General features: G+C 38.5%; 108 protein-coding genes and 2 pseudogenes (1 of these 110 running past the window's edge). 23 read left to right on the top strand and 87 right to left on the bottom strand.

The window, feature by feature from the left end; all coding sequences use genetic code 11:
* The 5 genes from IYQ91_RS04385 to IYQ91_RS04365 form a co-directional block, all read left to right on the top strand.
* Positions 1 to 692: the 3' portion of a phosphopantothenate--cysteine ligase gene (locus tag IYQ91_RS04385; protein WP_195673190.1), read on the top strand. Its footprint begins 1 nt before the window's first position; 692 of the gene's 693 nt are visible here — the last part of the coding sequence; its start codon straddles the left edge of the window (only 2 of its three bases are visible, at positions 1 to 2); its stop codon occupies positions 690 to 692.
* Positions 689 to 1240, top strand: coding sequence for a phosphopantothenoylcysteine decarboxylase (coaC, locus tag IYQ91_RS04380; RefSeq protein WP_195673189.1), 552 nt, complete (start codon positions 689 to 691; stop codon positions 1238 to 1240). The genes IYQ91_RS04385 and coaC overlap by 4 nt, the downstream gene beginning before the upstream one ends.
* Positions 1224 to 1787 (top strand): ECF transporter S component, encoded by a 564-nt coding sequence (locus tag IYQ91_RS04375; RefSeq protein WP_022526144.1) that lies wholly within the window; start codon positions 1224 to 1226, stop codon positions 1785 to 1787. The genes coaC and IYQ91_RS04375 overlap by 17 nt, the downstream gene beginning before the upstream one ends.
* Positions 1788 to 1965: 178 nt before the next feature.
* Entirely contained in the window at positions 1966 to 3684 is a 1719-nt protein-coding gene (locus tag IYQ91_RS04370; RefSeq protein WP_195673188.1) for a phospho-sugar mutase, read from the top strand.
* A 256-nt stretch (positions 3685 to 3940) separates the two neighbouring features.
* The gene (locus tag IYQ91_RS04365; RefSeq protein WP_195673187.1) at positions 3941 to 4288 is read left to right on the top strand and encodes a thioredoxin; all 348 of its coding nucleotides are present in this window, start codon (positions 3941 to 3943) and stop codon (positions 4286 to 4288) included.
* A gap of 114 nt (positions 4289 to 4402) precedes the next feature.
* Here the strand turns inward: IYQ91_RS04365 and mutY are convergent, their stop codons facing one another.
* From mutY to IYQ91_RS04340, 5 genes are all read right to left on the bottom strand, one after another.
* Positions 4403 to 5572: an A/G-specific adenine glycosylase gene (gene mutY / locus IYQ91_RS04360; protein ID WP_195673186.1), complete on the bottom strand. Its 1170-nt coding sequence runs from the start codon at positions 5570 to 5572 to the stop codon at positions 4403 to 4405.
* Positions 5573 to 5638: 66 nt separating this feature from the next.
* Complete coding sequence (gene pta, locus IYQ91_RS04355; protein ID WP_003029342.1) at positions 5639 to 6616, bottom strand: phosphate acetyltransferase; 978 nt, start codon at positions 6614 to 6616, stop codon at positions 5639 to 5641.
* Between the two features lie 10 nt (positions 6617 to 6626).
* Positions 6627 to 7517, bottom strand: a complete 891-nt coding sequence (locus IYQ91_RS04350; RefSeq protein ID WP_106384327.1) for an RluA family pseudouridine synthase — start codon at positions 7515 to 7517, stop codon at positions 6627 to 6629.
* A complete protein-coding gene (locus IYQ91_RS04345; protein ID WP_022526149.1) occupies positions 7514 to 8332 on the bottom strand; it encodes an NAD kinase in 819 nt (272 codons plus the stop codon). Before IYQ91_RS04345 ends, IYQ91_RS04350 begins: the two co-directional genes overlap by 4 nt.
* Positions 8316 to 8987: a GTP pyrophosphokinase gene (locus IYQ91_RS04340; RefSeq protein ID WP_003024184.1), complete on the bottom strand. Its 672-nt coding sequence runs from the start codon at positions 8985 to 8987 to the stop codon at positions 8316 to 8318. The genes IYQ91_RS04345 and IYQ91_RS04340 overlap by 17 nt, the downstream gene beginning before the upstream one ends.
* 95 nt (positions 8988 to 9082) lie before the next feature.
* Between IYQ91_RS04340 and IYQ91_RS04335 the strand changes: the two genes are divergently transcribed.
* From IYQ91_RS04335 to IYQ91_RS04310, 6 genes are all read left to right on the top strand, one after another.
* The gene (locus IYQ91_RS04335) at positions 9083 to 9643 is read left to right on the top strand and encodes a CYTH domain-containing protein (protein ID WP_003024182.1); all 561 of its coding nucleotides are present in this window, start codon (positions 9083 to 9085) and stop codon (positions 9641 to 9643) included.
* Positions 9644 to 9726: 83 nt separating this feature from the next.
* Positions 9727 to 10686: a ribose-phosphate diphosphokinase gene (locus IYQ91_RS04330; RefSeq protein WP_195673212.1), complete on the top strand. Its 960-nt coding sequence runs from the start codon at positions 9727 to 9729 to the stop codon at positions 10684 to 10686.
* A 9-nt stretch (positions 10687 to 10695) separates the two neighbouring features.
* Positions 10696 to 11811: a cysteine desulfurase family protein gene (locus IYQ91_RS04325; protein WP_195673185.1), complete on the top strand. Its 1116-nt coding sequence runs from the start codon at positions 10696 to 10698 to the stop codon at positions 11809 to 11811.
* A gap of 4 nt (positions 11812 to 11815) precedes the next feature.
* Complete coding sequence (locus IYQ91_RS04320; RefSeq protein ID WP_003024175.1) at positions 11816 to 12163, top strand: DUF1831 domain-containing protein; 348 nt, start codon at positions 11816 to 11818, stop codon at positions 12161 to 12163.
* Positions 12164 to 12326: 163 nt separating this feature from the next.
* The gene (locus IYQ91_RS04315; RefSeq protein ID WP_195673184.1) at positions 12327 to 12971 is read left to right on the top strand and encodes a redox-sensing transcriptional repressor Rex; all 645 of its coding nucleotides are present in this window, start codon (positions 12327 to 12329) and stop codon (positions 12969 to 12971) included.
* A 27-nt stretch (positions 12972 to 12998) separates the two neighbouring features.
* Positions 12999 to 13691, top strand: a complete 693-nt coding sequence (locus IYQ91_RS04310) for a gamma-glutamyl-gamma-aminobutyrate hydrolase family protein (protein ID WP_195673183.1) — start codon at positions 12999 to 13001, stop codon at positions 13689 to 13691.
* Here IYQ91_RS04310 and radC read toward each other — a convergent pair.
* The 20 genes and pseudogenes from radC to pcrA form a co-directional block, all read right to left on the bottom strand.
* The gene (gene radC, locus IYQ91_RS04305; RefSeq protein ID WP_003024167.1) at positions 13688 to 14368 is read right to left on the bottom strand and encodes a RadC family protein; all 681 of its coding nucleotides are present in this window, start codon (positions 14366 to 14368) and stop codon (positions 13688 to 13690) included. The two genes, IYQ91_RS04310 and radC, sit on opposite strands and share 4 nt — an antisense overlap.
* 86 nt (positions 14369 to 14454) lie before the next feature.
* Positions 14455 to 15108: a phosphate signaling complex protein PhoU gene (phoU, locus tag IYQ91_RS04300; RefSeq protein ID WP_003032560.1), complete on the bottom strand. Its 654-nt coding sequence runs from the start codon at positions 15106 to 15108 to the stop codon at positions 14455 to 14457.
* A gap of 157 nt (positions 15109 to 15265) precedes the next feature.
* Positions 15266 to 16024: a phosphate ABC transporter ATP-binding protein PstB gene (gene pstB / locus IYQ91_RS04295; RefSeq protein ID WP_195673182.1), complete on the bottom strand. Its 759-nt coding sequence runs from the start codon at positions 16022 to 16024 to the stop codon at positions 15266 to 15268.
* Between the two features lie 42 nt (positions 16025 to 16066).
* On the bottom strand, positions 16067 to 16870 hold the full coding sequence (gene pstB / locus IYQ91_RS04290; protein ID WP_195673181.1) for a phosphate ABC transporter ATP-binding protein PstB: 804 nt from the start codon (positions 16868 to 16870) through the stop codon (positions 16067 to 16069).
* Between the two features lie 11 nt (positions 16871 to 16881).
* Entirely contained in the window at positions 16882 to 17766 is an 885-nt protein-coding gene (gene pstA / locus IYQ91_RS04285) for a phosphate ABC transporter permease PstA (RefSeq protein ID WP_003024156.1), read from the bottom strand.
* Positions 17756 to 18667 (bottom strand): phosphate ABC transporter permease subunit PstC, encoded by a 912-nt coding sequence (gene pstC, locus IYQ91_RS04280; protein ID WP_195673180.1) that lies wholly within the window; start codon positions 18665 to 18667, stop codon positions 17756 to 17758. The genes pstA and pstC overlap by 11 nt, the downstream gene beginning before the upstream one ends.
* A gap of 21 nt (positions 18668 to 18688) precedes the next feature.
* On the bottom strand, positions 18689 to 19555 hold the full coding sequence (locus IYQ91_RS04275) for a phosphate ABC transporter substrate-binding protein PstS family protein (RefSeq protein ID WP_195673179.1): 867 nt from the start codon (positions 19553 to 19555) through the stop codon (positions 18689 to 18691).
* Positions 19556 to 19660: 105 nt separating this feature from the next.
* Entirely contained in the window at positions 19661 to 20965 is a 1305-nt protein-coding gene (locus IYQ91_RS04270; protein WP_195673178.1) for an RsmF rRNA methyltransferase first C-terminal domain-containing protein, read from the bottom strand.
* Positions 20966 to 21739, bottom strand: a complete 774-nt coding sequence (locus tag IYQ91_RS04265; RefSeq protein ID WP_195673177.1) for an inositol monophosphatase family protein — start codon at positions 21737 to 21739, stop codon at positions 20966 to 20968.
* On the bottom strand, positions 21723 to 22007 hold the full coding sequence (locus tag IYQ91_RS04260; protein ID WP_195673176.1) for a UPF0223 family protein: 285 nt from the start codon (positions 22005 to 22007) through the stop codon (positions 21723 to 21725). The genes IYQ91_RS04265 and IYQ91_RS04260 overlap by 17 nt, the downstream gene beginning before the upstream one ends.
* Position 22008: 1 nt before the next feature.
* A complete protein-coding gene (locus IYQ91_RS04255) occupies positions 22009 to 22410 on the bottom strand; it encodes a Spx/MgsR family RNA polymerase-binding regulatory protein (RefSeq protein WP_003032553.1) in 402 nt (133 codons plus the stop codon).
* Between the two features lie 121 nt (positions 22411 to 22531).
* Positions 22532 to 23464 (bottom strand): bifunctional riboflavin kinase/FAD synthetase, encoded by a 933-nt coding sequence (locus IYQ91_RS04250; protein ID WP_195673175.1) that lies wholly within the window; start codon positions 23462 to 23464, stop codon positions 22532 to 22534.
* A 25-nt stretch (positions 23465 to 23489) separates the two neighbouring features.
* Positions 23490 to 24368, bottom strand: coding sequence for a tRNA pseudouridine(55) synthase TruB (truB, locus tag IYQ91_RS04245; protein ID WP_049508406.1), 879 nt, complete (start codon positions 24366 to 24368; stop codon positions 23490 to 23492).
* A 43-nt stretch (positions 24369 to 24411) separates the two neighbouring features.
* A pseudogene (locus IYQ91_RS10075) lies at positions 24412 to 24559 on the bottom strand (GNAT family N-acetyltransferase); the annotation flags it as partial.
* 9 nt (positions 24560 to 24568) lie between these two features.
* Complete coding sequence (locus tag IYQ91_RS04235) at positions 24569 to 25843, bottom strand: DUF2130 domain-containing protein (protein ID WP_195673174.1); 1275 nt, start codon at positions 25841 to 25843, stop codon at positions 24569 to 24571.
* Between the two features lie 125 nt (positions 25844 to 25968).
* Positions 25969 to 27708 (bottom strand): ABC transporter ATP-binding protein, encoded by a 1740-nt coding sequence (locus IYQ91_RS04230; protein WP_195673173.1) that lies wholly within the window; start codon positions 27706 to 27708, stop codon positions 25969 to 25971.
* Positions 27701 to 29470, bottom strand: a complete 1770-nt coding sequence (locus IYQ91_RS04225; RefSeq protein ID WP_195673172.1) for an ABC transporter ATP-binding protein — start codon at positions 29468 to 29470, stop codon at positions 27701 to 27703. The genes IYQ91_RS04230 and IYQ91_RS04225 overlap by 8 nt, the downstream gene beginning before the upstream one ends.
* A 266-nt stretch (positions 29471 to 29736) precedes the next feature.
* A complete protein-coding gene (locus IYQ91_RS04220; RefSeq protein WP_195673171.1) occupies positions 29737 to 30636 on the bottom strand; it encodes a helix-turn-helix transcriptional regulator in 900 nt (299 codons plus the stop codon).
* A gap of 24 nt (positions 30637 to 30660) precedes the next feature.
* Complete coding sequence (locus tag IYQ91_RS04215) at positions 30661 to 31062, bottom strand: NUDIX hydrolase (protein ID WP_049517528.1); 402 nt, start codon at positions 31060 to 31062, stop codon at positions 30661 to 30663.
* Between the two features lie 26 nt (positions 31063 to 31088).
* Positions 31089 to 33368 (bottom strand): DNA helicase PcrA, encoded by a 2280-nt coding sequence (gene pcrA / locus IYQ91_RS04210; protein WP_195673170.1) that lies wholly within the window; start codon positions 33366 to 33368, stop codon positions 31089 to 31091.
* Between the two features lie 153 nt (positions 33369 to 33521).
* Here pcrA and IYQ91_RS04205 point away from each other — a divergent pair, with 153 nt between their 5' ends.
* Positions 33522 to 34724 carry a cation diffusion facilitator family transporter gene (locus IYQ91_RS04205; RefSeq protein ID WP_049517530.1) on the top strand — a complete coding sequence of 401 codons (1203 nt, stop codon included), beginning with the start codon at positions 33522 to 33524 and terminating at the stop codon, positions 34722 to 34724.
* Between the two features lie 260 nt (positions 34725 to 34984).
* On the opposite strand, the gene IYQ91_RS04200 is transcribed toward IYQ91_RS04205, so the two are convergent.
* The 7 genes from IYQ91_RS04200 to IYQ91_RS04170 all read right to left on the bottom strand — a co-directional run bounded on the left by IYQ91_RS04200 (position 34985) and on the right by IYQ91_RS04170 (position 43717).
* A complete protein-coding gene (locus tag IYQ91_RS04200) occupies positions 34985 to 35818 on the bottom strand; it encodes an amino acid ABC transporter substrate-binding protein (protein WP_003033329.1) in 834 nt (277 codons plus the stop codon).
* A 9-nt stretch (positions 35819 to 35827) separates the two neighbouring features.
* Positions 35828 to 36457, bottom strand: coding sequence for an amino acid ABC transporter ATP-binding protein (locus IYQ91_RS04195; protein WP_144208186.1), 630 nt, complete (start codon positions 36455 to 36457; stop codon positions 35828 to 35830).
* A gap of 9 nt (positions 36458 to 36466) precedes the next feature.
* Entirely contained in the window at positions 36467 to 37108 is a 642-nt protein-coding gene (locus tag IYQ91_RS04190) for an amino acid ABC transporter permease (protein WP_195673169.1), read from the bottom strand.
* Between the two features lie 142 nt (positions 37109 to 37250).
* On the bottom strand, positions 37251 to 37808 hold the full coding sequence (gene lepB, locus IYQ91_RS04185; RefSeq protein ID WP_195673168.1) for a signal peptidase I: 558 nt from the start codon (positions 37806 to 37808) through the stop codon (positions 37251 to 37253).
* A gap of 153 nt (positions 37809 to 37961) precedes the next feature.
* The gene (gene pyk / locus IYQ91_RS04180) at positions 37962 to 39464 is read right to left on the bottom strand and encodes a pyruvate kinase (protein WP_003032509.1); all 1503 of its coding nucleotides are present in this window, start codon (positions 39462 to 39464) and stop codon (positions 37962 to 37964) included.
* Between the two features lie 58 nt (positions 39465 to 39522).
* A complete protein-coding gene (gene pfkA / locus IYQ91_RS04175) occupies positions 39523 to 40533 on the bottom strand; it encodes a 6-phosphofructokinase (RefSeq protein ID WP_003032502.1) in 1011 nt (336 codons plus the stop codon).
* Between the two features lie 82 nt (positions 40534 to 40615).
* Entirely contained in the window at positions 40616 to 43717 is a 3102-nt protein-coding gene (locus IYQ91_RS04170) for a DNA polymerase III subunit alpha (RefSeq protein ID WP_195673167.1), read from the bottom strand.
* 155 nt (positions 43718 to 43872) lie between these two features.
* On the opposite strand from IYQ91_RS04170, the gene IYQ91_RS04165 reads away from it, so the two are divergent.
* The 3 genes from IYQ91_RS04165 to IYQ91_RS04155 are packed head-to-tail and all read left to right on the top strand — an operon-like array spanning position 43873 to position 45752.
* Complete coding sequence (locus tag IYQ91_RS04165; protein WP_195673166.1) at positions 43873 to 44238, top strand: GntR family transcriptional regulator; 366 nt, start codon at positions 43873 to 43875, stop codon at positions 44236 to 44238.
* 3 nt (positions 44239 to 44241) lie between these two features.
* On the top strand, positions 44242 to 44937 hold the full coding sequence (locus IYQ91_RS04160) for an ABC transporter ATP-binding protein (RefSeq protein ID WP_195673165.1): 696 nt from the start codon (positions 44242 to 44244) through the stop codon (positions 44935 to 44937).
* Between the two features lie 17 nt (positions 44938 to 44954).
* Complete coding sequence (locus tag IYQ91_RS04155) at positions 44955 to 45752, top strand: hypothetical protein (protein WP_022526173.1); 798 nt, start codon at positions 44955 to 44957, stop codon at positions 45750 to 45752.
* A gap of 136 nt (positions 45753 to 45888) precedes the next feature.
* Here the strand turns inward: IYQ91_RS04155 and recJ are convergent, their stop codons facing one another.
* From recJ to miaA, 9 genes are all read right to left on the bottom strand, one after another.
* Positions 45889 to 48123, bottom strand: coding sequence for a single-stranded-DNA-specific exonuclease RecJ (gene recJ, locus IYQ91_RS04150; protein WP_195673164.1), 2235 nt, complete (start codon positions 48121 to 48123; stop codon positions 45889 to 45891).
* A 95-nt stretch (positions 48124 to 48218) separates the two neighbouring features.
* The gene (locus tag IYQ91_RS04145; RefSeq protein WP_195673163.1) at positions 48219 to 48635 is read right to left on the bottom strand and encodes a GNAT family N-acetyltransferase; all 417 of its coding nucleotides are present in this window, start codon (positions 48633 to 48635) and stop codon (positions 48219 to 48221) included.
* A complete protein-coding gene (locus tag IYQ91_RS04140; RefSeq protein WP_195673162.1) occupies positions 48613 to 49350 on the bottom strand; it encodes a class I SAM-dependent methyltransferase in 738 nt (245 codons plus the stop codon). Before IYQ91_RS04140 ends, IYQ91_RS04145 begins: the two co-directional genes overlap by 23 nt.
* 9 nt (positions 49351 to 49359) lie before the next feature.
* Entirely contained in the window at positions 49360 to 50115 is a 756-nt protein-coding gene (locus IYQ91_RS04135) for an SDR family NAD(P)-dependent oxidoreductase (RefSeq protein ID WP_195673161.1), read from the bottom strand.
* Between the two features lie 9 nt (positions 50116 to 50124).
* Positions 50125 to 50733: a histidine phosphatase family protein gene (locus IYQ91_RS04130; protein ID WP_195673160.1), complete on the bottom strand. Its 609-nt coding sequence runs from the start codon at positions 50731 to 50733 to the stop codon at positions 50125 to 50127.
* A gap of 46 nt (positions 50734 to 50779) precedes the next feature.
* Positions 50780 to 51709, bottom strand: coding sequence for a ribonuclease Z (rnz, locus tag IYQ91_RS04125; RefSeq protein ID WP_195673159.1), 930 nt, complete (start codon positions 51707 to 51709; stop codon positions 50780 to 50782).
* Between the two features lie 10 nt (positions 51710 to 51719).
* The gene (locus IYQ91_RS04120; RefSeq protein WP_195673158.1) at positions 51720 to 52349 is read right to left on the bottom strand and encodes a cystathionine beta-lyase; all 630 of its coding nucleotides are present in this window, start codon (positions 52347 to 52349) and stop codon (positions 51720 to 51722) included.
* Positions 52342 to 53580: a GTPase HflX gene (gene hflX / locus IYQ91_RS04115; RefSeq protein WP_195673157.1), complete on the bottom strand. Its 1239-nt coding sequence runs from the start codon at positions 53578 to 53580 to the stop codon at positions 52342 to 52344. Before hflX ends, IYQ91_RS04120 begins: the two co-directional genes overlap by 8 nt.
* Complete coding sequence (gene miaA, locus IYQ91_RS04110) at positions 53573 to 54457, bottom strand: tRNA (adenosine(37)-N6)-dimethylallyltransferase MiaA (protein WP_195673156.1); 885 nt, start codon at positions 54455 to 54457, stop codon at positions 53573 to 53575. The genes hflX and miaA overlap by 8 nt, the downstream gene beginning before the upstream one ends.
* 77 nt (positions 54458 to 54534) lie before the next feature.
* Here miaA and IYQ91_RS04105 point away from each other — a divergent pair, with 77 nt between their 5' ends.
* Positions 54535 to 54705: a DUF3042 family protein gene (locus IYQ91_RS04105; protein ID WP_003024081.1), complete on the top strand. Its 171-nt coding sequence runs from the start codon at positions 54535 to 54537 to the stop codon at positions 54703 to 54705.
* Positions 54706 to 54808: 103 nt separating this feature from the next.
* Here IYQ91_RS04105 and IYQ91_RS04100 read toward each other — a convergent pair whose 3' ends face one another.
* From IYQ91_RS04100 to IYQ91_RS04090, 3 genes are read right to left on the bottom strand one after another with little or no spacing between them, the layout of a single operon-like run.
* Entirely contained in the window at positions 54809 to 56086 is a 1278-nt protein-coding gene (locus IYQ91_RS04100; RefSeq protein WP_195673211.1) for an ABC transporter permease, read from the bottom strand.
* Positions 56086 to 56778 (bottom strand): ABC transporter ATP-binding protein, encoded by a 693-nt coding sequence (locus IYQ91_RS04095; RefSeq protein ID WP_003024078.1) that lies wholly within the window; start codon positions 56776 to 56778, stop codon positions 56086 to 56088. The genes IYQ91_RS04100 and IYQ91_RS04095 overlap by 1 nt, the downstream gene beginning before the upstream one ends.
* Positions 56762 to 57916: an efflux RND transporter periplasmic adaptor subunit gene (locus tag IYQ91_RS04090; protein ID WP_126467151.1), complete on the bottom strand. Its 1155-nt coding sequence runs from the start codon at positions 57914 to 57916 to the stop codon at positions 56762 to 56764. The genes IYQ91_RS04095 and IYQ91_RS04090 overlap by 17 nt, the downstream gene beginning before the upstream one ends.
* A 260-nt stretch (positions 57917 to 58176) precedes the next feature.
* Here IYQ91_RS04090 and gorA point away from each other — a divergent pair, with 260 nt between their 5' ends.
* From gorA to IYQ91_RS04070, 4 genes are all read left to right on the top strand, one after another.
* Positions 58177 to 59526 (top strand): glutathione-disulfide reductase, encoded by a 1350-nt coding sequence (gorA, locus tag IYQ91_RS04085; protein ID WP_195673155.1) that lies wholly within the window; start codon positions 58177 to 58179, stop codon positions 59524 to 59526.
* A 703-nt stretch (positions 59527 to 60229) separates the two neighbouring features.
* A complete protein-coding gene (locus IYQ91_RS04080) occupies positions 60230 to 60766 on the top strand; it encodes a biotin transporter BioY (protein WP_021001832.1) in 537 nt (178 codons plus the stop codon).
* Positions 60767 to 60921: 155 nt separating this feature from the next.
* Positions 60922 to 61395: a GNAT family N-acetyltransferase gene (locus tag IYQ91_RS04075; protein ID WP_195673154.1), complete on the top strand. Its 474-nt coding sequence runs from the start codon at positions 60922 to 60924 to the stop codon at positions 61393 to 61395.
* A gap of 101 nt (positions 61396 to 61496) precedes the next feature.
* Complete coding sequence (locus IYQ91_RS04070; RefSeq protein ID WP_195673153.1) at positions 61497 to 61781, top strand: hypothetical protein; 285 nt, start codon at positions 61497 to 61499, stop codon at positions 61779 to 61781.
* 145 nt (positions 61782 to 61926) lie between these two features.
* Here IYQ91_RS04070 and IYQ91_RS04065 read toward each other — a convergent pair whose 3' ends face one another.
* From IYQ91_RS04065 to IYQ91_RS03990, 16 genes and pseudogenes are all read right to left on the bottom strand, one after another.
* Positions 61927 to 62616, bottom strand: a complete 690-nt coding sequence (locus tag IYQ91_RS04065; RefSeq protein WP_195673210.1) for a YjjG family noncanonical pyrimidine nucleotidase — start codon at positions 62614 to 62616, stop codon at positions 61927 to 61929.
* A gap of 31 nt (positions 62617 to 62647) precedes the next feature.
* Positions 62648 to 63232, bottom strand: a complete 585-nt coding sequence (locus IYQ91_RS04060; protein ID WP_106101032.1) for a hypothetical protein — start codon at positions 63230 to 63232, stop codon at positions 62648 to 62650.
* Between the two features lie 372 nt (positions 63233 to 63604).
* A pseudogene (locus IYQ91_RS04055) lies at positions 63605 to 64167 on the bottom strand (TMEM175 family protein).
* Between the two features lie 143 nt (positions 64168 to 64310).
* Positions 64311 to 65093 carry a DUF4037 domain-containing protein gene (locus tag IYQ91_RS04050; protein WP_003031314.1) on the bottom strand — a complete coding sequence of 261 codons (783 nt, stop codon included), beginning with the start codon at positions 65091 to 65093 and terminating at the stop codon, positions 64311 to 64313.
* A 90-nt stretch (positions 65094 to 65183) separates the two neighbouring features.
* Positions 65184 to 67589: a phenylalanine--tRNA ligase subunit beta gene (gene pheT / locus IYQ91_RS04045; RefSeq protein WP_195673151.1), complete on the bottom strand. Its 2406-nt coding sequence runs from the start codon at positions 67587 to 67589 to the stop codon at positions 65184 to 65186.
* A gap of 123 nt (positions 67590 to 67712) precedes the next feature.
* Positions 67713 to 68240, bottom strand: a complete 528-nt coding sequence (locus IYQ91_RS04040) for a GNAT family N-acetyltransferase (protein ID WP_106384292.1) — start codon at positions 68238 to 68240, stop codon at positions 67713 to 67715.
* A 5-nt stretch (positions 68241 to 68245) separates the two neighbouring features.
* A complete protein-coding gene (gene pheS / locus IYQ91_RS04035; protein ID WP_195673150.1) occupies positions 68246 to 69292 on the bottom strand; it encodes a phenylalanine--tRNA ligase subunit alpha in 1047 nt (348 codons plus the stop codon).
* A gap of 305 nt (positions 69293 to 69597) precedes the next feature.
* On the bottom strand, positions 69598 to 71463 hold the full coding sequence (locus tag IYQ91_RS04030; RefSeq protein ID WP_195673149.1) for an ABC-F family ATP-binding cassette domain-containing protein: 1866 nt from the start codon (positions 71461 to 71463) through the stop codon (positions 69598 to 69600).
* Positions 71460 to 72659 carry a CCA tRNA nucleotidyltransferase gene (locus IYQ91_RS04025; RefSeq protein ID WP_195673148.1) on the bottom strand — a complete coding sequence of 400 codons (1200 nt, stop codon included), beginning with the start codon at positions 72657 to 72659 and terminating at the stop codon, positions 71460 to 71462. Before IYQ91_RS04025 ends, IYQ91_RS04030 begins: the two co-directional genes overlap by 4 nt.
* Positions 72656 to 73423: a 4-hydroxy-tetrahydrodipicolinate reductase gene (dapB, locus tag IYQ91_RS04020; protein WP_195673147.1), complete on the bottom strand. Its 768-nt coding sequence runs from the start codon at positions 73421 to 73423 to the stop codon at positions 72656 to 72658. Before dapB ends, IYQ91_RS04025 begins: the two co-directional genes overlap by 4 nt.
* A gap of 10 nt (positions 73424 to 73433) precedes the next feature.
* Positions 73434 to 74282, bottom strand: coding sequence for a DegV family protein (locus IYQ91_RS04015; protein ID WP_195673146.1), 849 nt, complete (start codon positions 74280 to 74282; stop codon positions 73434 to 73436).
* A gap of 3 nt (positions 74283 to 74285) precedes the next feature.
* Positions 74286 to 74660, bottom strand: coding sequence for a DUF1149 family protein (locus IYQ91_RS04010; RefSeq protein ID WP_195673145.1), 375 nt, complete (start codon positions 74658 to 74660; stop codon positions 74286 to 74288).
* A 160-nt stretch (positions 74661 to 74820) separates the two neighbouring features.
* Positions 74821 to 76770 carry a PTS fructose transporter subunit IIABC gene (locus IYQ91_RS04005; protein ID WP_003024041.1) on the bottom strand — a complete coding sequence of 650 codons (1950 nt, stop codon included), beginning with the start codon at positions 76768 to 76770 and terminating at the stop codon, positions 74821 to 74823.
* Positions 76767 to 77678 (bottom strand): 1-phosphofructokinase, encoded by a 912-nt coding sequence (gene pfkB, locus IYQ91_RS04000; protein ID WP_022526204.1) that lies wholly within the window; start codon positions 77676 to 77678, stop codon positions 76767 to 76769. The genes IYQ91_RS04005 and pfkB overlap by 4 nt, the downstream gene beginning before the upstream one ends.
* Entirely contained in the window at positions 77675 to 78418 is a 744-nt protein-coding gene (locus IYQ91_RS03995; RefSeq protein WP_195673209.1) for a DeoR/GlpR family DNA-binding transcription regulator, read from the bottom strand. Before IYQ91_RS03995 ends, pfkB begins: the two co-directional genes overlap by 4 nt.
* A 159-nt stretch (positions 78419 to 78577) precedes the next feature.
* Complete coding sequence (locus tag IYQ91_RS03990; protein WP_195673144.1) at positions 78578 to 81121, bottom strand: M1 family metallopeptidase; 2544 nt, start codon at positions 81119 to 81121, stop codon at positions 78578 to 78580.
* A 126-nt stretch (positions 81122 to 81247) separates the two neighbouring features.
* On the opposite strand from IYQ91_RS03990, the gene IYQ91_RS03985 reads away from it, so the two are divergent.
* A complete protein-coding gene (locus IYQ91_RS03985) occupies positions 81248 to 82216 on the top strand; it encodes an NAD(P)/FAD-dependent oxidoreductase (protein WP_003037832.1) in 969 nt (322 codons plus the stop codon).
* Positions 82217 to 82397: 181 nt separating this feature from the next.
* On the opposite strand, the gene IYQ91_RS03980 is transcribed toward IYQ91_RS03985, so the two are convergent.
* The 22 genes from IYQ91_RS03980 to IYQ91_RS03885 form a co-directional block, all read right to left on the bottom strand.
* Entirely contained in the window at positions 82398 to 84089 is a 1692-nt protein-coding gene (locus IYQ91_RS03980; protein WP_195673143.1) for a phospho-sugar mutase, read from the bottom strand.
* 382 nt (positions 84090 to 84471) lie between these two features.
* Positions 84472 to 85101, bottom strand: a complete 630-nt coding sequence (locus IYQ91_RS09985; protein ID WP_229311654.1) for a hypothetical protein — start codon at positions 85099 to 85101, stop codon at positions 84472 to 84474.
* 15 nt (positions 85102 to 85116) lie between these two features.
* Positions 85117 to 85716, bottom strand: coding sequence for a hypothetical protein (locus IYQ91_RS09980; protein ID WP_229311653.1), 600 nt, complete (start codon positions 85714 to 85716; stop codon positions 85117 to 85119).
* The gene (locus IYQ91_RS09975; protein WP_229311652.1) at positions 85661 to 85891 is read right to left on the bottom strand and encodes a hypothetical protein; all 231 of its coding nucleotides are present in this window, start codon (positions 85889 to 85891) and stop codon (positions 85661 to 85663) included. The genes IYQ91_RS09980 and IYQ91_RS09975 overlap by 56 nt, the downstream gene beginning before the upstream one ends.
* 2 nt (positions 85892 to 85893) lie before the next feature.
* Positions 85894 to 86445, bottom strand: coding sequence for a hypothetical protein (locus tag IYQ91_RS09970; protein ID WP_229311651.1), 552 nt, complete (start codon positions 86443 to 86445; stop codon positions 85894 to 85896).
* Positions 86446 to 86498: 53 nt separating this feature from the next.
* A complete protein-coding gene (locus IYQ91_RS09965) occupies positions 86499 to 86726 on the bottom strand; it encodes a hypothetical protein (protein WP_229311650.1) in 228 nt (75 codons plus the stop codon).
* 288 nt (positions 86727 to 87014) lie between these two features.
* On the bottom strand, positions 87015 to 90749 hold the full coding sequence (locus IYQ91_RS03960) for an ATP-binding protein (RefSeq protein ID WP_195673142.1): 3735 nt from the start codon (positions 90747 to 90749) through the stop codon (positions 87015 to 87017).
* 29 nt (positions 90750 to 90778) lie between these two features.
* Positions 90779 to 92410, bottom strand: a complete 1632-nt coding sequence (gene rlmD, locus IYQ91_RS03955) for a 23S rRNA (uracil(1939)-C(5))-methyltransferase RlmD (RefSeq protein WP_195673141.1) — start codon at positions 92408 to 92410, stop codon at positions 90779 to 90781.
* A 75-nt stretch (positions 92411 to 92485) separates the two neighbouring features.
* Positions 92486 to 93823 carry an LCP family protein gene (locus IYQ91_RS03950; RefSeq protein WP_195673140.1) on the bottom strand — a complete coding sequence of 446 codons (1338 nt, stop codon included), beginning with the start codon at positions 93821 to 93823 and terminating at the stop codon, positions 92486 to 92488.
* Between the two features lie 12 nt (positions 93824 to 93835).
* Entirely contained in the window at positions 93836 to 94669 is an 834-nt protein-coding gene (gene pheA, locus IYQ91_RS03945) for a prephenate dehydratase (protein WP_195673139.1), read from the bottom strand.
* A complete protein-coding gene (locus IYQ91_RS03940) occupies positions 94666 to 95142 on the bottom strand; it encodes a shikimate kinase (RefSeq protein ID WP_195673138.1) in 477 nt (158 codons plus the stop codon). The genes pheA and IYQ91_RS03940 overlap by 4 nt, the downstream gene beginning before the upstream one ends.
* Entirely contained in the window at positions 95135 to 96418 is a 1284-nt protein-coding gene (aroA, locus tag IYQ91_RS03935) for a 3-phosphoshikimate 1-carboxyvinyltransferase (RefSeq protein WP_195673137.1), read from the bottom strand. The genes IYQ91_RS03940 and aroA overlap by 8 nt, the downstream gene beginning before the upstream one ends.
* A gap of 118 nt (positions 96419 to 96536) precedes the next feature.
* Complete coding sequence (locus IYQ91_RS03930; RefSeq protein ID WP_195673136.1) at positions 96537 to 97451, bottom strand: L-lactate dehydrogenase; 915 nt, start codon at positions 97449 to 97451, stop codon at positions 96537 to 96539.
* Positions 97452 to 97665: 214 nt separating this feature from the next.
* A complete protein-coding gene (locus tag IYQ91_RS03925) occupies positions 97666 to 98004 on the bottom strand; it encodes a YlbF/YmcA family competence regulator (RefSeq protein WP_003023972.1) in 339 nt (112 codons plus the stop codon).
* An 11-nt stretch (positions 98005 to 98015) separates the two neighbouring features.
* Positions 98016 to 99122 carry a prephenate dehydrogenase gene (locus IYQ91_RS03920; protein ID WP_195673135.1) on the bottom strand — a complete coding sequence of 369 codons (1107 nt, stop codon included), beginning with the start codon at positions 99120 to 99122 and terminating at the stop codon, positions 98016 to 98018.
* A 9-nt stretch (positions 99123 to 99131) separates the two neighbouring features.
* Complete coding sequence (locus tag IYQ91_RS03915) at positions 99132 to 99512, bottom strand: DUF1634 domain-containing protein (RefSeq protein WP_003030976.1); 381 nt, start codon at positions 99510 to 99512, stop codon at positions 99132 to 99134.
* Entirely contained in the window at positions 99509 to 100345 is an 837-nt protein-coding gene (locus IYQ91_RS03910) for a sulfite exporter TauE/SafE family protein (RefSeq protein ID WP_195673134.1), read from the bottom strand. The genes IYQ91_RS03915 and IYQ91_RS03910 overlap by 4 nt, the downstream gene beginning before the upstream one ends.
* Positions 100345 to 101511 (bottom strand): chorismate synthase, encoded by a 1167-nt coding sequence (gene aroC / locus IYQ91_RS03905; RefSeq protein ID WP_195673133.1) that lies wholly within the window; start codon positions 101509 to 101511, stop codon positions 100345 to 100347. Before aroC ends, IYQ91_RS03910 begins: the two co-directional genes overlap by 1 nt.
* Positions 101512 to 101544: 33 nt before the next feature.
* The gene (gene aroB, locus IYQ91_RS03900; RefSeq protein WP_195673132.1) at positions 101545 to 102612 is read right to left on the bottom strand and encodes a 3-dehydroquinate synthase; all 1068 of its coding nucleotides are present in this window, start codon (positions 102610 to 102612) and stop codon (positions 101545 to 101547) included.
* 10 nt (positions 102613 to 102622) lie between these two features.
* Entirely contained in the window at positions 102623 to 103477 is an 855-nt protein-coding gene (locus IYQ91_RS03895; protein ID WP_106384462.1) for a shikimate dehydrogenase, read from the bottom strand.
* Positions 103467 to 104144, bottom strand: a complete 678-nt coding sequence (gene aroD, locus IYQ91_RS03890) for a type I 3-dehydroquinate dehydratase (protein WP_049507947.1) — start codon at positions 104142 to 104144, stop codon at positions 103467 to 103469. The genes IYQ91_RS03895 and aroD overlap by 11 nt, the downstream gene beginning before the upstream one ends.
* Entirely contained in the window at positions 104141 to 105304 is a 1164-nt protein-coding gene (locus IYQ91_RS03885) for a class I SAM-dependent rRNA methyltransferase (protein WP_195673131.1), read from the bottom strand. The genes aroD and IYQ91_RS03885 overlap by 4 nt, the downstream gene beginning before the upstream one ends.
* 248 nt (positions 105305 to 105552) lie before the next feature.
* Between IYQ91_RS03885 and IYQ91_RS03880 the strand changes: the two genes are divergently transcribed.
* Positions 105553 to 107721, top strand: coding sequence for an LTA synthase family protein (locus IYQ91_RS03880; RefSeq protein ID WP_420705775.1), 2169 nt, complete (start codon positions 105553 to 105555; stop codon positions 107719 to 107721).
* A gap of 58 nt (positions 107722 to 107779) precedes the next feature.
* Here the strand turns inward: IYQ91_RS03880 and IYQ91_RS03875 are convergent, their stop codons facing one another.
* The 4 genes from IYQ91_RS03875 to rpiA all read right to left on the bottom strand — a co-directional run bounded on the left by IYQ91_RS03875 (position 107780) and on the right by rpiA (position 111110).
* Positions 107780 to 108535 carry a hypothetical protein gene (locus tag IYQ91_RS03875; RefSeq protein WP_195673129.1) on the bottom strand — a complete coding sequence of 252 codons (756 nt, stop codon included), beginning with the start codon at positions 108533 to 108535 and terminating at the stop codon, positions 107780 to 107782.
* Positions 108532 to 109245 (bottom strand): purine-nucleoside phosphorylase, encoded by a 714-nt coding sequence (gene deoD / locus IYQ91_RS03870; protein ID WP_022524449.1) that lies wholly within the window; start codon positions 109243 to 109245, stop codon positions 108532 to 108534. Before deoD ends, IYQ91_RS03875 begins: the two co-directional genes overlap by 4 nt.
* Before the next feature lie 183 nt (positions 109246 to 109428).
* Entirely contained in the window at positions 109429 to 110238 is an 810-nt protein-coding gene (locus IYQ91_RS03865) for a purine-nucleoside phosphorylase (RefSeq protein WP_195673128.1), read from the bottom strand.
* A gap of 182 nt (positions 110239 to 110420) precedes the next feature.
* The gene (gene rpiA / locus IYQ91_RS03860; RefSeq protein ID WP_195673127.1) at positions 110421 to 111110 is read right to left on the bottom strand and encodes a ribose-5-phosphate isomerase RpiA; all 690 of its coding nucleotides are present in this window, start codon (positions 111108 to 111110) and stop codon (positions 110421 to 110423) included.
* A gap of 355 nt (positions 111111 to 111465) precedes the next feature.
* Here rpiA and mnmE point away from each other — a divergent pair, with 355 nt between their 5' ends.
* Positions 111466 to 112839 carry a tRNA uridine-5-carboxymethylaminomethyl(34) synthesis GTPase MnmE gene (gene mnmE, locus IYQ91_RS03855; RefSeq protein ID WP_195673126.1) on the top strand — a complete coding sequence of 458 codons (1374 nt, stop codon included), beginning with the start codon at positions 111466 to 111468 and terminating at the stop codon, positions 112837 to 112839.
* 201 nt (positions 112840 to 113040) lie between these two features.
* Here the strand turns inward: mnmE and IYQ91_RS03850 are convergent.
* On the bottom strand, positions 113041 to 115343 hold a 2303-nt coding region (locus IYQ91_RS03850), incomplete at its 5' end, for a GBS Bsp-like repeat-containing protein (protein ID WP_195673125.1).

Genomic DNA, 115343 nt, shown 5'->3' with positions numbered 1-115343 from the left:
TGAAACTATTGATTACTTCTGGCGGAACGAGCGAAAAAATCGATCAAGTTCGTTCTATTACGAATCACTCAACAGGAAAGCTTGGTGCTCTTATTGCGGAGAGTTTTTTAGCACAAGGCGATCAAGTTACATTAGTCACTACACAGAATGCTGTCAAACCTGCTGCTCATCCAAATCTAACTATTCAAATCATTGAAAATGTACAAGATTTGCTGGAAACAATGCAGCCTTTGGTCAAAACTCATGACGTTTTGATTCATTCAATGGCTGTCTCTGACTATACCCCTATTTATATGGCAGGATTTGACCAAATCACTGCTTCACAGGATTTAACAGAATTTTTGAACAAAACAAACGTACAAGGGAAGATTTCATCAAAAGATGAATATCAAGTGCTCTTTCTCAAGCAAACACCGAAAATTATCAGTCGAGTAAAAAATTGGAATCCAAATATCCGTCTAATTGGTTTTAAACTTTTAGTTGGTGTTTCTAAAGAAGAATTACTGACAGTTGCTCGTGCCAGTCTTGCTAAAAATCAAGCTGAAATAATTGTAGCAAATGACTTGTATGATATTTCCAATAATCAACATCATGCTTACTTAGTCAAAGAAAATTCTGTCATAGAAGCCAACACAAAAGAGGAAATCGCTCAACAACTCGTAACACACATTCACACAAAGGACAATTTATGAAACATATTACTTTAGCCGTCACAGGAAGCATTGCCGCATATAAAGCTGCTGACTTGACCAGTCAATTGACAAAAGACAATCAAAAGGTAACTGTTCTGATGTCTCAAGCAGCTACAAATTTCATTACACCGCTGACTTTGCAGGTATTGTCGAAAAATTTAGTGCATACAGATGTCATGGAGGAGCCTGCGCCAAACAAGGTCAATCATATTGAAATTGCCAAGCAAACGGATCTTTTCTTAGTTGCACCTGCTTCCGCCAATACGATCGCTAAATTAGCTAATGGCTTTGCAGACAATATGATAACCAGTACCGCACTTGCTCTGCCATCAACAGCCAAAAAGGTATTAGCCCCAGCTATGAATACCAAAATGTATGAAAATCCAATCACTCAAGAAAATCTATCTAAACTAGAAAAATACGGCTGGCAAATTATTCAGCCTAGAGAAACCGTCCTAGCCTGTGGTGACCACGGAATTGGCGCCCTTGCTTCTGTAAAAACAATTATAAAAAAAGTAAAGGAAATGATTTATGAAGAAACAATCTAATATTGCTCAAATTGCTATCTTTTTTGCGATTATGCTCGTCATTCATCTATTGAGTTCAGTAATATTTAACCTTTTTCCCGTCCCAATCAAACCAACGATTGTCCACATTCCCGTTATTATTGCAAGTATTTTATATGGACCAAAGGTAGGCGCTATTTTAGGGGCGCTAATGGGTATCATTAGTCTGGTTACGAACACACTTGTTCTCTTGCCAACCAGTTACTTGTTTAGCCCGTTTGTCCCTAATGGGAATATTTATTCGCTCATCATTGCCCTCGTTCCGCGAATCTTAATCGGAATTACTCCTTATTTTGTTTATAAATATCTTAAAAATAAGACCGGACTTATCTTAGCTGGAACAGTCGGTTCATTGACAAATACTATTTTTGTTTTAGGAGGGATTTTCCTACTATTCTCCAAAGTATATAACGGGAACATTCAACTACTGCTTGCTTCTGTCATTTCAACCAATTCCATTGCTGAAATGATTATTTCTGCGGTTCTGACGGTTACCATTATTCCAGCCCTTGAAAAAGTTAGAAAATAATCACGTGAAATCGTGATTTTTTTATGAAAAAATGCTATAATGAAAACGGTTAAACAATGCAGAAAGCTGAAAAATTGAGAAAACTGGATGTGCTCGCTCCTTTATTAAATAGGTAATGATATTTCCTGTTTTCACTGATTTTTCATAAGCTTCCCTATTTTAAAAAGGAGATTTCGTAATGACTTACCAAGAAAATTTCAAAAAATGGCTTGATTTTGCAGAACTTCCAGACTACCTTCGTAAAGAATTGGATTCGATGGACGAAAAGACAAAAGAAGATGCTTTTTATACCAATCTTGAATTTGGTACTGCTGGTATGCGTGGCTTGATTGGTGCAGGTACGAATCGTATCAATATTTATGTCGTTCGTCAGGCAACTGAAGGTTTAGCACGTTTGATTGATGAAAAAGGTGAAGATTTCAAAAAACGCGGTGTCGCTATCGCTTATGACTCTCGTCACTTCTCTCCAGAATTCGCCTTTGAATCTGCTGCTGTTTTAGCAAAACATGGCATTAAATCTTATGTATTTGAAAGTCTCCGTCCAACACCAGAACTGTCATTTGCGGTTCGCCATTTAGGAACTTTTGCTGGAATTATGATTACTGCCAGCCACAACCCTGCTCCATTTAATGGCTATAAAGTTTATGGCGAAGATGGTGGTCAAATGCCGCCTCATGATGCTGATGCTCTAACAGCTTATATTCGTGCCATTGAAAATCCATTTACTATTGAAGTAGCTGATGTTGAAGCCGAAAAAGCTTCTGGTTTGATTGAAGTTATTGGTGAAACTATTGATGCCGAATATCTCAAGGAAGTTAAAGACGTCAACATCAACCAACAATTGATTGATGAATATGGAAAAGACATGAAAATCGTCTACACTCCGCTTCACGGTACAGGTGAAATGTTAGCACGTCGAGCATTTGCCCAAGCTGGTTTTGATTCTGTTCAGGTTGTTGAAGCTCAATGCGTGCCAGATCCAGACTTCTCCACTGTCAAATCACCAAATCCAGAAAACCAAGCTGCTTTCGCTCTTGCTGAAGAATTGGGACGTAAAGTTGGTGCGGATGTTCTTGTCGCAACGGACCCAGATGCTGACCGTGTGGGTGTTGAAGTTCTCCAAAAAGACGGTAGCTACCGCAATCTTTCAGGAAATCAAATCGGTGCGATTATGGCTAAGTATATCCTTGAAGCGCACAAGACTGCTGGAACACTTCCTGCCAATGCAGCACTTTGCAAATCCATTGTGTCTACCGATCTTGTGACCAAGATTGCTGAAAGCTACGGCGCTACCATGTTTAACGTCTTAACTGGTTTCAAATTTATCGCTGAAAAGATTCAAGAATTTGAAGAAAAACACAATCACACTTACATGATGGGCTTTGAAGAAAGCTTTGGCTACTTGATTAAACCATTTGTGCGTGACAAAGATGCTATCCAAGCTGTATTGGTTGTTGCAGAATTAGCTGCCTACTACCGTTCTCGCGGCTTAACTCTTGCAGACGGAATTGAAGAAATCTACAAAGAATATGGTTATTATGCTGAAAAGACGATTTCAGTTACTTTGTCTGGTGTTGATGGCGCTGAACAAATCAAAGCTATTATGAGCAAGTTCCGTGACAATGCACCGAAAGAATTCAACGCTACTGCTATTACAGTCACAGAAGATTTCAAAGCACAAACCGCTACCGATTCTGACGGCAATGTAACGAAATTAACAACTCCACCAAGCGATGTATTAAAATACACACTTACTGATGGTTCATGGATTGCTGTACGTCCTTCAGGAACTGAACCAAAAATCAAATTCTACATTGCTGTTGTCGGAGATTCCAGCCAAGACGCTCAAGCAAAACTTGCTAAAATTGAAGCAGAAATCAATGATTTTGTAAAATAAGCAAAAAGTAAAAAGGTTTTGATTTCTCAGTCTAACTTCTACAATATTCAAACTTCGAGTCTGGGACAATAATATCTCAGGCTCGAACTGCTTTTATAATAGAAAATAATATTTTCTCTGTTTACAACTTCAAACAGTCTAGCAGACTGTTGTCCTGTTTCACTTCTCTTTCAATATTTTACATTTCATTTCAAATCTCTGCATTATTTTCCTATTTGTGGCATACTAGAATGAACAAAAGAAATGAGGTTATTTTATGGATAAATTTACACAAGATATCAAAGATTTAGAAGTCACGACTGTTGAACGTGCCCGACAAGCCATTGCAAATAAAGAAAACGCAACTTTTTTCATTGGGCGTAAAACGTGCCCTTACTGTCGTAAATTCGCCATTACGCTAGCTAGTGTTGTCGCTGAAACCCAAGCACATATTTTCTTTATCAATAGTGAGGAACCTAGTGAACTGGAAGAGCTCCAAGCTTTCCGTTCCGAATACGGAATCCCAACTGTACCAGGTTTCCTACACATAGAGAATGGCCAAGTAGCTGTCCGTTGTGACTCTTCTATGACGGCTGAGGAAATCAAGTCATTCGCTAACTTATAAAAAAATGAAGCTGAGATAAATCACTAACTTCACAGCATATTATAAACCAACTAGACAGTGGCTTTTACAATCACAAAGCGAGGCAGGGAGCATATTATCCCTGCCTCTTAACATTTAATTTCCTTTTAATTTACCTTCCTGAAAGGTTTGCCACATCTTCTGCTGAGGTTTCGCAAACGGATAGTCGGTAAAGTCATCAGGATGCAGCCACAGAACTTGTTCCTCTTTTTGATATTTTGTAACATTTGCTACTCGACCGTAAAGCAAACGAATCTGCCACTTGCGATGACTGAACACATGTTGAATTGTCGGAAAAGCTTGCTCCTGCCAATTCACTACCACATCATAATCCTGCTCAAAGCTTTCTTGCGGAGATAATTCAAATGCAACTTGATTTTCTGCCACTTCAAAAAAGGATAACTGTTCACCGTCCGGAAATTCTTCCACTTCAATCAAAGGAAAGTGCCAAAATCCTGATAAAAGACTGCTTGTTTCATTTTTCTCTAAAAGAAATTCTCCTTGATTATTCTGGATAATCAAACCATACAAATAAACTGGAACTGGTTTTTTCTTAGGAGCTTTGATAGGGTATCTATCCATTGTTCCATGTAAGTAAGCAGCGCTAAATTCCCTTACTGGACTGTCATCAGGTCTAGGGTTGATAGGTGCTTCAATATCTGAGCCTAAATCCATCAAAGCTTGGTTAAAATCTCCCGGTCTTTGGGGGTCAATCAGAATTTCCATCATCGCTTGAAAAACCTTTCGGTTAGCAGGGACACCAATATCCAAATTCACCTCAAATAAACGGCTCAGGACCCGCATAACATTCCCATCAACCGCTGGCTCAGGCAAGCCAAAAGCAATACTTGCAATAGCTCCTGCTGTATAAGGACCAATTCCTTTCAGACTAGAAATCTCCTCGTAAGTGTGAGGAAACTCGCCACTAAAATCTGTCATAATCTGCTGAGCAGCCTGTTGCATATTGCGTACTCGCGAGTAGTAACCTAGCCCCTCCCAAGCTTTAAGCAAACGTTCTTCTGAAGCCATTGCTAAATCTTTGATTGTCGGAAACCAAGCTAAAAAGCGCTCATAGTAAGGAATAACCGTATCTACCCGTGTTTGCTGAAGCATAATTTCTGAAATCCAGATATGATAAGGATTACTGCTTCTCCGCCAAGGCAAATCACGTTTATTCTCATCATACCAAGCTAATAATTTTTGGCGAAAGGAGACAATTTTTTCATCCTCCCACATCTCAATTCCATATTTTTTCAAATCTAACATAACTTTAGTATAACACAAAATAAAAAGAGAACCCAGAACTTGAATTCTGGATTCTGTCTTGGCTTTCTAATAATGACCAACTGCTTGACTGGCAGTAATCAATGTTAATTTATAAACATCATCAGCGTTGCATCCACGTGAAAGGTCGTTTACTGGATGATTCAATCCTTGCAAAATAGGACCGACTGCTGAAAAGCCACCGAGGCGCTCTGCCATTTTATAGCTAATATTTCCAGCTTCGATACCAGGAAATACAAAGACAGTCGCTTGACCAGCTACATTGCTGCCAGGAGCTTTTAACTCTGCTGTTTTAGGTACAAATGCCGCATCAAACTGTAATTCTCCATCAATAGCAAGATCTGGTCGCATTTCTTGCGCAAGTTTCGTTGCTTCGACGACTTTATCAACCTTTTCACCAAATCCAGAACCTTTAGTTGAATAACTCAGCATCGCCACTTTAGGGTCAATATCAAAGATTTGCGCGGTCAAGGCAGAGTTAATAGCAATTTCTGCTAATGTTTTAGCATCTGGATCAATATTGATTGCACAATCACTGAAAACATAGCGTTCATCACCGCGAACCATGAGAAAGGCACCAGATGTGCGAGAAACCCAAGGAAGTGTTTTGATAATTTGAAGAGCTGGGCGAACCGTGCTTGCTGTAGAATGAATCGCACCAGAAACCATACCTTGTACTTTACCAAGATAAACAAGCATGACACCAAAATAATTGACGTCCTCTTTCAATAATTTACGCGCTTCGTCTTCTGTGATTTTTCCTTTACGGCGTTCTACAAAAGCTGCAACCATTTCTTCAAAGCATGAACAATTTTGAGGGTCAATGACTTCATAACCTTCTGTCACACCTTCAATTTCAAGGTAAATACGAATTTTTTCAGGATTTCCCAATAAAACAGGTGTGATACTTGTTTCCTTTACCAAACGTTTAGTAGCTTGAAGAATACGTGGTTCTTCACCTTCTGGTAAGACAATCTTCACTTCTTTGTCTTGCAATGTTTCACGAATTGTTTCAAAAATTTTCATGTTTTACTCCTTAATTATTGCTTAATTTTTGAATGACTGTTTGAAAGTCTTCCGGAAAAGGACTTGATTTATTCACAACTTCCTCATGGAATGGATTGTAAAAACGCAATGAATGACAATGAAGCGCTTGTCGCGTTATTCCGTCAGTCATGCTTCCACCATATAAGTCATCTCCCAAGAGCGGAAAACCAATATAAGAAAAATGAACCCTAATCTGGTGTGTTCGTCCTGTATGAAGATGAATATCCACGAGATAAATATCATCATACTGCGCTAAAACTTTATAACTCGTATGAGCATATTTTCCATTTTTTGCCACACAGCGAGTAATGATACTACTATCTTCACGCGCTATGGGAGCAATAATATCTCCTTCTGGCTTTAACGGTGCCGAACCCTTGACCAAAGCATAATAATGCTTCTCAATGACTTTCTTTTGCAATTGTTTATCTAATCTTGCATGAGCATAACCGTGCTTTGCAAACAACATCAGACCACTCGTATCACGGTCTAAACGAGTCACAATATGAATCTGCTGATTTTCATAATGATTTGCAATATAATAAGCCTTCACAAAATTGGCCATTGTATTGGAATGATTCACACTAGGAATGCTGGCCACGCCTGCTGGCTTGTTCAAAATCAAAAAATGTGCATCTTCGTAGACAATTTCTAAATCTTTCTCTACCGCTTGCAAACTGCCAAAACCTTCTTCTGCAGGAATATCGACGGCAACTTTGTCGCCAATATCTAACAAATAAATGGCATTTTGCTTTTTGCCATTTACCTGAATATCCCCACCAGAAAACTTAATTTTTGCAAGTAAACTTTTGGAAATTTCCTGTTTTTTTAGAAAGGTTTTGACTTTCACATGCTCATCTGCGATAAATTCAAACCTCATTCCTCCACCTCGCCGATAAAGGCATCTTTGACACGATTCCAAAAACTAGTATGACTCGGTGTAGCAAGAAAGTTAATCTTATGTTGATCAATTTGAAATTCAATTTTAGAAATATTGTTAATCATAAAATTTTGATTGTCAATCGAAATTGCATGTCGATCATTCCAAGTCGGCACAATTTCAATTTTATCTTTCTTAGGAACGATAATTGAGGAGCCCAAAGTCCGAAACACACGATTGTTCAAGCTTGCAACTTCTGCAATCTGAAGAGCTTCGATGGTTGGGTGGAGAACAGCTCCGCCCAACGATTTATTGTAAGCTGTGCTTCCTGTCGGCGTTGATACTGAAATGCCATCACCACGAAAGCGCTCAAAATGCACTTGATTGATAATGATATCAGCGACCATTGTTCGTCCAGAACGCTTGACTGTCGCTTCGTTTAATGCACGCTTTATACAAATTTCATTATTTCCATGGAAAATTTTAACATTTAAAATCGGATAGGACACCTTTGCGCCCGTATCTAATTTTAAATTATCAATTAGTTTGTCCAACTCAAAATCTCGATAATCTGTATAAAAGCCCAAATGTCCTGTGTGAACACCAACAAAGCGAACTTTGTCTAGCTGATCTTCATATTTGTGAAAGGCTGACAAAAGCATCCCGTCGCCACCGATTGAAATGACAATATCAGGATTATTATCATTCAAAATAAAATGATTTTGCTTTAATTTTTGTTTTAATTGGCGACAAAGTTCTTGACTTTGCCGTCTGCGATTACTGATAATCCCTATTCTTTTACCTGTATTCTTCATCTGTATCGTCACTATTTCCTACGCCATCATTTAATTTACGACTAATTGGGTCAAATAAAGCTTGTGCCTCTTGAATATCATCGCGAATTTTTCCCATTTCTTCGTCTAATTGATAGGCGATTTTTGCTGTAATTTCCAAACGTTTCTTAATCTCATCTGGAAATTCTCCTTTATACTTATAATTCAGAGAATGTTCAATCGTTGCCCAAAAATTCATGGACAGAGTACGAATTTGAATTTCTGCTAAAATGATTTTATTGCCATTAATTGTATCAACAGGATATTCAATAATGACATGGTAGCTTCGATAACCACTAGCCTTACGGTTTTTAATATAGTCTCGCTCCTGGATAATCCGCATGTCGTGGCGCTTTCGCAAAACATCCAAAACTTCTTCTACGTCATCCACAAATTGAACCATTACACGCAAACCAGCTATATCTTGCATATCTTGCGCTAGATTTTCCTCTTTAATCCCACGCAAAGCCATTTTTTCTTTGATACTTTCTATCGGTTTTACACGACCTGTTACAAATTCAATCGGAGAATGTTTTTTTTGTTTTCGATACTGTTTACGAATCCCACGCAGTTTGATCTTTAATTCACCAACCGCTTGAATATAAGGATCCAGAAACTCTTCCCACTCTAATTGCATACACTCACCTTGTCATTTTACTTAATTTTTTATAAAATAAACACAATACTTATTATAACATAAATCGCTTTCAAACAAAAGAAAAGGATTGGAAAATGGATCATTTGGAAATTGAATACAAAACGCTTCTGACAAAAAATGAGTACCAACAGCTGTTACCACTGTTTTCAAAGATAAAAGCTACCAAGCAGATAAACTACTATATTGACACAGCCGACTTTTCAATTCGAGATGCAAAAATGGCACTTCGGATTCGTACTTTTGAAACTCGTGCCGAATTAACTTTAAAAATTCCGCAGCAGGTCGGTAATATGGAATACAATCAATTTCTCACTTTAGAAGAGTCTCACACTCTCATCAATACATGTGTGCTACCTGAAGGAGAAATACACACTCTGCTGACTCAGGCTGCTATCAACCTCGAGAAATTAAAGATTCTAGGGAGCTTGACAACTATTCGCTATGAAAAAGAGACTGCTATTGGCTTGATGGCACTTGATGAAAATCATTATTTTGACAAAACAGACTACGAATTAGAGCTAGAAGTAACAGATGCTAAAATTGGAAAAGAACAATTCAATCACTTTTTACAGGCTCATCATATCCATTATAAATATGCAAAACCTAAAGTTGCAAGATTTGCTCAAAACTTATGAATAAAAAGCTGAAATTTTGCTTATTTTTTGATAAAATGGAGTGTAGAAATCAAAAGGAGTCTTAATAAGTTATGATGGATATACTGACGGATAAAGCACAGATGAAGTTGTTTGCACTAAATTCCAATCACGATATTGCCGAAAAAATCGCTAAAGCTGCTGATGTGCCTCTTGGAAAACTTTCATCACGTCAATTTTCAGACGGAGAAATCCAAGTAAACATCGAGGAAAGTGTGCGTGGCTTTGATGTATTTATCATTCAATCAACAAGTTTTCCTGTCAATAATCATTTGATGGAACTTCTCATCATGGTGGATGCTTGCAATCGCGCCAGCGCTAATTCTGTCAATGTTGTGATGCCATATTTTGGCTATGCTCGTCAAGACCGAACGGCCGCTCCTCGCGAACCAATTACAGCCAAGCTCGTAGCGAATATGCTGGTTAAGGCAGGAGTTGATCGTGTTCTAACCCTAGATTTGCATGCTGTCCAAGTCCAAGGCTTCTTTGATATCCCTGTTGATAACCTTTACACCGTTCCTCTTTTTGCCAAACATTACTGCGAAAAAGGCTTGTCTGGCGAGGACGTAGTTGTGGTCAGTCCCAAAAACTCTGGTGTTAAACGTGCTAGAAGCTTAGCAGAACATTTAGATGCTCCAATTGCGATTATTGACTATGCACAAGACGATTCTCATCGTAACGAAGGATACATTATCGGAGATGTTGCTAGCAAAAAAGCTATTCTCATTGATGATATTTTAAATACCGGACGTACCTTTGCGGAAGCTTCAAAAATCGTTGAACGTGAGGGTGCAACAGAGATTTATGCAGTTTCTAGTCATGGTTTATTTGTTGAGGGAGCTGCTGAAAAGTTAGACAATGCCCCAATCAAAGAAATTCTAGTAACCGACTCAGTTGCAACCAAAGAAAAAACTCCGAAAAATGTTCAATATATTACTGCAAGTGAGCTAATCGGAGATGCAATCGTTCGTATTCATAAAAGAAAGCCAGTTAGTCCTCTCTTTGCTTACAATAAAAAGAAATAAGGAGAAATCTTGATTTATTTCGATAATGCAGCAACAACTCCCATGTCAAAAGCTACTATTACTGCTATGACACAGGTTATGGAAAATACCTTCGGCAATCCATCTAGCATTCATAGCCACGGAAGAGCTGCTAGCAAAATTCTTCGCGAAGTCCGACAAGAGCTTGCTGAACTGCTTCATACTAATAGTCAACATATCATCTTTACATCTGGTGGGACAGAAAGTAACAATACAGCCATAAAAGGATATGCCTTAGCCCATCAGGATCAAGGAAAACACATTATTACTACTGCTATTGAGCATCATTCGGTTCTTGAAACGATTGAATATCTGGTGGATACATTTGGCTTTGAAGCTACTTATATCCAACCTAAAAATGGAGAGATTACGGCTCAACAGATAAAAGAAGCCCTTCGAGAAGATACAATACTTGTCTCAACCATGTACGCCAATAATGAAACAGGCTATATGCTTCCAGTCAAAGAAATTGCTGACATTGTGAAACATCATCCCGCTGCTTATCATGTGGATGCTGTGCAAGTTATAGGCAAATTACCTGTGTATCCTGAAGAACTAGGAATTGACTTCATGAGTGCATCGGCTCATAAATTTCACGGTCCTAAAGGCATTGGTTTCTTGTATGCCAATCAGATGAAATTTGATAAATTTTTACATGGCGGAGATCAAGAAGATAAAAGACGTGCAGGAACTGAGAATTTAGCGGCTATTGCCGGTATGGTTGCGGCTCTAAAAGAGAGCCTCAATTGCCATCAAGAAAACATGGAACATGTTGAAAGTTTGAAACAGCAACTTCTCTCTGAACTTGACGGAATCCATTACTATATAAATAATGATTCACACACACTTCCCTATGTCGTAAATCTTGGCTTTCTAAATCAGGCTAACGATTTATTGCTCATGCGTTTGGACTTGGCTGGAATCTCTATCTCAACTGGCTCTGCTTGTACAGCAGGAGCTATCGAACCCAGTCATGTGCTTAAAGCTTTTTATGGTAGCGACTCAAAGCGATTAAGAGAATCTATTCGCATTAGTTTCTCGGAGGAAAATACTTCAGAAGAAGTTCGACAATTTACTACAACATTAAAAGAAATTTTAGGAGGATAAATAGATGGCTTTTCAGACCACTATTCACTTAAAAGACTGCTCTTTCAGCTATTCTCTTGGAGAAAATGTAAAAAAATTTACTTTGCGCGATAACACATTTGTCGAAACCAAAGTTGGAAATTACGAATTGACACGCTTATTAGAAAATGTTCCCAATAGTGGAGACGGCTTTTTGTTGAAAATCATTATCAACAAAAACCTTTCAGGTGTAAAAATCAACATCACAGATAAATCTGGCCTTCGGTTAGTGAATATTTTTAAATCAGAAGACAATCACATCATTCAAGAAAAGTTTTATTTCTTAATGGATAGCTTGGTAGAACGTGGTATTTTCACTAAACAAGAACAATAAACAAATAGCTTAAAAACTCATTTTTAAATCATTAGTAAAACAATAAAGAGTAGGAAACAAGCCAAAAATCTTTGATTTTGTCCTACTCCTTTTCTATTTTTATCCAATAAGTTGATTTTTTCACAAACTTTCTATAAAATAGTCTTTGAAAGGATGTGATTTTGTGAAATCTGAAAAAAATACAACCATTCCACGCGCAACTGCTAAAAGGCTCTCTCTGTATTATCGGATTTTCAAACGATTTAACTCCGAAAAAATTGAAAAAGCCAATTCAAAACAAATCGCAGATGCAATCGGGATTGATTCTGCAACTGTCCGTCGAGATTTTTCTTACTTTGGCGAATTAGGTCGTCGTGGATATGGTTATGATGTAAAAAAACTCATGAATTTTTTTGCTGACTTACTTCATGACAATTCCATTACCAATGTGATGTTAGTTGGTATCGGTAACATAGGACATGCTTTGCTCCACTACCGTTTCCACGAACGGAACAAAATGAAGATTGTTATGGCATTTGATACAGATGATCATCCTGAAGTTGGGACTACTACAAATGACGGGATTCCTATTTATGGCATTTCACAAATCAATAACAAATTAAAAGATGTGAATGTCAAAACAGCTATTTTAACAGTTCCTAGCGCAAAAGCGCAAGAGGTTGCAACTGTTCTTGTGGAAGCTGGTGTAAAAGGTATTCTCAGTTTTTCTCCTGTTCACTTAACCGTTCCAAAAGATGTTGTCGTTCAATATGTTGATTTAACAAGTGAGCTACAAACACTCCTTTATTTTATGAAAAAAGAGCATTAAGCAATTAGAAAGAGCAGACATTTATTTATGAAGAAACCTATTATCGGCATTACTGGAAATGAAAGACCAAACCCTGAAAACGAATTTGCCATCATGAGTTATGCTGCTAAAGGATTTGTGGAAGGCGTAAAAGAAGTTGGTGGAACTCCTATCATATTGCCGATTGGAGATGCAGATATGGCACAGCGCTACATCCAGATGATTGATAAACTTATCCTAACGGGTGGGCAAAATGTATCACCACAATTCTATGGCGAAGAAAAAACAATTGACAGTGATGATTACCATTTGGAGCGTGATTTGTTTGAATTAGCCTTAATCCATGAAGCTATCCAGCAACAAAAACCAATTTTTACCGTTTGCCGCGGTACGCAATTGTTTAATGTTGCAATGGGTGGAACTCTTTATCAAGATATTGAGCACCATTGGCAAGACAGTTCTGCTGAATATACTACTCAAAAACTAGTCACTAAATCCGGCTCTGTTTTGGAAAAGATTTACGGCGAAGTATCTCATATCAACTCTTTCCATCATCAGAGTATCAAAGATTTAGCAGAAAATGTCGAAGTCATTGCCCGTGATCCGAAAGACAACACCATTGAAGCGATTACAACAACTGATGAAATCGCTTATCTAGGAGTCCAGTGGCATCCAGAATTCTTATTTGAAACACGTCCTAAAGATCGAATGCTGTTTGACTATGTTGTCAATAGACTTTAAATCAAGTCTGTTTCTTCGCGATAACTATAATAATCTTTCTCTGCGACGATGAGATGATCCAGTAAGATGAATCCCATTAGCTCACACGCTTCTTTTACATGTTTGGTCACTTCATCGTCATTTTTGCTTGGCAGTACAGCTCCTGACGGATGATTGTGCACCAAAATAATGGATGTCGCCATGTGCTTCACAGCATAATGCAGAATTTCTCGTGGCTCTGCAATACTGCGTGACACACTACCGATAAAAATCGTCTGCTGATGAATGATTTTGTTTTGAGTATTCAGATATAAAGCTACAAGGTGTTCCTGCTTCTTATGCCCCAATTCTTGTTGCATTTTTTTCGCCAGCTTTTGACTACCTAAAATTTGCTCTTGCGTAATCAATTCTGCCTTACTGACTCGCTGGCCTAATTCAATCATAGCTTGCAATTCAATAGCCTTGATACGACCAATTCCAGAGATTGATTGCAGTTCTTGTAGCGTCATATTACGCAAATCATTCAAACTAGAAATAGTTGATAAAATTCGTTGAGAAACTTGAAAAACAGTTTCTTTTTTATTGCCCGTGCGGATAAGAATGGATAACAATTCTTGATTGCTCAATTGTTCTGCACCTTCTGCGACTAAACGTTCCCTTGGCAACAAAGAATCTTCTTGAAATGAAATACTATACATAAAAAACCTCCTCATATCCTTATTCGGAAAAAGAAGAGGAAAATAAAAAATCTGAGAAATGATTCTCAAATTTTTTAAGTTAGTATCTACATTTCAACAATTTTACCTGTTTCAAAGTAAACAACCCATTCACAGATATTTTTGGCGTAATCACCAATACGTTCTAAGTACGAAATAACTTGGAAGTAATCACGACCTGTAACAATCAAATCTGGATTTGCCTTAATTTCTTGTGTAGCTAAATCGCGAATATCATCAAAATACTGATTGATTTTCTCATCCATAGTTGCTATTTCGTAAGCCTTGTCCACATCGCCATTGAGGTAAAGATCAAGTGCTGCTTCCACAAAATTTTTGACGTCACGCCCCATCTTGCTGATTTCTTCCTCAACAGACTGGATGCGAACTTCTCCTTTCATGCGGATCGTCGCTTGTGCAATGGAAACGGCATGATCCCCCATCCTTTCCACATCACTACTTGCCTTCAAAACTGTAATAACGGTTCGTAAGTCTTGTGAAACTGGCTGCTGCAAAGCAATGATTTCTAAAGATTTTTTCTCCAACTTTACTTCATATTCATTTACTTCTGCGTCTTCTTCGATAACCTCTTTTGCTAATTCACGATCGTGGGTCACAAATGCACGAACTGTGCGATTAATCTGTGACAAAACTTCATTTCCCATTGCATAAAATTGGTTATGAAGTTTTGCTAAGTCTTCTTCAAATTGTACTCTAAGCATAAATTTTCCTTTCCTAAGATTTAAAGAATTTTATACGAAAATCCATCTTTTTACATAATTCTTGTCTATAAGCATATGTGCATTTATATATAGAGAGAATCAGCAATCTCCAAAACATTAAAAATAACCACAATATTGTAGTGAACAATTACAATCTCTATCCAAACTTGCCTGTGATATAATCTTCCGTTTCCTTATGAATCGGACTGAGGAACATCTCTTTCGTGGCATTAAACTCAATCAAATCGCCATTTAGGAAGAAAGCTGTCTTGTCCGAAATACGACTAGCCTGTTGCATTGAGCGGGTCACGAGTAACATTGTATATTGATCTTTCAGCCCATGAAGTGTTTCTTCAATTTTTCCGGCAGAAACGGGATCAAGTGCTGATGTCGGCTCATCTAAAAGGATGATTTTCGGACTTGTCGCCAAAACACGAGCCACACAGACACGTTGCTGCTGACCACCGGACAAGCCAATCGCTGAATCATTCAAACGATCTTTTACTTCATCCCAAATAGATGCTCCTTTTAATGATGTTTCAACTACTTCATCTAGTATCTCTTTGTCTTTAACGCCATTGATTCGCAAACCGTAAATAACATTTTCATAAATCGTCATTGGAAATGGATTGGGCTGTTGAAAGACCATTCCAATTTCTTTGCGAAGCTCTACCGTATCTGTCCGTGGACTGTAGATATTGTGCCCATTATAAATCACAGTACCTGTCGTTGTCACCTCGGGATTTAAATCACCCATGCGATTAATCGCTTTTAAGAGGGTTGATTTTCCCGACCCAGAAGGACCAATCAAAGCTGTAATCTCATGAGGCAATACATCCAACGATACACTATTAAGAGCTTTCTTTTTGTTATAATAAACCGACAAGTCCTTGATTTGTAAAATAGGTTCTGTCATTCTGATAATCCTTTAATAAATTCTAATTAAGCAGCAATTTTCTTAGCCAAAATGACCAGAAACATAGTCATTTGTAGACTGTAACTTAGCATTTTGGAAAATATTGGCTGTTTCATCATATTCGATTAAATCACCAAGATAGAAGAAACCAGTATAATCGCTCGCACGCGCCGCTTGCTGCATGCTGTGGGTCACGATGATAATCGTATAGTTCTTCTTCAATTCTAACATCGTTTCTTCTAACTGCGCTGTTGCGATTGGATCGAGTGCAGAAGCAGGTTCATCCATTAGAAGTATTTCTGGCTTCACGGAAATGGCTCTGGCAATGCAGAGACGTTGCTGCTGACCGCCTGATAACATCAAAGCAGATTTATGAAGGTCATCCTTTACTTGTTCCCACAGAGCTGCTTGTTTTAGAGATGTTTCTACAATTTCATCTAAGATTTTCTTATCCTTAACACCGGCACGTTCATGAGCAAAGGTGATGTTGCGGTAAACAGATTTGGCAAAAGGATTTGGTCTTTGAAAGACCATTCCGATATGCTTCCGCATTTCATAGACATTGATATCTGGGCGATTAATGTCAATACCTTCATACCAAATCTCACCAGTGACCTTAGCAATGTCAATCGTATCATTCATCCGATTCAAGCTGCGAAGATAGGTTGACTTACCAGAACCTGAAGGCCCGATAAGAGCTGTAATCTTATTTTTCTTAAACTGCATATCAACCCCTTTAATGGATTCGTTTTTACCATAGTAAACATGCAAATTCTTCGTTGATAAAACAAACTCTTTCTCAGGAAAAGTAACGATATGTTTTTCATTCCAGTTATATTCTGTCATTTCTTCTCCTTTTAAGCAGATGTTAATTTCTTATGCAGGTAACTTCCGAGCTTACGAGCTCCAAGGTTAAAGATTAAAATAAAGATAAGAAGTACTGCTGCTGATCCAGCTGACACTTCTACTGCATCAGGAATCGTTCCTTCACTATTGACTTTCCAAATGTGAACAGCCAAAGTTTCAGCCTGACGGAAAACAGAAATTGGGCTAGTTACACTGAAAATATTCCAATTTGACCAGTCAAGTGCTGGGGCAGACTGACCTGCTGTATAGATAAGCGCAGCAGCTTCCCCAAAAATACGCCCAGAAGCTAATACAATCCCCGTCACAATACTTGGTAACGCTTCTGGAACGACGACATGGACGATCGTTTCCCAGCGAGAGATGCCAAGTGCAAGCCCAGCCTCACGCTGTGTATGATGTACATGCTGTAAGCTGTCCTCCACACTACGTGTCATCTGTGGCAGATTAAATACAGTCAAAGCCAAAGCACCAGAAATGATTGAGAAACCATATTGGAATTGAATAACAAAAATCAAATATCCAAAGAGACCCACAACAACAGAGGGCAAGGAGGATAAAATTTCAATACAGGTTCTGACAAAATCTGTTACCGGACCTTTTTTTGCATACTCAGATAAGTAAATCCCTGCTCCCATTGATAGAGGAATGGAAATAATCAAGGTGATAACTAACAGAAACAATGAATTATAGAGCTGAATTCCAATTCCGCCGCCCGCTTGGTAGGAAGACGATTGTCCCGTCAAGAATTTCCACGAAACATGAGGTAAGCCCCTTACTAAAATGTACAAAATCAAGGAAGCAAGAATAGCAACAATGATTCCTGCAATGGTATAGAGGACGCCTGTTGCTAATTTATCCATCTTTTTAGCGTGCATAGTTCTTCTTACCTCTTTCCTTTGTAATCAATTTAATCACAGTATTGAAGGCTAAACTCATCAAAAGCAGAACCAGAGCAAGCGACCACAAGACATTGTTATTAACGGTTCCCATAACGGTATTTCCAATTCCCATTGTTAAAATAGAGGTCAAGGTTGCAGCAGGTGTTGTCAGAGAAGTTGGGATAACCGCTGAATTTCCGACAACCATTTGAATCGCCAAAGCTTCACCAAAGGCACGAGCCATTCCAAAGACAATAGCCGTAAAAATACCTGAGCGAGCTGCTTTTAGCGTCACACGCCAAATCGTTTGCCAACGAGTCGCTCCCATTGCCATACTAGCTTCTCGATAATGCCGCGGTACAGCACGCAGGCTATCTGTTGTCATAAAGGTCACCGTTGGTAAAATCATAACAAAAAGAACAAAAATTCCTGATAAGATTCCAAAACCTGTTCCACCAAAGATACTGCGAACAAAGGGAACAACTACCTGTAATCCAATAAATCCATACACAACCGATGGAATTCCGACTAGAAGTTCAATAGCTGGTTGCAGAATTTTTGAGCCTTTAGGGGAAACCTCCGTCATAAAAACAGCTGCTCCAATTGCAAATGGTGTTGCCAATAAAGCTGATAGGAGAGTTATGAGGAAAGAGCCCAGAATCATTGGTAAAGCACCGAATTCCTTACCGGATGGATTCCACCTTGTTCCAAAAAGAAAACTGAAGATGTTTACTTTATTAACAAAGAAAGTCGAAAGTCCTTTCTCCGCTACAAATAATAAAATCATTGCAACGACAAAAACAATTAAACTCATGCAAAGAAAAGTAATGGTTTTTCCAAATGTTTCTAAACGAGAGTTTTTTGACTTTGTCAGCATTTTTTTTGCTACTTCGTTCATGTTATTCCTAAATTCTTTCTTTTACTTTGAGCTGATAGTTCCGTCAAGACTACGAGTCACTTTCATGTCGTTGATAGGAATGTAACCCATTTTACCAACAATATTATTTTGGACTTCTGCTGTCATCATATACTCTAGAAATTTTTTAGCTAATTTGTTAGGTTCTCCCTTAGTATACATGTGCTCATAAGACCAAATAGGCCAGTTGTTCGTTGTCACATTCTTCTTCGTTGGCTTGTAGCCATTCAAGTTTAAACTTTTCACACTCGTGTCCACATAAGAAAAAGCTAAGTAAGAAATGGCACCTGGAGTCTGTGAAACAATTGTTTTGACCATTCCGTTAGAATCCTGCTCCTGCGCCTGCTTGGCTTCTTTGCCATTCATAATAACACTATCAAAAACTGCTCGACTACCAGAACCGACCGCACGATTGATAATTGTAATTTCTAAATCCTGCCCACCAACTTGCTTCCAATTGGTGTATTCTCCGGTAAAAATTTTACGTAGCTGCTCTGTGGTTAAGTTGTTTATCTTAATGCCTTTATTTGCTATGATAGCAGTACCTGCAACAGCGACCTGATGATCAACTAAAGCCTTAGCATTGATACCACTTTTTTCTTCTGCAAATAAATCGCTATTTCCAATATCTACTGCACCTGATTGGACTTGTGATAATCCAGTTCCCGATCCTCCACCTTGCACATTTACAATTTTTTTCGGATTTTCCTCGGTGTATTTATCCACAACTGCTTCAACCAACGGTTGTAGAGCTGTTGAGCCAACTGCTGTTATCGCCTCACCGCGGTTAATCCAGGAAGAACAGGCTGAAAGACCAATGCTGCAAATCACGAGAGTGACTGCCCAAAGTATTTTTTTGTGTTTAATCACATGAAACTCCTTTTCAAATGTGAAAGTGTTTTTATTCTAAGATTTCCCTAATCTTTTCACATCTAATCTCACTATAGCATATCTTTAGACATTTGGAAAGATTTTTTATTGAAATCTCAGGCCTTTTGGAAAATAATTTTTCAGAATATTTCCAGTCACTTTTGCAAACCCTAAACCATTACCTTGGACAATAACTTGATACCAACCATTTGCAGTGTTCTGATGGAGATTGACTGTCTCCCCGGCGACGTACTTTTTAAACTGCTCTTCATCAATTTCAATTATGTGCTTTACTTCACTTGGTTTTAAAGTCAGTCCCAAAGCAAAACTCGGTTCAAATCGTTTTTTCTTAAAAACACCTAGGTGCAAGCCATTTCTGGCAATTTTGAGTTTCGATAGATCTGGAAAACCTAGTGGCAATAGATATAAATGCTCTCCAAAAGTCTGTAAATCTCCATTTAACTCTAGAGCCAGATGTTGTTTTTGAAATTCCTGCCACAACGTCTTCTGCTCCGATGTCAGATTGCTCTTTTTGGCTTTTATTTTTTTAGCTGACTGCTCACCATAAAAACGAAATTTTGCAACAAATTGTCCTTCACCCTTAAAATGATGAGGATACATGCGTGCAGTTTCCGAAAAGTGAATACCCACCACCATACCATTGATTTTTGGAACTTCAACTAATTCAAGGGGATAGTTTTCTAACAACCAGTCAACGATTTCCTCGTTTTCCTCTGGTGCCCAAGTGCAAGTGGAGTAAATCAACTCACCATTTGTCGCCAACATTTTTATCGTATCTTCCAATATCTCACGTTGAAGCTGTGCACATTGAGCAGGATAAGATTCACTCCAATACTCCATTGCTTCTGGCTGCTTTCTAAACATTCCTTCACCAGAACATGGTGCATCTAAGACAATCAAGTCAAAATAACCTTGAAAGACTTGACTTAATCTGCCAGCTGATTCATTTGTCACCACAACATTTCTCGCTCCAAATCGCTCAATATTTTCTACTAACACTTTAGAGCGTTTTGGATTGATTTCATTGGAAACAAGAATACCTGTATTATTCAAGTATGATAATAAATGAGTGGTTTTCCCACCCGGCGCTGCTGCCAAATCAAGTACTTTCATATTCTGTTGTGGCGCTGCAGCTTGGGCAACCATTTGTGCAGCAGGTTCTTGTGAATAGACTAATCCTGTGACATGCTCTATTGATTTTCCAGAAATTTTTCCATAATAACCCCAGTTCGTATTTGGAATAGGATTTGGAAAAGTTTTTTGCTGCTCTTTTAATGGATTGACCCGAAAAGCGGAAACTGGCTCCTCATCGAAAGTTAGAAAAAAAGAGGGAGCCTCCTCTCCCAAAAGATTGTTGTACTTTTCTTCAAATCCTTTTGGAAAATTCATCTAATCCTCTCGCTTTCGATATATGTATTTTTTAATTTCGTTCAATTTCATAGTTGGAATCATCATAATACCTTGATGGCTTTCATAATCAGGCTCCTCACCCTCAAATGTCAATGTCGTATAGCCCAGCTTATCTCCCATAATGGAAGCTGCAGCATAATCCCAAGGCCAAATATAGGAAATATAGGTCAACAGTTGTCCTGATAAAACCTTGCTAAAACTAATCGCAGCACTTCCGTACACTCTAACGCCCAAGGTTTCTTTTGCCAAATCCGCAATTCCCCAATCATTGCGCTCAAAAATACCAGCATTTGATGCCATTAAAAACTGGTTTAAAGGGCGATCTTGGTAGGGAAGCAATTTCTGCTCATTGCAATAGACATCAAATTGACCACCGCCGTGATACAATTTATCTCCTATCACATCATAAATGACACCAAATTGACCAATGCCATTTTCAAAATAAGCCAGAACAACAGCAAAATCTGCTTTTTGTGCTACAAAGTTATTCGTGCCGTCAATAGGATCAATGACCCAAACATTGCCATCTGAAATAGAATGTCGTAAGCCATTTTCCTCAGCTAAAATGTGATCCGCAGGATAGGTTTCTAAAATCCAGGTTACTAAATTATCCTGAACTTCTTTGTCCATCTGAGTTACCAAATCAGTCGGACTGGACTTGGTTTCGATTTCTAATTGATCATCCAAATGCTCTTTGATATAAGAAGCCGCATTCAGTACAATTTGCTTAGCAAAATTAAATTTCTTTTCCAAGAGAAAACATTCCTTTCTCCTTTTGTTTTGCAGCTTGAACGGCTCGATAGAGAGAATAGCCACTCGCTGTTTCAAATTCACGTCCGATACGCTTTTCTTCAGCTTTGCTTGGAACAATTTTTTTGAATTGTTGATAAGATGCTAATATCTTTTCTGCTGCTATTTTCGCTTCATAAGCCTGCTCAACATCATTCAAAAAAGAAAGCACTGAAGCAAGCTCTTCAGTGCTCCACGACATGTCTAGTGGGTAACGATAATTTTTATTCATATTATTCAATCTCAGCTCTCAAAGTTGCATCGCGCAATTCTTGTTTACGATAACCACGAGGCAAAAACGCACGGATTTCGTCTTCGTTAAATCCAATTTGCATTCGCTTGTCTTCCAGAATAATCGGGCGACGTAAAAGACTTGGATTTTCCTCAATTAGACGAAGCAATTCGGAAATTGATAAACTTTCAATATCTAAATTTAATTTTTGAAAAATTTTTGAACGAGTTGAAATAATGTCATCTGTCCCATTCTCCGTCAGAGAAAGGATATGTTGCAATTCTGGTGCAGACAGTGGACTAGTCATAATATTGTGCTCCTCAAAAGGAACTTCATGATTGGATAGCCATGCACGCGCCTTGCGACAACTTGTACAACTCGGTGATAAAAATAGTGTAACCATGCATTTCTCTTCTTATTATTTGTAACTGTTATCATTATACTAAATTTTATGTAAGATTACTAGGTATTTTTACAAATTTTCTCCTATTTTTTTAGGAAAAATAAGAAGCTTAATACATGATTTAGTGGTTATCATTTTCAGGAATCCAATATCTTGCGATTTCCTCATCTGCTTGCAATTGTTTGACTAGTTCGTCCACATTGTCGAATTTTACCATATCTCGGATTTTATCCAACCAAAAAATACGAATAGTATCACCGTAAATATCTTGTGAAAACTCAAAAATATTGGCTTCAAAACGAAGTTCATCTCCTTCAAAAGTGACATTTTTGCCGACGCTAGCCATCCCGCGATACATCTTTCCATCGTGTTCTACATCAACCACATAGACCCCATCTGCTGGTAAAATAACCCGATCTAGCGGAGCAAGATTTGCTGTTGGATAGCCAATCGTTCGCCCTCTTGCATTGCCATGAACGACAATTCCTCTAGTGGATAACGAATAGCCTAACAATTGATTGCTTTCGGCAACATTTCCTGCTAGTACCGTTTCACGAATGCGAGTTGAACTAATTTTTGCTCCATTAAAATTTACAGAAGGAACTACGATAACTTGTCCGTCAAATAGTTTCTCCAAATCTTCTGCATTGCCTCGATCTGAACCAAAATGGTAATCAAATCCCGCAATGACAACTTTTGCTTTCAAACGCGAGATGTATTTTGTAAAAAATTGTTCAGCCGTATTACGAGCAAACTGGCTGGTGAAATCAATCAAATAAAGGTAGTCTACACCAAGATTTTCCATTTGCTGCAAGCGATCTTCTGGACTAGTCAAATGAAGCATTAAAGAAGGCTGGTAGCGTACAAAGGCCAATTTGGGAGATTCTGGAAATGTCAGCACTGCAATCTTCAAATGCTTTTCTGCTGCCATTTTTCTCGCTTCAGCAAACAAAGCTTGATGTCCTTTATGTAACCCGTCAAAATACCCTAGCACTAATACTGTGTGTTCAATTTGCTGAATGTCTTTTTCATTTTTTATTCTAATCGTTTTCATCACTTAACTATTTTATCACAAAATTTTAAAGAAATACTTTTCTAGGTTTATATTCTTTGTCGCGCTTTTCTAAAATGGCTTGTAATTTCCCTTGATAAAAGCCAGCCACCTGTTCTGCCTTGGTATCTACATGAATAAAGCGTCCAAATCGCACTTCTTCAACCTGCTCTTCCGTAAGGTTTACCTTAGGTAAATCTCCTATGCCAAATTCAATGGGCTGCAAAAATGAAAAGTCTCCTTTATTCACCTTCTCATCAATTTCTGCTAAAGTCAAAGCTTCTTCCAAAGCCATGCCAGCCGCAGCAGTTCGAGTCAGTTGAGACATGTGGGAAGCATATCCTAATTTCGCTCCTAAATCAACTGCCAACGTTCGCACATAAGTCCCCTTGCTGCATTTAACTCGAAAAGGAAAACGTGCCAAGTCGCCTTCATAGACAATAGCCCCTGTCCGCTCAAAGTTATAAATTGTCACCTGACGCTTCGGTCGCTCTACTGTCTCTCCAGATCGAGCATACTCATAGAGTTTTCGCCCATTGACCTTGACAGCCGAGTACATAGGCGGCACTTGAGTCTGCTCTCCAACCATACTAGCAATGACTTGATCCACTAAGTTTTCATCCAATATTTCCGTCACAGGGCTGAAAGCAATCTGCTCCCCACTAGCATCCTCTGTCGTTGTTGAGCAGCCCAGGGTAATCTCCCCCTCGTAGACCTTGCCTTCCTCCTGCATAAACTCAACCAAGCGCGTCGCCTTGCCCACAGCAATCGGAAGCACCCCGACCACATCTGGATCCAAGGTACCCCCATGACCGATTTTCTTAGTTCCTAAAATTTTGCGCAGCTTAAATACCGCATCATGCGAGGTCATCCCCGCTTCCTTTTTTAAATTAATAATTCCGTTCATTGATTCCTTATTCTGCTAAAAATTCTATTAGTAGTTGATTAAATTCTTTATTTCTTTCAGCCCCACAAGAGCCGTAATGAAGCTGTATTCAAATATCTAGTCAGACTAGAAGCAGTCGTCGGATGGGCTAAATCTTCATAGAGGGGTAGCAAGGCTTCTATGTCTTTCAAGATTGCTTGTCGTATCTGCATCGTTTCCTCCTAGTCGTTCTTCAACGCCTCAAACTTAGCTTTCATGGTTGGATTTTTGCGGGTCAGTTTCTTAACGGAGACGTCATCCAGTTTGTTGTTGGCGAGGCGCAGTTGATTGTCTGATGTCTGAAGTGCCTGTTTGACAGCTTCCATTCGCTTGATGGCTTTATCGATTTCTTCAATTGCCTTATTGAAGTTCTTAGAAGCTGAATTGTAATTCTTCGCAAACGCTACCTTAAAGGTTTCTAAATCATCTTCAAAGTGGGTAATATCAATATTCTGCTCTCGAACCAGAGCCAACTCCTGCTTGTATTTAAGAGAATTGAGCGCTGCATTGCGTAAAAGTCCAATCAACTGAATGAAAAATTGAGGACGAACCACATACATTTTTTCATACTCATGGCTGATATCGACAATGCCAGTGTTGAAATAATCATTATCTGCTTCCAGCATACTTACCAAAACAGCATACTCACATTTCTTTTCCCTGCGATCCTTGTCCAATTCTTTGTAAAAATCAGCGTTTTTATGCTTCTTCTCAGTACCATCTGCTTCATTTTTCATCTCAAACATAATAGAAATGATTTCTACTCCGTTTTCATCTTCCTCACGGAAAATAAAGTCCCCTTTAGACCCTCGCGCAGAAACCTGATTATCTTTCTCAAAGTAAGCATTTGGAAAGGCAAAACTGCGAACTTTGTTAAATTCGCTTTCAGCGTAATGTTCTAAACTTTCTCCAATCGCTTTAGTAGACTGTTGTGCTTTAAAGTTCTTGTAAAATTCTACTTGTTCATTAGCTGCCTTTAGCTGAGCTTCATAATTTTGTTTAACAGATGCAAGGGATAATTCATTTTCTTTCTCTTGCAACAAAAGCTGGTTTTGGATTTGGTCGCGTTCTTTTTCAATATTTGTCAGCGACGCTTGCAGTTCATTTTGATGTTCCAGTCGAAGACGGTCTAGTTGGGCTTGTAGCTCTACCAATTCTTTTTCTTTATCCGATAGTTTTCCAGACAAAGCCTGCTCTGTATCCTTTTTTATCAGCTCCTTTTGGGATTCAAAATTGGAAATAGTCGCCTTGAGTTCCTGGATTTCAGATTCTTTCTGACTTAAGGCCTGCTGTTGCTCATTCTGTGCCTTTTGTTTTTCTAAAGCTAATGCCTGCTCAATTCGAGTATGAATTTCCTTGTCGAATTCTGTCGTCCGTACCTGAGCCAAGAGCTCGCTGTATTGACTTTCGTTGACTGTAAAGACTTCCCCGCAGTTGGGACATTTGATTTCGTTCATGGACACCTCTTCATTGATCGTTCTTTATAACATCTTATTATACCATTTCTTATGGTTATTTTAAATCAACAGCTTAAATATAAAAAAGACCGTTGCACATGAACAACAATCCTTTTGCTTGTAAATTAAGCCTGTATTCGCCAGCTGGCAGCACTGCGTCTTTCCTGAATAAATCTACTGTACAAGCCTTGTTTGGCAAGCAATTCTTGGTGTTTGCCTTGCTCGACTATACGACCTTGATTAAGAACAATAATTTGATCGGCATGCTCTACTGTTTTTAGCCGATGAGCAATCATGATAATGGTTTTATCCTTTGTCAAAGAATGAATGGCTTGCATAAGCGCTTCTTCATTTTCAGGGTCGACATTGGCTGTTGCTTCGTCCAAAATGATAATTGGAGCGTCCTTGATAATGGCACGAGCAATGGAAATCCGCTGCCGTTCCCCACCGGAGAGACTGGCTCCGCCCTCACCAATCTTGGTCTGATATCCCTCTGTCAAAGACAGGATAAAGTCATGACAAGCAGCTTTTTTCGCAGCAGCGACAACTTCTTCATGACTGGCATCTGGTTTTCCAAATTTAATGTTATTTTCAATGGTATCTTCAAACAGATAGACCGTTTGAAAAACAAAACTAAAATTACGAATAAGGCTGTCATAACTGTATTCTTTCACATCATGACCGCCTAAGCTAATACTGCCACTCTCTATATCCCAGAAACGAGCAATGAGATTGCAAAGAGTTGTCTTTCCAGAGCCAGAGGGTCCCACAAGAGCTGTCGTCGTCTTTTCTGGAATACTCAATGATACATCATCAATAATTTTCTTACTCTCATAGGAAAAACTGACATGATTCAGCTTGATATTGCTGGTTTTTGGCTGCAAATCTTTTCCGCTAATATCCATTGGTTTAATCGACAAAACTTTGTTGACCATATCAACCGATAAATCAACAATGCGAAGAAGAGAAGAAAAACTGCCAACTCCATCCAGACTTTCGTAAATCATAAAAGCACTGATGAGCATCATGATACAAATCAAAAGGTTCATACTGCCTTTTAGGTAAAAGTAAATAGAGAACGCTCCCATAATCGTTCCAGTCAACTTGGTAATTATCCCTTGCAAGGCGATATAAGGCGAGGTAACCCAAGTCAGCTTTGTATCTAAATGCCTTTTATTCTCAATAGCATGCGATAGCTTTTTAGCAGATGATTGAACAATATTATAGTTCTTTACTTCCGCAATTCCTTGACTGTATTCCAGCACAACAGCTACCAAATCTGTATCAGCTTGTTGTTTAGCTTCTGATACATTCCCAGCTTGCCAACGCATCAATCCATTTGGCAAGAGAAACAGTATCAATCCTGCCAACAAGATTAAACCAATTCGCCAATCGTAGATAAATACAAAAACCGTAATAGTTCCTGCCGTTAGGAATCCTTCCAACGTCATCATAACAACCCGAGTAGCAACATCTGCTAGACTTTCAAGTGTATTGGTTGTAACGCTAGTGATTTGTCCCAGACTATTTTGATTGAAATACCCCATTGGCAGGTAGCGCATGTGTTCAGCAATTTCAATCCGCTTATGAGTACATGTATGATAGCCCGCTTCTGTCTGCAACATTGTAATTTTCAAGCTAATCAAAATGTTAAGAATGACAGACAAGAGCATCATTCCAAGAGAGAGCCATACAGTCTGCATAGAAACATCATTGTTAATGATAGCCATAACAACTAACCCAATAGCTGGAATCCGAAAAGCAACGATAAAGGCTTTTAGAACTCCTAAACAAACAGAAGTATAGAATTTTTTACGATCTTCTTCCGTACAAAAATCAAAGAATTTTTTCAATGTACTAAGCATCTGCAAATCCTCCTTCCGTCATTTTGTCACTATCCTTTACCGCTATATGAGCTTGCCACATAGAAGCATAAAGCGGACAAGTCTTCTGCAAATCTGCATGTTTTCCTTTTGCTTCAATACACCCATTATTGACTACGACAATCTGATCTGCACTTGCAATCGTTGAAAGACGGTGAGCAATGACCAGAAGCGTACGACCTTCTATCAAACGAGCTAAACTAGACTGAATGAGAGCTTCATTTTCAGGATCGGTATAAGCCGTTGCCTCATCCAAAATAATGACTGGTGCGTTTTTCAGCATAGCTCGTGCAATTGCAATCCGTTGTCGTTCTCCACCAGATAAATGATTACCACCAGTTCCAACACGGGTCTCAAAACCATTTTCTAAATTACTAATAAAATCATAGCAGCCGCACTTGCGAGCAATGTCAATCACTTCTTCATCCGAAGCAGCGGAATTACCCATACGGATATTTTCCATAATCGTTTCATCAAAAAGGTAATTATCCTGTGTGACATAGGCAATCTGACGACTGTAATAATCAAGAGGTAGGTTTCGAATGTCCACGCCACCAAAGGTAATACTACCAGAATTGACATCCCAGAAAGAAGCTAGAAGTTTAGCAATCGTAGATTTCCCTGAGCCAGAAGGGCCGACAAGAGCAGTTACTGTATCAGGCTCAATCGTTAAGGAAATACTATGCAATACTTCTTCCTCATCTGAATAACCAAAACTAACATCTATCATTTGAAGTTCTGTTCCCTTTGGAATGTCCGTTAATTCTGTCGGACGAGGCAAATCAGGTTTTTCCAAAATAGCAATCACTTCACCAAAAATCGTCGCAATTTTCCGTAGATCATCCATATAGGAAGCTACTAAAATTAAAGGTGTCAAAAGACTAAGAGACAGAATGATTAGTAAAATAAAGTTGCTAGCTGTTAGGCTCCCTTGCAGGTAAAAGAAGGTGCCAAAAGGGAGCAAGAAGAGCAAACCGGACGGTAAGAAAGCTGTAACAATGCCCATTTCAACTACGCACTTGCGCATCCATTCAATAAAGCAATCAGCTCCTTCTTTGGCAGCCTTGACAAATTTATCGTAAGAAAATTTCTCTTTTCCAAAAACCTTGATGACTTCAATCCCATTGATGTATTCTACTGCTGTATCGTTGAGTTTCTTCGTTTTCTCAACTGTATTTTCAAAATCACCTTCGCTCTTGCGTAGCATATTCCCATAAGCTAAGATAACAATCGGGATTGTCAGAAGCGAAAGCATGGTTAGGCGCCAATCAATCACTAACATGGCAATTAAGATAATAAAGGGACCAAATAGCCCGGATGTAAACTCAGGAATTAAGTGTGCCAAAGTTACTTCTGTGGCATCCACTCGCTCAACAATGATATTTTTGTAAGTTCCAGAAGATTGACTTAAAACCGTTCCCAGAGGCAATTTGGCCAATTTCTCTGTCAGACGATAGCGCATTTCTGCTAAAATCTTAAAGGTTGCTGTATGAGACAAGAGCGTCGAAATCCCGTGAAATCCCCAATGTGCTATCCATGCCAGTCCTATCCAAATGGACTGAAGAACATAAAAATTCCAATCTCGATTGCCTTGTAAGAGCTGATTGATGATATTTCCTACAAAAAAATAAGGCAAAAATCCGCATAAAACAGATAAAAAGGCAAAAACAAGACTAACAATAAAATAAAATTTGTGAAGAGAGACAAATTCCAGTATCCAAGATACAACCGACTTTTTCTTCATACAAATCCCTTCTTTCTCCTAAAAAACAAATAGAGAACCCTAGTCAAACAATTCATGATATGCTGACAATGCTATGATTTAATTTATACTTATATTATAAATTCTGACAATTCTAATGTCAAACAAAAATAAAAAAGTGAGACAGAAATCAGTAGTTTCGTAGAAACCTGATTTCTATCCCACCTACGCACAGCTCGAAAGGTTTGGGGAACCCTTTCGAGGTTGGAAATAAAGTCAAGTGAAGCTTGAAAAAATAGACACTGCTATCAGTTTTTATATTTTTGTGCCATACGTTCAATCATTTCTGTTATTTGCACACGAATCTTTGTTGGCTCCAGCACTTCCACATTGTCTCCAAAAGAGAGAATATAGCAGTACAGACTATAATCATTTGGAATTTCTATCTCTACATACAAATTTCCTTGCTCATCTTCTTTGACTGGACAATCCAGTTCATCATATACTCTGAAAGCAACTTTTTTATTAAATTTCAGCTTGACTCGTACGACCTCTTCTAATCGCGCTTCTTTTTCCAAGCTCACATTGTCAAAGTTATCTGCAAAATGTTGTGGTAACAGCTTTAGCTGGCTTATGCGAGAAAGTTTAAAATAACGAAAATCATTTCGGACTAAGCAAAATGCATGAAGATACCAGGATTGTCCTTTAAAAAGCAGGCGGACTGGTTTTACTTGACGCTGGGTGCACTCTTCTTTGTTGCTAACATACGAAAAGGAAATCACTTGCTTACTGATGATTGCATTTTTCAAATTCTGAAATAGCTCTTCATATTTCTTGCTATTGGACCAGCTGGTAAAATCTACTTCTATCCAGTTTGGTTGGTTCAATTTAAATAAAGCCGATAGTTTGGTCAAAAGCTCGTTTTCATGCAGAAGACCCGTAACCCCTAATCCTTGTAAAGCAACCAACAGTTGCTCTTTTTCCGATTGATTAAGCAAAGAACTATTTAGTACAAAATCCTCCGTCAGTCGAATGCCTCCGTCTCTGCCTTGTGTCGTGTAAATTGGAATACCTGCGCTGCTAAGTCGGTCAACATCTCGATAAATCGTTCTAACAGATACTTCAAATTGTTCTGCCAGCTCCTTCGCTGTAACGTTATCCCTTTCTAAAAGAACATACACTATTCTAAATAATCTACTCTCTGTCATAGACCGTGCCTTTCCATGAACACCTTATCTCAATTTCTCTAAAATCTTTTGAAAGGTCTCTTGATTGCTCTGCCAGTACAATATATCAGGCACATTTTTAACTTCTGTCCACATAAAATCAATGTGCTCATCAGAAATACGAATATCTTTTTGCTTTGTTTCCACAAGAAAAAGTGTTTTAAAAATGGTCAAGTCTTCATCAATAACAACTGTGTGATGACCGATTTGCAACAGTTCTGTTAGCTCGATTTCCAGTCCCGTTTCTTCAAAAATCTCACGAATACAGGCTGCTTCAGGACTTTCATCACTTTCAATACCACCAGTAATCGGTTGCCAGAAAGAAAGTTGCCCACTTTTAACTTTTAAGAGCAAAATTTCCTTAGCAACCGAGTTATAAATCCAAGCTTCAATGGAATACTTAATCATAACAGTATCTTTTTATATTTAAGATTTCACTTCTTCTCAATTGGTGCAACACTTGCCAACAGTTTCTTTAATCCGACCTCTGGGAAATTGATTTTCAATTCTTGGCTACTACCACTACCTAACACTTCCAATACCGTTCCGTCTCCCCATTTTTTATGGTGAGCAATATCACCGATAGCCCAATCAATAGTCGGCTGATTAGCATGTACATTCTTACCAAATGGCAACTGGCTTGAGGAAATGCTGCTCGGTGCAGCTTGCCGCTTACGTTCTTGCAATGCTTGAGCGAGACTCATTCCTTGACCAAACTGAACAGCTTTGCCATTCACATGGGAAGCTTTAAAGGATGTATTAGCAGGTCGAGCCAAGCCTTGATAATCTAGCAAGCTTGAGCTAATTTCATTGAGAAAACGAGTTGGACGATTGTAATTGGTTTTTCCGTATAGCAGGCGCGAGTTTGCATTGGTTAGGAACAAGACTTTTTCAGCACGAGTAATTCCAACATAGGCTAATCGGCGCTCTTCCTCTAGCTCGTCTTCATCTTCAGCCGCACGACTAAGTGGAAAGACATTCTCTTCCATACCAATGATGAAAACCACTGGAAACTCTAATCCCTTGGCAGCATGCAGTGTCATAAGTGTCACTTCCGAGCTTTCCTGATCACCATCATCTGTATCCGCAATCAAAGCCAAATCATTGAGGAAACGGCTAAGTCTGTCTAAACCAGTCTCTTCAGTATCATTTTCTGAATCTTCGTCAAAATTCTTAGTAACAGAAAGAAATTCTTCGATATTTTCAATCCGAGCCTGACTTTCCAGTGTAGCTTGAGCTACTAATTGCTCGGTGTAACCAGTCTTTTCAAGAACCAGCTCGACCAGTTCTGTCACGGTCAATTCTTCCAATCGTTCGCGCAGATTCAAAATGAGATTGGCAAAGTCAAAAACAGCCTGAGCAGCTTTCCCCTTGACAGGTGAGAGCATAATCTGCGAGGAAGCATCTAAAAGAGACATCTCTTGACCAGCTGCAAAATTACGAATTTTCTCCACTGTACCCGGTCCAACACCCCGCTTGGGCTCATTGACAACACGTTCAAAACTGATGTTGTCGCTAGTATTAGCAATGAGATTAAGATAGCTAATGATATCTCGAATTTCCTTGCGGCTGTAGAACTTGGTTCCCCCCACCATGGTGTAGGGAATATTAGACTTGAGCAGGGCTTCTTCCACTGTCCGGGACTGAGCATTGGTCCGGTAAAGGACTGCAAAATCCTTATGATTGTAGCCTTCTCGGCTCAGCTGATCAATGATCCTAGCGACAAAGAGGGCTTCGTCCTGCTCGTCATTAGCCCGATAGTAGACAATATCCTCACCATCAGCATTTTGTGTCCAAAGATTCTTTGGTCGACGGTTGCGATTATTTTTGATCACATCATTAGCAGCCTGTAGAATGGTCTTAGTTGAGCGATAATTTTCCTCCAGAAGAACAACTTTAGCTTCAGGATAATCCTTTTCAAAATCCAAGATATTTTGCATATCAGCACCTCGCCAGCCATAAATAGACTGGTCGGCATCACCAACTACACAGATATTTTTAAAGCGTGAAGCCAACAGTTTAACTAGTTGGTACTGAGCGTGGTTCGTATCTTGATACTCGTCCACATGGATGTATTGATAGCGCTGCTGGTAATAAGTCAACACATCTGGATTTTTATCAAAAAGGCGCAAGGTCAGCATGATTAAGTCATCAAAGTCCATCGCTTCTGACTGACGGAGTTCTTTTTGGTACATCTCATAGCACTTCGCCACAATCTCTGTATACATGTCTCCTGCTAAAGCTGCATAGGCCACTTCATCAATCAAATCATTTTTCGCATTGGAAATCGTGCCTAAAATAGCTCGTTCATTCCACTTTTTAGGATCTAAATTGAGCGTTTTAAGAATTCGTTTCATCAGAGTCCGTTGCTCACTAGGATCGATAATCGTAAAATTGCGGTTATAGCCAATATGGTCAGCTTCCCTACGCAAAATCCGCACGCACATCGAGTGAAAAGTCGCAATCAAGCAATCTTCTGTTGCTGGATTGAGAGTATAAGCACGCTCCTTCATCTCACGAGCTGCTTTATTGGTAAAAGTAATCGCCAAGATATTCCAAGGATTGACTAACTTTTCATCAATCAAATAAGCAATACGGTGAGTTAGGACACGGGTTTTCCCAGACCCAGCTCCTGCCATAATCAGCAAAGGACCTTCCGTTGTTTGAACCGCCTCCGCCTGACGGTCATTCATACCAGTTAATAAGGGATTCATCTTTTTTCCTCTTTCAAAGTCAATGACTCTATTATAACAAAAATCATCCATAAGCTAAACCAGAAAGGAGAGACTTTCTATCATTTCTTCCCTTATAAACGTTTGAAAAATCAATAAAAAAGCGTTATAATAAACATTCTGAAAGGAAAACGCATGAATAATCCAGCAAAGAATCTTAAACTCGCAGAGCGTGGCGCTATCTTAGCCATTCTAGCCTATATCGTTTTATCCATTGCTAAAATCATTGCCGGATCTGTCTTACAATCCTCCAGTTTGACAGCCGATGGTTTTAATAATGTTTCGGATATTGTTGCTAATATTGCCGTTTTGATAGGACTTCGTATGGCACGCAAGCCAGCTGACACGGACCACAAATTTGGTCACTGGAAAATTGAAGACTTAGCTAGTCTTGTCACCTCTCTTATCATGTTTTTTGTCGGATTTGATGTTTTGATTGATACCGTTCAAAAAATTATTTCTCGCCAAGAAACAACTATTGATCCTTTAGGCGCTATCGTCGGGATTATTTCCGCCTTAGTCATGACAGGAGTGTATTTTTACAATAAAGCTTTAGCAAAAAAAGCACAGTCTAAAGCACTCGACGCAGCTGCCAAAGACAATTTATCTGATGCCATTACTTCGCTTGGTACAACCATTGCAATCATCGCAAGCGCCTTCAATTTCCCGATTGTGGATAAACTGGTTGCCATCATTATTACATTTTTCATTCTTAAAACAGCTTACGAAATTTTCATGGAATCTTCTTTTAGTTTATCAGACGGTTTTGATGAAAATCTTTTAAAAGAATACAAAGAAGCCATTTTAGAAATTCCTAAAATTTCCCGTGTTAAATCTCAAAGAGGGCGGACTTACGGTAGCAACATCTACCTTGACCTCATTTTAGAAATGAATCCTGACTTGTCTGTCTATGAAAGCCACGAAATTGCCGATCAGGTTGAAAATATGCTCAAAGAACGTTTTGGTGTCTTTGATATTGACATCCACATTGAGCCTGCTCCTATCCCCGAAGATGAAATATTGGACAATGTTTATCGAAAGCTATTTATGAGAGAACAATTGGTTGAGCAGGGAAGCCAATTAGAGGACTTACTAGCGCCTGAATTTGTTTACATTTCCCAAGACGGTTGCCAAATGAACAAAGAAGAATTTCAAATTGAAAAAGGAAAGCAATCTCCTATCAAAAATTTCCAATTAACTTCTATCAGCCAAAAAACCAAACTAATTTGCTATGAAGAAGACGGGATTATTCATACCAGCCTTTGGCGTCGTCACGAAACATGGCAAAATATTTTCCACCAGGAAACACGAAAAAACGAGAGCGAACAACAGTCGTAATTCCATAGAAATCGGCTTTGTTATTTCACTCCCACAAGGCTAACAAGGAGTTTTGCTATAAAAAACAAGGCTGAGATAAAAATATTCTCAGCCTATTTTTTTAGGAATTTATCAGTAAAGCAAACTAATTTGTCCCCCGTTTCTCACAATCAATAAATCATCAAACCCAAAGCCCTCACTAAGATGATACTACTAGTGAAAACTTTGGGTTTTATCTTTACTTCTTCTGTGGGTGATTGGTGCAACAATCAGATGTTCTCTCATTTTTTGACTTCATCTGTCGCAATATCCTCACCAAACCATTTGTTTGCTATTTTTTGAAATTGACCTGTTTGATATAATTTTTTGAATGCTTGGTTTATGTTTTCAACGAGCTGCTTATCCGTTTTTCTAGCACCAACCGCAAATGATTCGCTATCAAATCCAGCTGGGAAAACATAATAATCCTGCAAAATCCCCTCTTCTTTTAAATAATAATTAGCATAAACTCGGTCAATCAACAACCCATCAATCCGATTATTTTGCAAATCAATCAACGCCTCTGTAAAACTTTGATATTGAGCAGCTTTATGATTTTTAACCAGATTCTTCAAAAGCTCCGGATGAGCTTCAAACTCATCGTAACCCGAAGAACCTGTCTGAGCGCCAAGAATTTTATCCTTCATGTCAGCTGTTTTTGCAATGTTAGATGACTTTTTAGCAACTAATACCTGTTCATTTTTCATATAAGGAATGGTGAACTGTACTTTCTTCCGCCGCTCATTGGTTGCCGAATACCCATTCCAGATAAGATCAATCGTTCCATTTGTGAGCTCTGTTTCTTTCATATCCCAATCAATCGGCTGCCAATTCACTTTTATCCCATATTCTTTAAATACAGCATTTGCCAAGTCAATATCAAAACCAACATATTGACCATTTTTTTGTTCAAATCCCATAGGAACAAATGTATTGTCAAAACCAATGGTAATGCTCTTTTTTTGTTGGTATTTTGACCAATTATCTACTTTAGGGTTGCTAACATTGCTACAAGCTGTAAGGAGCAAAAAAAGAATCAAACCACAGAGCATAAGAACATAACGTTTTATCTTCATATTCTCCTCCTATTTAGGCTGCACTTTGAGAATCGTATCTGCAATATTTTCTGCAAACTGCAAATCATGGGTCACCACAATTTGCGTCATTCCTAGCTCACGATTCTGAAGAATCAACTTTTCAACTTCAAGACGCAATTCTGGATCCAATGCGGAAGTTGGCTCATCATAACCGATAATTTCTGGATCAATCATCATCGCACGAGCTAATGCTACACGTTGTTTTTGACCACCTGATAAAGAATAAGGATACGCTTTTGCATATTCTGCTAGTCCCAATCGTGTCAACAAGCCAATTGCTTTCTTTTCTGCGTCCTCTTTTGTAAAATTTTTTGTTTTAATAGGTGATAAAGTTAAATTCTCAAGAACCGTTAAATGTGGAAATAGCTGAAAATCTTGAAACACAAATCCCAATAAATTACGTTTTTCAAGTTCATCCAAGGGAAGCTCTTCGCCATTGTAAATAATGTCACCCGAATCAATTGTTTCCAAGCCAGCTAACATCCGCAATAATGTCGTTTTCCCGCCGCCAGACGGTCCTACAATGGCAAGAATTTGCTTTTCTGGCACCTTTAAATTCAAGTCGGAAATAATTTGCTTTTCGCCAAACCTTTTGCTAATATTCTTTAATTCTAACATAAGCGCCTCCTACTTATAGTAGCTATATCTATTTTCAACTTGCTTCGATACAATCGTCACAAGACCGATCAAGATAAGGTAGATAGCCCCCGCTATAAACATCGGTGCTAAACTCGCATCACGATTGGCTGCAGTCCGACTAGCCAAGATTAAGTCGGAAACACCAAGCGCATAAACAAGGGATGTATCTTTTACCAACGTCATTACTTCATTAAAGACACTAGGAAGCACCACTTTGACAACTTGCGGTAAAATGATAAACCGTATCGTTTGAAATGGTGTAAACTTCAAAACCTTAGCCGCCTCATATTGTCCTGCTGGAATGGATAAAATCCCACCACGGAAAATTTCGGCGAAATAAGCAGCATAATTTAGCGTGAATGCTATGATAGCTGCTGGAAGCCGATCCAAACGCACACCAATGTTTGGCAAAACATAATAAATAAAAATTAGTTGTAACAAAAGAGGTGTACCGCGCATAATCCAAATATAAATATTTATAAGCCAATGAAGCAGCTTAAAGTGAATTTGCATTAAAAAGGAAATCACAATTCCAAGTGGTATGGATAGAACTAAGACTAAAACAAATACTTGTAAAGTCACCAATGCGCCATTCAATAAGCTTGGCAAAACTTCAAAAATATAGTTCATGCGTACACCTCCTAAATAAATATTTATCATTATATCAAAAATTTTTATATATTCAACATCTTTTTGAAAATATATCCATGAATTTTTACTAAATATCGCAAAAACTTCATTTTCCAAAGAATAAAAAAACAAAATAGTTGAACTACTTTGTTTTAATAAATCCAAATTGATTAAGCGGGAGTACTCTAAATGAGATGACTCCTTTAATTTGTTTCTCTGTAATCAAGCCGAACTTCCGACTATCTTCCATATCTTGTCGATTATCATTCAGAATCAGATATGACTGCGCTGGAATTTTATTTGCATTCGATTTAGTTAATGTCTGAATGGTGAAATCATGAGTGAAATAACCTGTACTAGTAGCTTTTGCTAAGTATCCTTCCTTAGCCTTCGTTAAATAATCTTCTGACTTGATTTTATTATTTAAGTAAAGAACATCATCCATATAAACAACGGAGTCATTTCCTAGACCAATGACACGTCCGACATGCTCTTTTCCCTTCACCTCGTACAAGACAAAATCATCTCTTTTGATTGCTTCATTTTTATTGGCAACAACAACATCTTTATCTTGCAAAAAATGATTCGCATCTTTTGCAGTAATCCTGTATGGTGTAAAAATAAAAATTCGCAAACAAGCAATGATTATCACAACAATAGATAAAAAAATAACATTTCTAATTAAATCTCTTTTAACCATAGTCTCTCCTCTTCTTCTACTCATTATATCATGTTTTCAGAAAATAAACAAAGGTAGGAAAGTCAACTGTTATCTCTGCTCCCATTTGCAACTAAAAAGCCTATCAATCAGATAATCGTTGGATTGATAGGCTAGTTTTCTGAATGAAATAGATTAACGGACTGTACGGATACGCATTGTGTTTGTTCCACCAGTTCCGACCGGAACACCAGCTACAATCACAATATTGTCGCCAGATTCTACAAGACCGCTTTCAAGAGCAACTTTTTCAGCAACTTCAAACATATCATCAGTAGATGCAGGTTTTTCAGTTACTACTGGAATAACACCCCAGTTCAACATCAATGAACGTTGTGTCAATTCATCAAATGTAATTGCCAAGATGTCAGCATCTGGGCGATATTTAGAAATCAAACGAGCTGTATTTCCTGATTCAGTCATTGTTACAACCAATTTGATGTCCATTGAGTTTGTAGCATCTTTAACAGCTGAAGCCACAACTTCTGTCTTAGAACTACGTGCGTAATCAACTGATGACAAGCGTCCATACTCGTTCAATAGAGTTTGAGCGTTTTTATCAATTGTAGCCATTGTTGTTACAGATTCAAGTGGGTATTTACCATTTGCAGATTCACCTGAAAGCATTGTTGCATCTGTTCCGTCAATAACAGCGTTAAATACGTCTGATACTTCTGAACGAGTCGCACGTGGTTTTTCAGTCATTGTTTCAAGCATGTTTGTTGCTGTAATCGCAATTTTACCAGCTGCATTGACTTTTGTGATAATCATTTTTTGGTAAACTGGAACCATTTCAAATGGTACTTCAATACCCATATCACCACGAGCAATCATGATACCGTCCGCTACTTCAAGGATTTCATCCAAGTTTTCGATACCTTGTTGGTTTTCGATTTTAGCGAACAATTTCACATGTCCATTACCAGTTTCTTCACAGATTGCACGAACTTCGTTGACGTCTTTTGCAGTACGTACGAATGAAATAGCGATAAAGTTGATTCCTTGTTCAAGACCAAAACGAATATCGTCATTGTCGCGTTCAGCAAGTGCTGGGAAAGGAATTTTTGTATTTGGAATATTAACACCTTTTTGTTTAGCGATAATACCGTCGTTTTCAACTTCTACTTCAAATTCACGTGTAACAGGATCTTTTGCAATAACGCGAAGACCAAGTTTACCGTCATCAACAAGAACTTGTTTTCCAACTTCAACATCGTCATAGATATCAAGTGCACCAGCAACATTCAATGCGATAACTTCACGAGTTGATTTGATACCTTGTTTAGTTGCAACACGGATTTTTTCACCTGTTTTGTAAGAATATTCTTTAGCATCGCCTTCAAATAATTCTGTACGGATTTCAGGACCTTTAGTGTCAAGAAGGTAACCAACTTTTTGACCAGCAATTTCTTCAGCACGATGAACAGTAGCCATACGGTCACCTTGCTCTGCGTGGTCACCATGTGAGAAGTTGAAACGGAAAGTGTTAGCTCCAGCTTCGATCAATTTAGCGATATTTTGCGCTGATGCTTCAACGTCAAGCTTTTCACCCCAATATCCGTCTTCACCGAATCTTTTACCACCACGGATTTCTACCGCAGGACCTAAAGTTGCAACGATTTTTACACGTTTATTCATGATATCTGAAAACTCCTTTTTATTTAATGGTCTTTATGACCAGGATAACAAATTTAAATTACATTGAAATGCTACGGTTTAATTTAGCGAGATCAAGATCAGCTTTGTGTGGATTATTAACAATAATCTTGCCGTCTTCTGTTAAACTAAACAAAGCACCTTCTTCTGCTGTACCGAGGATTGGATTTTCAACCATTTGTTCGTTGCGAATACCAACCGCAACACCACCAATACCTTTTTTAAGAAGGCTAACGGCATGAGCACCCATACGTGAAGCAAGAACACGATCACGTGCAGTTGGTGAGCCACCACGTTGAATATGTCCAAGTTCCGTCACACGAAGATCGCTCACATCACCAGCTTCTTTCAACTTCTTACCAAATTCATCGGCCGACATAACACCCTCTGCTAGAACGATAATGTTATGCTTCTTTCCTTCTTCATAGCCACGTTTAATGCTAGCGACGATATCCTCAATCTTAAAGTCTTCTTCGGGAACGATGATTTCATCAGCTCCTGTAGCAATACCAGCCCAGAGAGCGATGTCTCCAGCATTGCGTCCCATGACTTCAACAACAAAAGTACGACGGTGACTAGATGATGTGTCACGAATCTTATCAATGGCGTCCATTGCAGTTGTTACAGCAGTATCAAAGCCGATTGTGAAGTCTGTACCAACAATATCATTGTCAATCGTGCCAGGAAGTCCGACAGCTGGGAAACCATGTTCTGTCAAACGCATAGCACCATGGTAAGAACCATCACCACCGATAACTACGACTCCTTCAATACCATGTTTTTTAAGTTGCTCAATCCCTTTTAATTGTCCTTCTAATTGGGCAAATTCTGGATAACGAGCTGAGTGAAGGAAAGTACCACCACGTGAAATAATATCTCCAACCGATGCAGCATCAAGCGGATAAATCTCACCAGCAACCATGCCGGCATAGCCGTCATAGATACCGTAAACTTCCATTCCTTCTGAAATTGCTTTACGAACAACTGCACGGATAGCAGCGTTCATACCAGGGGCATCACCACCACTAGTCAAAACAGCAATACGTTTCATTTGTTTGCGCTCCTTTTTCTTTTTACATTCACCCTTGATTATACCACAATCAAAACCAAAATTCCTCTTTTTTCCTAACTTTTTATTGATAAATCGTTTTCATGGTTATTTTTTTCAATTCTTCTTGTAATTTCTCTGATTTTTGAACACGATATTGCGTAATTGCCACCGTCTTTCTTTCATTTTCATATCGAAGAACAACCGAAATATCTCCTCGAAATTTCCGTAAAATAGCGGATATTGCTGCATCGCTTTCGTGATCTTCTACTTGTATCCAAAAACGTTCTGTAACAGCTTCCTGCAAATCATTTAAAATCAACTGCAAACGCTCCTCTCGTTTTTGAACGCGACCAGTCAGATAATAGAAGCCTTTTTCATGCAAACCTTTGCCGAACTGTTTGAAAGCGTCTGGAAAGACTGTTACCTCCATTTTTCTTTTAGCATCACTTACTTGCAAGAAGGCCATATTTTCCCCCGTTTTGGTACGGATGACACGAATGGACAAAATCTCTCCTAAAATCGTTGCATGATTGTTTTCAACCAAGTCTTGAATAGGTGTGAAAGCTTGTGTAGCAGATTTTGCAAACTTTAGCAAGGGATGTTCGCTCAAACCGACACCGATAATTTCTTTTTCCAACTCGAATTTTTCTGCTTCAGTATAATCCTCTGCTTCTGTCCAGCTATAATTTGTATCTGCAAAAAGACTGCCCAGCTCATCTGCAAAGACAAATAAGTTCGGAAGATTTTGTAGGATTTTTTGACGATTTTTTTCAAATACATCAAATAAGCCGATTTGTACTAAGGGAGTTAGTAACTGAACCTTATGATATTGTGTTGGTAATTTCAAAACGAAGTCTTCTACATTTGAAAACGGACGGTTTTCAATAATCCAATAAGCAAAATCTCGTGGCAAACCTTTGATATTTTTCAGTCCTAAATAAATCTGCTTATCTTGAAACTTATCTCTATAAGGAATGTTATTGATATTTAAAGAAGCAACTTGAAAGTCGAATTCTAGCGCATCTGTGATGTAATCACTGCTTGAATAATTCAGCATAATATCAAAGAAAATATCAGGATAATGCACCTTGAAATAAGCCAACTGAAAAGCAAGTGCAGAATAGGCATAAGCGTGACTACGGTTGAAGCCATAACCTGCAAACTTTTCCATAACTGCAAATACTTCTTTTGCTTTAACTTCAGAATGCCCAAGTTCGAGAGCTCCTGTGACAAATTCTGCTTCCATTTTGTGCATTTCGGCAACATTTTTCTTACCCATAGCACGACGTAAAATGTCAGCTTTTCCGAGTGAAAAGCCCCCAAACCGTTGCGCCACTTGCATTACTTGCTCTTGATAGAGCATAATACCGTAAGTTGGCGCCAAGATGTCTTCCAAACTTGGGTCCAGCATTTCTACTTTTTCTTGTCCATGCTTTCTTCTGACAAAATTATCTATATAGTCACTAGCTCCTGGACGATTGAGTGAAGTTGTTGCAACCACTTCTTCAAATTGAGCAGGCTGCACCCGTTTCAAAAGGTTAATGGCACCTGCTTGCTCAAATTGAAAAATCCCTTTGGTTCTACCAGCAGCAAAGAGCTGTAAGGTTGCTGTATCTTCTAAGTTAATCTTTGAAATATCAATAGCGACACCGTATTTCTCCAAAGCTGCTTCTTTCATTCGTTGAACAAAAGTCAGATTGCGCAAGCCAAGGAAATCCATCTTGAGCAGACCGTTACTTTCAACCCCATGTGCATCATATTGCGTGATATACATATCTTCCCCGTATTTAAGTGGAATGTGATCTGTCAAATCATTGTCACTCATCACCACACCCGCTGCATGGATAGAGGTTTGACGAGGGTTCCCTTCAATTTTTTTCGTAATTTCAAAAGCTTTTTGATATTCCAGCTTACTGTTGATAATCTGGCGGAAGGACATATTCTTTTCATAAGCAGATGTCAGATTATCTCGAAAACTAATTTTACGGGTAATATTGGTCAATTCATACTCTGGAACACCATAACGTTTAAAAACATCACGAATCGCTTGCTTAGCTCCAAAGGTCGAATAGGTCACGATTTGAGCTGCATGCATGGTTCCATAACGATCGCGGACATAGCGAATAAATTCTGGACGATAGACATCAGGAATGTCAATATCAATATCGGGCATAGTATAACGTTCTACATTTAAAAAACGCTCAAAAAGAAGATTTTTCTCAACAGGATCAATCCCTGTAATCTCTAGCGCATAGGCAACCAGACTTCCAACTGCAGACCCACGCCCCATACCCATATAATAGCCCTGACTACGACCAAAACGCAATAAATCCCAGACAATCAAAAAGTAGTCGTCAAAACCCATTTGGTGGATGACAGACAGCTCTTGCTGCAATCGCTCTTTATAAACCAGACTATTTAACCTTTTTTTCTCTAGCCCTGCTTCTGCTCGTTCTTGTAATTCTTCTGCTGCTGGTCGTTCTGGATTAAAACGTGGTAATTTCAACTCTGTATTGATTTCGTAATGAATGCCTGCAACTAGCCGCTTTAAATTATCCAGACTTTCTGGATAATTTTCTTGAAAGGATTGTGTGAATTGTTCAGGTGATAAGAGATACTCGTGATTTGGCAAATTTCCAACTTCCCGCAAACTGCTATTGTCACGAATGGCACATAGCATTTGCAAGGTTTCTAAATCGCCTGCATCAAAATAGCGAACTGTCTGCAAAGGTAAGGTTGCATGAGAAAACGCCTGCTTAGGAGTGTCAGGAAATACGCCAATATAAAACTCTCGTCCCAAGTCTAAGGCTTCAATGCCCTCAAACACAGGCACAATAATCGCTATCCCTTCCAATAAGTGCTGAAATTCTTCCCACTTGCTTTTTCCTATCATCTTTAAAGTAGAAAGTTTCATTAAATTGCGATAACCTTGACTGTCAAGAGCTAGAAAGCGAAGATTAAGAGGAAGTCCAGTATAATCCAAGGTCATTTCCACGCCTAAAAGCGGCTGAATCCCTTGCTCGGTCGCCGTTTCCATGAAATGATAAGCCCCATAGAGATTATCAATATCCATTATCCCTAGAGTTTGATAGCCTAAATTTTTAGCTGTTTCTACATATTTTTTTATAGAAATCAAACTATCCATAAATGTATAAACAGTTTTGGTATCTAATTGAGCAACCACGGCATCCTCCTTTGATCCTTCTTTTTTCTATTATACTAAATTTCCGGCTTGCTTGCTAAAGAAAAAATAATAGAAGTTTTTTCTAAAGGTTTGCTATTTTTTAAAAAATATTGTATTATTTAATTAGCACAAAGATACAGAAGAAAGGAGAAATTATGAGTTGGACTTTTGATAATAATCTTCCCATTTATTTGCAAATCATGGACAGGATAAAACTACAAATCATCTCCAATCAACTGCATGCTGGCGAAAAGCTACCTGCTGTTAGAGAATTGGCTGCTGAAGCGGGGGTCAATCCAAATACAATCCAGCGTGCTTTATCTGACTTGGAAAAGAAAGGGTTTGTCTATTCTCAACGAACATCAGGACGTTTCGTCACAGATAACCGCGACTTGATTTTACAAGCAAGACAAAAACTTTCTGAGGAGGAAGTAAGAAAATTTGTAGAAAATATGACTCGCTTCGGTTATCACAAAGAAGAATTACCAACTATCATTGCAGATTATATAAAAGGAGTTTAGGAAATGGTATTACTTGCATTTGAAAACGTCTCAAAATCATATGGCAGCACACCTGCTTTAGAGCACATCAATTTTGAAATTGAAGCTGGAAAAATTATAGGCTTGCTTGGTCCAAATGGCTCTGGAAAAACAACTATGATAAAACTAATCAATGGACTACTTCAACCAAATGATGGAACAATCCTCATCAATGGACTTCAACCGTCGTCAGAAACTAAGAAAATCGTATCTTATTTACCAGATACGACCTATCTGAATGAAAATATGAAAGTCAAAGATGCTTTGCAGTATTTTCAATCTTTCTATGCAGACTTTGAGATAGAGCGTGCACAGGCACTCTTGCAAGATCTTCATATTGACGAAAATTTGACATTTAAAAAATTGTCTAAAGGAAACAAGGAAAAAGTTCAGTTGATTTTAGTCATGAGCCGCCAAGCCAAACTGTATGTTCTGGATGAACCTATTGGAGGGGTTGACCCAGCAGCGCGGGACTACATTCTAAAGACGATTATCAACAATTACTCACCTAGCGCTTCTGTTCTCATTTCAACACATTTGATTTCAGATATTGAACCAATCCTAGATGAAATTATCTTTATTGATAATGGCAAGATTGTTCGACAAGGGAATGTAGACGATATTCGCTATGAGTCTGGTGAATCTATTGACCAGCTCTTCCGCCAAGAATTTAAGGCTTAGAACAAAGGAGATTGACTATGTTTTGGAATTTATTAAAATATGAATTTAAAAATGTAAATAAGTGGTATTTAGGATTATATGGAATCGTACTCTTTCTATCTATTAGTATTGGACTTTGGCTAAGACATTTTGCAAATGGAAGGAACTTTTTCGACCGTTTGCAGTCTTCTACTAATGAAGCAGGGAGTATGACAAGTACTTTCTTCGGTTTTACAATGCTGATTTTCTCAGGTCTCCTTGTAGCACTTGCCATTTCAACACTCTTTCTGATTATTCGTCGCTTTAAAAATAGTGTTTATGAAAGAGAAGGATATCTAACGCTCACTTTACCAGTTAACGAACATCAAATTATCCTCTCAAAATTACTCGGTGCTGTTATATGGACGATTCTTAGCACACTTGCATTGTTTCTTAGCTTTGGAATCATTGTTCTTATCGTAGGGGTAGCTTCTCATACACAATTTGAAATGGGAACAGTTCTACAATTATTCGGCAAGCACTTTTGGGAAATTGCTAGTGAACTATTGAAATCATTTGGATACTATCTTGTAGCCCTTATTCCAAATATCCTATTGATTTATCTTTCTATCTCTATTGGTCAACTTTTCCAAGACCACCGCGCCGCTATAGCCTTTCTAGCTTATTTTGGAATTCAATTTGCTCTGATTATCGCTGCTAATCTATATGTTTCAGCCTTCCCGTCGCTTTCAACTTCTTTAGGTAGTTTGAGCGGAGTCATAACCTCTCTTCTTTTGGGGCTTATCTACTATACTGGAACGTATTACATCCTCAAAAATAAAGTGAATTTGCAGTAGGTAACACAAGCTGATAGCAATACTTATATAAACAATAAAGTCATGAGATTCATCTTACTCATGACTTTTTTATTATGCGACTTTCAGTCCGTCTCGTGGCCTTCGGTGCGAGACAAATAAATAGTTCATCTAAAATTTAGTTTGAAAATTCATCTTTTTCTATCAGATAATCATAAATTTCCTGCACCGTTCCTAGAGCCATAAGCTCCTGCTCCTTGACTGTTTTCTTCAGTTCTTGATAAATATGGCTGTTTTCAATAGCCTTTTTTTCTGCTTTTTTGTTTACTTGCATCACTCCATCTTGAATTGTCACAAAGTCCAGCTCTTCAAATATCTGAATCATCTTGATGAGTAGAATTGGGTCAATCTTGAGATAAGCAGCTAGTTCTTTGAGCTTATAACGAATGTCAAACTCTGGAAATTGATAAATTGTTTTATAGAGTTTTGCAAACTGGTCTCTCGTTCCGAAACCTGTCAGATAATAGGGCTGAGCAATCTCATTTTTAAAGTAAATTGCTTCAAAATGTCCTTGCTGAATGATTACTTTGAGCTGATTTAGGCGTTCAGGCAAGTCATACACCACAACTGCTCTGCTCTTTTCCAAATTAGGCATTTCTTCTGAAAAACGCAGGACGGGCACATTTTCAGGCAAAGGAGCATTTTTACCTCGGATATTAAAGAGCTGAATCCCATTGACCCTAGCATCCACCAGCATAAGCTGGAGACTAGTTTGACCATTCCATTTATTGACCGACAGAGTAACCGCCAGCTCTAAGTTTTTAGTTTGGGAAAATTCTGTTGCAAGATTACCTAGACCAAAAGCTACGACTTCAAAAGCTACGTTAGCCTGGGAAATTTTCAGCTTAAGGTGAGTATTTCCCGCCCCCATGGTGCGGGCATTTTCAACCTTAAAATCTTTCAAATAAAAAACAGGCTTTTTATTGTCCATGCCAAAAGGAGCTAACTTTTCAAAGTTTTTGAGGGTCTCTAGTGTCAAATCTGGCAAGGATAATTCCTCATCCAAAAAGAGCTCATTCTTAGTGGACAAATCCACTTGATTATCTTCAATATATGCTACCAAAACCTGGCTGAGTGCTTCTAACTTGCTGGCCTCTAGAGTCATCCCAGCTGCCCCTGCATGCCCACCAAAAGCCACAAATAAATCTCGATGAGGGTCTAACGCTTCAAAAATATCAACTGCTTCAATGCTGCGGGCGCTGCCTTTTGCCAAATCATTTTCAATATTCAAGACGATGACCGGCTGGTGTAATTCTTCCAAAAGCCGACCTGCCACAATTCCCAAAACACCTGGATTCCAACCTTCACTAGCTAGAACTTGAACAGGATTATCGGGATCAACCATGGTCTTGGCTTCATCATAAATCTTCTGAACAATCTCTTTGCGCTCTTCATTTTTCTGGTTAATCATAAGGGCAATATCACGTGCTTCTTCCTCATCAAAACCCGTCAGAAGTTCAATAGCAGGATTTGGATCATCAAGTCGACCTAGAGCATTGAGTCTAGGGGCTATCTGAAAACCAAGTGTTTCTTCATCCACTTCATTTTCCTGAATACCTGCAATTTTAAAAAGCTCCTGCAAGCCGACCCGCTGCGTATTTTTCAAAATGGATAAGCCATATTTGACCAGAATGCGATTTTCATCTGTTAGGCTGACCATATCTGCGATAGTTCCAATAGCGACTAGATCTAGCAACTCTACTTGTACTTCCTCTAAAAGCGCGGTTGCTAGCTTAAAAGCTACACCGCAACCAGCTAAGTGCTTAAAAGGATAATCAGCCTCCGGATGTTCTGGGTAAATAATTGCATAAGCATCAGGAAGTACCTCTGGCATAGAATGGTGATCCGTCACAATGACATCCACTCCCATAGACTGAGCTAGTTCGATTGCTTCATGTCCTGCAACTCCATTATCCACTGTAACGATGAGTGAAATTCCCTGATTTTCAATAAAATACTTGTAGACACTGGCATTAGGACCATAACCGTCTGTGAACCGATTGGGCAAATAGACCCGACACTCTGCTCCAAGTTGTTCTAACGCTTCTTTAACAATAGAAGCCGAAGTCATGCCATCCGCATCATAATCTCCATAAATCAAGATCTGCTCATAATTTTCAATCGCTTGACGAATGCGCGTCACTGCCTTATCCATATCATGCAGTTCATAAGGATCATGCAGCTGGTCCAAACTAGGCTCTAGAAAATCTCGCAGCGCTTCTTCTGTCTGGATTCCTCTCTGATAAACCAGATTAGCTACCGAAGCCTCCAAGCCAAGTTTTTTAGCTTTTTTAATAAAGCTCTCATCTGAAAAATTTGTGGCAATCTGCCAATCATATTTTGATGTAATCATGCTTTTATCTTTCTGTTGCAATATAAAGTCTATTATAACACGAAAAGACTAGCTTTCACTAGCCCAAACCTCCAATTTTATACACAAGCATTTATCTAATAGCTTTTACCTCTATAAATCAAACCCGTGCAATTCAAATCCGACAGTTCCCGAAATCCTAAAGAGCGATAAAAGGCTAAATTTTTGTCTGACTGCTCTGTTACTAGCTGAATCTGATAAACATCTGCAAATGTCTCCAGCGTTTGTCGAACCAATTCTCGACCGATACCTTGGCGCTGATAAGACGGAAAAACTAACAAGTCCTGAATGAAAACACTAGAAAATCCGTCTCCGACTGCTCGAAGGAGACCAACTAACTGTTCCCCATCATAGGCTGATACAGTAGACAGTGAATGCTGAAATGCTTGCTCTAACATATCTGCTCGTTCTGTATAGTTAGTCCAGCTAACAGATTGGTAAAGCGGAAGCAAGTCTTCAATAGCAATTTGTCTATTTGCAAAGTAACGAATCATTCTTGTCTCCTTTTTGCAGCCAAATATGCTGAAAAGCGGCAATATCTCGATAAGGAGACTGTTGGCAAACTACAAGCTCTACCTCCAGCATCTTTTCCCGCCAGTCATTAGCAGTCTTCACTGCATTGTCTTGCAAGCCATAGAAAATTCGGATTCCTTGATAGTCCTGAACAGTCAGTTCAATGTCAATTTTTTGTAATAAGTCTGCTATTTCATAATAGGTTGCTTGTCCCATTGTATGCGATTGATAGGACTTACCTGATAATAAATCCAATGCTAAATTTGTATCATTTGCAAACACAACCGTCTGCATAATCCGCCCCACTTCATTGTGCTTAACGAGCGAAATTTGTCCGCCTTTTTTCAACAATCTTCTAAATTCAGCTAGGTAAAGAGCTGGTTCATCCACATACTCCAGAACATTGTGACAAATGATAAGGTCAAAACGAGCACTTGGAATTTCCTTCAACAATTCTAGGCTGCCTTGTAGTTGATGATAATGAAAATTCTGCTTCCGCTCTGCAACCATCTCGTCATTTGGTTCTATGGCTGTTACCTGATTGTTTTGTGCTAAAAAATTCGCCACCAGACCAAAACCACTACCGAAATCCAGTACTTCCTTATTTTTTATATGGGCTAGCTGAGCAAAGAGAATCTCATAATAAAGCTTGCCCCATGGTTGATTTACAAATGCCTTGTAAGCTGTCACATCCATAAATTTCTCCTATTTATAATTAAACATTTTACTAGCTAGTTTGTCACCAATATTTGGAAAAAGTGTGTAAAGTTTGTGGGCTGCTTTCAGGGCAAAAGGCATCGTCAGCTCCCGCTTCTTTTTCCCAAAATTGTCCACAATTTGCTTAGCGACGACATCTGCTTCTAAAATATACTTATCAACTGCCTTAACATAACTGCCGTCAGGATCAGCTTTGTCAAAGAAAGCCGTCTTAATTGGTCCCGGATTAACCGTAGTCACATAGACATTGTAAGGCATGAGCTCTAAGCGCAGGGCGTTGGAGAAACCAATTCCAGCAAACTTGGTAGCTGAGTAAAGACTGGATTTGGCGCTGGCAATCAGCCCAGCTGTGCTAACAATATTGACAATATGCCCATGACCCGCTTGCTTCATTCGCTCTCCGAAGAGACGAGACAGATTCATAAGAGCAAACGTATTGACTTCAAACATGGCATGAATATCCTCGTTGCTAATCTTGTCAAATTCCTCAAAAATACCGTAACCAGCATTGTTGACTAGAACATCCACCTGAGCATACTTCTGGTAAATTTCTTCAGTAAAAGCTTCTAAAACTTTGTAATCTGTAATATCTAACTCAACTAACTCGCAATGTGCATGATTTGAATAAAGTTTTGTTAACTTTTCTCGACTGCGTCCCACTAAAATCAGCTGGTCATTTGGCAATAACTTCACCATTTCCTGTGCCACACCGCCACTAGCTCCTGTAATAACGACTGTTCGCATGTGTTCTCCTTATTTTTCTTCTAAAAAATCCGTTTGGTTTTCAACTTCAAAAGCAAGCGTTTTTGTATTCAATAGACTAATGCTGCAATGTTTGACGTGGAATAGATTGCTTTTATTCGTCCATTCTATCTGGTTCACTAAATGATAGATAATGTTAATCACTCCACCATGTGTGACCACAATTTGCATCTCATCTGAGTTATGATTTTCCTTCAAAAAAAGTTCAAACCAAGTTTTTATCCGTTGATAAAATTCTATCGGGCTTTCTCCATTTGGATAATGCTCGTCCATTGCAAGACTTCTAAAATAAAGATGAGGAAATTTTTGATCAGCCTCGCTATTTAACATTCCTGCCAAATCGCCATTATTCGTTTCTCGTAAGCTGCTTTCTTTCTCCAACGGCAGTTGAAGCGCCTCCGCTAAAATTGTTGCAGTTGTCTCAGCTCTTTTTAAATCACTCGTAATCATTTTCGTAAAATGATAATCTTCTTTGTGTTGGACTAAGTAATCTGCTAACGTTTTTGCTTCTCTTTTCCCTTCAGGAAGCAAATCGAGCTGACTCCAGCCACCTCTGTGTTGATCAGAATCTTTCCCATGTCTGACAAATAATATGTTCATGATTTCCTCTTTCCTTTAAATTTTAAGAATTATCCTTGCCAAAAATTCATAGTTCTACTTCTTCTAAATCCTTGACCAAGTGAACGTTTTTAAAAATGGAACTGGCATCTCTGCGCATTTGACCTATATCTTTTGATAGAAAGCGTGCGCTAATATGATTGAGAAGGAGACGCTTGACACCAGCTTCTCTAGCAATTTCTGCTGCTTGCATATTGGTAGAGTGACCGTGATTGCGAGCGATTTTCTCATCTCCTTTACCATAAGTGGACTCGTGCACCAAAACATCTGCATTCACAGCCAGTCGCACACTGGCATGCGTTTTACGCGTATCCCCCAAAATAGTGATAATCTTGCCAGGTCGTGGAGCTGAAATGTAATCTGCTGCTATAATTTTCGTCCCATCTTCCAGTACTACATCTTCTCCATTTTTCACCTTACCAAAGAGAGGGCCAAAAGGAACACCTGCGACTTTCAATTTCTCAGCATCCAACGTACCTTCCAAATCTTTTTGCATAATGCGGTAACCCACACAAAAAATGCTATGATCTAGTTTCTCTGCATAAACTGTAAATTTATCAGTTTCTAAAATTTTCCCTAAGTGTTTTTCGTCAAATTCGTGAAAATGAATCCGATAAGGCAGGCGCGATCCCGACACTCGCAGACTCGTCATGACAAAATTTTTAATGCCAATCGGTCCATATATTTCAATATCTGTTTGCTCTTCATTAGCTTGAAATGATCGAGTGGATAAAAAGCCCGGTAGACCAAAAATATGATCCCCATGCAAATGAGTGATAAAAATCTTTCTAATCTTTCTGGGACGAATCGTCGTCTCTAAAATGCGATTCTGGGTTCCTTCACCACAATCAAACATCCAAATTTCATTGATTTCATCCAATAGTTTCAAAACCAGACTAGAAACATTACGAGCCTTAGAAGGCTGACCAGCTCCTGTACCTAAAAATTGTAGTTGCATATTTTTCTTTCTATTTTTCTTTAATATAAATCATAGCAGAGCGATTCTGCGAGCGATAGTAAAGCTGACCAGCATAGTCTTGAGCCAACTGGATTAGCTCTTCCTGATTGTACCCTTCCAGTTTCAAGCGACCATCTGCTAGCTTATAAAGATCTGTCAGAGCAGAGAGCGGCTGCTTTTGGACTACTTCTTCAGGAATTGCTGGTATCATCCGAATGACATTTTCCTCTTCATAAACCAGATAGTGAGGAAAAATCTGAGCAATTTCAAAAAGCAAATTGGGCTCAATTTCCTCTGGAGTTTCCGGAAAAATCAAGCCAGTTTCGACTTCATTTTCAAAGCAGAAACCATAAGACCTACCTGAAAGATTCAAGCGAATAAAAGGCTTTTCCTCTTCAAAGTTAGGGTGGTCGTTAAAAAGAGCCAATTCTTTACTTAATTCTAAAAAATAATCCGTTGCAGCTTCCGGACTCTTTTTTTGATAGAGTTCCGAAAAATACGCATTTATAACACTTGGCGGTGGTGTGATAAAGGTCAACTTTTGCGAATCGGACAACTTGTCCAAAACATTTCCTAGATAAACACGGTCTAAGCTCGTGAAACCGCCATATTTAAGTGCTAATTTGATATAATCAGTCATAAAATTCTTCTAGTCTCCATTTATTCTTTTCTGCTATATAGCCAGAAATTGTTTCACTTTCTTCCAGATACTCTCTCTTATCAATGATTGCCAGACTTTCCAATTCATGTAACTTATAAGCCTTGCTAGGACTAACCCTGATACGAAAAGGGACAAAAAGTTCTCTCATCTTATTCAACAGAGCATTCTGCAAAACTGTTCTGCTATTTTCATTTTTCGCCGAAATCAGGACATAGGGAGTTAAGGTTGGAGTAAAGTTCTCTGCTTTGTCTGCTTTATTATAGAGGGTCAAGCGAGGAATATCTCGCATATCCAAGTCCTTCATAATAGCCAAGACCGTTTTTTCATGTTCTTCGTGGTTAGGGTCGCTGGCGTCAATCACATGAACTAAAAGGTCCACATTTTTACTCTCTTCCAAAGTGGATTTGAAGCTAGATACTAGCTCGGTCGGTAAGTCTTGAATAAAGCCGACTGTATCCGTCAGTGTCACATTCAGCCTACCTGTCAAATTGATGCTTTTTGTTGTCGCATCTAAAGTGGCAAAAAGCTCGTCCGCCTCATATTGGCTCTTGTTCGTCAAGGCATTCATAATGGTAGACTTTCCAGCATTAGTGTAACCAATCAGACCGATTTTAAAAACACTGGAGTCCAGACGTTTCTCTCGCACAGTTGCGCGGTTTTTCTCTACAATTTTGAGTTGACGCTCAATATCATGAATCTGATTGCGAACACTACGACGATTGAGTTCCAACTGACTTTCACCAGGACCACGGGAACCAATTCCCCCAGCCTGACGGCTAAGCATAATCCCCTGCCCGACCAAGCGAGGCAAGAGATATTTAAGTTGAGCCAAGTGAACTTGAAGTTTTCCTTCGTGACTCCTAGCCCGCATAGCAAAAATATCCAAAATTAATTGCATGCGGTCAATAACCTTGACCCCTAGAATTTCTTCCAAATTGATATTCTGGCGAGGTGTCAGACGATTATTGACAATGACGGTGGAAATCTCATCTGCTTCTACCATACGCTTGATTTCTTCTAATTTTCCAGCACCAACAAAAGTCTTGCTATCATACTTCTCTCGTTTCTGAGTGTAAGAGGAAACCACCTGAGCACCAGCAGTCTTGGCTAAACTGGCTAATTCTTCCATAGACATGGAGAAATTTTCTATTCCCTGCAATTCCACTCCAATAAGGATCACTCGTTCCTGCTGTTTTTCTGTTTCAATCATTCAAAAATTCCTCTATATCCTGCATAATCCGTTCTTTGACATTCGGATCTGAAACCTGATAAAAAGTAGCATTCATGCGATTTCTAAACCAAGTTAGCTGACGTTTAGCAAAGCGGCGAGTGTTTTGTTTAAGTTTATTGATAGCTTCCTCCAAGGCCAACTCTCCGGCAAAGTAAGGGAAAAGTTCCTTGTAGCCAATTCCTTTGCTGGCTTGGACATGTGGATAGTTGTCATAGAGCCACTTCGCCTCTTCTAAAAGTCCAGCCTTTAGCATTAGATCCACTCGCTGATTGATACGCTCATAGAGAATCTCTCGATCATCGTCCAGACAAATCAGCAGGGCTTCATAGTCAGTCTGTTTGTTTTCAAGTTCATTCCCCAAATGAGCAATTTCCAGCGCTCGCATAGCCCGCCTGCGGTTAATCTGGGGAATTTTGATGCCCAGCTCTGCTATTTTGCCAAATAGCTCCTCATCATTCAAAGAATCTAGCTCAGCTCGATAAGCTAAAATCTCCTCATGAGAAGCTGAACCACCCAGATGATAGCCCTCCAGCAAACTTTGAATGTAAAGCCCCGTTCCGCCTGCAATAATCGGCAGTTTCCCTTTTGCTACAATCATCTCAACAGCAGCCTCGGACTCCTTTACAAAATCAAAAGCTGAATAAGACTCGGTCACTTCCCGTACATCTATCAAATAATGAGGAATCTCCTCCTGCTCATCTGGAGTGACTTTAGCCGTTCCGATGTCCAGTTTTCTATACACTTGCTGACTATCACCACTAATAATCTCACCATTGAAACGTTTTGCGAGGTCTATGCTGAGAGCTGTTTTTCCGACAGCAGTTGGTCCTACAATTACAATTATCTTGGTTTTCATCTTTTCCCTTGAAAAAAATTTAATTTTTCGTTACTATATATTATAACATAAATAAAGTTCAGAAAAGGAGAAATCTCATGGCTAAAGGATTTGTTAAAGGTGTTGTAACTGGCGTAGCTGGTACTGTTGCTGCTGTTGCAGGTGCAGTTTATACATTCAAGAAAAAAGTGATTGAACCTGAAGAAAAGAAAGCAGCTTTCATCGAAGAAAACCGTAAAAAAGCAGCTCGCAAACGTGTATCACATTAATAGCTTATATATTATAAAAACTCCAATGGATAACTCACTAGAAAAATGAGTATCTGTTGGAGTTTTTTTACACGTTCTTTCTCATACTATAAAAGACAGTTTTTTATTCATAACGCAAGGATTCGATTGGATCCAATTTAGAAGCCTTATTAGCTGGCAAAATACCGAAAACAATCCCGATAGTTGCAGAAAAGAGTACACTTCCGACAGCAGATACTGTCGTAATGGTTGGAGGAGCTCCGAAAAATGCATCCAAACTATGACCGATAGATGCCACGATAAGAGCTGCTAAAGCAAGCCCAATCAAACCGCCAATCGCTGTCAACACCATTGACTCAATGACAAATTGCATCAAGATATTGCCACGGGTTGCCCCAAGGGCTTTTCGAAGACCGATTTCACGGGTTCGTTCTGTTACCGATACAAGCATAATATTCATGACACCGATACCACCAACGAGAAGTGCTATCCCGGCAATCGCTCCAAAAACCACTTGCACAATGGCAACCTGACTTTGGATCGCAGCCAATTGACCAGCTTGGTCGAACATTTGGTACTCGCCTTCTCTCACACCAGACAATTTTGTCATCAAGCGCGCAGCTGCGCTTCCGTCTTTCAGCACATCATCTAATTTTTTAACATGTACCACGACATTCATAATCTCAGCAACATTGTATTCAGCTGCCAACTGAGTGTTAGCCATTAGTAAATTTCCGTTGTTCATATTGGCTAAGCGATTTCGCGTTTCATTCGGATCTTTATAAACCCCAATCACACGGTAATTATTAGATCCCAGCTGGACAATCTGATTGAGCGCCTTATCTGCACCTCCAAAAAGAATATCAGCTAGTTTCGTATCCAGTAATACAACTCTTGCAAATGTTTGATAATCATTTGATTTCAATGTCCGTCCTGCAACGATTTGGTATTTCTTTACCGTAAAGTAAGTGGAATTGATACCTGTTATAGGAATATTGTCCGCCTTTTTCTTACCATAATTTACTGTAGCGGTTGTGTTATTTGTAACATAATAATTGTCAATTCCGCTAATATCATTAACCGCTTGCTTGACCCAAACTTCTTGGATTTGAGGCTCTTCTTCTGTCGAAACTGTCTCATCACCATTTCCACTTTCAGCATCGTCACGCATCTCTTGATACGTCATAACACCATCACCGTTTTTACTTCTCTTGTGTGAGTAAAATAAGGAAACATCTTGCTGTGCACCACCCAAAACATCTGTGAAGGCATTGGACATACCACTTCCTAGAGCCACAATAACCACAACAGACATAACACCAATGATAATGCCCAACATCGTTAAGAAAGAGCGCATTTTATGCCCCATAATGGAGTTGATTGCAAATTTCCAATTCTGCATCATGCTTCTCCTTTCTTACTGTCTGATGAGATGACACCGTCTCGAATAACGATTTGTCGTTTTGCAAAGGCTGCAATCTCAGGCTCATGAGTGACCATGATAATGGTTTTTCCTTCACGATTTAGCTCCGTCAGCAATTCCATAATTTGCTCACCCGTCTTGGTATCCAAGGCTCCCGTCGGCTCATCTGCTAAGATAATGGAGGGATGATTGACCAAGGCACGCGCAATAGCCACCCGTTGCTTTTGCCCACCAGAAAGTTCTGATGGTAAATGGTGCATCCGCGTTTCTAACTCAACTTTTTTAAGATATTGCTCTGCTAAAGCTTTCCGTTTGGATTGAGAAACCCCTGCATAAATCAAAGGAAGTTCTACATTTTGAAGAGCATTTAATTTTGACAAGAGGAAGAATTGTTGGAAAACGAAGCCAATCTGCTGATTACGCACTTTGGCTAGCTTTTTCTCACTGAGCTTGGCAACTTCTTCACCTTCCAAGTAATATTCACCACTCGTTGGGCGATCCAACATACCAATGATATTCATCAAGGTTGACTTTCCTGAGCCAGAAGGCCCCATAATCGCAACAAATTCACCTTCTTCAACTTCTAAATGAACATCTTTCAAAACTTGAAGCTCCTGATCTCCATTGCGATAACTTTTGCTAACATTTTTTAAATCAATGAGTTTCTTCATACGATTTCACCTCTTGACCGTCTTTCAAGCTATCTGTTGGATTGGTGATAACTTTACTATCTTTTGTCAAACCAGATGAGATTTCTTGATTTTTAGCATCTGCATTTCCTAGTGTCACTTGCACTTTTTTTGCAGTTCCTTTTTCTAGTGTCCAAACATAGTTTTTATTGTTTTCAGAAACAACGCTGCTGACCGGCACTAGAATCCCTCTTGTATTGTTTTTTACTTCAACATTGACGGAAAATCCTTGCTTCAAATCACCAATTTCGCTTGTAATATCTACTGTATAGGGGTATTTTGCTCCTGAATTTGCAGTACCTGCACCAGCTGCTGCTGTATTTTGATTGTCTTTTGGATAATTTGAGATATAGCTGATTTTTCCAGTCCATTTCTTATCTGGATAGACCTTGGACGTAATCGTCACTTCTTGTCCAACTGAAAGATTTGCCAGATTATACTCTGATAGCTCTCCCTTCACTTGCAGGTTTCCGTTATTGACAATATGAACGAGTGTTTGATTAGTACCTGTCGTAGATTTAGAAACATCACGATTGACTTCTACTACAGTTCCATTATTTGTACTGATGACAGTCGTTGCATCTAGTAATGCCTGTGCTTTATTGATATTGTCCACAGCATCTGCGCGATTGTCCTGCAAATCCTTTAATTGAGAATCCACCGAACGTTGTGCAGACGCAGTTGTTTTATTATCTGCCGCTTCATCACCCGTCACATCAACAGTTGTTCCATACGTTTTCAAATCATAAATTTGGCGATCAATCTTGTTTAAAGCACGAACAGCAGCATCATATGTAGCTTGTGCTTCCACACTCTTGTATTGAACTAAGGCTTGTCCGGCTGTAACTTGATCTCCAACATTTACAAGAACATTATCCAAATCGCCCTTTGTCCCGTCATAATAGACATATTGCTCATTGTTAGCCGCAACATTTCCTGACAGCAAAACAGATGAAGCAACTGACCCTTCTTTTGCTTTCTGCACTTGAATCGTTTCTTCTTTATCTTTATCAGCAGTACTATTACCATTAAACAATAACATCGTACCTATCGCTCCTAAAACGACAACCACAGTTATACCAATCAAGCTGTACAACTGCCACTTTTTCAATTTTTTCATCTCTTTCTCCTCCTGATGAAAACGGTCTATTCTTTATATTATAACACATACGATTAAAAATAAGATAACATCTATAAGAAATCCTTTACTCTTTTAACATCCGTCTACCTTCTTTCTAGTTATTTTGTGTTGTATTAAATATATAATACAATAATACAATCAAATAATCAAGCCTTTTATCAATTTTTGTAGCAGATTTTTGCAATCATTTTCTAAAAACGTTACAATAATTTCATACTACAGATAAAAAGGAGACTCGTATGAGAACATTTGATATCATTGCTATTGGGGGCGGTAGTGGAGGAATTGCGACCATGAACCGTGCTGGAGAACACGGTGCAAAAGCTGCCGTTATTGAAGAAAAGAAATTAGGGGGCACCTGTGTCAACGTCGGCTGTGTTCCTAAAAAAATCATGTGGTATGGCGCCCAGATTGCCGAAGCCATTCGCGATTATGGACCAGACTATGGTTTTACTTCGGATAATCAGCAGTTTGACTTTAAGACGCTTCGGAAGAATCGCGAAGCCTATATTGATCGTGCCCGCAATTCTTACAATAATAGTTTCAATCGAAATGGCGTTGAGTTGATTGAAGGTCGCGCCAAATTCATAGACCGCCATACAGTTGAAGTCAACGGCGAGCTTATCCAAGCCAAGCATATTGTCATCGCAACTGGTGCTCACCCTCATATTCCAGCAGTATCCGGAGCAGAATTCGGTGAAACCTCTGACGATGTTTTTGCATGGGAAAAACTCCCTCAATCCGTTGCCATTCTTGGTGCCGGCTATATCGCAGTTGAACTAGCTGGACTTCTTCATGCTCTGGGTGTAAAAACAGACCTTTTCGTTCGTCGAGATCGTCCTCTCCGCAATTTTGATTCTTATATCATCGATGGTCTTGTGGAAGAAATGAAGAAATCAGGTCCTACTCTACATACGCACAAAATACCAGAAAGGCTTGAAAAACTTGAAAACGGAGCGATTCGTATTACCTTCGAGGACGGAACGAGCCACACCGCTCAACACGTCATCTGGGCAACTGGGCGCATTGCAAACACCAAAGGGTTGAATTTAGAGGCGGCTGGTGTTACCCTAAATTCTCGTGGCTTTATAGCAGTTGACAAATTTCAAAATACAGCAACATCGGGTATTTATGCTCTAGGAGATGTTACAGGCGAAAAAGAATTAACCCCTGTTGCTATCAAAGCAGGTCGTACCTTAGCCGAACGCTTATTTAATGGAAAAACTGAAGCTAAAATGGATTATTCTAACATTCCAACTGTTGTCTTCTCTCACCCAGCGATTGGAACAGTTGGCTTGACCGAAGAACAGGCAATTCAACAATACGGAGCAGAAAGTATCCATATTTACACTTCTAACTTTGCTTCCATGTATTCAGCTGTCACCCAACACCGACAACAAGCCAAGTTCAAGCTCATTACAATGGGGATAGATGAGAAAATCATTGGTCTCCACGGAATTGGCTATGGAGTTGATGAGATGATTCAAGGCTTTGCAGTTGCTATCAAAATGGGAGCTACCAAAGCAGATTTTGATGCGACTGTCGCCATTCACCCAACCGGTTCAGAAGAGTTTGTCACCATGCGTTAATCGTAGAGACGCTTCTCATAAATATCTTCCTCCCAGAGTTTTTCCATTTTTATCTCAATAGTCAGAATGGCTGCCAACGTCTCTGACTATTTTAGTTTACACGATAACTTCTTCTCATCCCATAACTTATTCTTTCATTTTATCTGCTAGGGAGTGGGACAGAACTAAAAGTTTTCGATTTTTAGTTCGTAGTCCCACCCCCGCAAGGGTGATTAGGTGCTCTTCCGAGCTTGAACAGTGAATGAAGAGCCCAATCATAGTGCCTTGCTGTACAAGGCTGATTTCCCGCCTTTAACAATTCACTGAATTGTTGGAGCTACGTTATTCGTTTATTACTAAATCTAATAGAAACTGGGACAATTTTTGCCCAGTCTCTCCTTTTTCCTGTGATTTTTTAGTTGATAAAGAGGTACATTTTGTCATGATAATATTAAAGCGATTTTACGAGGAGGTGCTTTTATGCAAAAGACCAAAACAATTCTGACAACTGTCTTACTTATCTTTTTAAATGTCTTTGGACTAATTGCATTTTTGATATTATTCCTTCGCAGTAAAAATAAAAGGAAAGCAATATCGCGGAAAAAGTAAATATTTTGATAAAAAGGTGAATTCAGGCTATGCTTTCGCCTTTTTATTTAACCCTTGACATTTTTCTTATTTGTTTTATAATAGTTACCATATTATAAAACAAAGGGTTACAATTATGAAAAAATCATTTACACTCGTTTTACCAGCAATTGGCGCAGCTTTGATAGCCGTTTTTGCTCAGATTACTATTCCTATCGGTCCAGTTCCTTTTGCTTTGCAAAATATGGCAATTGGCTTAGTGGCTACTATTTTTCATCGAAAAGAAGCTCTATTAGCAGTCGCTCTTTATCTTCTCTTAGGCGCTATCGGTCTTCCTGTTTTTGCAGGAGGAAGCGGTGGATTTCAAGCACTTGTCGGTCCCAATGCAGGTTATCTCTGGTTTTATTTGTTCTACGCCCTAATAACAGCTAGTCTAACTTCCAAAAATAGCAGCTTTTTAACGATATTCGTATCAAATCTACTCGGAGATGCTTTGGTTTTTGTCGGTGGTGTACTTGGTTTAATGTTTCTAGCAGGTTTTCAACTTGATAAAGCTATTACAGTCGGAGTCATCCCCTTCATTTTACCAGATTTCATAAAACTGATTGCAATTAGCTTTATCAGTAGACCTATTTTTAAAAGCTTAAAAGATCATCCCTACTTTAAAAATTGATAAAGTTGTCTCACTCCCATTATTAGAACTCACGTGTTGTGGGTTCTTTTTACATTGCTCAAAAAGATTTTTTCATTTTCTTCTTGACAAAAATGACCAACAGTCCTATTATATTTTTAAAAAAAATAACCGACGGTCACCAAAAGGAGCTCACCATGCCTATTAGAAAAGCAGTCCCAAGCGATATTCCAGCACTCAATAATCTCTTAGAGCAAATCTTGCTTGTTCATCACAACGTCCGACCAGACATTTTCCAAGAGAGTGGTCGCAAATTCAACGATAAACAATTGAAAACACTGATGTCTCAAGAACATACACCAATCTTTGTCTATGAAAATGAAGAAAGTAAAATCTTGGGTCACCTCTTTTGCATCATTAAAGAACCACACAGTCTCGTATTGACACCTATCAAAACACTTTTCATTGAAGACCTTTGTATTGATGAAAATGCTCGTGGTCAAAAAATTGGTGAGCAGCTTTGCCATTTTGCAGAAAAATTTGCCCAAGAAATGGGCTGTTACAACTTAACCCTTAATGTATGGAATGATAACGCTGGTGCCTTACGGTTTTATGAACATCAAGGTTTTAAACCACAAGAAACTATCATGGAAAAAGTTTTTAAAAAATAGGAAAAGTTCATGAATAAGAGAGAAGAGAAGAAAACGGCGACAAAGCAGAACATTACGGGTTTTTCTTCGGTATCAATATTATCGGGGTTTCAATCATCAGTATGCTTAATCGTCGGTTAGTTGATCGTTTTTCTCTACGAAATCTCTTGCGCATTGCCACTAGCTGTGCTCTTGCTTTTGCTCTTTTACTACTACTGTTTAATATTGGAAATTTTCGTAGTCTTTGGGCAGTCGTCTTTCCTATGCTTCTCATTTTTAGTACCAATGGTATCGTTGCAGCATGTTCTACTGCCACAGCTCTCAATAGCGCAGAGGATTCGATGACAGGTTCAGCAGCCGCTCTCCTTGGCTCTCTCCAATACGGAAGTGGGATCCTTTCTTCCTAGCTCCTCGCTCTTTTTTCAGATGGCCACTCCTAAAGCCATGGTAGTAATTATTTTTCTAGCCATTCTAGCTTCTACTCTAATGGCTTGGATAGCACGAAAATAAACTATAAAATAATAAGACAGAGGTGATATGATCTCTGTCTTATTATTTTATCAGCAAATCCAACAAATCTTGATAGGACTGAAAATTATAAGTCGGTTTCGCTTGCGTATGATTACTCAAACTTTTAGGATTATACCAAGCCGTATCAATGCCTGCATTGTTCCCGCCCGCTATGTCTGCTGTCAAAGAATCTCCAATCATTAGAGTTCGATTTTTGTCAAAATTTGGTATTAGCTCTGCTATTTTTTCAAAAAATAGAGCATCGGGTTTTTGCGTGTGGAGTTGCTCAGAGATGAAAATCTGATTAAAATAGGGGGAGATATCCGAGTGAGCCAGTCGACCAGTCTGAATGAAACCGATACCATTGGTAGCAGCGTAAAGTTCATAATCCGCCTCTGTCAAAACATCCAAGAGCTCACTAGCTCCAGTATAGGTCTGACCTTGCTGGGCAATATGTTGCTGGTAATGGAGAGCCAACTCAACACCGTCCTTATCCACACCAAAGTGGTTAAAGAGACGAGAAAAGCGTGTGTTAATCAGCTCAGATTTGGTCAGTTTTTCCTGTTCCAAGTCCCGCCAAAGAGCTTTATTCATAGGAATATAGTAGTCTTTATAAGCCTGGATATCAGCCACACCCTGCTCTTTTAGAAAAGCAGTCAAAGCCAAATCCTCCGCCAAATCAAAATCTAACAAGGTATGGTCAAGATCGAATAGTAGAAATTTGTAATGCAATTTTGCCATTTTCCTTTCTAGGGGATACAAACTATTTATAATTATTTGGAAAATATTCTTTTCCCAGCTGCCATAAATATTGGTCTATTTGTTTAAGATTGAATTGCTCTAGTCCGTAATAACTTCTAAAGGTCAGAATTAGATTTTTGAATTGCTGGTAATCCTTTAACTCAGCATTCTTAAACTTTGCAAAGTGATCTGTTTTTCTAAAGTACTTCAACACCTTTTCAACATAACTATCGTATATGGGATAGGCTAAAGGATTGTGATGCGAGCAATACTTAGTTGCAAAAGAATAGAATTTTCGCTGCACACCTTCTTTTATGGTTATATTTTGAATTTCATTTACTAGAAAAATATCACCACGCTTCAACCTCTCATCAATATCAAGTGATAAAATATGTTTTGCTACAGGAAATATTGAAAAAATATTAGTACTATAAAAGTCATTTAGTGTTGCAACCTTTAACAGAATATCTGAAATATCTGTATTTTTCGGTGATAGTTCAAAAAACAAGCGATCTAATGCAGTTTCTTGTAATTTATAGCTTTCAAGGTTAGCCCACTCTTGCAAATACTTTTCAACTTCCATGACAGTTGGTCTAGGCACAAGCATGGTACTTCGAGAAGTCTGTAAAACAGAAAGAACAGAATCTGTTAAAGAATCATAGGTATGTCTATCGTCATGACGAATAATAATTTCTTCTGTCTCTAGTTTTTTTAATTCATCTAAGATATTCAATGTGTGATTTTCCTCTCCGTAGATAGATTCAGCAAGTTCACGTTGTTTCATTGACCTACTTTTCAAGAGCTCAATAATTGTTTCTTTTTATTCCATTGTTATCTTGAACTTCCACACTATTCCTAGTTATAATTTGCTAGACTTATTATATCATACAGTATTAACAAACAGTGTTTTTCATAATCAGCTACTTCATCTTCAAATTTTGGGCTTATTAGAAAAAAGCTGGAACAACACTCTCTTCATTTATAATCTAAATTGATTTGGAATGACAAGTACACAAAGTGTAATGAGCACTGAAAATATTTCTGCAGCTGGGAAAATCGTCAACGAAAGAATGATTCCTAAAATTTTAATTGCAATGTCCCACTTCATCCAATGCAAACGACTGATATTCAATTGTTCAATTTCTGCTGTTTGATTGACTTCGACCAATGTGTGATAATACCAAAGGACTGAGAATGAAATCAACAGAACAATGACTCCATAAAATACTCGCATAGTAGCATTGTTAAAATTTGAAGCAACTAATTTTGTCATATAAGGGAAAAATAATGAAAAGAAAAGCATGACTATAGCAGCCCAGACTGTTTTTTGACTAATCTTCTCCACTACCTGCGATGAAGAGTGAAAATTTACCCACATGGCACCGAGCCAGAAAAAGGACAATCCATAGGCAAAAAAATTAGTTCTGAGCTCCCATAGGCCTTGTAAATCAAAGGTTCTCGGCTTTTCCAGTTTCAATACCAAAATGGTCATAATAATAGCAATCACCGCATCAATAAAAGCCCTAAACGCTCTTTATCCATTACTTGACGATTCATTTTTCTCTCCTTTTAAATAGTTCTTTAAAATATGTGACATTATACCACTTTTACAGTTGTAAATCAAAAGCATTAAAAAACGGCTTAAGCCGTTTTTTAGTCCTCAACAATTCAATTTGCAGAGAATTTTATGATAAAATTTCTGCTAAATTTGCAATCATATCTTTTAATTGTTTTTCAAGAATTTCAGGGCTAGCAGTAATGCTCATTAGTAAAGTATTTAAAGATTGCTCAAATTGATTAGGAAGAAGGTTCGCATGCGCTGCTGCATATGATATCATTCTCTTCTCGCCGGGGTGGGTCAATTCATTAACTGCAAAAATGATGTCAAAATAGGATTCTAAAAAGGCTGCTACCCGATGATTGACACTGACAAAGTCTTTTCGTTTTGCCGCTTTTAAAATCTGCGTATCATAGGATGGCAAATGCCCGGTTAACAGACTGAAATTTCGTGAAATGATGTTGTCTTTTAATTTTGGAGGAAAAGGAACGTCAAACCGTTTTTTCAATTTTCCGAACTCTCCATTAGCATCATAAAGAATCTTGCAGGTTTTTAAATTGTGCCAAAAGCAAGTGGTGTAGCCATTTCCTGCTTGGTGCTTTTCGACGACATTTTCAATATCTCGCGCAAAATCACGAATATTCCGATAAAGAATATCAATATCAATGTCATTATTTAAGGTACAGTCGTCTTCCAATTCCCAAAATTGATTGCTTATTTCCATATAAGAACAATATTGGGTCAAAATCAACTTCCGACTGTCTTCATCTGGAATGCTCGTGCAGTAAATATATAAATCATAGTCCGAAGTCTCATCATAAGTTTCTCCGCTACGAGATCCGCCTAAGGCAATCGCTGTCACTTCTGGTAAATTGGAAAATGCTTTCCAAAGTTGTGTAAAAACTGTCATTTTCTCCTCCGATATAAAATTTTTCCTTATTATACATTATATTACTACAAGAAAAGACTCCTAAACTTCAATTTAGGAGCTTTTCATGTCTTACCGCACTTCTGCACCAATCGTTTCTTCAAGAGACTTTTGGATTTTTTCCATATAACGAGCTACTTCCTCATCTTCCAGAGTATCCTCTGGATTTTGGAAAGTTAAGGTGTAAGCCATTGACTTCATACCGAGTCCCAGTTTTTCACCTGAGAAGACGTCAAATAATTTGATATCTGTCAAGCGTTTCACACCAGCAGCCTCAATAGCTTCAACGACTTCTTTGTGACTGATTTCTGCTTTCAGAAGCAGTGCTATATCACGTGTTACAGCTGGGAATTTGGTAATTTCTACAAATGGTTTTGCTGGTTGAATTACTTGTTCAATCGCTGTCAAGTTGATTTCTGCTACATAAGTTTCTGGGATATTATAATCCTTAGCAGTTACTGGATGAACTTGACCGACAAAACCAACGACTTGTCCGTCTAGTGAAATAGTCGCTGTACGACCTGGGTGCATACCAGCTAATGCTTGTGTCGCTGTGTACTCTACTTTTAGACCCAGACGGTCAAAAAGTGCTTCCAAAATTCCTTTTGCATAAAAGAAATCAACTGGTACAGCTGGAGTTTGAAAATCCTTTTCAGTAACCAAACCTGTCAAAGCATAGGCAAAGCTGTTGATTTCAGTTGGCAATTCTTCCTGTGGATTCCCCGTTTGCTCGAAGACTTTTCCGATTTCATACAGAGCTAAGTCCTTATTTTTACGTGCTACATTATAGGCAACAGTATCCAAAATGCCAGCTACCATATTTTGACGAAGAACGCTGCGATCTACTGTCATCGGCCACATCAGCTCTGTCAAATTACTTGGATTAGTGCTAAATTGCACAGCTTTTTCAGGAGTAGTCAAAGCATAGGTGATAACTTCTGTCAGACCAGCACCTTCTGCAACTGTACGAACTTTGCGACGAAGTTTTTGGGTTTCTGTCAATTGACCAGCTGTTCCGTCACCTTTTGGAAGAGTTGCTGGTAATTTATCATAACCATAGATACGCGCAATTTCCTCATAAAGGTCTGCTTCAATGTGAATATCCCAACGGCGACATGGTACGCTGACCGTGAATTTCTCTGCATCGCCAGTAAGACCAAAACCAAGGCGACGGAAAACATCTTCAATATCTGTATAGGTTAATTCCGTTCCAAGTACACGATTGACATCTGATAATGTTGAAACAACTTCAACATCTGATGTGTCCACTTGACCCGCTGAGACGATACCGGCTTGTACCGTTGCACCTGCAAGGTCTGCAATCATGCTAGCCGCAGCATCTAGAGCTTCTGTTACTGTCGCTAGGTTAATTCCTTTTTCAAAACGAGAGGATGATTCTGAACGAAGATTGAGACGTCCGCTCGTCTTACGAATGGAAGTTCCGTCAAAAACTGCTGCTTCAAGCACTACACGGCTTGATTGAGAAGAAATTTCCGTTGCAGCTCCACCCATGACACCAGCAAGAGCAACTGGCTTATCTGCTACCGCAATCACAAGATCGCTCGTTTCTAATTCGCGCTCTTCGTCATCAAGAGTTACTAATTTTTCACCCGCACGCGCTTCGCGCACCACAATTTGATTGCCCTCAAAAGTATCTAAATCAAAGGCGTGCATTGGTTGTCCAAAGTAAAGTAGAATATAATTTGTTACATCTACTACATTGTTGATAGGACGAATCCCTGCATTCATAAGCAGATTTTGAAGCCATTTCGGACTTGGAGCAATGGTTACATTTTCCAAAATACGTGCTGCATAAAAAGGAGCCTTGTCCGTTTCAATCGCAACAGAAAGTTGTTCTCCAGCTTGCTCTTGTGTTTCCAACAACGGAAAATCTTTAAAATGAACCGACTTGTCGTAGATAGCTGCTACCTCATACGCTACTCCACGCATTGAAAGCGCATCTGCACGGTTCGGCGTAATAGAAAGTTCAATAATTTCATCATCCAAGTCAAGATAAGGAAAAACGGAATCCCCCGGTACAGCTTCTTCTGGCAAGATTTGAATGCCGTCAGAAAATTCTTTTGGAACAACCGAGTCCGAAATGCCTAATTCTCCAAGGGAACAAATCATTCCAAGGGATTCTAAACCACGGATTTTTCCCTTTTTAATCTTGTAATTATCTGCAATACGAGCTCCTGGAAGAGCTACCATAACCTTGATTCCTGCTCGTACATTTGGAGCGCCGCAAACGATTTGTCGAAGTGCTTCTTCTCCCACGTTCACTTGACATACATGCAAGTGCGTCTCAGGCACATCTTCACAGCTGACCACTTCACCAACTACAATTTTTGACAATCCCTCAGCAGGAGAGCTAACCCCTTCTACTTCAATCCCTGTCGTTGACATTTTTTCAGCTAATTCTTCACTCAGAACAGTTACGTCAACTAGTTCTTTTAACCATTTATAACTTACTAGCATAATTCATCTATATGAGTGCATAGAAATCTTTGAGAACTACTGTTTCTGCTCAAAAATTTTGCCTCATATTATTTCCTTTCTTTTTGAGGCTGGGACAAGTGCCCAAGCCAAGTGCTTTTTCGCTTAATTTAATTCTTTCCGAATGAGCCAGTCAATATCAACCGTTTCACCAGTCGCATATTCATGCTCACTAAAACGTTTAAAACTATATTTAAAGTAAAAGTTTTGTGCCTTAAAATTCTTTTCCCAAACACCTAACCAAACCCAGAAAAAGCCACGTTTGACAGCTTCTTGCATAGCAAAATCAAACATTTCCTTGCCAAAGCCTTGTCCTTGATGAAATTTCAAAACATAAATCCGATGAACCTCAAAAGCATTCTCCATTGAGTGTTCTGCCTCTACGGGCTCAGTCTGTGCTTGCCCCCAGTTAAATTTGAGAAAACCAACAATCTTTTCTTTCTCATCTAGTGCAAAATAAGTCTCCGACTCTACTTGCGCCAAATCCTTCTGAATCTGCTCAAGGGAGAGTTCATGGGTAAAATAATCTTGCATATCTTCCGCTTTGATATAAGGGCCGAAAGTTTCTTGATAAGTTTGCACTTCCAGTTCTCGTAGAACTTCAGCCTGTTCTTCTTTTACTTTTACTAACATAGCATTTATTTAAATTGTTCTGAAAAACGAACATCACCTTGATAGAAGCCACGAATGTCATTGATACCGTAGCGCAGCATAGCCACCCGTTCTTGACCCAGCCCAAAAGCAAAACCAGAATAAACATCAGCATCAATGCCACTCATTTCAAGGACGCGTGGGTGTACCATTCCAGCTCCCATAATTTCAATCCAGCCAGTCTTTTTGCAGACATTGCATCCTTGCCCACCGCATTTAAAGCAAGAAACATCCACCTCAACAGACGGCTCTGTAAATGGGAAATAAGACGGACGCAGACGAATACTGCGGTCTTCTCCAAACATTTTTTGCACAATGAGCTGCAATGTTCCTTGAAGGTCTGCCATAGAAATATTTTTCCCGACAACCAAACCTTCAATTTGATGAAATTGATGAGAATGCGTTGCATCATCCGTATCCCGTCGGAACACACGCCCTGGCGAAATCATCTTCAAAGGTCCTTTAGAAAAATCATGTGCATCCATCGCTCGAGCTTGAACTGGGCTGGTATGAGTACGCAGCAAAATTTCTTCTGTAATATAGAAAGTATCCTGCATATCACGCGCTGGGTGGTCTTTTGGTAAATTCATCCGCTCAAAGTTGTAATAGTCTGTTTCGACTTCAAAACCATCTACGACTTGATAGCCCATGCCAATAAAAATATCTTCAATTTCTTCACTTGTTTGGCTAAGAACATGACGATTCCCAGCAGGAATTTTCCGACCAGGAAGGGTGACATCTACTGACTCATTCGCCAACTGATTGGTAATTTTTTGCTCTTCTAATAGCTTTGCAGATTCTTCAAAAGCAGCAGTCAACACATCTCGTGCTTCATTGACATGTTTCCCGATAATCGGACGCATATCAGCAGAGACATCTTTCATACCTTTTAAAATTTCTGTTAAAGAGCCTTTCTTTCCAAGGACAGAAACACGCAGATTCTGCATTTCTTTTTCATTTTCAGTTGAAATTTTTTTCAGCGACGCCAGAGTTTCTTCTCTAAGCTTATTTAATTGTTCTTCAATGGTTGACATAATTCCTCCAAATATAAAAACCGCATGCCAAACTCCATAAGCGGAGCGTTGACACGCGGTACCATCCGTTTTTATCTGGTTCCCCAGACCTTAATTCTCAATCCTATTGCAAGTGAATTCACCTAGTTTTCATCTAAAGAGCTCTCAGTCTCTGGCTCTTCTCCCTGTCAAACTTCCCCTAAGCTACTAGTCTTGCGGATTCTTATTTAATTAGTTGATATTATACCAAATTTTATAGGACTTGTAAATAGACCTTGTTTAAAAATGCAATTGTATTCGACACACATTATAAACAGTAGTCAATTCTATACTAACTCGCTCAAGTATTCATAGCGCTCATATTTCTCCAAAAGTAAATCGTTTTTGCCATCCAACTCTTTTTGGAGTTCAGCGAGCCGACCGAAGTCCGAAGCATATTCCTGCATTTCCCGCTCAATAGCTGCAATGTCCTCCTCAAGCTTCTCTATATCTCCCTCAATAGACTCCCACTCCTGTTTTTCAAAGTAGCTTAAGCGCTTCTTTTCCTCTCGCACTTTTGCTACTTTTTCCTTTTCCGACTTTTGGGAAATGGCAGAGCTCTCTAGCTCAAACGCCTTTTCATCCAGATAATCAGTATAATTACCGAAATATTCTCTGATAGTTCCCTCTTCAAAGGCTAAAATCTTATCTGCTACTTTATCAAGGAAATACCGATCGTGACTAACAGTCATAACTGGGCCGGCAAAGCTTTGCAAAAAGTTTTCCAGCACCGTTAATGTCGCAATATCTAAGTCATTAGTCGGCTCATCCAACAGCAAAACATTCGGCTTTTCCAACAATAACTTGAGAAGATAGAGCCGCTTTTTCTCTCCTCCGGATAATTTTTCAATCAAAGTTCCATGAGTGGAACGAGGAAAGAGAAATTGTTCCAAGAGTTCGGCAATTGATGTCGTCCCCGCAGATGTCTTAACTTCTTCTGCGACCTCCTGCAAGAAATTGATAACGCGTTTGGACTCATCCAACCCTTCAATTTGCTGTGAGAAATAAGCCACACGAACTGTCTCACCAATGGTCAGTTGACCAGATTGAGGTGCTAATTTCCCAGCAATTAGATTGAGCAAGGTGGATTTTCCAACACCATTATCCCCCACAATCCCAATCCGATCTTTATTTTGAACTAACAAATTGAAATGAGAAAGAATCTTCTTGTCACCATAAGCAAAGCCCACATCTTTAAATTCAATCACTTTCTTTCCAATACGACTGGTTTCGAAATTCATTTCCAAACTACTGTTAGTTGGCTGACCCGCTAAATCTTGCTTAAGGTCATGGAAACGATTGATTCGAGCTTGCTGCTTGGTTGCTCTAGCCTGTGGCTGGCGACGCATCCAGGACAATTCCTGCTTATAAAGCTGTTGTTTTTTATGGAGAAGGGCAGCATCTCGCTCGTCTTGTTCTGCTTTCAAACGGACGTAATCTTGATAATTTCCTTGATATTCAAGCAAATCTCCGCTGTCCAATTCAAAAATCCGCGTCGAAACATGGTCTAAAAAATAACGGTCATGGGTAATGAAGAGAACCGTTTTTTTGGAATTCTTCAAAAAATTCGTCAGCCATTCGATACTATCAATATCCAAATGGTTGGTCGGCTCATCAAGGAGCAATAAGTCATCGTCTCCTAACAAGACTTGCGCTAATTGCACGCGGCGTCGCAAACCACCTGACAGGTCGCCGACCTTAGCAGATAAGTCGGTCAAACCTAGCTTCGACAAAACCGTCTTAACTTGACTTTCAATTTCCCATGCTTGAAGAGCATCCATTTCAGCCATAATCTTCTCTAAACGAGATTGATTGCTTTCATCATAGTTAGACAGCAATAACTCATACTCACGAATGAGCTGCATTTCTCGCAGATTGCTTGATAAAACCGTATCTAGTACCGTTTTGTCGTCATCAAAGTGCGGTTCTTGGGTTAAGTAGCCAATCTTATAGCCCGATTTAGCTGAAAAAGGATTAACGTCCCCATCAAATCCAGATTTTCCAGACAGAACATTCAAAAGAGTCGTTTTTCCAGTTCCATTAACCCCAATCAAGCCAACCCGATCCAAACCATGAATAATAAAGGAAATGTTTTTAAAAACAGTCTTATCTCCCACCGTTTTAGTCAACTTTTCAACAATAAAGTCACTCATCTTCTCTCCTCTACAAAAGCTAAGATAGCTTCAAGACGGTTGTCCAAGGCACCATTCACAATAGCCGCCTCAATCTCAGTCAAGAGCTGTCCTAAAGCAGGACTCGGCTTAAAGCCAAATTCTTTGATTAACAGACCGCCATTGACGACAATTTCATGTTTATCATGAATCGTTAGTGAATCATAAGTAGAATGAATCTTTTCAAAATCAACAGCTAATCCCTGTGCTTGACGAATTTCTTCTGCTTGTATCATCAGTTCCAGTTCAAAACGATAGCATTCTTCCTTATCCAGAAAATGCCTTTGGCGAATATTATAAATCGTGACAATTTGCTCTACGCGCTTTTGAAATTCATTTGAAGTTTTCCAATGCCTGAGGAATTTTTTAACATTTTTTACTTGAAGAGTCATTAAAAGAGTAGCCCAAGCTTGCTCTGAACTCGTAAATTGAAAATCTGCTTTAACATCAAACATCGTTTCCAACTGAGATTGGCTGCTGCGCATGTCAGGCAAATAGTCTGTTGCACCACTGGCAAGCAGACTTTTCAATCCTTTACGCCAATAAGACGCTGTCAGTAATTTGTCAAATTCAATGAAAATCCGCTCTACAGAAATTTTTTCTAATAACGGAGCACACAGTTTCATAGCATTACATGTGTCTGTATCTAATGAAAAGCCTAAGGATGCCTGAAAACGAAATCCTCGCATAATGCGTAAAGCGTCTTCGTTGAAACGTTCCGAAGGTATTCCTACAGCACGTAAGATCTGATTTTCTAAATCAGCCAACCCTTCAAATAAATCAATCACATTCCCTGCTTCATCCAAAGCCAAAGCATTGATCGTGAAATCGCGCCGTTTTAAATCTTCTTCGAGAGAACGAACAAACGTGACATGGCTCGGTCTGCGATAATCTACATAGATATCCTCTGTCCGAAAAGTCGTCACTTCGTATTCATGATTATCTTCTAAGACTAAAACTGTCCCATGCTCAATACCGACATCAATCGTTCGCTCAAAAATACGTTTGGTTTCTTCTGGATAACTAGAACTCGCAATATCCACATCATGAATCGGTCGATTCAATAAAGCATCGCGGACTGAACCACCGACAAAGTACGCCTCAAAACCGGCATTCTTAATCTTCTTTAATACTGGTAAAGCCTCCTGAAATTCAGAAGGCAGATTTTTTAATCTCATAACAAATATTCCAATCCGTAGACAAGCTCTTTTTTCTTGACCACTTCCTTAATACCTAAATTCACCCCCGTCATGAAAGACTTACGATCGTACGAATCATGACGAAGTGTCAGTCCTTCACCTTGACCGCCAAAGATGACTTCTTGATGAGCCACCAATCCTGGTAAACGAACCGAATGAATGCGCATGCCGTCCATTTCTGCACCACGTGCTCCTTGTAATAACTCTTTTTCGTCCATTGCACCTTGATGCTTCTTGGGGCGAACCTTGCTGATCAATTCAGCTGTTTTAATCGCTGTGCCGCTCGGCGCATCCTTTTTCTGATCATGATGTAATTCAATGATTTCCACATCTGGAAAATATTTAGCTGCTTGCGTTGCAAATTGCATCAAAAGAACCGCTCCCACAGCAAAATTAGGAGCAATCAAGCCTCCTAGCTCTTTTTGACGAGAAAACTCAACTAACTCTTTGATTTCATCCGATGTAAATCCAGTCGTTCCGACCACAGGTGCAAAGCCCTGCTCTAATGCAAAACGAGTATTTTCATACGCCACTTTAGGAGTTGTAAAATCAACCCATACATCCGCTTCTATGCCACTCAAATCTTCTTTCTGATTAAAAACGGGAACACCAGCTACTTCTTTTTCTGGAGTAAGTGGGTCAAGCAATCCAACGAGCTCTAATGCAGGATCTTCTGTCACCATGTTATAAGCAGCTTGTCCCATTTTTCCTTTGAAACCAGCAATAATGACCTTTATACTCATGGAATCCTCCTTAAATAATCGGAATATAGGCTAAGGCAATACTTCCAGCACCCAAGTGAGTTCCAATCACACTACCAAATGTCGCAATCGGAATCTCTCCAGAAACACCATCTTCTAACAATAATTGATGTAAATGTTCTGCTTTTTCCAGTGCATTTCCATGAATAATCATCACTTGGTAATTTCCTTGTGCAGTTTGCTCTTTGACAATCTCAATCAGGCGTTTCGTAGCTTTTTTCTCGGTACGAATCTTTTCATAAACCTCAATGACGCCCTCGTCATTAAAGTAAAGAATCGGTTTGATACTGAGCAAGTTTCCCAGAATTGCAGCGCCATTCGACAAACGACCGCCTTTCACCAAATGATTTAAGTCATCTACCATGATGAAGGCACCAATTCCCTTGATTTGAACGTCAAGATTGCTCAGAATTTGCTCAAACGCTAACCCTTGTTCAGCCCAGTTTAAAATATGCTCCACCATCCTTCCAAGCGGCGCACTTGTGATTTTTGAATCTGGAAAAGCAATTTCTAAACTTGAAAATTCATCTTTCAAATACTGGATATTTTGATAAAAGCCAGAAATGCCGCTCGATAAAAACAGACCAATGACATGAGTATAACCTTGCCCTTCTACTAAAGACAGAGTGTTCACTAAGCTGGCGATACTCGGTTGGCTAGTCTTTGGCAATTCACTAGAGGCTGCCATTTTTTGATAAAATTCGCTAGCAGAAAGATTCTTTCCTTCGATGTACTCAACCCCGTCAATACTAACGGGAATATCTAAGATAAATAAATGCTCATTTTCGATGACTTTGCTATCCAAATATGCTGACGAATCAGTAATTACGGCTAATTTCATGCATTAAAACTCCAAATTGATACCTGGTAAATCCAAGGCGATTTCTGTTACTTCATAGGTCAAACGATTTAAGACGGACAAACTTGGACGAGCTAGTTGTTCCACTTCGTCCTGCTCAAATTCACTTGGCTCATTGACAATTTTCCCCATGATATGGTTGACTTGTGAGATTGTTCCACTAATTACAAAAGCATCAAAGACAATCATAAAGCTCACAATTACAACGATAGAAGTTACTTGTCCTTCTTGATCTTGATTTAACAATTGAAAATTGACATCCACTTTTGTTTCTGGGGTTCCGTTTTCTTTTTCCCACTCTAAATTACGTGCGTCATAGTGATATTGACTGACAAATTCTTTTTCGCGTTGTAATTCCATTTCATTTCTCCTCAAAATATGCGTTATTAAAATTATAACATATTTTCCAGCGCCTGACTATTTTAATCAGTATGAAAATCATCTCCTTTCAATGTTTCTTTTAGATTAAAAAAGGAGCTAGAGAATTTTTCTCCAACTCCTAGAACGATGAAACTCATCATTATTTATTCAATGGTTTGCGAAGCGCTCCGAATAACACACCACTTACAATTGCGCCAATCAAGATGAAGATGATATAGAGAAGAGCATTTGAAGTAAGTGCAATAACGAAGATACCTCCGTGTGGTGCCATGAGTTTAATACCAGCCATGCCGACAAGTGCGCCTGCTAAGGCTGAACCAACCATAAAGCTTGGAATGGCACGGGCAGGGTCAGCAGCACCAAATGGAATAGCACCTTCAGTGATGAAGGATAGTCCCATAACAATGTTTGTCAAGCCTGAATTGCGTTCTTCTTCGGTAAATTTATCTTTGAATAAAAGCGTTGCAACAAAGACTGCTAGAGGAGGAACCATACCACCAGCCATAACCGCTGCCATTACAACTGAACCACCTGTTGAAACAGTTGCTGCAAGAGTTCCTGTACCAAAGATATAAGCCGCTTTGTTGAAGGGACCGCCCATATCAATAGCCATCATACCACCTACAACGAGTCCAAGGAGGACAGCTGAACTACCAGATAAGCCTTCTAGGAAACTATTCAAGCCAGTATTGATAGCGGCCATTGGAATATTCACCAACAACATCAAGAAGCCAGTTAGCAAGGTTCCCAACAGTGGATAAAGTAGAATGGACTTGATACCCTCAAGCGACTTTGGAAGACCACTCAAGGCTTTTTTAAGGAAGTTTACAACGTAACCTGCAAGGAAACCACCCACTAGGGCTCCAAGGAAACCAGAAGGTACACCAGCAAGTGCAAGAGTAGCTTTCCCACCTTCTGCAAATGGAATTTTACCAAAAGCAAGACCTGCGGAAGCCATACTACCTGCTACAAAACCTGGCGCTAAACCTGGTTTTTCAGCAATAGAATAAGCGATATAACCAGCAAGTACAGGAAGCATAAAGCCAAAGGCCAAGCCACCAATATTCTTAAACATAGCTGCCAACTCATGATAAGTACCGAGATTTGCCAATTGATCTTTTGGTACTCCCATTGCTTGGTCAATCAAGAATGCCACCGCAATCATGATACCACCGCCAATAACGAATGGAAGCATTTGGCTAACACCACTCATTAAGTGTTTGTAGAAACCGCCTGCTGCATTCGCTGAAGAGGACGCAGCTGCTTTATTGGCTGCATGATATACTTCTGCTTTTCCTGACAATGCCAAGTTAATCAACTCTTCTGTCTTACGAATACCGTCAGCAACTGGGCGGTTAATCAATGGCTTGCCGTCAAATCGATCCATTTCCACAGCTTTATCAGCCGCAATAATAACCGCTTTTGCTTTTTGAATATCTTCTGCGGTCAGTTTGTTTCCGATACCACTAGCACCGTTGGTCTCAACCTTGATACCAACTCCCATTTCAGCCGCTACCTTTTGAAGAGCTTCTTGCGCCATATAAGTATGTGCAATTCCCGTTGTACATGCTGTTACCGCAACAAGAAAATCACCATCTTTGGTTGCCGGTGCTACCGTTGTAGGTTCTGCTGCTTTTTCAGATGCTTGGTCAAATAATGCAATCACTTCATCTGGTGAAGTTACTTGACGAAGTTTGTCTGCAAATCCATCTTTCATCAGGTACTGTGACAATTCTGCAAGTGCAGCCAAGTGAGTATCGTTCGCTCCTTCTGGTGCAGCAATCATGAAGAACAAATCTGTCGGTTGCCCGTCTAAACTTTCATAATCCACACCTTTGTTTGATTTTGCAAAAAGAACGGTTGCTTCTTTGACTGCCGCATTTTTACTGTGTGGCATGGCAATCCCGTCGCCCAAGCCTGTTGACGTTAAAGCTTCACGAGCCAAGATTCCTTCTTTGAATGTTTCAAAATCTGTCACATAACCGTGGTCAACTAAACTGCGAATCATTTCATCAATAGCAGCTGTTTTTTCAGTTGCTTGTAAATCAAGCAACATCACATCTTTTCTCAGTAAATCCTGAATTTTCATATTTTTTCTACCTCTACTTTTTCATATGTTTCGTTAATAAAAGCGGCTGTTGCCAAATCATCAGAGAAAGTCGTTGCCGTTCCGCAAGCCACTCCCCATTTGAAGGCTTCAACAGCATTTCCTGAACGAACAAATTCGCCAGTAAAGCCTGCAACCATTGAGTCACCAGCTCCAACAGAATTTTTCACGATTCCCTTGATTGGTTTTGCAAAATAAGCTCCGTCCTTTGTTACCAAAAGCGCTCCATCACCTGCCATAGAAATAATGACATGTTGCGCACCCTTGGCTAGAATTTCACGAGCATATTTCTCAATCTCATCCAGCTTTTCCAGCTTCACTCTGAAAATATCACCAAGTTCATGGTTATTCGGCTTAACCAATAATGGCTGAAACTCTAGTGAATCAATAAGTGTTTGTCCCTCGAAATCACAAACGACTTGTGCTCCAGTTTGCCTCGTCAGACTAATTAACTCTTTATAGACGACATTGCCTAGATTTTTATTGCTTGACCCTGCAAAGACAACTGTATCTTTCTCTGAAAGCCCTGAAAGAATATCTTTTAAGGCTGCCAATTGCTCTGGTGAGACAGTCGGACCCGTTCCATTGATTTCTGTCTCAGCGTCTGCTTTAATCTTAACGTTGATACGCGTATCCTCTGACACTTGGACAAATTTAGTCGCAATCGCTTCATTTTCCAAGGTATCAGTAATAAATTTTCCAGTAAAGCCACCGATAAAGCCAGTCGCTGTATTGTCAATTCCCAAACGTTTGAGCACACGACTGACGTTGATGCCTTTTCCACCAGCAAATTTATCATCGCTCTCCATACGATTCACGCTTCCAACATTGACCTTATCCAAACGGACAATATAGTCAATAGAAGGGTTAAGCGTAACAGTATAAATCATACTTCAATAACCTCCGTTTTTTCTTTTATCTTTTCCAATTGCTCATTGGCGCATGCACTCGTAATAATGCTAGCACGTTTGATAGGGGCGACTTTCACGAAAGAGGAATGACCGATTTTTGAAGCATCAGCTAAGATGTAGGTCTGCTTGGCGTTTTCAAGAATCGCTCGTTTGACTGCTCCTTCTTCCATATCAGGCGTTGTATAGAAATTTTCATCAATTCCATTCATACCAATAAAGGCTTTGTTGAAATTCAACTGACCAATTTGATTCAAAGCAACACCACCAATACTAGCATCTGTTGAGCTTTTGACAACTCCTCCGATAATAACCGTTGGAATGTTTTTCTCAACTAACTTTGTAGCATGGTGAATGGAGTTGGTCACAACCGTCATATGTTTGCTTGAAAGCTCATTGATTAACAATTCATTTGTCGTTCCAGCATCAATAAAAATAACATCCTGTTCTTGTATCAATTCCGCCGCTTTTTGAGCAATTCGTAATTTATCTTGAACGTTTTTGATAGATTTTTCTTGATTGCTTTCTTCCTCTTGAAGGAAATGAATGCTTTCTGCTCCACCGTGAATCCGGCGCAGTTTTCTTTCATCTTCCAATTCGTCTAGATCTCTACGAACTGTTGATTCAGACGTATTTAACAAACGAACTAATCTATCCAGAGAAACAACTTGATGATGATTGATTTCCTCTAAAATTACCTGTTTGCGTTCTGATTTTAAGATAGACCTCACCTCTTCCTGCAATCGTTTACATATTTATTATACACCAATTCATTTCAAAGTCAAGCATTTTCTTTCAAAAACTATCACTTTTTTAATAAAACAGCAAAATGCAATAAGAAAAGGCTGAAATTCACATTCAACCTTTTCTTTTCTATACTGTTATACTGTCGCTTTGATTGCTGCTTCAACAGCTGCTTTTTCTTTGTCAATCAAATCAATACGAGCGGAAATTTCTTTGATTCCCATGCTGATGTTACGGCTAATTGCCAAATCAGATAATTGTGGTTCAAAGAAGGCCTTGTATTCTGCCAAGCGTTCACGCGTCTTGAAAGTACTTGCTGGATAAATGACAAATTTATCAAAACTCATATCTCCACCAAGAGCTGCTTTAATCCAATCCCAATTGTCACGTGCCCAAGTCCAGACAGTTCCTTGTGTGAAATCGTGTTGCAAGAAAGTAAAGTACCAGCTCATTGCTAAATCCTGCGGTTTTACAACATCCTTATTTTTCCATTCTTCTAAAAGATGGGTGAGGGTTGTTTCGTCCTTGGTATAAGAAAGAGCCGAAGCCAATTGACGTTGGAAGTTGCCATCAACCGTTGCAATGTAGGTTGCTAGATATTGATCAGTCAATTCTTTTGTCTCATGGTGTTTGATTTGGTTAATCAAAATTTGCAAACGAGTAGCTGCTGGAAGTTTTTCCAAGTTTTCTTTGTATGCTTCAAAGATTTGGCTTGCTTGTTGACTAGCTTTCTCATCATCAGCCGCAATCATATTCGCTACAACAATTTGACGAACCAATTCATCTTCATCTGTTTCGCCTGCTTTAGCTTCAAAACCAAGTCGGTCAAAGTTAGCTTGATTCAGCTTAACGAGTAATTTCTTGAAAGCAACCTCTGTTTCTGTTCCTTCATCCACAAAAGTCCGCAAGCTATTTAGTACAGCCTTCACAGCAGATACTACAAGATAAGACTTTTCATTGGTCAATTTTTCGATAACTGGGATTAAGTCTGCAAATGAAACAAAACCAGCTTCAGCCAATAAACGACGTTCTTGCACCACTTGCAACTTACTTGTATTATCCAAGTCCGTAATAGTTGCTAAAATATTATCCAACAATTCCCCTTGATAATCAGTAATGTAATGCGCCGTATTTTCTGTATTGAAGCGAAGTGCTCCTTCATTTTGCGCTGCCAGAGCTGCATAATTTGGAATTTCAAGCGTTTCGGTTTCTAAAGTATCTGGAATACCAGTCCAATTACTATTCAATGGTACAACCCATAGACGACCTTTTTCTTCTTTTTCACCAATAAAGAATTGTTTTTGAGAAATTTTGAGAGTATCATTTTCCACAACCGCTGTTAAAACTGGATAACCTGGTTGTTCTAACCACGAATCCATAAAGGCTGCCACATCACGTCCTGAAGCTGCACCGAGAGCATTCCACAAGTCACGACCAATCGTATTACTGTATTGGTGTTTAGCAAAATAAGCATTCAAACCTTTTGCAAAAGCTTCATCTCCTAACCAACGACGAAGCATGTGCATGAGACGACTTCCTTTGGCATAGACAATTGCTGGGTCAAACAAGGTATTGATTTCGTCTGGATGTTTTACTTCCACATGGACAGATTGAACACCGTCAGTCGCATCCCGTTTTAGAGCCAGAGGAACGCCACTTGTTTGGAAGTCCTCAAAAATGTTCCAAGTCGGCTCAATAGCGTTCACACAGACATATTCCATCATATTAGCAAAACTTTCATTGAGCCAAAGGTCATCCCACCATTTCATTGTAACCAAATTACCAAACCATTGGTGAGCCAATTCGTGAGCAATCACAAGAGCTACTTGCTGACGGCTTGTAACAGTTGAATTTTCATCTACTAAAAGATAAACTTCACGATAAGTGACCAAGCCCCAATTTTCCATAGCTCCTGCAGAAAAGTCTGGCAAAGCTACATGCAGAGATTGAGGAATCGGATATTTTACTCCGTAGTATTCTTCATAAAAATCAATAGAGCGAACTGCAATATCTAAAGCAAATTCCAAATTTGAAACAGGGTGAGCTTTGGTAGAGTACACGCCGACCAAGGTACCATTCTTCGTTTTTGCTGTAACACCCTGTAAATCACCAGCCGCGAACGCCAAAAGATAAGACGACATGCGAGGAGTCGTTGCAAACTTCCAGATGCCAGTTGCTTTTCGATTTTCTACATCAACTTCTGGCATGTTTGAAAGTGCGATTTCTCCTGCTTCTTGGTCAAATTTCAAAGAAAGGTCAAATGTAGCTTTTGCTTCTGGCTCATCTACACTTGGAAAGGCTTCACGTGCAAAATGACTTTCAAATTGAGTAGAAAGAACTTCTTTTTTGACTCCATCAACAGTATAGTAAGAAGGATAAATCCCCGTCATATTATCTGTAATTTTACCTGTATAAGTCAGCGTTACTTCAACAACTCCTGCTTGACCAAGCTCAACGTAAACTGCTTCATTTTCATTATCTACAGAGAAAGGACGAGCTTCGCCAGCTACCTCAACGGACTGGATTGCCAAATCCTTCTGATGAAGAGAAATTTTTTCACCTTTTGCTTCTCCGCTAATGCTGACCTTACCTGTGAACGTTTTTTGCTCCCGATTCAAATCTAAAAAAATATCATAATGTTCTGGAACAAATGTTTCAATAAAATGTGCAACTGCTTGCATGTATGTCTCCTTAATAATATAATCTGTAACTATTGTAACATAATTCACGTGTCCTAACACAATTTCTCTATCGTTTTCCTCATTTTGTGATAAAATAGAAATACGTTACTATTTTAAGGAGAAATCATGTCTGAAATTTTTGATATTACGATTGTTGGTGGGGGGCCTGTGGGTCTTTTTGCTGCTTTTTATGCTCACATGCGTCAAGCAAAAGTGAATTTGATTGATTCGCTACCTCAGCTCGGTGGACAGCCAGCTATTCTCTATCCTGAAAAGAAAATTCTGGATGTTCCTGGTTTTACCAATCTAACAGGTGAGGAATTGATTGAGCGTTTGATTGATCAAGTAAAAACATTTGAAACAAGCATACATCTCAATGAGACTGTATTAGATATTGAAAAAAACGATGAATTATTTACCTTAACAACTAGCAATGGGAAGCACATTTCAAGAGCCATTTTGATTGCTATGGGAGGTGGTGCTTTTAAACCACGCCCGCTGGAGCTAGAAAATGTAGACCAATTTGAAAACATTCACTATCACGTGTCAAATATCAATCAATACGCTGGACAAAACATTGTGGTTCTAGGAGGTGGTGATTCTGCAGTGGATTGGGCACTTGCTTTTGATAAAATCGCTCCGACACATATCATCCATCGTCGAGACACCTTCCGTGCTTTAGAACACAGTGTCAATGAACTAAAAGCTTCTACTGTCACGATTAAAACACCATTTATCCCAAGTCAACTTATAGGTGAAGGAAACAAACTCACTCATCTTGAGATTACTAAAGTGAAAAGCAATGAAACAGAGCTCTTGCCGCTTGATCAGCTTTTTGTCAATTATGGCTTCAAATCATCTGTTGGAAACTTAAAAAAATGGGGAATAGAACTCAATCGCCACAAGATTATCGTCAATAGCAAACAAGAAACTTCTGTCGCAGGTATCTATGCTGCTGGCGATTGCTGTAGCTATGACGGAAAGATTGATTTGATAGCCACAGGACTAGGCGAAGCTCCTACAGCTATCAACAATGCTATGAACTATATCTATCCCGACCAAAAAATACAGCCAAAACATTCGACTAGTCTTTAAAAAGCAAAAAGAAGCTGGGGCAAAAGTCCGACCTCAAATATAAAAAGCGAACAAAACTAGTTTTCTGGTAATCAGAATTCTGCTTTGTTCGCTTTTCGCATTTAATTATAGATTTGAAGGGCTTAATAATTAAGATTTTTAAAAATTGAAATCTTTTTGTCCCAAACTCTTTTATATGTGCTTATTTCACACTATCCATTTTTTCTCGGCAAGCCTTTTCAATGAGTTCAAGTTTTTCAACACTTTCCTTTTCATCTTTACCAATTGAATAGATGTATAGTTTGATTTTAGGTTCGGTCCCTGACGGTCTGAGTGCATACCATGAACCATCTTTAAAGTAATATTTCAAACAGTTTTGTTTTGGAAAATCAAGGTAGCCATCTTTAAAGTCAATCACTTTTTCAAGTTCCATTGCTCCAATTGTTGTCAAAGGATGTTCTCTAAATTCTTCCATCATGCGACCAATTCGCTCCTGACCTTCTACACCTTCTAACTCAAGCGAAACTTGTCTTTCATTATAGAAACCAAATTCTGCATAGATATCATTTAAAACATCTAACAAAGTCTTACCCTGTTTCTTAAAGTAAGCAGCCATCTCCACGATCATCATAGAAGCACTGACAGCATCTTTGTCTCTAACAAATGTTCCATAACAGAAACCGATACTTTCTTCGTAACCGAAAACATACGTTTTTTCTTTAGTACGATCATATTCGTTGGCTTTGCCACAAATATTTTTAAATCCAGTCAGGGTTTCTACTGTTTCAATACCATATTTCTTCGCAATCGCTCTAGATAAATCACCTGTAACAATAGATTTCACCATGACAGGATTTTCAGGCAAGTTATTGAGAGCATGTCGTTGTGAGAAAATGTAATAAGAAAGCAAAGCACCAATCTTATTTCCATTTAAAAAGACATAATCACCATTTGCGTCTTTTACTTCCAAAGCAACACGGTCACAATCTGGGTCATTAGCAATCAAAATATCACAATCATTTTCTTTTCCAAGTTTTTCAGAATAGGCAAATGCTTTTGGAAATTCTGGATTGGGATAACCAACTGTTGTAAAATCTGGATCAGGAAATTCTTGTTCCTTTACGACATAGATATTTTCAAATCCTCTTCTTTTCAGAATTTCTCTGACAGGAATATTTCCTGTACCATTCAAAGGCGTATAGCCAACTTTGATAGATTTATCAACATCTTCATTGATTGTTAGATTGAGAACTTCTTGGTAGTAATCTTCTTCAACAGATGCATCAATATAATTTGCAAGACCGCTTTCCAAGGCTTCTTCAAAAGGAATGGACTTAATGTCTTCAAAATTCACAATTTCATCCATATGACCTGCAATTTGTCCTGCAATATCATCTAAAATCTGTGAACCTTCTTCCCAATACGCTTTATAGCCATTGTATTCTTGTGGATTATGGCTAGCCGTTACCATAACTCCTGCTTTACAGTGCAATTTTCTAATTGCATACGAGCACATTGGCGTAGGATGAATCCCATTGTAAATATAGGTTTTGATTCCGTGAGCAGCCATGATAGAGCAGGTCAACTCAGCAAATTCTTTTGATTTATATCTGACATCATAGCTGATTGCAACACCTCTTTTAATCGCTTCTTCACCATGGTCTTTCAAGGTTTCAGCCAATGCCTGGGCTGCTTTTCCTACCATGTATTTATTCATACGGTTGGTACCAGCACCCAATTTCCCACGAAGACCAGCGGTCCCAAATTCAAGACCCTTGTAGAATCGATCTTCGATCTCAGCTTCATCATCCTGAATAGACAACAAATCAGCTTTCGTTTCTTCATCGAAGAAATCATTGTTTAGCCATTGTTCATAAACTTCTTTGTAGTTCATATAACGACTCCTTTTAATATATTATTTCTCAATAATTCCATTCTATACTACCTTTTCGTTTTTATCAATCCTTTTCCCAATTTTTCTTTAAAACGCTTGCAGTTTTTTGTTTAAAACAGTTATTTATATGTAAACTTCACAGATTTTATCTCTCTGTGGGTGATTGTTGATTAGGTAAATTTTAATCAATAAATTGAATATCATTCTCATCTAATGCAAGAATATCCTGATAAGCAACATCTAGCTTAGATAATAGATCAACAGACTTAACGTAATGCGCATGTAAAAACAAGACTGCAGGATGAACTTTCTCGAATTCATAGTCTGGTGCCTGCTAAAGCTTGATATCATGGTAGCAATATTACAGGAGACATATTAGAAACTACTTAACTTGTGCTAATTTGTCTTGATAATTTTCTTCAATAGCTTTAGCAATAAAATCTTTTTTTATTTTTGTAATAAATCTAATATCATTAAACAAGTGAAAAATAGTTGAAATATATCCCCCAATGTCTAATTTTTTGATTGCATCTTTCGCCAACTTTTCATTCTCTGTATATACAGCAAACAATTCAATACTACCAATTACGATTGCATTTACCAAAGGCGCTATGCTTTCAGAAATTATAATAACTTTTCTTGTTCTCACTTCATGTAAAGTTACATTTTTCTTTAGTGATTGAAGTAACTGATCTTTAGTTATCGTTTCGTTATTCTTTTTATTTTCTTCGCAAATAATCGTAATTCTGTGAGCAACAGAAATTACGTAATTAATCATCTCTGCTAATGCTGTCTGAACTCCGATTGATCCCAAAAAATCCAATTTCGCATAGTCTATTCCTGACTCACATAATTCCTTGATAATATCCGAATCTACCAACAACTGCAAAAATGGTAAGCTTAATCCTTCTTTCGAATACTCGTCAGATTTAATATGGTAGGCTTTCTTAATAAATGCTAGACCTATTGTTGCCTTTGATTCTTTATATCTTTTTACCGTATATTCAAACATCTTTATCGGATTTGCCTAAGCTATAGCAGCTGGCTTACCCGATGTGTCCTTTCCTACATGTAATGTACGAAATGCATTGTCTTTTCCAAGTGACATAGTATTTGTTAAAATATTACAAGTTCCAAATGAATAATCCAACCAAGGATCATGTCCTAATGTCTTGGCTCTATGATTCGTTCCGCTAAGCTTCACATTAAATTTTTTTGTACCACTCACCACATCGTATGGAACATGATTTATATCTGCTATTTCTTGAACTGAGGCATGATAATATCTTGAACCCTTTGTTTTGTCGCTCTCCGCCTTATTCTTCATAGTACTTGCTTTGTCTTTATCATATACAGATTTCTTAGCCTCATCAGCGGTAGTATTGTGTGACGGTCTATCCTTCTTATTTTTGAACGCATCAAAATTAACAGAGGGTTGTAAGAATTGACGAATCATTTGTAATACTACTGCAATAAGAATAAAAAGAGCATCAGTTTTATTCAAACCTGTTTGACTTTTGAACTCACTTTCAATATCATCGTATTCTTTCTCAAGTTGAGCCAGATCCTCCTCAGATAACAAATCTTCCATTCTTAAAATCGTATCCATACCCTTGGCTGTTAACATACTCTACTAAAGAGGCATAATTCGAGATCTCAGGAAGTATATTAATTGATTCGACAACCGCTTCGCTACCAGTCATCTTCTTATGAGTATCCATAAGCTGTTCTGCAAAATCACTAGAATGATCAGCCATAAATTTCATGACCATTATCATCTCTTTTTCTCTATACGAAATCATATTTATGTCTCCTCATTCAAGGCCTTATTGATTACAGATGCTGGACAATTTATAGCATTCAAGAGTTTAACTAAACAATTTATCTGCCTTTCTAACTCTTGTTTTTCAGCATGCATTTTATTATATGCATCAAACAAAAAATCTACTTTTTCTTCCAAGTCTTTTTGTAATTTATACTGCTTCAAAATAACTTCGTTATATTTCAAAATTCTCTTATTTACATCTACATTAAGAAAATCATCAATCTGTATTGAAATATCTTGTGCAAATTTCTTTGTTTTTTCTTTGTATTCAGTGAATTTATTACTCATATCTTTATGCATTATTTCATCTAATTCTGTTACACGCTGTTGTAAATTAGAAATCCAAATGGTAAGTTTCTTTTTTCCTTCTTCAAGTTTCTTCTTCTGCCTCATTGATTCTTGGTTATCTTTTTGATATCTTTTTACTTTTGCATTCCTTAACATTTTTAATGCGAGTGGCAATGCCAATGCTGGAATCGATACAATATTTAATCCAGTAATCATTCCTAATCCCAGTCCGCCAACTGCCATTGCCCCTCCAGTAGCTAGCCCGCTGGAAAACATTCCTGTGGTAACTGAAGTTCCTACTGCTGCTGCGACCGTTCCCCGACTATGGATGCATAACTCATATATTTTTTTGTAACATCTGATTCCTTATTTTCGAGATTTTTAACCAATGAGGGTAAGGATGATTCTTTTAGTTCCACTGGTTTAGAAATAGAATTAATATAAGATAAAATTTCTGTTGCATCATCATCAGCTTGTTGATACGCCTCTAAAATAGCTTCAATAGTTTCTGTACTCTTTTCCATATTCTCCTCCACATTTTTACTATTACGCTCTAATTACCTTCTAGATAACCTTTTTTATACCCTTTCTCCTAACTATTTTATATCTTCCTTGACTAGCAGAGCAACACACTCAACATGCTCACCATTGTCCAAACCAGTCTTAATAACATCTCCAACATCCATAATGTTTTTTAAACCTTAAATAAGATTTAGATAAATTTGTTTTTATTTGTAGGTTAAACCATCATGAAATGTCAATTCACAGATAGTTTTACTTATATATTTATACAGTCTTTTTGTATTTATAAATCATCCTCTTAAAATCTCGTCTATCTGCTCCGCTTCGATTTGTTTTTGTAAATCATCAATTTTTGTTTCAATATAGTTTTTATGTTTTATCCACTTTAAACCTATAAAATTTGGTAACAATGATTCGAGAAATCCAATCCAAGCTGAATACATAGGTACTGCACTACCTGACCAACTACAAGAAGTAGGTGTTAATGGTATTTTTTCAAAGTCTTCGAACAACGGATTATTCTTAAGAAAGAGCAAGATATACTCTTTTTTTCTTTTGAACTCTAATTTTGACACAACTGAAAATAGGCAATACATTTTTGCTTCATCATTGAAGAATCGTTGAATACATTGTCGAATCCACATATCTTGTCTTTCTAACAGCTTTTTCTCATTTTGCTTTGGCAATAATAAAGATTCTAAAAAATACGGTACTGACAACCTAGAATATTGACGGTTTCTTATCAACTGCTCAAAGATTTTATTATATATTTCTACAAAATCGTCCAAATCAAAAAAGCAACAATGCTTTTCTTGATGGTCACTAAAAGAGTCACTATTTATTAAATAATCTATATACTTGTCCAGTATAGAAGGTCTAACCGAATATATTTCCTTCAAAAATTGTCCGTCATAATCATGATGTTTATCATATGACAACATAGCATAGTATATTTCTTCAAGCAATTCTAAATTGCAATTAAATTTCTGAATCACTTCCCTTGGTGTATTATGATGATAATTAAATAACAAGCCAAAATAAATATCCACGATAAAAGAGGAATACTCTTTTTTATCCAAAATAATTTTGCAACCTTCTATTAATGCTAATTCATCTATTGCATTATACTTATCCAGAAAATCTACATCACGCATTGATGATGAGGTAATATATCTGTCAGAAGTATCTTTCAAAAAATCATAAAGCCCTTGTAAATGTTTTTCTGTAATTAATCCCGGCGGTAATTCATGATAATATGCATATGTCCAAGCATTTTTCTGACTATATTCTTCACTAATAATAATTTCATACACTTCTGAATCGGATAATAATGAAAATAAATTGTCTACTAGATGGTATGGATGTAAATTGTTTGGTGTATCGTTTTTGATATAATATTTAATTGCATCAACATACAAATCTGCTTTATCGGAAATAGCATCAAAGGCAATGCCTAATCCTTCACCAACCTCCCAAGATGAATGGTTATCTATCCCAGAAATACTGCTGCAAACATAGATTAACTTCTTAAACATTTGTAAATCACAATTCAAAGTGTAATGATTAATTGATTGCTGCTTTCTTTTTCTATGTTCTTCATAACCAGTTCCTTCATAATCTGGTCCTTTAAGAAGACAATATAATTGAAAACTCTCTCCTTCAAAATATTCAGAAAACAGGGATGAACAAGAACAATTCATTCTACTAAAAACTTGCACTATTTTGTCTGCTAAAAGGCAATTTGTCAATTTATCTGGCAGAAAATTGGACTTCAAAATCGATTGAATATATTTTAAATCAAATTGTAAAACAGGAATGCTTACATCGTCGATAGTGCCACCATAAGAACTGAGGATTTTCTTCACTTTTGCTCTATATTTTTCATTTTTGCTTAGAGAAGATAAATATTCCCAAATTAACTTTCGATATTTTTCAACACCTTGAGATATAACTAATGGAATTTGATATATGGTTAATTTATTTTTTCGTCCTTCCTCAGTCGGTGAAAAATACAATTTCAAAAATTCTTCTGCTATTTGCAAAAAGAAACTAACAATAAATTCTTGTTTCCAGTCATCTGAATATTCTTTTATTTTTTCAAGAAATGTTATTTGAGTGTAAAAATCATACCATATGGTATCCCTATGAATCCCAAAATATATATTGACTGCATGATAAAATTCCATAAATAAATCTGGTCGCTTTAGATAATACTGAAAAAACAAATCACAAGCGGTTGGCAAATCAGACATATCTGCAAATCTACCAAGAATTTTAATGATATCATTTTCTACATGTTTATAGTTTTTTCTTTTTTCAGTATCTATATCGCTCCATTCACAAATCACTCTTTCTTCAGATTCAATTTCATTTTGCAAAAGCAAAAGTGTTTCCGTAGGATTAATACGAAAAAAGACTTTTACAAATTCAAAGAAGATTGGCGATTTTTCTGTTGATAATTCATCCCATAATAACTTTATTTCTTTCTCAAAAAAATTTAAAAGCTCTTTATTTCTAAAGATATTAAGTAACGTATTGACAGAAGATACAGTTCTCTCTTTATAGCTTGAAAAGCAAGCTTTAATCATTTTCGACAAACTAAGTAATCTTTTGTCAACGAAAATATATTTTAACAAATAATTAGACAAACATTGATCAGAAAAACGAACGGCTTTATCATTACAAATATCGACAATCTCTCGCTCGTGAAGCATACGGATATTTTCAATGAAACTATCTCGATTTAACCCTTTTTCCTGTAAAATTGGTAAAAGTGCATCAATATAATCTAAATGAATTGCTTCAAGAAAAGCAATTATACCAGAAGTTATACACAGATTTTTGTCTATAAAAAATTGATTATTTTCTAAATTAGAACCATAATAGTCTTCATATAATTGTGACACATCATCAATAGACTCCAAACGATTTGAACTGCATGCTACTTTCCCAGCAAGTATAGCAATACGAGCATTTCCTTCTGCAATTCTTATAATTCGTTCTTGATAGTCTGAATTCAAAATGCCCAATGAAGTTTCAAGTAATTCCTTAATCTCATTCTCTGAAAATACATTTACATTCACAATTTCATAAGAAGTGATTGCTCGAACATCGTTTATCACTTTTTGAAGTGCATAATCCCTTACTGTAATAAGTATTTTTACATTATATCCCTCTGGTTTCATACTAACGTATCGGATAATATGCTGCAGTCCTGACAATTGATTGGCATCATCAATAAAAAGAAAATAATCTCCTGGTTTATCTAAAAAAAGTTTTAAATCCTCGTATATTGGTAATGCATTACTATGAATACAGTAAGTCTTTTCATTCTTAGCATCTGCATGATTTTTTACATAATGCAAAGCTAAACGTGTTTTTCCCGTACCTGATGAACCACTAAGTATAACAACATCCACTTTAAGATAAGCATTGATGATATCTTGAAATTCTTTTTCTCTGAATAGAAATTTAGTGTCAATTGGAGCAGCCATTCTATTTGCATTGTAACTATTAATAAATTCATCATATGATTGAATTTGATCTGTACTTATTGATATTCCCAAAAAATCACGTGAAAGATTATGATGGAAAAGATATATATCTTCTGCAAGCTTATCAATTCCGATAATTACAAGCTTAACTCCAACATCTTCACACAGTTTTTTTACTTCACTATCTTGAAAGGGTGTAAGGTTTGATGAAGTATGACAATAAATAATTTCAGAGATTTTGTCATATGGAACACCTGTCTTTGCTGTATCAAGACATTTTTCAAGGTCATCCCTAATTTTTGCAAATAAGTTTGTCCTTTGAGTTGTGTATTCAACAAAAACATACTTTTCATTTGATGCAATAAAATATGTATCAGGTGTACCTAAAGTGGTCTTTCGTGTACCTGCTTCTCCACCAAGAGATACTATACTCGGATAGCCCGTTTTATATAAATAAGAATCACAAAGATTTTGAAATGAACCTGCATCCAGTTGTAGTATTTTTTGTTTAATACTTTCAATATTAGCCACTGTCTATAATCCCCCCTATTGTTTTAATATTACAACATCTTAAAGTACTTCAACGCATCCAAAATAGCTTCTTCCTTTTCAATTGAGCACTGTAGAACTTTCTGGTTCTCGTTCTTTGAAATATTATAGTGTTCCCTAACTTCTAAACCATGCTTTTTCTTAACTTGTGCAATGTACAGAGTAGATACTTTAACCCCAAACTTTTCCAAAACATAGTTTTGAATTTGTTTATATGTTGCCTTACTTTCAGCACTTGTTAAATCCATATCATCCATCGGAAGTTCTACACTAATATATTTCTTAGAATCTAGTTTTGAAAGCAACACAATTGTCTCCACATGATGCGTCATTGGAAACAAATCCACGGGCTGAACTTTTGTGAGTTTATAGCCTAGTTCTTGATAGAGCTTGATGTCACGTGCCATGGTGGCGGCATTGCAGGAAATATAGACGATTTTCTTTGGATTCATACTGACGCTTGATTTGATAAAACTTTCAGTCAAGCCTTTACGTGGTGGGTCGACCATGATGATACTAGGTTTTATACCTTGGTTCAGCCATTTTTTGATAGCATTTTCTGCTGAATCACAAATATAATGGGCATTGCTAATACCGTTTAGCTCAGCATTCTTTTTGCTATTTTCAACTGCTTGGGGGATGACCTCCACGCCATAGACTTCTTTGACATGTTTCGCAACTGACAATCCAATGGTGCCAATCCCCGAATAGGCATCCACTACAATATCTTCTGTATTCAACTCAGCGAAATCAATCGCCGTTTGATACAGCTTCTCTGCCATCTCTGTATTGACTTGGTAAAATGCTGGGGCAGCAATTTGAAAGTGATTCTCTAGCATGCGGTCAGTAATATAATCTTGTCCATACAGTACACGAAATTCCTTCCCCAAAATCGCATTACCTGGCTGGTTGTTAATATTTTGCATGACAGACTTAATAGCCGAAAATTGCGCGACTAATCGCTCAATTAACTGATTTATACGGAAAATTTTGGGACGAGTTGTCACTAAAATAACCATGATTTCACCAGAGTAATGTCCACGACGAACCACAATATTACGAATCAGACCAGATTGCTCTTTCTCATCGTAAGGTTTCAGGTCAAAACGACGCAGCAAATCCCGCACTGCCAAAACGACTTGGTCAATAACTGAATCCTGAATATAAAAATCCTCAATTGGCATTAAATCATGCGAATTTTTTCGGAAAAATCCCGTTTCTAGCTGTCCATTGACACGGCGAACAGGAACCTGCGCTTTGTTTCGATAATGTAGTGGGTGCTCCATACCAAGGGTTGGTGCCACTTCGATATCTGCAATTCCAGCAATCTTGTAAAGACTATCTCTAACTTTCTTGGTTTTAAATTTCAATTGCTCACTATATTTTAGATGCCCAAGGTCAGCAATACCTGTCCTCAGATAAGCCACATCAACATCTTCGTTTCGATAAAGGGATTTCGTCAGATAGGCTTCTACCTTGCCAAAACCAATTTTTTTATTGACTTTCAGTATGCGCATACGGATACGTTCCGTAGGCAGAGCATTCTCTACAAAGAAAACCACCCCCTCTGCCTTAGCCACTCCTGCACCGTCATGGCTCAAATCCACAATTTCAACTTCTATCACATCATTCTTTTTTAACATATATTTCTCTTTCTATCAGCTCTGCCATTTCCCAAAAAAAGAAAGCGACCGCATCATCACTTTCTATTATATCATTTATCTGAGTCCTAATTGTGCTAATTTTGCTTTATAGGCTTCAAAATCAACTAGTAAGCCTTGACCGCCATACATATCATAGGCATCTATCCAATCTCCATTTTCAGGAATGGTCACCTTTTCAACACCATTACGAGCGTTGGTAAGAGAAGACAAGCCGTGCGTTAGTAAAAAACTATACGGAACATTGGTCGAGGTTAAAGCAAATACTTTTCCAAGCGCTTCAGAGCCTGTAAAAAGCTTCGTTGGGTCTTTGACTTGCTGAATAATCGCGCTCATCACCTCTTGTTGGCGACGTGTTCGGCCAAAATCTCCTTCGTCATCTTTACGGAAACGCGCATAATTCAAAAGCGTGCGTCCGTCCATTCGCTGTTTGCCAACCTTAATCGTCTGCTCTGGGACCACGCCGTCTTTCATATTGAGGTCATCTGGCACCTGAACTTCACTCACTTTTTCGCCATTGATAGTCGAGAAATTCGCATTCATTTCAACACCATTTGGGAAAAGGGTATCGATAGCTGTCGCAAAGGTCGAAAAGTCAACCAAGGCATAATATTTAACGTCAATATCAAAATTGTCTTTCAGCACTTGACGTACCAATTCAGCGCCTTGATTGTTATTTTGCTCCCCAATGGCATATGCTACATTTAACTTTTGATCATAACCAGAACCTTGACTCACTCCATCAATGTGAACGAGCGTGTCTCTCATGAAACTGACGAGTTTCATTTTTTTATTTTTTCCACCAACATTTAAGACCATGATTGAATCGGTCCGCGTTTCAGAAGAAGATTGACCAATTCGTCCATCTGTACCCAAAATAAGTATATTCACGCCGTCTTTGGTATCTTTCCCATTAAAGACTTCTGTTTGGGCAGCTTTGGCATTTGGGTTATTTTTTGAAGTGTTCAAGCCTTTTATAAACATGAACAACATGCCCCCTACAATGAGAACCAAAATTAAAGCAAGCCAAGCTAGAATCCGCTTCACACGTATTTTTCTATGCCGCTTTTCCTTTTTAGGCTTGGGTGTATTTTCTACAACACTTTCAGCCACATTAGTTGATACACGTTCTGATTTAGAACGTTTATTACGGCGACTTCTCTCTGGATATTGAGGGAGTCCCTGCTCGGTGTAACCAAAATTCTCAGGCACTTGTTGGTCAGAAAAGGTAGCTCTTGCTTCACGAGCTGACTCTACCCTTTGGTCTCCTTCTTGCTTTCTAAGAAGATATTGATATTCTTTTTTCTCGCGTTCATTTAAATAATGGATATTTTTGTAAAGATAGTCCAGTCTCAACTGCTCATGGTGGCTGAGATTATCTGATTTTTTATCCATGATTGCTCCAATCTACTGTTCTGAAATAGTATAAACGGTGTAATTTCCTAAAATTTTATAAGTAATGCCAATTGCTTCTAGCTCTCTCATCGCAAATGACACTAAATCCTCTTTTTCATTATTGATGTCCACAATGAAAAAATATTCTCCCAAAGCGGTCTTCAACGGGCGGCTTTCAATCTTTGTCAAATCAATCCCTCGCCAAGCAAAAGTTGCGAGAGCTTTGTATAAAGCACCGGGCAAATTGTCTGGCAAAGTCAAAGCAAGCGTGAGTTTCTTTTCCTTAGGATATAATGGCAAAGTCGGAATCAACTGTCCCAGCAACCAAAAACGGGTGAAATTCTCGTCCATTTCTTGAATATTCTCTGCAATAATCTGCAGACCGTATTCACTAGCTGCACTCCTTGGCGCAATAGCTGCATAATTTTCTTCTGGATGCTGAGCCACAAAACGAGCCGCATAAGCTGTACTAGCCGTTATTTCGATTTTAGCTTGTGGATAATGCTGGCAAACATATTTTTTCCCCTGCGCAATTGCCTGCGGATGAGAAAAGATTTTTTCTATTGGCTTATCAGCTGCCGGTGCCAATAATTGTTGTTTGATTGGCTGGACGATTTCTGCCACAGCATGAATGGCTGCCTGATGAAAAAGGTAGTCCAATGTTTCATGAACGCTTCCTTCAATTGAATTTTCAACTGGCACTACAGAATAATCCACTTCTCCTGTCTCGTAGGCTTTTACAACTTCCGTGATATTTTCAAAAGCCACTAACGTATCTGCTGGAAATGCTTCTTGTGCCACATGATGAGAAAAAGACCCTTTCGGACCTAAAAATCCAATTTTCATTGCAACACCTCCACGATTTGTTTTGGTGTCAAAGTAGTCACATCAATAACTTTTGTAGCCACTTCTTCATACCAAGCCTGACGTTGATCGAAAAGATTTTTCAAATCAGCTTTGCTATTGTTCAAATAAAGTGGGCGCTGGTGTTCTTGATCCTCTTCAAGACGCTGGTAAAGTGTCTCAAAATCCGTTTTTAAATAAATATTTTCAGCGTTCTGCTTTAACAACTCGCGATTTTGAGCATTGCTGATGATGCCACCACCGGTTGAGATGGCTCGTTCTGACTGTAGCAATTCTTTTAATAATTCACTTTCTTTTTGCCGAAAAGCTGCTTCGCCATACTGCTCAAAATATTCTTTAATCGGCATTTCCAGTCTCTCTGACAAAAGCTCATCCATATCGATAAAATTTTCATCTAGCAAGCTAGCAACCGTTGACTTTCCAGCCCCCATGAAACCAATCAAAATCTTAGCCATGAAGTAAGTCCTCCAAATCATCAAAGAAATTTGGATAGCTCGTATTGATAGCTTCGGCGCGCTCCAACTCGACTTGACCGTCCTTTACCAAAAGAGCTGCAATAGCTGTCATCATGCCAATTCGGTGGTCGCCAAATGTATGAACTTTAGCACCGTGAAGAGACGTTTTCCCTTTGATGATCATGCCGTCTTCTGTCGGAGTAATATCAGCCCCCATGCTATTTAGTGCATCTGCCACAACTTGGATACGGTCTGTTTCTTTTACCTTTAATTCTTCCGCATCACGAATCACCGTTTGCCCCTTAGCTTGAGTGGCCAGAAGTGCAATGATTGGCAATTCATCAATTAAACGTGGGATAATTTCTCCGCCAATTTCTGTGCCGACTAATTCAGACGTCTCTATCGTTATGGTGGCAGACTTAGCAATATTGTCTACATTGGACAAGTTTATATTTCCCCCCATAGCCTTGACAACATCCAAAATGCCAGTCCGTGTTTCATTGATACCGACATTTTCCAAAATAATCTTAGAATTAGGAACGATAAGTCCTGCCACTATCCAGAAAGCCGCACTAGAAATATCTCCTGGTACCAACACATTCTGCCCAGTAAACTCTTGCCCACCTTGAACGCGGATTTCCTTTCCATTGACAGAAATCTGACCACCAAATTGTTTAATCATATCTTCTGTATGATTGCGGGTCATTTCTTTTTCCACAATGACAGACTCGCCTTGAGCTTGTAAAGCCGCAAATATCAAAGCAGATTTAACCTGAGCAGACGCTACAGGCAAGGTGTAATGAATAGACTGTAAGTTCTTATTCCCATGAATGGTGAGCGGTGGCAAATCACGCTCGGTTCGCCCAGCGATTTGCACCCCCATTTGACGAAGAGGAATCGTTATGCGATCCATAGGACGTTTAGATAAACTATCATCACCAAACATTTCCGCCACAAAATCCTGCCCAGCTAATACACCTGAAATCAAGCGAATAGAGGTTCCAGAATTTCCTATATTCAGCTTGTTTGTCGGCGCTTGAAGACCAGCAAAACCCACTCCATGAATCGTTACTACATTGCCATCATCTTCAATTTGAACACCTAAATCACGAAAAACTTGCATGGTGGATAAAATATCTTCACCACGCAAAATATCATGAACCGTTGTCACTCCCTTGGCCAAACTACCAAACATAATCGATCGATGACTAATAGACTTATCACCCGGCACACGAATGCACCCAGCTAATCCCTTTGCATTTGTACGTAACTGCATAGAAAACCTCATACCTGATTCTTTTTACATATTGTACCATAAAAAGAGAAGGGAAACAAAAGGGAGCGGGGAAAAAGCTTCATTTCGTGGAATTCAACTTTTCCTCACCCTCTTAAAATTATAAACTTTCTGCAAATTTTTGCTTGATGAATTGTGCAGAATACGCTAATTTTTCTTCCTCTTTTTCCGTTAAACTAAGTTTGACTTGCTCAACAATTCCCTCACGTCCTACAATCGCTGGATAACTCAGGTAGGTGTCTAATGGCTGATAATAATTTGATACTGGCAATTCTTCATGCGAATCCGATACAAGGGCTACTGCTAAACGGATAGCTGCGCTCGCAATACCATAAGATGTGTATTTTTTGCCATAAAAGACGGTATGCCCTCCTTTAAGGGCTTCTAGAGCAATTTCATCCAACTCCTCGACTGAAGCAAATGTAGAAATCGGTTGCCCTTTTATCCGTACTTGGCTCCAAGCTGTAAATTGAGAATTCCCATGTTCTCCAAGATTGTAGCCATAAACACTTCGAGGATCGACACCAAAGCGAACACCAACTGCACGTTTCATACGAGCTGTGTCCAGTAGCGTTCCCGTTCCAATAACACGCTCTTTAGGCAGACCAGTATAGTGTTGATAAAGACTAGTAATGACATCTACTGGATTACTAATAACAATGATAATCCCTGTAAATCCAACTTTTTTCAATTGTTCAGCGACAAAAGGAACTTCCTTGGATGTAAAGGGTAATTCCGCAAATCGATCGGCGTTGGGGTTATCTTGTAATTTGATATTGCCCAGTGCTGACACCACCACATCCGCATCTGCCAATGCCTGATAATCATTAACAATAATATTTGCGTGATGATTCAAATTTGCTGCAGCGTCCTGAAAGTCAAGTGCATCTGCTTTGACTTTCGCTTCATTTTTATCAATCAACACATAATCATCAAAAGCACCTTGCGCAATCAGACCATGCGCGACTGCGGCACCAACATTTCCCATACCAATAATCACAATTTTACGTGACATAAAGCACCTCCACAAAATACACCGTTCAGCTTCATCATTAAACTGAAAATCTGTTTAGTTGATACATTTCATTATACTCAGAAATTAGTAAAAAACAAGTATTTAGTGGGAATATTCAGAAAATTCTCGCTAATTTGTTGAATCCTTTCTTCTCCTATGGATTTCATGCACATAAAAAGCTGACCAAAATCTTGAATCAGCTTGAATCATAACCTTATTTCAACAATTCTTGAACCGGATCAAAAATGATACGTTCAATATCAGCCAAGTAAATAGACAATTGTTGTTGTTTATTGAAAAATTCAGTCAGGGCAGGATTGCCTTGAATCTTATCCCCAAACGACTTCATCTTGTCTTGCACTTCTTGCGTTGGCATTTGACCTGATTGCGCCATGCCCTGCAGTTCTTGCTGGAAAGCTAGATAGTCTTTTAAAAGACTCTTTGCTTCACTATCAGCATCTACTGCTTTTTTGCTTTCGACAACAGCTTTGTACTCAGGAAGGTCTCGCAGAGTACGGCTTAATTCATTTGCTAAATCATAAATATTTGACATAGTCTTCCTCCTTAATCTAAAAAGACTTGATAGTGTGTCTTTTCTCTTATTATTTTAGCAGATTTTTCTAAATCTTCGCGATTTTTAAAGGTGATTTGCAAAATTCCGTTAATATCTTCGCGATTTTCTTCATTGATGTGAATGTTAACAATGGATGTTCCCCTTAGAAGTTCCAACACTCCTAAAATAGCATCTTCTTCATCGGGAACATTGATAAAAATGTCATAAAAGCTATCCACACCTGCTCGTTTATGAATTTCCATAGCTTTTCGCACTTGGCGACCATGCTGAAAGAAATTCCAAATCACATCTTCATTTTTATTCTGAATGGCACCTGAAATAGTATCCAAACGATTCTTAAAATCCTCTATCCTCTCTAAAATAGCATCTGGATTTGTCAACAAAATCGAAGTCCACATGCCCGGCTCACTTTCTGCAATCCGTGTCATATCACGAAATCCTCCAGCAGCGAAATACTGCGTCATCTCGTGTTGCTGAGTATAGGCAGCGGCTTGATCCATAAGACTAGAAGCGAGAATATGCGGGAAATGGCTAATTTGACTGGTGACACGATCGTGCTCTTTGGCATCAATTTCGATAAAGCGAGCATGCAGACCAGATAAGAGATTCTTCATTTCTGCTATCGTGCCGTCTTTCGTCAAATGAGACGGAGTAAAAATATAATAGGCATTTTCAAAGAGATTTACATCTGCTGCACTAGCACCTGACTTATGGCTACCAGCCATTGGATGAGCACCTATAAAGCGAATGGTTTTCTCCTTTAGAGCTTCTTCAGCAGCAGCTACAATTTCAGCTTTGGTAGAACCTGCATCTGAGATAATCACATCTTTTTTCAAATCTAGAGTTGCTAATTGCCTGATAAACTCAATGGTTTGCTTGATAGGAACAGCAAGGATAATCACATCTGCCAGAGGAGCAAATTCGGCAAACTGATTGGTCACTTGATCCACCATGCGTTTTTCAAGGGCAATTTTTCGGGATTCTTCGCCACGATTGTAACCTAATATAGTATAGTCTGGATGATCACGTCGAATTCCAAGCGCGATTGATGAACCAATCAAACCAAGACCTGCAATATAAATAACTCTCTTTTCCATGCTTACTCCTTACTTTGGCTCAACGATAAATCCCAGAATAATCGACACTAAAATAATAACCATAACAATCGCTGTGAAAATCGTATACATTTTATCTTTTGTTTTGACAAAAATGATAAAAGTTGAAATCACTCGAAAAATCGGTGTCAAAATAAGCATAAAAGCCCCTAGTAACATAAACGTCACTGCATCAAAAATGGAATGGCTCTTCACATAGGCAACTGGATTAAACTGTTCCAAATTCTTTAAAGAAATGACCTGCTGACCACTAAAAAGGTAAAGAACCAAGCCAATAAACATAAAAAGAATGGAGAGAAAAATCCCTATGCGAAGAATTTTCCCCATGACCAAATCCAGCTCTTCTTTTTCTTTTTGCATTTTATCTGTCATTGCATACCTCGTATAAACATCTGCACACCCAGAGCTAATAAAGCGACTAGAAAAATCCAGCGCAATACTTTTACAGGTACATAAGGCATGATGCGGCTTCCGATGAAAGAACCTGCTAAAACACCCAAGGCGATTGGTGTAACTAATACCGGGTTGATTTGTCCTATAAAAAGGTAAAAGATAGCTGAAGCCGTTCCTGTCACTCCCATCATAAAGTTAGAAGTTGCTGAACTAGCTTTTAAAGGCATTTTCATAACAGTATCCATGGCCAATACTTTGAAAGCACCCGCACCAATTCCTAAAAGCGCCGACATAACACCTGCAAAGAACATGACAACAGAGCCACCAGGGACATTGGTCACTTGATACTTGATTGTTTGATTGAGACCTTTGTCAAAATATTCACCACCAAGATTTAATTTCTCTGCGATAGCATCATTGTGACTCACATTCTGATTGTCCTTTTTATCATGAATCTTCTGGTACATATTAAATGCTTGAAAGAGCATGAGAACGCCATAAAGTAAGAAAAGGACTTGTGAATCTGTTATCACTGATAACATAGCACCTACAAAAGCTCCTAAAGTCGTAAAAATTTCCAAAAACATGGCAATTCGCAGATTGAGCATATCATCTTTGAGATAGGCAATCGCAGACCCTGAACTAGTTGCTAAAACTGCAATAATAGAGGCTCCTACCGCATACTTAATGTCTACTCCAAATAAGAGAGTGAGTACAGGCGTGATAACAATTCCGCCTCCAAGTCCTAATAAAGCGCCCAAAATTCCTGCAAAAATTCCGACCAAAGTCATTGTAAAAATATAGGTGAGCATTAAAATCCTTTCACATAATCGCGGTGTTGTTGAACGGCTTCTTTTAATTCTTTCAGATTGTCTGAAGAGAATTTCTCCAAAACCTCAGTTGCAAGCACTGTTGCAACAACAGCTTCCATAACAACACCAGCAGCTGGAAGAGCTGTCGGATCGCTTCGCTCCACCGTTGCTTTATAAGGCTCGTGTGTCTCAATATCAACGCTCATAAGTGGCTTGTAGAGAGTTGGGATTGGCTTCATCACTCCGCGCACTACGATAGGTTCTCCGTTGGTCATACCGCCCTCGAAACCACCTAGATTGTTAGTACGACGAGTAAAGCCGTCCTCTTTAGACCAGATTATTTCATCCATCACCTGACTGCCCTTAAGCCGCCCTGCTTCAAAACCAACTCCAAATTCCACACCTTTAAATGCATTGATAGAAACCACTCCTTGAGCAATTTTAGCATCTAGTTTTCTATCCCATTGAACATAGGAACCTAGTCCAACTGGCACACCACCGACAATGGTTTCAACAATTCCACCAATCGTGTCACCATCTTTCTTTATCTGATCAATATAGGCTTTAATTTCCTCTTCACGTTCTGGATTGACAATCGAAACTTCTGACTGACGAGCACGTTTCTTGATTTCAGAAACGGTCAGATTTTCCGGAACCTCAATGTCAATGCCACCGAAAGTTACGATATGACTAGCTACCTCAACTCCGATTTCTTCTAAAAGACGCTTAGCAACAGCTCCCACCGCAACCCGCATGGTCGTTTCACGCGCAGAAGAGCGCTCCAATGAATTGCGCAAGTCGTCAAAACGATATTTCATACCGCCGACCAAATCTGCATGACCTGGACGAGGTTTGGTAATCTTGCGCAGCCCTTTTTTCTTGTTCTCCACATCTGCTACATTCATGATGTCCAACCATTTTTGATGATCTAGATTGGTCACATTGAGTGTAATCGGCCCCCCCATGGTTCGCCCATGCCGAACACCAGAAGTAATTTCCACTTTGTCACTCTCTATTTTCATACGAGCTCCACGACCGTATCCGCCCTGACGACGTTTCAATTCTGCATTGATGTAGTCAGCTGTCAAAGGAAGCCCAGCTGGCACTCCTTCAATGATAGCTGTTAAACGCGGTCCATGTGACTCCCCAGCAGTTAAATATCTCATTCCGTTACCTCATCTGTTGTTGCTATTTAGCACTTACTTTTCTAAATAATCTTTCATTTCTTCTAAAGGAATCTGATGAATGGCTGCCCTGCCTAATTCTGGAACAATGACTAATTTGATTGTCTTGCCCCGAGCTTTCTTATCATGAAGTAAGGCATGATAGAGTTCTTCTTGTCGCCAAGGTTGATAATCAACTGGAAGCCCAAATTTGCGACACATCTGCTCAATATCTGTGGTAATTCCTTTAGGCATCAGCCCCTTTTTTTCTGCTACACGCGCTACCTGAACCATTCCAATAGCCACAGCTTCTCCGTGCATGACTTTGCCATAACCAGCAGTCGCCTCCACTGCATGACCAATCGTATGTCCAAAATTTAGATAAAGGCGCACACCATTGTCAAGTTCGTCTTCCACTACTAGCTTTCGTTTGACATTGCAAGAATGATAGATGATACTTTCTGCGTGCTCCAAAATGGATTTTGGACTACCATCCATGTCAAACAGTTCCTGCCACAGCTCCACATCCTCAATCAAACCATACTTGATGACCTCTCCCATGCCTTCAATCAATTCACGTTGCCCTAAAGTTTTTAAAACATCTGGGTCAATCAGAACCCCGTCCGGCTGAGTAAAAGTACCCACCATGTTCTTAGCCCACGGCGTATTGACTCCTGTTTTCCCACCAATCGAAGAATCTACCTGAGCCGTCAAACTCGTCGGTATCTGTACAAAATGAATACCTCGCATATAAGTTGAAGCTGCAAAGCCAGCCAAATCACCAACCACACCGCCACCCAAGGCAACAATACCATCACTGCGAGTCATCCCTACTTTAGCGAGAAATTCATAAACTTTATTGACCGTTATTAAATTTTTACTAGCTTCTCCTTCCAGAAAATCAAATACAAACACTTCAAAACCAGCAACTTCTAAGCTACATTTAACCGTTTCAGCATACAGACTTGCCACATGATTATCTGTGATAACAACGACCTTTTGAGCTGACCATAAACTTGCCAGCCATTCTCCAGCTTTGGCTAAAGTACCTTTTTCAATGACAATATCGTAAGGATGATTGGGAATATTCACATTTAATTTCATAGGCAACCCCTTATTTGTACTTTTTTTCCAATGCCTGCCAAATTTCTTTCGTTGGCATTTTTTTTCCTGTCCACAATTTGAATGCTTCTGCCGCCTGATACAACAACATTCCCAAGCCATTCACTACTTCAACTTCTTGTCCTTTTGCCCATTTTAAAAATGGGGTTTCAAACGGCTGGTAAATCACATCTGCCACAAGAAGTGAATGTGGTAAACGAATACTGCTTGGTATCGGTAAAGCCTTACCGTCCATGCCTAAACTGGTCCCATTGACCAATAAAGCGGAAACATTAATTTTTTCTTGCAATAATTCTTGATTTTCTAATGGTAATACCCAAATCTTCGTTGCAGTTTTCTGCTGAATTTTCTTCATTTTCTGTGAAATGCGTTCAAAAGAGGAATGGCGCGTAAACACAAAAATCTCCTCAGCACCATCTAGAGCTGCCTGCACAATAATCGCTGTCGCAGCTCCACCAGCTCCAAGCATGACCATTTTTTTGCCTTTAATGACAAAAGAAGGCAAGCTCATAAAAAATCCCTTGCCATCTGTGTTATAACCAATCAATTTTCCATTTTGATTCACGACAGTATTCACCGCCCCAATCATCTGCGCAGCAGGTGTCACTTCATCTAAAAAAGGAATCACAGCCTGTTTATAAGGCATAGACAAATTGATTCCAAACATATTATAGCGGCGAATATTTTCAACAGTTGCTTTCAAGTCATCCTGTGAGATTTCCCAAGCCACATAAACTCCATTAACACCCGTTTGCTCAAACGCTGCATTATGGATAAAAGGAGAAATACTGTGTTTGATTGGGTTGGCGACAACCGCCGCTAAACGAGTATAGCCGTCAATTTTCATTCAAAATCTCCTGAATTTGCTTCATATTGGCAAGAGAAATTTGACCTGGTGCACTGGATTCATCCAAGCTTGCAAACGACCAGCTTGAGCCTGTCAAATCTGCTGTTATCCGCGAAATCTTTCCAATTTGTCCCATGGAAATCGTTACAAAATCTTGATTTGGATTTAAAGTTTTAAAACCACGCGTATAGTTCATCAAGTCTAGTACATCTTGCTCGCTGCGCGCCATAACAGAAACTTTCACCACTTTTGGTGTCAAACTGGTCAATTCAGATAAAATTTCCATCATGTTTTCAGGCGTTTCTTCAAAATTATGATAGCTCAAAACAAGATTTGGAAAATCCAACATTTCCTCAAATCTATTTTTGTGAGAAAAATATTCAAAATCAATATAATCCGGCTGATAAATCGTTGAAATTTCCTTGATGGTAGAAATATATTCATCATCCGTCAATTCAATATTTCCACCTTCGTCAATTGTTCTCAAAGTGAAAATCAATTCACGACCAGCAAATTTTTCAAAAATAGCAGGTGCAACAGTCAAAACCTCATCTTTTGCTAAAAAATCAGCACGCCATTCAATAATGTCCGCGTCATCATAACGCGAGCTATCAATATTCTGCGCTTCCTCTAAATTTTTCGGCATCACTGATACGACTAATTTCATTTGTCCACCTTAATGGTAAATACCTTGAGGTAATTACTTCTTTCATCTTTTTTATTATAAGTAAAATCTGCTGGCAAACCGTATTCTTTCAAATAACGGTGCTTGCTTCCTGCAAAACCTTTTTCAATTTCTTTTTTAAACTTAGTACGTGAAACATTCGCAGCATTTGTACTAGCAATGATAATCCCTTGGGGATTTAAAATTTCCAAAGACTGAGCAATCAACTTATGATAATCCTTCGCCACAGAAAAAGTTTGTTTTTTATTTCTTGCAAAACTCGGCGGATCTAACACAATTACATCATAAGTCAAACCATGTCGTTTTGCATATTTGAAATAGTCAAACACATCCATTACAAAGAATGTATGGTTGCTTAAGTCAAGATTATTCTCTCTAAAATGTGCTTCCGACAATTCACGACTGCGTTTTGCCAAATCAACAGAGGTCGTCTGGCTGGCTTCTCCCATGGCTGCCGCAACCGAAAAAGCTGCCGTGTAGGAAAACATATTTAACAGCGACTTGCCAGCTGCTAGACCGTCTACCAAGCTACCACGTACCTCATGCTGATCGAGGAAAATTCCCGTCATCAATCCATCGTTTAAAAACACTTGATAGCGAACACCATTTTCTAAAATCGTGAAAAATGCTGGTGCTTCTTGCCCATACAAATGAGCGGATTCAACATTCAAACCCTTGAAACGAATTTTCTCATACGCTCCTGTAACTTCTGGAAAGACCTGTTGAAATGCTTGAACAATGGTATCTTTAATCTCGTAAACAAAGAGATTATACCAAGAAAAAACAGCATATTCTTGATACAAATCTATTGTCAACCCACCAAAACCATCTCCTTCTTGATTAAAAAGGCGGTAAGCTGTTGTCTCTTTTGATTGTTGATAAACTTGTCGCTTTTCTTTCGCAGATTGGAATAACTGACAGAAAAACGAGACATCTAAAGTTACTTTCTTCTGTGAGATAAACCAGCCGATACCCTTGTTTTGCTCTGATAAGTATGCGATACCTACAAAATTTCCTTTTGCATTTACCAGTTCTACAACTTGATGATGAAAAGAAAGTGAAGGAAAATCTTGTTTTTCTAAAACAAATCGTCCTTTTTTTATGTTTTCTTCAGTATAAGAAGGAATCGTAAGCTGTTTCATAAGCTCTATTATATCAAATGTTATGAATTTTCTCAAAAAAATGTACTACTTATTACAAAATGATTGCAAAAAATGTGTTCATATGTAAAAATTCTATTTATTCTCAATGGATAAAAATCCTTTCTCTGTTTTTTATCTAGCAAAAGAAAATGCAACATTTTAAATTACCAAATTAAATCAAAAATATGTTATACTTAGTAGTGAAAATTTTAGGAAATAAGACAAGGAAGTATATATTTGTGAAAACTATGACTAGGAAGATACTCAACTTCATGAGTACAAGACTAGGTTTTGTCTTGACCTTACTGACTCTTTATTGGCTTAAAACCATGTGGGCCTATTCTGTTGATTTTAATCTAGATATTCAAGGCGCTTATCAAGTCTTTCTCTCTATCATCAATCCTCTTCCATTAGGATTATTACTGATTGGGCTAGCACTTTATATTAAGAGAACCAAGGTTTTTTACATTCTTGCAGTTACGCTTTACATTTTATTATTTGTTTGGCTCATTTCAAATTCAATCTATTATCGCGAGTTTAGTGATTTTGTCACTGTTAATACCATGTTGGCTTCAAGTAGCGTTTCTGCTGGTCTAGGAGAAGCTGCTCTTGAGTTATTTAGACCTGGAGATTTGATTTACATCATTGATTTTCCAATCTTAGGTTTTCTTTTCTATAAGAAATGGATTCGTTTGGATGATCGGTCGTTCAACAAGCGAGCTAGCTTTGCTATTACTGCTCTATCTAGTATGCTCTTTTCAGCCAACCTCTTTTTAGCGGAAGTTGACCGCCCAGAGTTATTGACACGCGGCTTCTCTAATTATTATGTTGTCCGCGCCCTAGGGTTGCCAGCATTTCTTGGCTATAGTGCTAATCAGACTTATAGCGCCAACAAAGAACGCTCTAAAGCAAGTGCTGAAGATTTGAAACCAGTTGAAGAATACGTCAAGTCACACTATGCCGAGCCAAATAAAGAGTATTACGGAATTGCTAAAGGTAGAAATGTCATCTATCTTCATTTAGAAAGTTTCCAACAATTCCTGATTGGCTATAAATTAAAGTCTGATGGCAAAGAATACGAAGTAACACCTTTCCTCAACTCACTATATCATTCCAACTCAACTTTTGCTTTTTCTAATATCTTTAATCAAGTAAAAGCCGGAAAAACATCTGATGCAGAAACCATGCTAGAAACTGGTTTGTTTGGTCTCAATCAGGGTTCCTTTATGGTAAACTATGGCGGAACAAACACGCAACAAGCTGCTCCGTATATTCTCTCAAAAAATGGATATAATTCTAGTGCCGTTTTCCACGGAAATGCTGGTAGCTTCTGGAATCGAAACACCACTTACAAACAATGGGGATATAACTATTTCTTCGATTCTTCTTACTTCTCTAAGCAAGACAAAACAAATTCATTCCAATACGGTCTGAACGATAAGATTATGTTCAAAGATTCTATTAAATATCTTGAACATTTACAACAACCATTTTATGCAAAATACATCACCGTTTCTAATCACTATCCTTATACAACTAGCTTGATTGGAGACGAGATTGGTTTTCCACTTGCTTCAACCAAGGATGAAACAATCAATGGTTATTTTGCAACGGCCAATTATCTAGATTCTGCCGTTAAATCATTCTTTGACTACTTAAAAGCGTCTGGTCTTTATGAGAATTCAATCATCGTTCTTTATGGTGACCACTACGGTATCTCTAATTCACGGAATCCTTCGCTGGCGCCATTACTAGGCAAAAATTCTGAAACTTGGTCTAGCTATGACAATGCTATGCTGCAAAGAGTTCCTTATATGGTTGTTATTCCTGGCATGACAAAAGGAAAAGTCGTTAATACCTATGGCGGACAAGTTGACCTCTTGCCTACTTTAGAACATTTGCTCGGTATTGATTCTAAACAATACCTACAAGTCGGACAAGATTTACTCTCTCCAAAACATCAGCAAACCGTTGCCTTTCGTTCATCAAACTATTTTGTAACTCCTAAGTATACTAGCTACAGTGGACGTACTTACTACACAGAAACAGGAGAAGAAATTACCAATCCAGATGAAACAACTAAGGCAGAATTGGAAAAAATCCGCAATACAACCAATGAGCAGTTGAAAATGAGTGACCTGATTCAAACCGGAGACTTGCTTCGCTTCTATACTGGAAATGATTTAGGAAAAGTGAACCCTAAGGATTATTCTTACACTAATTCACTTAAATCATTATTATCTATTGAAAAGAAAAAAGGTGATGAATCTACAAGTCTTTATAGCAAACGAGGTGGTAATTCAACTGTTGATCTGTTTAATTCCCCAAGCTATCGTGCTCTTCACCCTGAACAATTTGAATCAACAAGTAGCGGTTCCTCCTCATCAACAGAAGAATCCAGCTCTTCTTCTAAATAACCAAAAATCCCATACAAGTAAAATGAACTGTATGGGATTTTATAATGAAACAAAACACTTAATTTAGCAATATTTTGATGACTTGATTAACCCGATCAAAGTAAAACTGCTCTTCGTCATAAGTAATGCCTGTTGCTTGCGCCAACAAAATCAATATTTCCATAAAAAATTGAGAAGAAAAACCTGTAGTGGAATGCAATTCTTCTTCATCAAAATGTTTAATCAAATGCGCCAATGGGTTCCGAACGGATTTCTCCAACTTTCGTAATTCTTTGACCATGATTTTAACTTGCTCTGGTAAATCCAACAGTAAAATCAAGCTAGCCAGACTAGAAGAATGAACTGGACTTTCAGCATGAAAAGTGCTCAAAATGGGGTGTCCTGTATTTTTCATCTTTTCAAAATTCCAACGATCGTAACTCGCTTCTCTAGAATTATGAATGTAAGATTCAATATCAGGAATTTCTTGCTTAATCAAACGCATAAAAATCCGATAAATCGCCGGACTAACAGCACGAATAAAGTCAATCACTTGTTCGTTTTTGAGCTTTGCTTCTAAGTCATATAGGTAATTCGCTAATTGCTCATCTTCCTCAGAATCATGACAAAAAAGTTGAAAATCATTTCTAATTTTCAACTGATATTCCATAGCAGGGTGAATATTCAACTCTCTCCGCTCTGCCATGATATACAAAAGTTCAACTAGCTTTGATTCTGCATCGTTCAGTCTTTGAGCCAATTTATAGGCATGAGCATAATCATAGCGAGAAATAGCGTAAATTATCTCTTCTTTGACGTCTAAATTTTCAATCATGATTCTGAAATAAGCGTTTCTAAACCGACTTTCATCATATCTGTAAAAGTCGTTTGTCGTTCTTCCGCTGTTGTGTCTTCATCTGGATGAACTAAACTATCTGAAATGGTCATAATGCCAAGTGCTTCGACATTATATTGAGCAGCTAGATAGTAAAGAGCTGCCGCTTCCATTTCCACAGCCAGAACTCCCATTTTACCAAGTTCGATATTTTTTTCACCATAGTTGGAGTAGAAAACATCTGATGATAAGACACTTCCAACATGCGTAGTCATACCAAAATCCTTGGCAAGGTGATAAGCCTTATCTAAAAGACGAAAACTTGCAATTTGCGGAAAGTCATATTGAGGCCAATCATTACGAATGATATTTGAGTTTGTCGCTGCTGCTTGCGCTAATACCAATTCACGTACGTGAACGTCTTTATTCAAGGAACCAGCCGTTCCTACACGAATTAAACGTTTCACGCCGTAGTTCACAATCAATTCATGAGCATAGATCGAAATAGACGGAATTCCCATTCCAGTTCCCATAACACTAACACGATGCCCCTTATAAGTCCCTGTATAACCAAACATGTTGCGAACTTCATTAAAACATACAGCATCTTCTAAAAAGTTTTCGGCAATAAATTTGGCACGGAGTGGGTCTCCAGGTAGTAAAATTTTATCGGCAATTTCGCCTTGTTTTGCTGCAATATGGATTGACATAAGTAAGATACCAAGCCCGTCAAAAACCCAAACTGAAAAGTACAAGCGCTAAAAAACTTTTCTTAGGAGCTTATTCTTCTCAAAAAGGATTTCGTGCAGGTTTCATTCCTTTCGTTTTTAGTTGAGTTCAGAAAGAGATATGATTGTAAGCTCAATCTTCGACTCTTTTTACATTTATGTTTTTTATAATTCTGCAAGGATTGCTTTTACAAGTCCTTTGAAATCTTCTTTGATTCGTTCAGTCACTTCCACCACTTCTTCATGGTTTAGCTCGCTTTGGAAACCAGCTGCAAAGTTTGTAATAGCTGAAATTCCCAATACTTTCAGGCCTGAGTGGGCTGCCACAATTACTTCTGGAACAGTTGACATACCAACAGCACTTGCACCTAAGGTTTGGAAAGCGCGGATTTCAGCTGGCGTTTCATAGGTTGGACCGGTAACACCCAGATAAACTCCTTCTTTCAAGTCAACACCTAATTTTTCGGCTACAGCATGCGCTTTTTCACGATAAACTTTTGTATAAGCATCAGACATATCTGGGAAGCGTGGTCCAAATTCGTCCAAATTCGCTCCAATTAGAGGATTTTGTCCAGTTAAATTGATATGATCTGAAATAGCCATTAAAGTGCCAGGACCATATTCAACCCCTCCGGCAGCATTTGTGACAATGACACCTTCACAACCTAGTGCTCTCATCACACGAACAGGGAATGTCACCACTTCCATCGGATTTCCTTCGTAAAAATGAAAACGTCCTTGCAAAGCCAGTACTTTCCGACCTGCTAAATCGCCATAAACCAATTTACCAGCATGCCCCACCACTGTTGAGCGACCCCAATTTGGAATGCCTGCATAGTCAATGCTGACAGCATTTTCAATCTCACCAGCTAATTCTCCCAAACCAGAACCGAGAATCAAACCAAATTCTGGTGCGGTCATTCCTTTGTCTTTTAAAAACTGTGCTGTTTCGTTAACTTTATCCATTAAAGTCATATTTTTATCCTTTTTTATCTTTTTTAATTTTCACTCGAAAAATGTTGAATGGCACAATCATGTCCCACTCTCAAGAGCATATTCTAATCTTTCCTGTTCTTTTTGAACAGCACTTAATGCAGTACCAATTCGGACTGAATCCATGACAATGACATGAATATAATTGTATGTGACATAAAATTCTACTCTCCTTTTGATTTGGTTGATTTTAAAATTTGCACGCCATTTCTTCCAGCAACAATGACCATATCCACCATTTGATTAAAGAGTCCATGTTCCACAACGCCAACTACATGATCTAGCTTTTGCCCAAATTCGACTGGATTTTCAATCACGCCTAAGTCAAGATCAATAATGAAATTCTGCATATCCGTGACATAGCGCTGCCCATTTTTTTCACGAAATAACGGTTTATAGCCTGCATGTTCAAAACGACGGAAAAGCTGTTCTGCTCCGTATTGTACGACTTCTACCGGTAATTTGAAAGCACCTAGTTTACCAACCATTTTACTTTCATCAACTACCCAAATGTAGGTTTTGGTTGGAGTTGCAACAACTTTTTCCATAAGCAGAGCGCCGCCACCGCCTTTGATACCGTTGAAGTCAGTATCCACCTCATCAGCTCCGTCAACGGTCACGTCTACTTCATCTACTTCATCAATTGATTTCAAAGGAATACCTAAACGCCGAGCTTGTTCACTCGTTGTGCTTGAAGTTGTAACTGCTGTTATTTTCAGTCCTTCTTCCTTGATACGCCGTCCAACTTCTTCCACAAAATAATAGGCAGTCGAACCCGTTCCTAAACCAACTACCATACCGTCTTTCACATATTCTGCAGCTTTGATTCCTGCCATTTTTTTGAGGTTCTCCATTTTTGCTCCTTTATTCAATCTGCTTCTAGTATACCATGATTTGCCAACTTTAGCACCCAAAAAATGAAACCACTTTCTTTTTAAATGATCCCTTTTTTACAAACATTCTAAAATCCGAATATTCTATTTTTCTTGATTATAAAACACCAAAAATTCCAGATTTTCTTTGCTATAATTTGATATATCAAATGAATAAACGAATGATATTTGAAGCTTTCTTAAAATTTATTTTATTGTATTAAAAAGAGATGATGAATTTATTTGAACAAAAACAGCATGTAAAAATCTTGCGACGAACCTTGTTTTGCGTTACAATGAATATAGATTGCATAAACACATTATAAGGATTAAATTGATGATAACCAAAGAATTTGATACGATTGCTGCCATTTCTACCCCTCTTGGTGAAGGAGCTATCGGCATTGTTAGACTGAGCGGGACGAACAGCTTTGCCATTGCTCAAAAAATCTTCAAAGGAAAAGATCTGAGTACCGTTGCCAGTCACACACTAAATTATGGGCACATTATTGACCCAGAAAAAAACGAAATCTTAGATGAAGTTATGATTGGAGCTATGCGTTCTCCTAAAACCTTCACGCGCGAAGACGTGATTGAGATTAACACCCACGGTGGAATCGCTGTGACCAACGAAATTCTCCAATTAGCTATTCGAGAAGGTGCTAGAATGGCGGAACCTGGTGAATTTACCAAGCGAGCCTTTCTCAATGGACGTGTGGATTTGACGCAAGCAGAGGCTATTATGGACATTATTCGGGCAAAAACGGACAAAGCCATGAATATCGCCGTCAAACAACTGGACGGCTCTCTGTCCGACCTCATCAATAATACACGTCAGGAAATTCTTAACACACTAGCTCAAGTCGAGGTCAATATTGACTATCCAGAATACGACGATGTTGAGGAAATGACTACCAAACTGTTGCGTGAAAAAACAGCTGAATTTGAAAAACTGCTGACCCAACTTTTAAAAACAGCTCGCCGCGGTAAGATTCTACGCGAAGGAATTTCGACTGCTATTATTGGTCGCCCTAATGTCGGAAAATCTAGTCTCCTTAACAACTTGCTCCGTGAAGATAAGGCTATTGTAACGGACATTGCTGGAACCACTCGCGATGTCATTGAAGAATATGTCAACATCAACGGAGTGCCACTCAAGTTGATTGATACTGCGGGTATTCGTGATACAGATGATATTGTCGAACAAATCGGAGTAGAACGTTCCAAAAAAGTGCTCCAAGACGCTGACCTTGTGCTTCTTGTGCTGAATGCAAGCGAGCCATTGACAGAACAAGACCGCAAACTGTTAGAAATCAGTCAAGACACCAACCGTATCTTGCTGCTCAATAAAACCGACTTAGAAGAAAAGATTGAAGTTGACCAGCTTCCCGATGACTTTATCAAGATTTCTGTTCTTCAAAATCAAAATATTGATAAAATCGAAGAACGAATCAACCAACTTTTCTTTGAAAATGCAGGCATTGTAGAACAAGACGCTACTTATCTCTCTAACGCTCGCCATATTTCTCTGATTGAAAAAGCTGTCGAAAGTCTCCAAGCTGTCAATGAGGGACTGGATTTAGGAATGCCTGTTGACTTAGTGCAAGTAGATCTGACTCGGACCTGGGAAATCCTTGGTGAAATAACAGGTGACGCCGCTCCTGATGAACTCATTAGCCAACTTTTCAGCCAATTTTGTTTGGGAAAATAATAGTAAACAAATTCGAACAAAAACAAGTAAGCTCTATGATTTCTATAGGAATAACCTTAGAAATCATAGAGCTTCTTACTTTTCATCAAAAAGAGAATAAGACAGAACTAAACATTTAAAATTTTTAGTTCGTAGTTTCAGCCTTTCATTACTAAACCGATAAAATGGCAGAAACTTCGTTCTCACAGAGCAGACACAACATTACGATCTAATTGTCATGAACGGAGAACCTTCTGTATTATCAGTTGGATCCAAACTCCGTACTCTAAATAAATAATCTACTGAATAATAGCCATTATTATTAGCATTATACGGATCCATTACGTAAGTCATTCCGTTGTTATAGCCCCTCATGACTAGCTCATGCGTAACAGGATAATTTGCAAATATACTGGTTCCTACTGCACCAAGCACATGGTGTCCCATAGCAAGTGCTTCTCGCACAGCTGCAGTTGACCCTAAAGTCTCTGTTTTTAGGCCCCAATGCCGTGCTGCTAATACAATTCCGTGGCTCGTTGTTCCGTAACTTCTCTTATTAAATTCATTCGTAGAGTGATAGAGATAATCGGCCACAGTCGTTGGCAAGACAGTCTGTCCTGTAATACCAGAAATTGCTATAGCGACTGTCGTTGGAACGCAGCCTGTTGCAGCAAACGTATAGCCACCATAAGTTCGTCTTGCCCAACGACTATCACGTTGAGAATAATATGGTGTCGGATAAGACGTTTTAGAAACTTGTACTGTGGTGCCCGCCACTCCAACGAGTTTACCATTGTTTTGAATGTAATACAAATGAATATTGTATTCTCCGGTTGAGTTCTTATGGTCACTCGCTTTCACAGTTATCTTATAGGTACCGTCTGATCGTTTCGCAGCAGTGTACCAAATGATGTCATCTTGACCATTCACACTAGACCAAGTTGGCAATTTCACTTCACGAACACCATAAGGACTGGAAACATTAGACACTACCACGTCAAATGTTCCTGTTTTAGGATTATTATTTTGAATCGTGATTTTTCCAGTTGGTTTAAGGTTTTCCGCAGAAATTGTCACATTGGTTGATGTACCGCCTACTCCAATTAATGTTCCATTGTTTTGAACATAGTACAAATGAATATAGTACAAACCGGTTGAATTCTTATGATCACTTGCTTTAATGAATGCCTTATAAGTTCCATTAGTTTGCTTTGTCGCTGTGTACCAGATAATGTCATCTTGACCATTGACATTAGACCAGGTCGGTAATTTCACTTCACGAACACCATCTGGACTGGAAACGCCTGAGACAATCACATCAAAAGTTCCTGCGTCAGGATTGTTATTCGCGATAGTCAAAGTACCTTTAGGATGCGCAATCGAAACCGTTGTCGTTGTTCCTGTTACTCCTATCAACTGATTATTTTCTTGGATATAATATACATGAATATTATACTCCCCAGTTGATTTTTTATGATCAGTCGCTTTAACTGTTACTTTGTAAGTTCCATTGGCTTGCTTCTTAGCAGTATACCAGATAATATCATCTTGACCACCGATGCTGGACCAAGTTGGAACTTTCACTTCACGAATGCCATAAGGACTAGAAACATTGGAAATAAGGACATCAAATGTTCCTGTGTCAGGATTATTATTAGCAATAGTCACTTTTCCTTGAGGTCGTCCAAATGAAAGCTCTGTAGTTGTTCCACCCACGCCAACCAATTTCCCATTATTTTGAATGTAATAAAGGTGAATATGATAGAGTCCTGTAGAAAATTTGTGATCTACTGCCCTTACTGTTACTTTATAGGTTCCATTAGTTTGCTTTGTCGCTGTGTACCAGATAATGTCATCTTGACCATTGACATTAGACCAGGTCGGTAATTTCACTTCACGAACACCATCTGGACTGGAAACGCCTGAGACAATCACATCAAAAGTTCCTGCGTCAGGATTGTTATTCGCGATAGTCAAAGTACCTTTAGGATGCGCAATCGAAACCGTTGTCGTTGTTCCTGTTACTCCTATCAACTGATTATTTTCTTGGATATAATATACATGAATATTATACTCCCCAGTTGATTTTTTATGATCAGTCGCTTTAACTGTTACTTTGTAAGTTCCATTGGCTTGCTTCTTAGCAGTATACCAGATAATATCATCTTGACCACCGATGCTGGACCAAGTTGGAACTTTCACTTCACGAATGCCATAAGGACTAGAAACATTGGAAATAAGGACATCAAATGTTCCTGTGTCAGGATTATTATTAGCAATAGTCACTTTTCCTTGAGGTCGTCCAAATGAAAGCTCTGTAGTTGTTCCACCCACGCCAACCAATTTCCCATTATTTTGAATGTAATAAAGGTGAATATGATAGAGTCCTGTAGAAAATTTGTGATCTACTGCCCTTACTGTTACTTTATAGGTTCCATTAGTTTGCTTTGTCGCTGTGTACCAGATAATGTCATCTTGACCATTGACATTAGACCAGGTCGGTAATTTCACTTCACGAACACCAT

This window comes from Streptococcus sp. HF-2466 (assembly GCF_015594645.1).
In the GTDB taxonomy this organism is placed as follows: Bacteria; Bacillota; Bacilli; order Lactobacillales; family Streptococcaceae; genus Streptococcus; species Streptococcus anginosus.
The sequence above is the reverse complement of the archived record's forward strand: the minus strand, read 5'-3'. Positions and strand labels throughout refer to the sequence as shown.

Bases quoted from the DNA above. Each gene is read 5' to 3' on its own strand.
- IYQ91_RS09970 (WP_229311651.1), bottom strand. From the start codon at position 86,445: ATGGCAGTTGGCGGACTGGGATTAGGAATGATTACTGGATTAAATATT.
- IYQ91_RS09975 (WP_229311652.1), bottom strand. From the start codon at position 85,891: ATGATTTCGTATAGAGAAAAAGAGATGATAATGGTCATGAAATTTATG.
- mutY (WP_195673186.1), bottom strand. From the start codon at position 5,572: ATGTTAGATTTGAAAAAATATGGAATTGAGATGTGGGAGGATGAAAAA.
- recJ (WP_195673164.1), bottom strand. From the start codon at position 48,123: ATGATTACATCAAAATATGATTGGCAGATTGCCACAAATTTTTCAGAT.
- IYQ91_RS03880 (WP_420705775.1), top strand. From the start codon at position 105,553: ATGACTAGGAAGATACTCAACTTCATGAGTACAAGACTAGGTTTTGTC.
- IYQ91_RS04310 (WP_195673183.1), top strand. From the start codon at position 12,999: ATGAAGAAACCTATTATCGGCATTACTGGAAATGAAAGACCAAACCCT.
- IYQ91_RS04155 (WP_022526173.1), top strand. From the start codon at position 44,955: ATGTTTTGGAATTTATTAAAATATGAATTTAAAAATGTAAATAAGTGG.
- miaA (WP_195673156.1), bottom strand. From the start codon at position 54,457: ATGAAAACCAAGATAATTGTAATTGTAGGACCAACTGCTGTCGGAAAA.
- IYQ91_RS04250 (WP_195673175.1), bottom strand. From the start codon at position 23,464: ATGAAAACGATTAGAATAAAAAATGAAAAAGACATTCAGCAAATTGAA.
- IYQ91_RS04270 (WP_195673178.1), bottom strand. From the start codon at position 20,965: ATGAATTTTCCAAAAGGATTTGAAGAAAAGTACAACAATCTTTTGGGA.
- rpiA (WP_195673127.1), bottom strand. From the start codon at position 111,110: ATGGAGAACCTCAAAAAAATGGCAGGAATCAAAGCTGCAGAATATGTG.
- IYQ91_RS04070 (WP_195673153.1), top strand. From the start codon at position 61,497: ATGCTTAATCGTCGGTTAGTTGATCGTTTTTCTCTACGAAATCTCTTG.
- gorA (WP_195673155.1), top strand. From the start codon at position 58,177: ATGAGAACATTTGATATCATTGCTATTGGGGGCGGTAGTGGAGGAATT.
- IYQ91_RS04350 (WP_106384327.1), bottom strand. From the start codon at position 7,517: ATGAGGTTTGAATTTATCGCAGATGAGCATGTGAAAGTCAAAACCTTT.
- IYQ91_RS03950 (WP_195673140.1), bottom strand. From the start codon at position 93,823: ATGGATAAAAAATCAGATAATCTCAGCCACCATGAGCAGTTGAGACTG.
- IYQ91_RS09985 (WP_229311654.1), bottom strand. From the start codon at position 85,101: ATGTTTGAATATACGGTAAAAAGATATAAAGAATCAAAGGCAACAATA.
- pfkB (WP_022526204.1), bottom strand. From the start codon at position 77,678: ATGATTTATACTGTTACGCTTAACCCTTCTATTGACTATATTGTCCGT.
- coaC (WP_195673189.1), top strand. From the start codon at position 689: ATGAAACATATTACTTTAGCCGTCACAGGAAGCATTGCCGCATATAAA.
- aroB (WP_195673132.1), bottom strand. From the start codon at position 102,612: ATGAAATTAAATGTGAATATTCCCAATCATCCTTACGATATTGTCATT.
- IYQ91_RS03895 (WP_106384462.1), bottom strand. From the start codon at position 103,477: ATGAAAATTGACGGCTATACTCGTTTAGCGGCGGTTGTCGCCAACCCA.
- IYQ91_RS04335 (WP_003024182.1), top strand. From the start codon at position 9,083: ATGGATCATTTGGAAATTGAATACAAAACGCTTCTGACAAAAAATGAG.
- IYQ91_RS04345 (WP_022526149.1), bottom strand. From the start codon at position 8,332: ATGAAGAATACAGGTAAAAGAATAGGGATTATCAGTAATCGCAGACGG.
- IYQ91_RS03990 (WP_195673144.1), bottom strand. From the start codon at position 81,121: ATGCAAGCAGTTGCACATTTTATTGAAACATTTGTTCCAGAACATTAT.
- IYQ91_RS04320 (WP_003024175.1), top strand. From the start codon at position 11,816: ATGGCTTTTCAGACCACTATTCACTTAAAAGACTGCTCTTTCAGCTAT.
- IYQ91_RS04060 (WP_106101032.1), bottom strand. From the start codon at position 63,232: ATGCTTGTGCCTAGACCAACTGTCATGGAAGTTGAAAAGTATTTGCAA.
- deoD (WP_022524449.1), bottom strand. From the start codon at position 109,245: ATGTCAATCCATATTGCAGCAAAACAAGGCGAAATTGCCGATAAAATT.
- pstA (WP_003024156.1), bottom strand. From the start codon at position 17,766: ATGCACGCTAAAAAGATGGATAAATTAGCAACAGGCGTCCTCTATACC.
- IYQ91_RS04080 (WP_021001832.1), top strand. From the start codon at position 60,230: ATGAAAAAATCATTTACACTCGTTTTACCAGCAATTGGCGCAGCTTTG.
- aroD (WP_049507947.1), bottom strand. From the start codon at position 104,144: ATGAAATTAGTCGTATCAGTGATGCCGAAAAATTTAGAGGAAGCGCAG.
- pstB (WP_195673182.1), bottom strand. From the start codon at position 16,024: ATGACAGAACCTATTTTACAAATCAAGGACTTGTCGGTTTATTATAAC.
- IYQ91_RS04220 (WP_195673171.1), bottom strand. From the start codon at position 30,636: ATGACAGAGAGTAGATTATTTAGAATAGTGTATGTTCTTTTAGAAAGG.
- IYQ91_RS03915 (WP_003030976.1), bottom strand. From the start codon at position 99,512: ATGACAGATAAAATGCAAAAAGAAAAAGAAGAGCTGGATTTGGTCATG.
- aroA (WP_195673137.1), bottom strand. From the start codon at position 96,418: ATGCAGTTACGTACAAATGCAAAGGGATTAGCTGGGTGCATTCGTGTG.
- IYQ91_RS04140 (WP_195673162.1), bottom strand. From the start codon at position 49,350: ATGGATGTGACAGCTTACAAGGCATTTGTAAATCAACCATGGGGCAAG.
- IYQ91_RS04340 (WP_003024184.1), bottom strand. From the start codon at position 8,987: ATGCAATTAGAGTGGGAAGAGTTTCTGGATCCTTATATTCAAGCGGTT.
- IYQ91_RS04205 (WP_049517530.1), top strand. From the start codon at position 33,522: ATGAATAATCCAGCAAAGAATCTTAAACTCGCAGAGCGTGGCGCTATC.
- IYQ91_RS04030 (WP_195673149.1), bottom strand. From the start codon at position 71,463: ATGAGTGACTTTATTGTTGAAAAGTTGACTAAAACGGTGGGAGATAAG.
- IYQ91_RS04050 (WP_003031314.1), bottom strand. From the start codon at position 65,093: ATGACAGTTTTTACACAACTTTGGAAAGCATTTTCCAATTTACCAGAA.
- phoU (WP_003032560.1), bottom strand. From the start codon at position 15,108: ATGCTTAGAGTACAATTTGAAGAAGACTTAGCAAAACTTCATAACCAA.
- IYQ91_RS09965 (WP_229311650.1), bottom strand. From the start codon at position 86,726: ATGGAAAAGAGTACAGAAACTATTGAAGCTATTTTAGAGGCGTATCAA.
- IYQ91_RS03875 (WP_195673129.1), bottom strand. From the start codon at position 108,535: ATGATTGAAAATTTAGACGTCAAAGAAGAGATAATTTACGCTATTTCT.
- IYQ91_RS04215 (WP_049517528.1), bottom strand. From the start codon at position 31,062: ATGATTAAGTATTCCATTGAAGCTTGGATTTATAACTCGGTTGCTAAG.
- IYQ91_RS04095 (WP_003024078.1), bottom strand. From the start codon at position 56,778: ATGAAGAAACTCATTGATTTAAAAAATGTTAGCAAAAGTTATCGCAAT.
- pheA (WP_195673139.1), bottom strand. From the start codon at position 94,669: ATGAAAATTGGATTTTTAGGTCCGAAAGGGTCTTTTTCTCATCATGTG.
- IYQ91_RS04010 (WP_195673145.1), bottom strand. From the start codon at position 74,660: ATGGAATTACAACGCGAAAAAGAATTTGTCAGTCAATATCACTATGAC.
- IYQ91_RS04260 (WP_195673176.1), bottom strand. From the start codon at position 22,007: ATGAATAAAAATTATCGTTACCCACTAGACATGTCGTGGAGCACTGAA.
- IYQ91_RS04165 (WP_195673166.1), top strand. From the start codon at position 43,873: ATGAGTTGGACTTTTGATAATAATCTTCCCATTTATTTGCAAATCATG.
- IYQ91_RS03920 (WP_195673135.1), bottom strand. From the start codon at position 99,122: ATGGAAAAGAGAGTTATTTATATTGCAGGTCTTGGTTTGATTGGTTCA.
- rnz (WP_195673159.1), bottom strand. From the start codon at position 51,709: ATGCAACTACAATTTTTAGGTACAGGAGCTGGTCAGCCTTCTAAGGCT.
- aroC (WP_195673133.1), bottom strand. From the start codon at position 101,511: ATGAGATATTTAACTGCTGGGGAGTCACATGGACCGCGTTTAACAGCT.
- radC (WP_003024167.1), bottom strand. From the start codon at position 14,368: ATGTATAGTATTTCATTTCAAGAAGATTCTTTGTTGCCAAGGGAACGT.
- IYQ91_RS04370 (WP_195673188.1), top strand. From the start codon at position 1,966: ATGACTTACCAAGAAAATTTCAAAAAATGGCTTGATTTTGCAGAACTT.
- dapB (WP_195673147.1), bottom strand. From the start codon at position 73,423: ATGAGTATAAAGGTCATTATTGCTGGTTTCAAAGGAAAAATGGGACAA.
- IYQ91_RS04015 (WP_195673146.1), bottom strand. From the start codon at position 74,282: ATGAAATTAGCCGTAATTACTGATTCGTCAGCATATTTGGATAGCAAA.
- IYQ91_RS04375 (WP_022526144.1), top strand. From the start codon at position 1,224: ATGAAGAAACAATCTAATATTGCTCAAATTGCTATCTTTTTTGCGATT.
- IYQ91_RS04135 (WP_195673161.1), bottom strand. From the start codon at position 50,115: ATGCGAACAGTCGTTATTACAGGAGCTAGTGGCGGTGTGGCACAGGAA.
- IYQ91_RS03925 (WP_003023972.1), bottom strand. From the start codon at position 98,004: ATGTCAAATATTTATGATTTAGCAAATGAATTAAGCCGTACTCTGCGA.
- truB (WP_049508406.1), bottom strand. From the start codon at position 24,368: ATGAACGGAATTATTAATTTAAAAAAGGAAGCGGGGATGACCTCGCAT.
- IYQ91_RS04255 (WP_003032553.1), bottom strand. From the start codon at position 22,410: ATGGTTACACTATTTTTATCACCGAGTTGTACAAGTTGTCGCAAGGCG.
- IYQ91_RS04235 (WP_195673174.1), bottom strand. From the start codon at position 25,843: ATGAACGAAATCAAATGTCCCAACTGCGGGGAAGTCTTTACAGTCAAC.
- IYQ91_RS04130 (WP_195673160.1), bottom strand. From the start codon at position 50,733: ATGAACATATTATTTGTCAGACATGGGAAAGATTCTGATCAACACAGA.
- IYQ91_RS03980 (WP_195673143.1), bottom strand. From the start codon at position 84,089: ATGAACTACAAAGAAGTTTATGAACAATGGCTAAACAATGATTTCTTC.
- mnmE (WP_195673126.1), top strand. From the start codon at position 111,466: ATGATAACCAAAGAATTTGATACGATTGCTGCCATTTCTACCCCTCTT.
- pheS (WP_195673150.1), bottom strand. From the start codon at position 69,292: ATGTCAACCATTGAAGAACAATTAAATAAGCTTAGAGAAGAAACTCTG.
- IYQ91_RS03940 (WP_195673138.1), bottom strand. From the start codon at position 95,142: ATGGCTAAGATTTTGATTGGTTTCATGGGGGCTGGAAAGTCAACGGTT.
- pstB (WP_195673181.1), bottom strand. From the start codon at position 16,870: ATGACAGAATATAACTGGAATGAAAAACATATCGTTACTTTTCCTGAG.
- hflX (WP_195673157.1), bottom strand. From the start codon at position 53,580: ATGATTGAAACAGAAAAACAGCAGGAACGAGTGATCCTTATTGGAGTG.
- IYQ91_RS04120 (WP_195673158.1), bottom strand. From the start codon at position 52,349: ATGACTGATTATATCAAATTAGCACTTAAATATGGCGGTTTCACGAGC.
- pfkA (WP_003032502.1), bottom strand. From the start codon at position 40,533: ATGAAACGTATTGCTGTTTTGACTAGTGGTGGTGATGCCCCTGGTATG.
- IYQ91_RS04195 (WP_144208186.1), bottom strand. From the start codon at position 36,457: ATGTTAGAATTAAAGAATATTAGCAAAAGGTTTGGCGAAAAGCAAATT.
- IYQ91_RS04190 (WP_195673169.1), bottom strand. From the start codon at position 37,108: ATGAACTATATTTTTGAAGTTTTGCCAAGCTTATTGAATGGCGCATTG.
- IYQ91_RS03885 (WP_195673131.1), bottom strand. From the start codon at position 105,304: ATGAAACAGCTTACGATTCCTTCTTATACTGAAGAAAACATAAAAAAA.
- IYQ91_RS04100 (WP_195673211.1), bottom strand. From the start codon at position 56,086: ATGCAGAATTGGAAATTTGCAATCAACTCCATTATGGGGCATAAAATG.
- IYQ91_RS04105 (WP_003024081.1), top strand. From the start codon at position 54,535: ATGGCTAAAGGATTTGTTAAAGGTGTTGTAACTGGCGTAGCTGGTACT.
- pcrA (WP_195673170.1), bottom strand. From the start codon at position 33,368: ATGAATCCCTTATTAACTGGTATGAATGACCGTCAGGCGGAGGCGGTT.
- IYQ91_RS04090 (WP_126467151.1), bottom strand. From the start codon at position 57,916: ATGAAAAAATTGAAAAAGTGGCAGTTGTACAGCTTGATTGGTATAACT.
- IYQ91_RS09980 (WP_229311653.1), bottom strand. From the start codon at position 85,716: ATGTTAACAGCCAAGGGTATGGATACGATTTTAAGAATGGAAGATTTG.
- IYQ91_RS04040 (WP_106384292.1), bottom strand. From the start codon at position 68,240: ATGTTAGTAAAAGTAAAAGAAGAACAGGCTGAAGTTCTACGAGAACTG.
- IYQ91_RS03930 (WP_195673136.1), bottom strand. From the start codon at position 97,451: ATGTCACGTAAAATTGTGATTATTGGTATGGGAAATGTTGGTGCCGCA.
- pheT (WP_195673151.1), bottom strand. From the start codon at position 67,589: ATGCTAGTAAGTTATAAATGGTTAAAAGAACTAGTTGACGTAACTGTT.
- pta (WP_003029342.1), bottom strand. From the start codon at position 6,616: ATGAAAATTTTTGAAACAATTCGTGAAACATTGCAAGACAAAGAAGTG.
- IYQ91_RS04225 (WP_195673172.1), bottom strand. From the start codon at position 29,470: ATGAAGAAAAAGTCGGTTGTATCTTGGATACTGGAATTTGTCTCTCTT.
- pyk (WP_003032509.1), bottom strand. From the start codon at position 39,464: ATGAATAAACGTGTAAAAATCGTTGCAACTTTAGGTCCTGCGGTAGAA.
- IYQ91_RS04005 (WP_003024041.1), bottom strand. From the start codon at position 76,770: ATGAAAATTCAGGATTTACTGAGAAAAGATGTGATGTTGCTTGATTTA.
- rlmD (WP_195673141.1), bottom strand. From the start codon at position 92,410: ATGTTAAAAAAGAATGATGTGATAGAAGTTGAAATTGTGGATTTGAGC.
- pstC (WP_195673180.1), bottom strand. From the start codon at position 18,667: ATGAACGAAGTAGCAAAAAAAATGCTGACAAAGTCAAAAAACTCTCGT.
- IYQ91_RS04200 (WP_003033329.1), bottom strand. From the start codon at position 35,818: ATGAAGATAAAACGTTATGTTCTTATGCTCTGTGGTTTGATTCTTTTT.
- IYQ91_RS04230 (WP_195673173.1), bottom strand. From the start codon at position 27,708: ATGCTTAGTACATTGAAAAAATTCTTTGATTTTTGTACGGAAGAAGAT.
- IYQ91_RS03865 (WP_195673128.1), bottom strand. From the start codon at position 110,238: ATGACTTTAATGGATAAAGTTAACGAAACAGCACAGTTTTTAAAAGAC.
- lepB (WP_195673168.1), bottom strand. From the start codon at position 37,808: ATGGTTAAAAGAGATTTAATTAGAAATGTTATTTTTTTATCTATTGTT.
- IYQ91_RS03910 (WP_195673134.1), bottom strand. From the start codon at position 100,345: ATGCTCACCTATATTTTTACAATGACTTTGGTCGGAATTTTTGCAGGA.
- IYQ91_RS04025 (WP_195673148.1), bottom strand. From the start codon at position 72,659: ATGAGATTAAAAAATCTGCCTTCTGAATTTCAGGAGGCTTTACCAGTA.
- IYQ91_RS04145 (WP_195673163.1), bottom strand. From the start codon at position 48,635: ATGATTCGTTACTTTGCAAATAGACAAATTGCTATTGAAGACTTGCTT.
- IYQ91_RS04365 (WP_195673187.1), top strand. From the start codon at position 3,941: ATGGATAAATTTACACAAGATATCAAAGATTTAGAAGTCACGACTGTT.
- IYQ91_RS04160 (WP_195673165.1), top strand. From the start codon at position 44,242: ATGGTATTACTTGCATTTGAAAACGTCTCAAAATCATATGGCAGCACA.
- IYQ91_RS04075 (WP_195673154.1), top strand. From the start codon at position 60,922: ATGCCTATTAGAAAAGCAGTCCCAAGCGATATTCCAGCACTCAATAAT.
- IYQ91_RS03985 (WP_003037832.1), top strand. From the start codon at position 81,248: ATGTCTGAAATTTTTGATATTACGATTGTTGGTGGGGGGCCTGTGGGT.